The 112,659-nt window shown below is 72.0% G+C and carries 102 protein-coding genes, 9 pseudogenes and 1 riboswitch (1 of these 112 cut by a window edge); of the genes and pseudogenes, 53 read left to right on the top strand and 58 right to left on the bottom strand.

Features of this window, described 5'->3' with window-relative positions; translation table 11 throughout:
- The first annotated feature begins 191 nt into the window (after positions 1-191).
- The 5 genes from ACLB9X_RS09125 to ACLB9X_RS09105 are packed head-to-tail and all read left to right on the top strand — an operon-like array spanning position 192 to position 6,231.
- Positions 192-1,688, top strand: coding sequence for an ABC transporter substrate-binding protein (locus tag ACLB9X_RS09125; protein ID WP_410359751.1), 1,497 nt, complete (start codon positions 192-194; stop codon positions 1,686-1,688).
- Complete coding sequence (locus tag ACLB9X_RS09120) at positions 1,685-3,415, top strand: ABC transporter permease subunit (RefSeq protein WP_410359750.1); 1,731 nt, start codon at positions 1,685-1,687, stop codon at positions 3,413-3,415. Before ACLB9X_RS09125 ends, ACLB9X_RS09120 begins: the two co-directional genes overlap by 4 nt.
- On the top strand, positions 3,405-4,343 hold the full coding sequence (locus tag ACLB9X_RS09115) for an ABC transporter ATP-binding protein (protein WP_410359749.1): 939 nt from the start codon (positions 3,405-3,407) through the stop codon (positions 4,341-4,343). Before ACLB9X_RS09120 ends, ACLB9X_RS09115 begins: the two co-directional genes overlap by 11 nt.
- Positions 4,340-5,023, top strand: a complete 684-nt coding sequence (locus tag ACLB9X_RS09110) for an ATP-binding cassette domain-containing protein (protein ID WP_410359748.1) — start codon at positions 4,340-4,342, stop codon at positions 5,021-5,023. Before ACLB9X_RS09115 ends, ACLB9X_RS09110 begins: the two co-directional genes overlap by 4 nt.
- Positions 5,020-6,231 (top strand): MFS transporter, encoded by a 1,212-nt coding sequence (locus ACLB9X_RS09105; protein ID WP_410359747.1) that lies wholly within the window; start codon positions 5,020-5,022, stop codon positions 6,229-6,231. Before ACLB9X_RS09110 ends, ACLB9X_RS09105 begins: the two co-directional genes overlap by 4 nt.
- Positions 6,232-6,409: 178 nt before the next feature.
- Here the strand turns inward: ACLB9X_RS09105 and ACLB9X_RS09100 are convergent.
- The 8 genes and pseudogenes from ACLB9X_RS09100 to ACLB9X_RS09065 all read right to left on the bottom strand — a co-directional run.
- A pseudogene (locus ACLB9X_RS09100) lies at positions 6,410-6,865 on the bottom strand (galactose-1-epimerase); the annotation flags it as partial.
- On the bottom strand, positions 6,822-6,947 hold the full coding sequence (locus ACLB9X_RS09095) for a twin-arginine translocation signal domain-containing protein (protein ID WP_410359746.1): 126 nt from the start codon (positions 6,945-6,947) through the stop codon (positions 6,822-6,824). The pseudogene ACLB9X_RS09100 and the gene ACLB9X_RS09095, both read right to left, overlap by 44 nt.
- A 25-nt stretch (positions 6,948-6,972) precedes the next feature.
- A complete protein-coding gene (gene mmsB / locus ACLB9X_RS09090; protein WP_410359745.1) occupies positions 6,973-8,202 on the bottom strand; it encodes a multiple monosaccharide ABC transporter permease in 1,230 nt (409 codons plus the stop codon).
- A 10-nt stretch (positions 8,203-8,212) separates the two neighbouring features.
- Positions 8,213-9,748 (bottom strand): multiple monosaccharide ABC transporter ATP-binding protein, encoded by a 1,536-nt coding sequence (gene mmsA, locus ACLB9X_RS09085; protein ID WP_410360080.1) that lies wholly within the window; start codon positions 9,746-9,748, stop codon positions 8,213-8,215.
- A 17-nt stretch (positions 9,749-9,765) separates the two neighbouring features.
- Entirely contained in the window at positions 9,766-10,908 is a 1,143-nt protein-coding gene (gene chvE / locus ACLB9X_RS09080; RefSeq protein ID WP_410359744.1) for a multiple monosaccharide ABC transporter substrate-binding protein, read from the bottom strand.
- 4 nt (positions 10,909-10,912) lie between these two features.
- Positions 10,913-11,881 carry a hypothetical protein gene (locus ACLB9X_RS09075; RefSeq protein ID WP_410359743.1) on the bottom strand — a complete coding sequence of 323 codons (969 nt, stop codon included), beginning with the start codon at positions 11,879-11,881 and terminating at the stop codon, positions 10,913-10,915.
- Positions 11,882-12,210: 329 nt separating this feature from the next.
- The gene (locus tag ACLB9X_RS09070; protein ID WP_410359742.1) at positions 12,211-13,242 is read right to left on the bottom strand and encodes a zinc-dependent alcohol dehydrogenase; all 1,032 of its coding nucleotides are present in this window, start codon (positions 13,240-13,242) and stop codon (positions 12,211-12,213) included.
- Entirely contained in the window at positions 13,218-14,372 is a 1,155-nt protein-coding gene (locus ACLB9X_RS09065) for a mandelate racemase/muconate lactonizing enzyme family protein (protein WP_410359741.1), read from the bottom strand. Before ACLB9X_RS09065 ends, ACLB9X_RS09070 begins: the two co-directional genes overlap by 25 nt.
- Positions 14,373-14,575: 203 nt before the next feature.
- On the opposite strand from ACLB9X_RS09065, the gene ACLB9X_RS09060 reads away from it, so the two are divergent.
- Together ACLB9X_RS09060 and ACLB9X_RS09055 are read left to right on the top strand one after the other, a co-directional pair.
- Positions 14,576-15,346 (top strand): IclR family transcriptional regulator, encoded by a 771-nt coding sequence (locus tag ACLB9X_RS09060; RefSeq protein WP_410359740.1) that lies wholly within the window; start codon positions 14,576-14,578, stop codon positions 15,344-15,346.
- Positions 15,343-16,185, top strand: a complete 843-nt coding sequence (locus ACLB9X_RS09055; RefSeq protein ID WP_410359739.1) for an SMP-30/gluconolactonase/LRE family protein — start codon at positions 15,343-15,345, stop codon at positions 16,183-16,185. Before ACLB9X_RS09060 ends, ACLB9X_RS09055 begins: the two co-directional genes overlap by 4 nt.
- A 66-nt stretch (positions 16,186-16,251) precedes the next feature.
- On the opposite strand, the gene ACLB9X_RS09050 is transcribed toward ACLB9X_RS09055, so the two are convergent.
- Both ACLB9X_RS09050 and ACLB9X_RS09045 read right to left on the bottom strand, forming a co-directional pair.
- Positions 16,252-17,082 carry a hypothetical protein gene (locus ACLB9X_RS09050; protein ID WP_410359738.1) on the bottom strand — a complete coding sequence of 277 codons (831 nt, stop codon included), beginning with the start codon at positions 17,080-17,082 and terminating at the stop codon, positions 16,252-16,254.
- A 384-nt stretch (positions 17,083-17,466) separates the two neighbouring features.
- Positions 17,467-17,901 carry a CBS domain-containing protein gene (locus ACLB9X_RS09045; RefSeq protein ID WP_410359737.1) on the bottom strand — a complete coding sequence of 145 codons (435 nt, stop codon included), beginning with the start codon at positions 17,899-17,901 and terminating at the stop codon, positions 17,467-17,469.
- A gap of 215 nt (positions 17,902-18,116) precedes the next feature.
- Here ACLB9X_RS09045 and dnaK point away from each other — a divergent pair, with 215 nt between their 5' ends.
- Both dnaK and grpE read left to right on the top strand, forming a co-directional pair.
- A complete protein-coding gene (dnaK, locus tag ACLB9X_RS09040) occupies positions 18,117-19,988 on the top strand; it encodes a molecular chaperone DnaK (protein ID WP_410359736.1) in 1,872 nt (623 codons plus the stop codon).
- The gene (gene grpE / locus ACLB9X_RS09035) at positions 19,985-20,488 is read left to right on the top strand and encodes a nucleotide exchange factor GrpE (protein WP_410359735.1); all 504 of its coding nucleotides are present in this window, start codon (positions 19,985-19,987) and stop codon (positions 20,486-20,488) included. The genes dnaK and grpE overlap by 4 nt, the downstream gene beginning before the upstream one ends.
- Before the next feature lie 300 nt (positions 20,489-20,788).
- Here grpE and ACLB9X_RS09030 read toward each other — a convergent pair.
- The 3 genes and pseudogenes from ACLB9X_RS09030 to ACLB9X_RS09020 all read right to left on the bottom strand — a co-directional run bounded on the left by ACLB9X_RS09030 (position 20,789) and on the right by ACLB9X_RS09020 (position 24,651).
- Positions 20,789-22,379 (bottom strand): annotated as a pseudogene (locus ACLB9X_RS09030) (thiamine pyrophosphate-dependent enzyme).
- Positions 22,380-22,519: 140 nt separating this feature from the next.
- Entirely contained in the window at positions 22,520-24,136 is a 1,617-nt protein-coding gene (locus tag ACLB9X_RS09025; protein ID WP_410359734.1) for a phytoene desaturase family protein, read from the bottom strand.
- 65 nt (positions 24,137-24,201) lie between these two features.
- On the bottom strand, positions 24,202-24,651 hold the full coding sequence (locus tag ACLB9X_RS09020; protein WP_410359733.1) for an SRPBCC family protein: 450 nt from the start codon (positions 24,649-24,651) through the stop codon (positions 24,202-24,204).
- Between the two features lie 193 nt (positions 24,652-24,844).
- Between ACLB9X_RS09020 and ACLB9X_RS09015 the strand changes: the two genes are divergently transcribed.
- Positions 24,845-25,738 carry an SDR family oxidoreductase gene (locus tag ACLB9X_RS09015; RefSeq protein ID WP_410359732.1) on the top strand — a complete coding sequence of 298 codons (894 nt, stop codon included), beginning with the start codon at positions 24,845-24,847 and terminating at the stop codon, positions 25,736-25,738.
- Between the two features lie 21 nt (positions 25,739-25,759).
- Here ACLB9X_RS09015 and ACLB9X_RS09010 read toward each other — a convergent pair whose 3' ends face one another.
- Positions 25,760-26,431 carry a phosphoribosyltransferase gene (locus ACLB9X_RS09010; RefSeq protein WP_410359731.1) on the bottom strand — a complete coding sequence of 224 codons (672 nt, stop codon included), beginning with the start codon at positions 26,429-26,431 and terminating at the stop codon, positions 25,760-25,762.
- Between the two features lie 66 nt (positions 26,432-26,497).
- A complete protein-coding gene (locus tag ACLB9X_RS09005) occupies positions 26,498-26,914 on the bottom strand; it encodes a CBS domain-containing protein (protein WP_410359730.1) in 417 nt (138 codons plus the stop codon).
- A gap of 284 nt (positions 26,915-27,198) precedes the next feature.
- Here ACLB9X_RS09005 and ACLB9X_RS09000 point away from each other — a divergent pair, with 284 nt between their 5' ends.
- Positions 27,199-27,732, top strand: coding sequence for a hypothetical protein (locus ACLB9X_RS09000; protein WP_410359729.1), 534 nt, complete (start codon positions 27,199-27,201; stop codon positions 27,730-27,732).
- Positions 27,733-27,766: 34 nt separating this feature from the next.
- Here the strand turns inward: ACLB9X_RS09000 and ACLB9X_RS08995 are convergent, their stop codons facing one another.
- Complete coding sequence (locus tag ACLB9X_RS08995) at positions 27,767-27,958, bottom strand: DUF2795 domain-containing protein (RefSeq protein WP_410359728.1); 192 nt, start codon at positions 27,956-27,958, stop codon at positions 27,767-27,769.
- 71 nt (positions 27,959-28,029) lie between these two features.
- Positions 28,030-28,479, bottom strand: a complete 450-nt coding sequence (locus ACLB9X_RS08990; protein ID WP_410359727.1) for a DUF6098 family protein — start codon at positions 28,477-28,479, stop codon at positions 28,030-28,032.
- A 166-nt stretch (positions 28,480-28,645) separates the two neighbouring features.
- On the opposite strand from ACLB9X_RS08990, the gene ACLB9X_RS08985 reads away from it, so the two are divergent.
- Together ACLB9X_RS08985 and ACLB9X_RS08980 are read left to right on the top strand one after the other, a co-directional pair.
- The gene (locus tag ACLB9X_RS08985; protein ID WP_410360079.1) at positions 28,646-29,554 is read left to right on the top strand and encodes a glycosyltransferase family 2 protein; all 909 of its coding nucleotides are present in this window, start codon (positions 28,646-28,648) and stop codon (positions 29,552-29,554) included.
- Positions 29,555-29,677: 123 nt separating this feature from the next.
- Positions 29,678-29,827, top strand: coding sequence for a hypothetical protein (locus tag ACLB9X_RS08980; RefSeq protein ID WP_410359726.1), 150 nt, complete (start codon positions 29,678-29,680; stop codon positions 29,825-29,827).
- Between the two features lie 135 nt (positions 29,828-29,962).
- Here the strand turns inward: ACLB9X_RS08980 and ACLB9X_RS08975 are convergent, their stop codons facing one another.
- On the bottom strand, positions 29,963-30,526 hold the full coding sequence (locus tag ACLB9X_RS08975; protein WP_410359725.1) for a hemerythrin domain-containing protein: 564 nt from the start codon (positions 30,524-30,526) through the stop codon (positions 29,963-29,965).
- A gap of 247 nt (positions 30,527-30,773) precedes the next feature.
- Here ACLB9X_RS08975 and ACLB9X_RS08970 point away from each other — a divergent pair, with 247 nt between their 5' ends.
- Positions 30,774-31,772, top strand: a complete 999-nt coding sequence (locus ACLB9X_RS08970) for a Ku protein (protein ID WP_410359724.1) — start codon at positions 30,774-30,776, stop codon at positions 31,770-31,772.
- Between the two features lie 123 nt (positions 31,773-31,895).
- Positions 31,896-32,348 carry a YbhB/YbcL family Raf kinase inhibitor-like protein gene (locus ACLB9X_RS08965; RefSeq protein ID WP_410359723.1) on the top strand — a complete coding sequence of 151 codons (453 nt, stop codon included), beginning with the start codon at positions 31,896-31,898 and terminating at the stop codon, positions 32,346-32,348.
- A 180-nt stretch (positions 32,349-32,528) separates the two neighbouring features.
- On the opposite strand, the gene ACLB9X_RS08960 is transcribed toward ACLB9X_RS08965, so the two are convergent.
- Positions 32,529-32,720 (bottom strand): DUF6381 family protein, encoded by a 192-nt coding sequence (locus tag ACLB9X_RS08960; protein WP_410359722.1) that lies wholly within the window; start codon positions 32,718-32,720, stop codon positions 32,529-32,531.
- A gap of 75 nt (positions 32,721-32,795) precedes the next feature.
- Positions 32,796-33,752, bottom strand: a complete 957-nt coding sequence (locus tag ACLB9X_RS08955; protein WP_410359721.1) for an MFS transporter — start codon at positions 33,750-33,752, stop codon at positions 32,796-32,798.
- Between ACLB9X_RS08955 and ACLB9X_RS08950 the strand changes: the two are divergent.
- A pseudogene (locus ACLB9X_RS08950) lies at positions 33,709-34,430 on the top strand (AraC family transcriptional regulator). The gene ACLB9X_RS08955 and the pseudogene ACLB9X_RS08950 sit on opposite strands and share 44 nt — an antisense overlap.
- Before the next feature lie 76 nt (positions 34,431-34,506).
- On the opposite strand, the gene ACLB9X_RS08945 reads toward ACLB9X_RS08950, so the two are convergent.
- The gene (locus ACLB9X_RS08945) at positions 34,507-35,553 is read right to left on the bottom strand and encodes a GAF domain-containing protein (RefSeq protein ID WP_410359720.1); all 1,047 of its coding nucleotides are present in this window, start codon (positions 35,551-35,553) and stop codon (positions 34,507-34,509) included.
- 694 nt (positions 35,554-36,247) lie between these two features.
- Here ACLB9X_RS08945 and ACLB9X_RS08940 point away from each other — a divergent pair.
- The 7 genes from ACLB9X_RS08940 (at position 36,248) to ACLB9X_RS08910 (ending at position 45,312) form a co-directional block, all read left to right on the top strand.
- The gene (locus ACLB9X_RS08940; RefSeq protein ID WP_410359719.1) at positions 36,248-38,206 is read left to right on the top strand and encodes a beta-ketoacyl synthase N-terminal-like domain-containing protein; all 1,959 of its coding nucleotides are present in this window, start codon (positions 36,248-36,250) and stop codon (positions 38,204-38,206) included.
- Positions 38,203-39,780, top strand: a complete 1,578-nt coding sequence (locus ACLB9X_RS08935) for an amino acid adenylation domain-containing protein (protein WP_410359718.1) — start codon at positions 38,203-38,205, stop codon at positions 39,778-39,780. Before ACLB9X_RS08940 ends, ACLB9X_RS08935 begins: the two co-directional genes overlap by 4 nt.
- A 126-nt stretch (positions 39,781-39,906) precedes the next feature.
- On the top strand, positions 39,907-41,097 hold the full coding sequence (locus ACLB9X_RS08930) for an FAD-dependent oxidoreductase (RefSeq protein WP_410359717.1): 1,191 nt from the start codon (positions 39,907-39,909) through the stop codon (positions 41,095-41,097).
- A 188-nt stretch (positions 41,098-41,285) separates the two neighbouring features.
- Positions 41,286-43,916 carry a nitrate- and nitrite sensing domain-containing protein gene (locus tag ACLB9X_RS08925; RefSeq protein WP_410359716.1) on the top strand — a complete coding sequence of 877 codons (2,631 nt, stop codon included), beginning with the start codon at positions 41,286-41,288 and terminating at the stop codon, positions 43,914-43,916.
- Between the two features lie 20 nt (positions 43,917-43,936).
- The gene (locus ACLB9X_RS08920) at positions 43,937-44,368 is read left to right on the top strand and encodes a roadblock/LC7 domain-containing protein (protein WP_410359715.1); all 432 of its coding nucleotides are present in this window, start codon (positions 43,937-43,939) and stop codon (positions 44,366-44,368) included.
- The gene (locus ACLB9X_RS08915; RefSeq protein WP_410359714.1) at positions 44,361-44,735 is read left to right on the top strand and encodes a DUF742 domain-containing protein; all 375 of its coding nucleotides are present in this window, start codon (positions 44,361-44,363) and stop codon (positions 44,733-44,735) included. The genes ACLB9X_RS08920 and ACLB9X_RS08915 overlap by 8 nt, the downstream gene beginning before the upstream one ends.
- The gene (locus tag ACLB9X_RS08910) at positions 44,716-45,312 is read left to right on the top strand and encodes a GTP-binding protein (RefSeq protein WP_410359713.1); all 597 of its coding nucleotides are present in this window, start codon (positions 44,716-44,718) and stop codon (positions 45,310-45,312) included. The genes ACLB9X_RS08915 and ACLB9X_RS08910 overlap by 20 nt, the downstream gene beginning before the upstream one ends.
- A 59-nt stretch (positions 45,313-45,371) precedes the next feature.
- On the opposite strand, the gene ACLB9X_RS08905 is transcribed toward ACLB9X_RS08910, so the two are convergent.
- Positions 45,372-45,818: a hypothetical protein gene (locus tag ACLB9X_RS08905; RefSeq protein ID WP_410359712.1), complete on the bottom strand. Its 447-nt coding sequence runs from the start codon at positions 45,816-45,818 to the stop codon at positions 45,372-45,374.
- Between the two features lie 64 nt (positions 45,819-45,882).
- On the opposite strand from ACLB9X_RS08905, the pseudogene ACLB9X_RS08900 reads away from it, so the two are divergent.
- Positions 45,883-46,128: pseudogene (locus ACLB9X_RS08900) on the top strand (catalase HPII); the annotation flags it as partial.
- A gap of 42 nt (positions 46,129-46,170) precedes the next feature.
- On the opposite strand, the gene ACLB9X_RS08895 reads toward ACLB9X_RS08900, so the two are convergent.
- Together ACLB9X_RS08895 and ACLB9X_RS08890 are read right to left on the bottom strand one after the other, a co-directional pair.
- Positions 46,171-46,368, bottom strand: coding sequence for an MMPL family transporter (locus ACLB9X_RS08895; RefSeq protein ID WP_410359711.1), 198 nt, complete (start codon positions 46,366-46,368; stop codon positions 46,171-46,173).
- Positions 46,369-46,388: 20 nt separating this feature from the next.
- Positions 46,389-46,730: a hypothetical protein gene (locus tag ACLB9X_RS08890; protein WP_410359710.1), complete on the bottom strand. Its 342-nt coding sequence runs from the start codon at positions 46,728-46,730 to the stop codon at positions 46,389-46,391.
- Positions 46,731-46,899: 169 nt separating this feature from the next.
- Between ACLB9X_RS08890 and ACLB9X_RS08885 the strand changes: the two genes are divergently transcribed.
- Complete coding sequence (locus tag ACLB9X_RS08885; protein WP_410359709.1) at positions 46,900-47,529, top strand: TetR/AcrR family transcriptional regulator; 630 nt, start codon at positions 46,900-46,902, stop codon at positions 47,527-47,529.
- A 108-nt stretch (positions 47,530-47,637) separates the two neighbouring features.
- Here the strand turns inward: ACLB9X_RS08885 and ACLB9X_RS08880 are convergent.
- The 3 genes and pseudogenes from ACLB9X_RS08880 to ACLB9X_RS08870 form a co-directional block, all read right to left on the bottom strand.
- A pseudogene (locus ACLB9X_RS08880) lies at positions 47,638-48,143 on the bottom strand (NAD(P)H-dependent oxidoreductase); the annotation flags it as partial.
- Between the two features lie 110 nt (positions 48,144-48,253).
- Entirely contained in the window at positions 48,254-48,853 is a 600-nt protein-coding gene (locus ACLB9X_RS08875) for an SgcJ/EcaC family oxidoreductase (protein ID WP_410359708.1), read from the bottom strand.
- Between the two features lie 24 nt (positions 48,854-48,877).
- Positions 48,878-49,387 (bottom strand): annotated as a pseudogene (locus ACLB9X_RS08870) (NAD-dependent epimerase/dehydratase family protein); the annotation flags it as partial.
- Positions 49,388-49,910: 523 nt separating this feature from the next.
- On the opposite strand from ACLB9X_RS08870, the gene ACLB9X_RS08865 reads away from it, so the two are divergent.
- Positions 49,911-51,614 carry a lysyl oxidase family protein gene (locus ACLB9X_RS08865; RefSeq protein ID WP_410359707.1) on the top strand — a complete coding sequence of 568 codons (1,704 nt, stop codon included), beginning with the start codon at positions 49,911-49,913 and terminating at the stop codon, positions 51,612-51,614.
- Positions 51,615-52,146: 532 nt separating this feature from the next.
- Positions 52,147-54,243 (top strand): elongation factor G, encoded by a 2,097-nt coding sequence (fusA, locus tag ACLB9X_RS08860; RefSeq protein ID WP_410359706.1) that lies wholly within the window; start codon positions 52,147-52,149, stop codon positions 54,241-54,243.
- A 55-nt stretch (positions 54,244-54,298) separates the two neighbouring features.
- Here the strand turns inward: fusA and ACLB9X_RS08855 are convergent, their stop codons facing one another.
- Both ACLB9X_RS08855 and ACLB9X_RS08850 read right to left on the bottom strand, forming a co-directional pair.
- Positions 54,299-54,685: a VOC family protein gene (locus tag ACLB9X_RS08855; RefSeq protein ID WP_410359705.1), complete on the bottom strand. Its 387-nt coding sequence runs from the start codon at positions 54,683-54,685 to the stop codon at positions 54,299-54,301.
- A gap of 290 nt (positions 54,686-54,975) precedes the next feature.
- A complete protein-coding gene (locus ACLB9X_RS08850; protein WP_410359704.1) occupies positions 54,976-55,743 on the bottom strand; it encodes a TioE family transcriptional regulator in 768 nt (255 codons plus the stop codon).
- Positions 55,744-55,801: 58 nt separating this feature from the next.
- Here ACLB9X_RS08850 and ACLB9X_RS08845 point away from each other — a divergent pair, with 58 nt between their 5' ends.
- From ACLB9X_RS08845 to ACLB9X_RS08805, 9 genes and pseudogenes are all read left to right on the top strand, one after another.
- Positions 55,802-57,004: an erythromycin esterase family protein gene (locus ACLB9X_RS08845; protein ID WP_410359703.1), complete on the top strand. Its 1,203-nt coding sequence runs from the start codon at positions 55,802-55,804 to the stop codon at positions 57,002-57,004.
- Between the two features lie 101 nt (positions 57,005-57,105).
- Positions 57,106-57,726 (top strand): L-threonylcarbamoyladenylate synthase, encoded by a 621-nt coding sequence (locus ACLB9X_RS08840; protein ID WP_410359702.1) that lies wholly within the window; start codon positions 57,106-57,108, stop codon positions 57,724-57,726.
- 80 nt (positions 57,727-57,806) lie between these two features.
- On the top strand, positions 57,807-57,995 hold the full coding sequence (locus ACLB9X_RS08835) for a hypothetical protein (protein ID WP_410359701.1): 189 nt from the start codon (positions 57,807-57,809) through the stop codon (positions 57,993-57,995).
- A gap of 104 nt (positions 57,996-58,099) precedes the next feature.
- Complete coding sequence (locus ACLB9X_RS08830; RefSeq protein ID WP_410359700.1) at positions 58,100-58,990, top strand: SDR family oxidoreductase; 891 nt, start codon at positions 58,100-58,102, stop codon at positions 58,988-58,990.
- Between the two features lie 122 nt (positions 58,991-59,112).
- Positions 59,113-60,159: an NAD(P)/FAD-dependent oxidoreductase gene (locus ACLB9X_RS08825; protein WP_410359699.1), complete on the top strand. Its 1,047-nt coding sequence runs from the start codon at positions 59,113-59,115 to the stop codon at positions 60,157-60,159.
- 136 nt (positions 60,160-60,295) lie between these two features.
- Positions 60,296-60,883 (top strand): class I SAM-dependent methyltransferase, encoded by a 588-nt coding sequence (locus tag ACLB9X_RS08820; RefSeq protein WP_410359698.1) that lies wholly within the window; start codon positions 60,296-60,298, stop codon positions 60,881-60,883.
- 100 nt (positions 60,884-60,983) lie between these two features.
- The gene (locus ACLB9X_RS08815; RefSeq protein ID WP_410359697.1) at positions 60,984-61,553 is read left to right on the top strand and encodes a PadR family transcriptional regulator; all 570 of its coding nucleotides are present in this window, start codon (positions 60,984-60,986) and stop codon (positions 61,551-61,553) included.
- Positions 61,540-62,289 (top strand): annotated as a pseudogene (locus ACLB9X_RS08810) (SGNH/GDSL hydrolase family protein); the annotation flags it as partial. The gene ACLB9X_RS08815 and the pseudogene ACLB9X_RS08810, both read left to right, overlap by 14 nt.
- Positions 62,246-62,539 carry an alpha/beta hydrolase gene (locus tag ACLB9X_RS08805; protein WP_410360078.1) on the top strand — a complete coding sequence of 98 codons (294 nt, stop codon included), beginning with the start codon at positions 62,246-62,248 and terminating at the stop codon, positions 62,537-62,539. The pseudogene ACLB9X_RS08810 and the gene ACLB9X_RS08805, both read left to right, overlap by 44 nt.
- Before the next feature lie 762 nt (positions 62,540-63,301).
- Here ACLB9X_RS08805 and bla read toward each other — a convergent pair.
- Positions 63,302-64,231 carry a class A beta-lactamase gene (gene bla, locus ACLB9X_RS08800; RefSeq protein WP_410359696.1) on the bottom strand — a complete coding sequence of 310 codons (930 nt, stop codon included), beginning with the start codon at positions 64,229-64,231 and terminating at the stop codon, positions 63,302-63,304.
- A gap of 142 nt (positions 64,232-64,373) precedes the next feature.
- Here bla and ACLB9X_RS08795 point away from each other — a divergent pair.
- Both ACLB9X_RS08795 and ACLB9X_RS08790 read left to right on the top strand, forming a co-directional pair.
- A pseudogene (locus ACLB9X_RS08795) lies at positions 64,374-64,810 on the top strand (LysR family transcriptional regulator); the annotation flags it as partial.
- A gap of 7 nt (positions 64,811-64,817) precedes the next feature.
- On the top strand, positions 64,818-65,681 hold the full coding sequence (locus ACLB9X_RS08790; protein ID WP_410360077.1) for a serine hydrolase: 864 nt from the start codon (positions 64,818-64,820) through the stop codon (positions 65,679-65,681).
- 73 nt (positions 65,682-65,754) lie between these two features.
- Here ACLB9X_RS08790 and ACLB9X_RS08785 read toward each other — a convergent pair whose 3' ends face one another.
- From ACLB9X_RS08785 to ACLB9X_RS08760, 6 genes and pseudogenes are all read right to left on the bottom strand, one after another.
- Complete coding sequence (locus tag ACLB9X_RS08785; RefSeq protein ID WP_410359695.1) at positions 65,755-67,023, bottom strand: M48 family metalloprotease; 1,269 nt, start codon at positions 67,021-67,023, stop codon at positions 65,755-65,757.
- A gap of 497 nt (positions 67,024-67,520) precedes the next feature.
- A pseudogene (locus tag ACLB9X_RS08780) lies at positions 67,521-67,592 on the bottom strand (hypothetical protein); the annotation flags it as partial.
- A gap of 81 nt (positions 67,593-67,673) precedes the next feature.
- A complete protein-coding gene (locus ACLB9X_RS08775; protein WP_410359694.1) occupies positions 67,674-68,951 on the bottom strand; it encodes a cytochrome P450 in 1,278 nt (425 codons plus the stop codon).
- 220 nt (positions 68,952-69,171) lie between these two features.
- On the bottom strand, positions 69,172-70,701 hold the full coding sequence (locus ACLB9X_RS08770; protein ID WP_410359693.1) for an aldehyde dehydrogenase family protein: 1,530 nt from the start codon (positions 70,699-70,701) through the stop codon (positions 69,172-69,174).
- Between the two features lie 52 nt (positions 70,702-70,753).
- Positions 70,754-72,145, bottom strand: a complete 1,392-nt coding sequence (locus tag ACLB9X_RS08765) for a VOC family protein (protein ID WP_410359692.1) — start codon at positions 72,143-72,145, stop codon at positions 70,754-70,756.
- 133 nt (positions 72,146-72,278) lie between these two features.
- A complete protein-coding gene (locus ACLB9X_RS08760) occupies positions 72,279-73,454 on the bottom strand; it encodes an NAD(P)/FAD-dependent oxidoreductase (protein WP_410359691.1) in 1,176 nt (391 codons plus the stop codon).
- Positions 73,455-73,625: 171 nt separating this feature from the next.
- Between ACLB9X_RS08760 and ACLB9X_RS08755 the strand changes: the two genes are divergently transcribed.
- The gene (locus ACLB9X_RS08755) at positions 73,626-74,555 is read left to right on the top strand and encodes a LysR substrate-binding domain-containing protein (protein ID WP_410359690.1); all 930 of its coding nucleotides are present in this window, start codon (positions 73,626-73,628) and stop codon (positions 74,553-74,555) included.
- A gap of 308 nt (positions 74,556-74,863) precedes the next feature.
- On the top strand, positions 74,864-76,273 hold the full coding sequence (locus ACLB9X_RS08750; RefSeq protein WP_410359689.1) for an amino acid permease: 1,410 nt from the start codon (positions 74,864-74,866) through the stop codon (positions 76,271-76,273).
- Between the two features lie 70 nt (positions 76,274-76,343).
- Here the strand turns inward: ACLB9X_RS08750 and ACLB9X_RS08745 are convergent, their stop codons facing one another.
- Entirely contained in the window at positions 76,344-77,255 is a 912-nt protein-coding gene (locus ACLB9X_RS08745; RefSeq protein WP_410359688.1) for a LysR family transcriptional regulator, read from the bottom strand.
- Positions 77,256-77,415: 160 nt separating this feature from the next.
- Here ACLB9X_RS08745 and ACLB9X_RS08740 point away from each other — a divergent pair, with 160 nt between their 5' ends.
- Together ACLB9X_RS08740 and ACLB9X_RS08735 are read left to right on the top strand one after the other, a co-directional pair.
- Positions 77,416-80,331, top strand: coding sequence for an FAD-binding and (Fe-S)-binding domain-containing protein (locus ACLB9X_RS08740; protein WP_410359687.1), 2,916 nt, complete (start codon positions 77,416-77,418; stop codon positions 80,329-80,331).
- Between the two features lie 42 nt (positions 80,332-80,373).
- Positions 80,374-81,522 (top strand): Glu/Leu/Phe/Val family dehydrogenase, encoded by a 1,149-nt coding sequence (locus ACLB9X_RS08735; protein WP_410359686.1) that lies wholly within the window; start codon positions 80,374-80,376, stop codon positions 81,520-81,522.
- A 22-nt stretch (positions 81,523-81,544) separates the two neighbouring features.
- Here the strand turns inward: ACLB9X_RS08735 and ACLB9X_RS08730 are convergent, their stop codons facing one another.
- Positions 81,545-82,438: an oxygenase MpaB family protein gene (locus ACLB9X_RS08730; RefSeq protein WP_410359685.1), complete on the bottom strand. Its 894-nt coding sequence runs from the start codon at positions 82,436-82,438 to the stop codon at positions 81,545-81,547.
- Positions 82,439-82,731: 293 nt separating this feature from the next.
- On the opposite strand from ACLB9X_RS08730, the gene ACLB9X_RS08725 reads away from it, so the two are divergent.
- A complete protein-coding gene (locus ACLB9X_RS08725; protein ID WP_410359684.1) occupies positions 82,732-83,070 on the top strand; it encodes a hypothetical protein in 339 nt (112 codons plus the stop codon).
- A gap of 67 nt (positions 83,071-83,137) precedes the next feature.
- Here ACLB9X_RS08725 and ACLB9X_RS08720 read toward each other — a convergent pair whose 3' ends face one another.
- Positions 83,138-83,509, bottom strand: coding sequence for a hypothetical protein (locus ACLB9X_RS08720; protein WP_410359683.1), 372 nt, complete (start codon positions 83,507-83,509; stop codon positions 83,138-83,140).
- A 179-nt stretch (positions 83,510-83,688) separates the two neighbouring features.
- Positions 83,689-83,774, top strand: a riboswitch (cobalamin riboswitch).
- A gap of 120 nt (positions 83,775-83,894) precedes the next feature.
- Here ACLB9X_RS08720 and ACLB9X_RS08715 point away from each other — a divergent pair.
- Genes ACLB9X_RS08715 through ACLB9X_RS08705 form a run of 3 tightly spaced genes read left to right on the top strand, consistent with a single transcriptional unit; the run spans position 83,895 to position 86,904 of the window.
- Entirely contained in the window at positions 83,895-84,986 is a 1,092-nt protein-coding gene (locus ACLB9X_RS08715; RefSeq protein ID WP_410359682.1) for a FecCD family ABC transporter permease, read from the top strand.
- Positions 84,986-85,888, top strand: a complete 903-nt coding sequence (locus ACLB9X_RS08710; RefSeq protein ID WP_410359681.1) for an ABC transporter ATP-binding protein — start codon at positions 84,986-84,988, stop codon at positions 85,886-85,888. The genes ACLB9X_RS08715 and ACLB9X_RS08710 overlap by 1 nt, the downstream gene beginning before the upstream one ends.
- An 11-nt stretch (positions 85,889-85,899) precedes the next feature.
- Entirely contained in the window at positions 85,900-86,904 is a 1,005-nt protein-coding gene (locus ACLB9X_RS08705) for an ABC transporter substrate-binding protein (RefSeq protein WP_410359680.1), read from the top strand.
- A gap of 54 nt (positions 86,905-86,958) precedes the next feature.
- On the opposite strand, the gene ACLB9X_RS08700 is transcribed toward ACLB9X_RS08705, so the two are convergent.
- Together ACLB9X_RS08700 and ACLB9X_RS08695 are read right to left on the bottom strand one after the other, a co-directional pair.
- Positions 86,959-87,138, bottom strand: a complete 180-nt coding sequence (locus ACLB9X_RS08700; protein ID WP_410359679.1) for a hypothetical protein — start codon at positions 87,136-87,138, stop codon at positions 86,959-86,961.
- A 142-nt stretch (positions 87,139-87,280) separates the two neighbouring features.
- Positions 87,281-87,910, bottom strand: a complete 630-nt coding sequence (locus ACLB9X_RS08695; RefSeq protein WP_410359678.1) for a TetR/AcrR family transcriptional regulator — start codon at positions 87,908-87,910, stop codon at positions 87,281-87,283.
- A 57-nt stretch (positions 87,911-87,967) separates the two neighbouring features.
- Between ACLB9X_RS08695 and ACLB9X_RS08690 the strand changes: the two genes are divergently transcribed.
- The gene (locus ACLB9X_RS08690) at positions 87,968-89,041 is read left to right on the top strand and encodes an alpha-hydroxy-acid oxidizing protein (RefSeq protein ID WP_410359677.1); all 1,074 of its coding nucleotides are present in this window, start codon (positions 87,968-87,970) and stop codon (positions 89,039-89,041) included.
- A gap of 42 nt (positions 89,042-89,083) precedes the next feature.
- Here ACLB9X_RS08690 and ACLB9X_RS08685 read toward each other — a convergent pair whose 3' ends face one another.
- From ACLB9X_RS08685 to ACLB9X_RS08635, 11 genes are read right to left on the bottom strand one after another with little or no spacing between them, the layout of a single operon-like run.
- A complete protein-coding gene (locus tag ACLB9X_RS08685; RefSeq protein WP_410359675.1) occupies positions 89,084-90,100 on the bottom strand; it encodes a Rieske 2Fe-2S domain-containing protein in 1,017 nt (338 codons plus the stop codon).
- Positions 90,101-90,102: 2 nt separating this feature from the next.
- Positions 90,103-90,327, bottom strand: a complete 225-nt coding sequence (locus ACLB9X_RS08680) for a recombinase-like helix-turn-helix domain-containing protein (RefSeq protein WP_410359674.1) — start codon at positions 90,325-90,327, stop codon at positions 90,103-90,105.
- A gap of 46 nt (positions 90,328-90,373) precedes the next feature.
- Complete coding sequence (locus ACLB9X_RS08675; protein ID WP_410359673.1) at positions 90,374-91,309, bottom strand: PDR/VanB family oxidoreductase; 936 nt, start codon at positions 91,307-91,309, stop codon at positions 90,374-90,376.
- A gap of 35 nt (positions 91,310-91,344) precedes the next feature.
- Complete coding sequence (locus ACLB9X_RS08670) at positions 91,345-92,970, bottom strand: thiamine pyrophosphate-binding protein (protein ID WP_410359672.1); 1,626 nt, start codon at positions 92,968-92,970, stop codon at positions 91,345-91,347.
- A gap of 9 nt (positions 92,971-92,979) precedes the next feature.
- Positions 92,980-93,768: an SDR family oxidoreductase gene (locus ACLB9X_RS08665; RefSeq protein WP_410359671.1), complete on the bottom strand. Its 789-nt coding sequence runs from the start codon at positions 93,766-93,768 to the stop codon at positions 92,980-92,982.
- 18 nt (positions 93,769-93,786) lie between these two features.
- Positions 93,787-94,542, bottom strand: a complete 756-nt coding sequence (locus tag ACLB9X_RS08660) for an SDR family oxidoreductase (RefSeq protein ID WP_410359670.1) — start codon at positions 94,540-94,542, stop codon at positions 93,787-93,789.
- A complete protein-coding gene (locus ACLB9X_RS08655; protein ID WP_410359669.1) occupies positions 94,535-95,056 on the bottom strand; it encodes a cupin domain-containing protein in 522 nt (173 codons plus the stop codon). Before ACLB9X_RS08655 ends, ACLB9X_RS08660 begins: the two co-directional genes overlap by 8 nt.
- Positions 95,057-95,071: 15 nt before the next feature.
- Complete coding sequence (locus tag ACLB9X_RS08650) at positions 95,072-95,860, bottom strand: alpha/beta fold hydrolase (RefSeq protein ID WP_410359668.1); 789 nt, start codon at positions 95,858-95,860, stop codon at positions 95,072-95,074.
- Complete coding sequence (locus ACLB9X_RS08645; RefSeq protein WP_410359667.1) at positions 95,857-96,654, bottom strand: aspartate dehydrogenase domain-containing protein; 798 nt, start codon at positions 96,652-96,654, stop codon at positions 95,857-95,859. Before ACLB9X_RS08645 ends, ACLB9X_RS08650 begins: the two co-directional genes overlap by 4 nt.
- Complete coding sequence (locus ACLB9X_RS08640; protein ID WP_410359666.1) at positions 96,651-97,622, bottom strand: VOC family protein; 972 nt, start codon at positions 97,620-97,622, stop codon at positions 96,651-96,653. Before ACLB9X_RS08640 ends, ACLB9X_RS08645 begins: the two co-directional genes overlap by 4 nt.
- A 29-nt stretch (positions 97,623-97,651) precedes the next feature.
- On the bottom strand, positions 97,652-99,136 hold the full coding sequence (locus ACLB9X_RS08635; RefSeq protein ID WP_410359665.1) for an aldehyde dehydrogenase family protein: 1,485 nt from the start codon (positions 99,134-99,136) through the stop codon (positions 97,652-97,654).
- Positions 99,137-99,439: 303 nt separating this feature from the next.
- On the opposite strand from ACLB9X_RS08635, the gene ACLB9X_RS08630 reads away from it, so the two are divergent.
- Both ACLB9X_RS08630 and ACLB9X_RS08625 read left to right on the top strand, forming a co-directional pair.
- Positions 99,440-100,804, top strand: a complete 1,365-nt coding sequence (locus ACLB9X_RS08630; RefSeq protein ID WP_410359664.1) for an MFS transporter — start codon at positions 99,440-99,442, stop codon at positions 100,802-100,804.
- A 116-nt stretch (positions 100,805-100,920) separates the two neighbouring features.
- Complete coding sequence (locus ACLB9X_RS08625; protein WP_410359663.1) at positions 100,921-101,466, top strand: MarR family winged helix-turn-helix transcriptional regulator; 546 nt, start codon at positions 100,921-100,923, stop codon at positions 101,464-101,466.
- A 138-nt stretch (positions 101,467-101,604) separates the two neighbouring features.
- Here the strand turns inward: ACLB9X_RS08625 and ACLB9X_RS08620 are convergent, their stop codons facing one another.
- Positions 101,605-102,108, bottom strand: a complete 504-nt coding sequence (locus tag ACLB9X_RS08620; RefSeq protein ID WP_410359662.1) for a hypothetical protein — start codon at positions 102,106-102,108, stop codon at positions 101,605-101,607.
- Positions 102,109-102,140: 32 nt separating this feature from the next.
- Between ACLB9X_RS08620 and ACLB9X_RS08615 the strand changes: the two genes are divergently transcribed.
- A complete protein-coding gene (locus ACLB9X_RS08615; protein ID WP_410359661.1) occupies positions 102,141-105,287 on the top strand; it encodes a PKD domain-containing protein in 3,147 nt (1,048 codons plus the stop codon).
- 137 nt (positions 105,288-105,424) lie between these two features.
- A complete protein-coding gene (locus tag ACLB9X_RS08610; protein WP_410359660.1) occupies positions 105,425-106,369 on the top strand; it encodes a TIM barrel protein in 945 nt (314 codons plus the stop codon).
- An 89-nt stretch (positions 106,370-106,458) separates the two neighbouring features.
- Here the strand turns inward: ACLB9X_RS08610 and ACLB9X_RS08605 are convergent, their stop codons facing one another.
- Positions 106,459-107,022 carry a hemerythrin domain-containing protein gene (locus ACLB9X_RS08605; protein ID WP_410359659.1) on the bottom strand — a complete coding sequence of 188 codons (564 nt, stop codon included), beginning with the start codon at positions 107,020-107,022 and terminating at the stop codon, positions 106,459-106,461.
- Between the two features lie 379 nt (positions 107,023-107,401).
- Between ACLB9X_RS08605 and ACLB9X_RS08600 the strand changes: the two genes are divergently transcribed.
- Positions 107,402-108,010, top strand: coding sequence for a dihydrofolate reductase family protein (locus ACLB9X_RS08600; protein ID WP_410360076.1), 609 nt, complete (start codon positions 107,402-107,404; stop codon positions 108,008-108,010).
- 44 nt (positions 108,011-108,054) lie between these two features.
- Here ACLB9X_RS08600 and ACLB9X_RS08595 read toward each other — a convergent pair whose 3' ends face one another.
- From ACLB9X_RS08595 to ACLB9X_RS08580, 4 genes are all read right to left on the bottom strand, one after another.
- Positions 108,055-108,861, bottom strand: a complete 807-nt coding sequence (locus tag ACLB9X_RS08595; protein WP_410359658.1) for a nucleotidyltransferase domain-containing protein — start codon at positions 108,859-108,861, stop codon at positions 108,055-108,057.
- Between the two features lie 230 nt (positions 108,862-109,091).
- Positions 109,092-110,315, bottom strand: a complete 1,224-nt coding sequence (locus tag ACLB9X_RS08590) for a serine hydrolase domain-containing protein (protein WP_410360075.1) — start codon at positions 110,313-110,315, stop codon at positions 109,092-109,094.
- 378 nt (positions 110,316-110,693) lie between these two features.
- A complete protein-coding gene (locus ACLB9X_RS08585) occupies positions 110,694-110,927 on the bottom strand; it encodes a hypothetical protein (protein WP_410359657.1) in 234 nt (77 codons plus the stop codon).
- A 58-nt stretch (positions 110,928-110,985) separates the two neighbouring features.
- A complete protein-coding gene (locus tag ACLB9X_RS08580) occupies positions 110,986-111,384 on the bottom strand; it encodes a hypothetical protein (protein ID WP_410359656.1) in 399 nt (132 codons plus the stop codon).
- A 142-nt stretch (positions 111,385-111,526) separates the two neighbouring features.
- Between ACLB9X_RS08580 and ACLB9X_RS08575 the strand changes: the two genes are divergently transcribed.
- Positions 111,527-112,659: the 5' portion of an HAD-IC family P-type ATPase gene (locus ACLB9X_RS08575; protein WP_410359655.1), read on the top strand. Its footprint extends 3,445 nt past the window's final position; 1,133 of the gene's 4,578 nt are visible here — the first part of the coding sequence; it begins with the start codon at positions 111,527-111,529; its stop codon lies beyond the right edge, outside the window.

Raw genomic sequence — 112,659 nt, 5'->3', positions numbered from 1 at the left:
GCTCGGGCCAGGGCGCGGACTGCCGCGACCCTGGCCCGTTGCGCCCCCGAGGCCTCACCCGGCGTCCGGGGGCAGTCCCCCGTCGGGTGACCGTCGGTCCTTAACGAAAACGATTGTCATCGTGTTAGGGTCGGGCCCTCCCTCCGTCGCGCCTTCAGGGGTCTACCTTGCAATCGTTTGAACGTTCACACATGCGCCGCCGGGGGTTTGTGCTCCCGGCCGCGTTGGGAGCCTGCTCCGTCCTGCTCACCGGCTGCTTCGCCGGCAGCGGGGCCCCGGGCGCGGCCTCCGGTGACAGCGGGAACGGCCGGGTACGCGTCGCGATGATGCAGCCGCCCCGCTCCGGGCTCTCGCCGCTGTCCGACGACGCCTTCAAGCTGTCGCGCTGGTCCACCGCCGAGACACTCGTCGAACTCGACCGGGACGGCAACGCCGAGCCCGCGCTGGCGACCGGCTGGAAGCAGTCCGGCAGGACCTGGACGTTCACCGTGCGCGAGGGGGTGACCTTCCACGACGGGACCGGCCTGACGGCCCAGTCCGTCGTCACGTCGCTGCGGGCCGCCGCGAGCGCCTCGCCCAAGCCGCGCATACTCGACGGCGTCGACCTCTCCGTGCAGGCACTCGGCCCCCGTACCGTCGCCGTCACCACCGCGGCGGCCGACCCGCTCGTCCCCCAGCGGCTCAGCTCACCGCAGTTGTCGATCCTCGCCGCCAAGGCGTACCGGGGCAGGACGGTCGATCCCGTGGGTGCCGGCACCGGCCCGTTCGAACTCGTGGAGGTGAACGGCGCCGCGTCGGCGAAGCTCGACCGCTACGACGGCTACTGGGGCGGCAAGGCCAGGGCCGCCGGCATCGACGTGACGTTCGTCCCCGACGGCACCGCGCGCGCGGCGGCGCTGCGCAGCGGCGAGGCCGACATCGTCGAGGCGGTGCCGGTCTCCCAGGCTCGGCTGCTCGACGAGAAGCTGATCACCGAGGTGCCGATGCCGCGCACCAACACCCTCTACCTCAACACGCGTTCGGGTCCGTTCCGGGACCCCGGGCTCCGGGCGGCGGCGCGCGAGGCGATCGACGCCGAGGAGCTCGTCCGCAGTGTCTACGAGGGCCGGGCCGACGTCGCCGAGGGCCTGCTGGGGCCGGCCCTGCCCTGGGCCGCGAAACTGCGCCGGGACGTCCGGCACGGCACGGCGGGCGATCCCGACGGCACCGAGATCACGATCGGCACCTTTACGGACCGCGCCGAACTGCCCGAGGTCGCCCAGATCCTCCAACAGCAGCTCCAGGCCGCCGGTTTCAGGGTGAAGCTCGACGTGCGCGAGTACGCCAACATCGAAGCGGACGCGCTCGCGGGCGAGTTCGACGCGTTCATCCTGTCCCGCGCCACCGTCCTCGACTCCGGCGACGCGGCGGCGTACCTCTTCAGCGACTTCGCGAGCGAGGGTTCCTTCAACATCCCGCAACTCGCCGACCCGGCCGTCGACAAGGCCCTCACCGAGGCGTCCCGAACCGCCGTCGGCGACGCGCGCCGCACGGCGATCATGGGCGCCGAGGCGGCCGTGCTCGCCACCGACGCGGCCGTCCCGATGCTGCACGAACGGGTCGTCCAGGGCGACGCCGCCGGTGTGACCGGCGTCGCGCACGACCCGCGCGAGCGCGAACTCGTCACCATCGACACGTACGTCGGGTGAAGGCCGCACTCTGCCGGTCGGTGTGCCTGGCCGGCGTGCTCGCCGTCGTCGGACTGCTGCCCTGGCTCTCCGGCAAGGACCCGGCCCTGAGCCTGCTGCGCGCGCGATCCGCCGAACAGGAGCCGACCCCCGAGGCGCTGGCCGCCATCCGCGCCGACCTCGGCCTCGACGCGGGGCCGCTCGGCCTGCTCGGCCAGTGGGCGGCCGGCGTGCTCCACGGCGACCTCGGCGTCTCCTGGGTCTCGGGCGCCGCAGTGCTGCCCTCGGTCCTCGCCGGCCTGCAGGTCTCACTGACGCTGATGGGCGCGGCCCTGGCCGTCGCGCTCCTGGTCGCGGCTGCCCTCGTTGCGCCGGTGCTGATACGGGGGCGGGGGACGTCCGGCGCATGCGCCGCCGTCCTCACGGCCGTGCCCGAATTCCTGCTGTCCATCGTGCTGTTGCTCGTCGTGGGCGTGGGCCTCGGCTGGCTGCCGACTTCCGGGTGGGCCGGTCCGGCGCACCTCGTCCTGCCCGCGCTCGCCCTCGGTCTCCCCGCGGGCGGGCTGCTCGGCCGCCTGGTCGCCGAAGCGCTGCCCGCCGTCCTCGACGAGCGCTGGGCGCACCTGTGGCGCGGTGCCGGCGTCGGCCGCGCACGCGTCGCCGCAGCCGCCCTGCGGCGCGTCCTTCCGCCCCTGGCCGGGCAGTTCGGGATGGTCGCGGTCGGTCTGACCGGCGGGGCGGTCGCCGTGGAGACCGTCTTCGCGATCCCGGGGCTCGGCCGCACCTCCCTCGGCGCGGTCAAGTCCCAGGACCTACCCTTGCTCCAGGGATCGGTGCTCGCCCTGGTGGTCCTCGGGCTGCTGGCGGGCGCCGGCGCGGCGGTGCTGCGCGGGAGGCTGCTCGGTCCCGCCCTTCGGGACGCGGGCCTGACGCTGCCCGCGCCCCGCCCCGTGCGGGTGCCCGCGCCGGTCCCGGCGGTGCTCGGCGCCGTACTGGTCGGCGTGATCGGCTGGGGTCTGCTGCGCGATCCGTACGCGGTCGACACGGCCGCCCGGCTCGCCGCGCCGTCCGGCGAACACCCGCTCGGCGCGGACGCGCTCGGCCGCGACGTCCTGGCCCGGCTCGGGCACGGCGCGGCGGCCACGGTCGGCATGGCGGCAGCCGTCTGCCTCATCGGCCTCGTGACCGCCCTCGCCCTCGGCTTCCTCCCCAACGTCGCCACTGGAGCGGCCGACATCGCCAACGCCCTGCCTCCCGTGATCGTCGGCGTGCTCGTCGCCGCTGTCGTCGGCCCCCGCGCCGACGGGGCCGCACTCGCCGTCACCCTCGTGTCCTGGCCGGCGCTCGCATCCCACGCGGCGGTGCTGGTCCAGGAGGTGCGGGCCTCGCAGTTCCTCCTCGCCCAACAGGCGATCGGCGCGAGCCCGGCCTGGATCCTGACCCGGCACGTCCTGCCCTCGGTGGCCGCCCCGGTCGCCCGGCACGCCGTGCTGCGCCTGCCCGGCATCGCGCTCGCCCTGGCGTCGCTCGGCTTCCTCGGGCTCGGCGCCCAGCCGCCGTCCCCCGAGTGGGGGCTGCTCCTCGACGAGTCCGCCGACTACGTGGAACGCGCTCCGGTCGCGGCCCTCGCCCCCGCCGTGGCCCTGGCCCTCCTCGCCGCGCTCGCCGTCACCTTGTCCGCGTACACCGGCCCCCGGCACGCCGGGTGGCCGCTCCTGCGAGAGAGGACGACTTCCGTTGCCGTCTGACCTCCTCCTCTCGGTACGTGATCTGCGCGTCGCCTTCGGCGGCGTCGAGGTCGTCCGCGGCGTCTCGTTCGACGTACGGCCCGGAGAAGTCCTCGCTCTCGTCGGCGAGTCCGGGGCCGGCAAGTCGCTGACCGCCCGGTCCGTGCTCGGCATGGCTCCCGAGGACGCGTCCGTCACCGGCGGCGTGCTGCTCCGGGGCGAGCCCGTCACCCCGGCCGACTGGGGGCGGAGCGTCGCGTTCGTGCCGCAGGACGCCCTGTCGGCCCTGTCGCCCGTGCACCGCGTCGGCACCCAACTCACCCTGGCCGTACGCTCCGTGCGGGGGCTCTCGCGGCGGGAGGCGCGCGCCAGGGCCGAGGAGGCCCTGGCGCAGGTCGGCATCCCGGGCGACCGCCTGGACGCGTTTCCGCACGAGTTCTCCGGCGGGATGCGGCAGCGCGCCGTCATCGCCATGGCCACGGTCAACGAGCCCGCCCTCATCGTCGCCGACGAGCCGACCACCGCGCTCGACCCCGAGATGCGCGCCCAGATTCTCGCGGCGCTGGCCGAACGGCGCGAGGCCACCGGCGCCTCACTCGTCCTGGTCACCCACGACCTCGACGCCGTGCGCGAGCACGCCGACCGGACGGCCGTCATGTACGCGGGGCGGCTCGTCGAGTACGGCCCCACCGACCGGATCCTGACCCGGCCCGGGTCCCCGTACACCGCCGCGCTCCTCGCCTCCGTCCCGTCGGACGACGCTCCGCGCAAGTCCCGCCTGCCCGCGCTGCCCGGCCGGCCGCCGTCGCCCGGCGCCGTCCCGCCCGGCTGCGCCTTCGCACCGCGCTGCGCACACGCGACGGCCCGCTGCGGCACCGAACTTCCCGCGCCGCGGTCACTGGACGGGCGTGAGGTCGCCTGCCATCTCGACGTCCTGGAGCCCGTATGAGCACGCAGCCGCCCCTGCTGGAGGTCAGCGACCTGGTCGTCCGGTACGGAGCGACGACCGCCGTCGACGGCGTGTCGTTCTCGGTCGACGCGGGCGAGACCGTCGGGCTGATCGGCCCCTCCGGCTGCGGCAAGTCCTCGACCGCCGCGGCCGTCCTGCAACTGCGCCGCCCGGACGGCGGGCGGGTCCGGTTCGCGGGCACCGACCTGACCGCGCTCGGCGAGAAGGAGCTGCGACGGGTCCGGCCCCGCGTCCAGCCCGTGTTCCAGGACCCCTACGGCACACTCAGCCCGCGCAGGCGCATCCGCGACCAGATCGCCGAACCCCTGCGCGTCCAGGGCCGCTGGTCCCGGGCCACCGGACCCGGCCGTGTCGAGGAACTCCTCGGCATGGTCGGCCTCGACACCTCCCATGGCGACCGGCTCCCGCACGAGCTCTCCGGCGGCCAGTGCCAGCGCGCCGGGATCGCCCGCGCGCTGGCGAGCGAACCGGACCTGCTCGTCCTCGACGAGCCCGTCTCCGCCCTCGATCCCTCCCTGCGCGCCGGGATCGTCAACCTCCTGCTCGACCTGCAGGAGCAGCTGGGCCTCGGCTACCTCTTCATCTGCCACGACATGCCGGTCGTACGGCACTTCTGCGACCGCGTCCTGACCATGTGGGACGGAAAGCTCACGTCATGACCCCGCTCGCGCGCCTGCTCGTCGCCAGTCAGTTCGCCTTCAACGCAGGCTTCTTCGCCGTACTGCCGTACCTCGCCGACCATCTGGGAGGCACGCTCGGCCTCGGCGGTGCCCTGGTCGGGCTGATCCTGGGGCTGCGCACCTTCAGCCAGCAGGGCATGTTCGTGGTCGGCGGCTCACTGACCGACCGTTACGGACCCCGGCCCGTCGTCCTTACGGGATGCGCGCTGCGGGTGGCGGGATTCGTGTGGCTGGGCCTGGCCGAGTCGGCGTGGTCGGTGACCACCGCCGTGGTGCTGGTCGGCTTCGCCGCGGCACTCTTCTCGCCCGCGGTGGAGAGCGAGATCGCGCGGGAGGCCGTACGGATGGAACAGGCGGGCGGCCCCGTGCGCACGCGCGTGCTCGCCACGTTCTCGGCCGGCGGCCAGGCGGGAGCCCTCATCGGCCCCCTCGTCGGCACGCTCCTGCTGGGAGAGGGCTTCCGCGGTGCGTGCCTGGCCGGTGCCGCCGTCTTCGCCGTGGTCCTGGCAGGTCACTGGCGGCTGATGCCCCGCGCCGAGGCGGCGGGCGCAGGCGAACGCCTCGCTCTCCGCCCCCTCGTGCGCAACCGCCGGTTCCTGGGCCTCGCCCTCGCCTACTCGACCTACCTGATCGCCTACAACCAGCTCTACCTCGCCCTGCCCGCCGAACTGGACCGTGCCACGGGCTCGCAGCAGACGCTGGGCTGGCTCTTCGCGCTCTCCTCGGCCATGGTCGTCTTCGGCCAGGTGCCCCTGGAGCGCCGGGTGTCGGCCCGGCTCGGCCTGACCGCGATGATCCGTTGCGGCCTGGCCCTGATCGCCGCCGCCTTCGCCGTGACGGGCGTCCTGCTGCCCCTGCGGGGGCTCTGGCCGGCCGTCTCGTTCGTCGTGCTGCTCACCCTCGGGCAGATGCTGGTGGTGCCCGCGGCCCGCGCATGCGTCCCCGAACTGGTCGACGCGTGCCGCCTCGGTCTGTTCACCGGCGCGCTCTCCTCCGTCTCCGGACTGCTCGTCCTCGCCGGCGGTGCACCGGCCGGAGCCCTCCTCGAACTCGGCGGCACTCTCCCGTGGCTGGCCCTGGGCGCCGTACCGGTCGTCGGTGTGCTGCTCGTGCCGCGCGTCGGCGCCGTGGGGGACCGGGTGTCACCGGAGAGGGCGTCAGAGAACGGTCTTTGTCAGAAGGGTTGACGCATCCCGTGCGCCCTCCCCGTCACGGTGACGTACGTCGCCATCCCGCCGCGAGCGTCCCGCCCACCACCCGAACCTCGGGCGCGGAACGCGTCCCGTCGTCGACGCCCGCCGCTGACGCAACACAACGTGAGGCCCCGGGGCGAAACGCCCCGGGGGCCTCACGTTGTGTGCGCGGTCAGTGGGCCGAGAAGCTGTGCACCGTGGCCGAGCGGTAGACCTCCCCGGGGCGCAGCACCGTCGACGGGAACGACGGCTGGTTCGGCGAGTCGGGGAAGTGCTGGGTCTCCAGACACAGCCCGTCGCTCTGCCGGCAGGTGCGGCCGGAGGGGCCGGCGAGGGTGCCGTCCAGGAAGTTGCCGGAGTAGAACTGCAAGCCCGGCTCGGTGGTGGCGATCCTCATCGTCCTCCCCGAGCCGGGGTCGCGGAGCGTCGCGCAGTGTTCCGGCGTGCGCGTCAGGCCCTTGTCGAGCACCCAGTTGTGGTCGAAGCCCTTTGCCGTCACCAGCTGCGGGTGCGCGTCGCGGATGTCCTCGCCGATCGTCTTCGTGCGGCGGAAGTCGAACGGCGTACCCGCCACGCTCGCCAGCTCACCGGTGGGAATCAGCGTCGTGTCGGTGGGGGTGTAGCGGGCGGTGGGTGCCAGGGGCACCCACTGCGGCGGCCAGCCCCGTGGTCGCGGCCGCTGTCAGTACGGTGCGTCTGCTCGTTTCCATGCCCAGCTCCTGAGAGGGGTAGAAGCTAGCGGCCGACCTTGCGCTTGTTCCACACGTCGAACCCGACCGCGGCGAGCAGCACGAGACCCTTGATCACCTGCTGGTAGTCCGTGCCGATGCCGACGAGCGACATGCCGTTGTTGAGCACGCCGAGGACCAGGCCGCCGATGACCGCGCCCATCACGGTGCCGACGCCGCCGCTCATCGAGGCGCCGCCGATGAACGACGCGGCGATCGCCTCCAGTTCGAAGTTGAGGCCCGCCTGCGGGGTGCCGGCGTTGAGGCGCGCGGCGTACACACAGCCCGCGAGCGCCGCGAGGACACCCATGTTGACGAAGACGAGGAACGTGACGCGCTTGTCCTTGACGCCCGACAGCTTCGCGGCCGCCTTGTTGCCGCCGAGCGCGTAGACGTGCCGGCCGACGACCGCGTTGCGCATCACGTAGCCGAGGCCGATGAGCAGCGCGCACATGATGAGCATGACGACGGGCACACCGTGGAAGCTCGCGAGCGTCAGCGTGAAGGCCACCACGGCGGCCGTCATCGCCACGCACTTCGCCGCCCACAGTCCCGTCGGCAGCACGTCGAGTTCGTAGGCGAGCTGGCGCTTGCGGTCCCGCCACTCGCGCAGCAGCAGGAACGCGATCGCGACGAGCCCGAGGACCAGGGTCGGGTTGTGGTACTGCGTGTACGGACCCATCTCGGGGATGAAGCCCTTGGCGATGTTCTGGAAGCCGTCCGGGAACGGCGCGAGGGACTGGCCCTCCAGGACGATCTGCGTCAGACCGCGGAACAGCAGCATGCCGGCCAGCGTCACGATGAAGGACGGGATGCCGATGTACGCGATGAAGAAGCCCTGCCACGCGCCGGCGACCGCGCCGATCAGCAGCGACAGCACCAGGGCCAGGACCCATGGCATGTCGTGTTTGACCATCATCACCGCCGACATGGCGCCGACGAAGGCGACCAGGGAGCCGACGGACAGGTCGATGTGGCCCGAGATGATGACGATCATCATGCCGATGGCCAGGATGAGGATGTAGCCGTTCTGCTGGATCAGGTTGGAGACGTTGTTCGGCAGCAGCAGGGTGCCGTCGGTCCAGATCTGGAACAGGACGACGATGAAGGCGAGCGCGACGAGCATGCCGTACTGGCGCATGTTGGCGCGTATCGAGTGCACGAGGATCGCACCGGCCGTCGGCCGGCCCGACTGTGCGGGGGAGGCGTCCTCGGTGGGAGTGGTCGTGGTGGTCATGGCGGGGGCCTCAGCTTCTGTTCATGGTCATGTGACGCATCAGGACTTCCTGGGTGGCCTCCGCGCGGGCGACCTCACCGGTCAGCCGGCCCTCGGCCATCGTGTAGATCCGGTCGCACATCCCGAGCAGCTCCGGCAGTTCGGAGGAGATGAACAGGACCGCCTTGCCCTGCGCCGCGAGCCTGTCGATGACCGTGTAGATCTCGTACTTGGCGCCGACGTCGATACCGCGGGTCGGTTCGTCGAGGATCAGCACCTCGGGATCGGCGTGGATCCACTTGCTCAAAACGACCTTCTGCTGGTTGCCGCCGGACAGCCGCCCCACCTGCTCGAAGACCGTGGGTGCCTTGATGTTCATCGACGTGCGGTAGCGCTCGGCGACGGACCGCTCGTGGTGTTCGTCGACGACACCTCGGCGCCGCATGCCCGGCAGCGAGGCCAGGGAGATGTTGCGGTTGACGCTGTCGATGAGGTTCAGCCCGTACTGCTTGCGGTCCTCGGTGACGTACGCGATGCCGGCCGCGACCGCGTCCGGCACGGTCCTGGTCGACACCTCCCGCCCGGCCACCGAAACGGTTCCGCCGGCGTAGCGGCCGTAGGAGCGGCCGAAGACGGACATCGCGAGCTCGGTACGGCCCGCGCCCATCAGGCCCGCGATGCCGACGATCTCCCCGCGGCGCACGGTGAGCGACACGTCGTGCACGACCGTGCGCTGGTGGTCGACGGGATGCCGGACGGTCCAGCCGTCCACGGCCAGCGCGACCTCGCCCGCGTCCTGCCCCGCGTAGGGTGTGCGGTCGGGAAAGCGGTGGTCGAGGTCACGGCCGACCATGCCGCGGATGATCCGGTCCTCGGACAACCGCGGCTCGCAGCCGGGCGTCTCGCGCACGGTGAGGGTCTCGATCGTCCGGCCGTCACGCAGGATCGTCACCGAGTCGGCGATCGTACGGATCTCGCCCAGCTTGTGGGAGATGATGATGCTGGCGATGCCCTGATCGCGCAGCTCCAGGATCAGCTCGAGCAGCTTCGCGCTGTCCTCGTCGTTGAGCGCGGCCGTCGGCTCGTCGAGGATGAGCAGCTTCACCTCCTTCGACAGCGCCTTGGCGATCTCCACCAACTGCTGCTTGCCCACGCCGATGTCGGCGACCGGCGTCTGCGGCTTCTCGCGCAGCCCGACCCGCTTCAGCAGCTTGCTCGCCCGGTGCAGGGTGGCGTTCCAGTCGATCAGGCCGCGGGTGGCCTGCTCGTTGCCGAGGAAGATGTTCTCGGCGATGGACAGGTACGGGACGAGCGCCAGCTCCTGATGGATGATCACGATGCCGTGCCGCTCGCTCGCGCGGATGTCCTTGAAGGCCACCGGCTCGCCCTCGAAGCGGATCTCGCCGTCGTAGCTGCCGTGCTCGTGGACGCCGCTGAGGACCTTCATCAGCGTCGACTTGCCGGCGCCGTTCTCGCCGCAGACCGCGTGGATCTCCCCGGCGCGCACGGACAGGTTTACACCGGAGAGCGCGGTGACGCCGGGGAACGTCTTGGTGATGTTCCGCATCTCCAGTACGGGCCCGGTCACCTGAGCTGTCCCGCCGTGAAGTAGCCCTCGTCGACGAGGAGCTGCGTGTTGGTCCGGTCGATGCTGACCGGCTTCAGCAGGTAGGACGGCACGGTCTTCTTGCCATTGTTGTAGTCGGTGGTGTTGTTGACCTCGGGCTTCCTGCCGTTCAGTACCGCATCGCCCATCCGTACGGTCTGCGCGGCCAGCTTGCGGGTGTCCTTGAAGACGGTCTGCGTCTGCTCCCCGCGCATGATGGACTTGACAGAGGCCAGCTCCGCGTCCTGCCCGGTGACCACCGGCAGCGGCCGGCTCTTCGTGCCGTAACCGGCGCTCTTGAGCGCCGAGATGATGCCGATGGATATGCCGTCGTAGGGCGACAGGACGGCGTCGACGCGTTCCTCCGCGTAGCTCTTGCTGATCAGGTCGTCCATCCGCTTCTGCGCGGTGCCGCCGTCCCAGCGGAGCGTGGTGGCCTGGCTCAGCTGCGTCTGCCTGCTGCGGACGACGAGCTGACCGCTGTCGAAGTACGGCTGGAGCACCTTCATCGCGCCGTTCCAGAAGTACTTCGTGTTGTTGTCGTCGGGCGAACCGGCGAACAGCTCGATGGTGTGCTGGTCCGCGGCGTCCTCGTCGGGCTCGCCCAGCTTCAGACGGTCGACGATGTAGCGGGCCTGAAGCTCGCCGACCCGCTCGTTGTCGAACGACGCGTAGTAGTCGACGTTCGCGGTGCCCATGATGAGGCGGTCGTACGAGATGACGGGGATGCCCGCGTCGTGGGCCCGCTGGAGGACCTCGGTGAGCGCGGACCCGTCGATGGCGGCGACCACGAGGAGCCGGCGCCCCTTGGTGATCATGTTCTCGATCTGGGCGATCTGGTTCTCGACCTTGTCGTCGCCGTACTGCAGATCGGTCTCGTACCCGGCCTTGCGGAACTGCTCGGCCATGTTCTGCCCGTCGGCGATCCAGCGCTCCGACGACTTGGTCGGCATCGCCAGGCCGATCGTGCCGCCCTTGCCGTCGTCGGGCTTGTAGCGGCTGCCGCCCCTGGCCTCCTGGCCGCAGGCGGTGAGCGAGACGGTGAGCAGTGCGGCCAGCGCGGCAGCGGCGGCGACACGCGGGCGCAGCGGGGTACGGGTACGGGGGGGTCGGTCGGTCATGGGGTCAGTCCCCTTCCGGGACGGGGAAGCGGCGGAGGTCGCCCGGCAGGCGCGATCCCAGCGGGGACATCCCGCCGTCCGCGCCGAGCCGGGCCAGCAGGTCGAGCACGAGACGCCCGCGCCGGACCCGCTCACGGGCGGTGGCCAGCGTGTGCTCGCGCAGTTGGGCGCCGTACGGGTAGATGCCGGGGGACCGGCTCAGCCCGAACTTGAGGTAGATCGGGGCGCCGCGCCGGATCAGCTCGGCGGCCTCGTACATGCGGATGTAGCCACCGAGGTCGTCGGGGGCCTCGACGTACATGTCCATCGGGGCGCGGCTGACCCGGCGGATCTCGGTGAGGTGGTCGAGGGTCAGGTCGGACGGCACGTTGACCGAGTCCGCGCCGAGCTGCTCGTAGACGGCGTAGGAGGCCGGATTGACCGGCCCGGTGAGGGCCGACAGCTTGAGCGTGGTGTCGGTGGGGAGCTCGCCCGCGGCGCGCAGCCGGTGCAGCGTCCACAGCACGCCCTCGTCGGCGACCAGCAGACAGCGCACGCCCAGTGCGGCAGCGCGCAGGGCGTCCTCGACGCACCCGGCGAGCGCGTCGTGGCCACGGGCCCGCAGCCCGGCGCCCCCGGACTCGGTACGGGTGCCGGCGCCGATGTCCCATGTGCCGCGCGGCCCGGTGAACAGGCAGAGTTCGATGGCGCGTTCGGCGCAGGACTCCACCATCTCGGTGATCTCGTCGTCAGTGAGCATCCAGACGCCGCTGCCCTGGCTGATCCGGTGGACGGGCACGTGGAGCCGGACGCTCTCCTTGAGCACGACGGCCAGGGCCTCGGGGCCCTCCACCGACGGGACCTCGGTACGCCAGGCGCCGCCGTCGGGGAACGCGTGGGGTGAGGCGTCGGCCCGGTCGACGGCGGGGAGCGGATGCCCTATGCGGGCGAGGGCTTCGCCGCCGGGACGGCGGGGTGCTGAGGGGACGGTCACAGGACTCCCATTCGGTGTTCGGAGGAGACAGGGCGGAGGGGGGCGGTGTGGAAGTGCGTCGGTGCCGGCGGCCGTACCTGCCGTCCGCCGCGGAGGCCGCACGGCGACAAGGCCCGGGGCCGGACGGTCGATTGGGCGGTCCGGGCTGTCCGTGAGCCCGATACGGCCGAGCGGTTTCGGTCGATCGTGGCGAGTCTGTCCGCGGGCCTGACAGGGCCCGGTGGTCGGCGGCGGACCGGGCCGGCGGACGGTTCGCCCCGCCCCGTCCGGCCGCGAAGCCGGACCGGCTACGGGGCGGTCCCGCGCCCGGCCACGGGCGAGGGCCGGGCCTAAGGGCGCAGGAGCACTTTTCCGGTCTTCGGGTCGCCGCCCCCGACCAGGGCGATGGCCTCGTCGAACCGCTCCAGCGGATACTCGTGCGTGATCAGCGCCGCCGGGTCGATCAGGCCGAGACCGAAGGCCCGCACCGCGTCCGACCATGCCGCCGACGGCGCGCCGAAGACGCTGCGGATCTCCAGCTGACTCAGCGACAGGTGCACCGGGTCGATGCCGGCCGCGCCGGGCGTGAACATCCCGGTGAGCACCACACGGCCGCCCCTGCGGGCGAGCAGGCACGACGCGGCGGCCGTGGGCGGCGCGCCGGCGGTCTCCACCACCAGGTCGAAGCGGCCGTGCGCAGTCGTCGCCTCGTCGGGATGCAGCGCACCGCTCGCACCGAACCGCAGCGCCTGCTCGCCGCGTGCGGGGCGGGGGTCGATCACGGTCAGTTCGCCGGGTGACGAAGCGGCGAGCAACTGCACGGCGAGCAGACCGAGGGTGCCCGCGCCGACCACAGCGATCCGCTCGCCGGGCCGCGGCCGCCCGGCCCGCACCGCGGCCGCGACGACCGCGGTCGGCTCCAGCAGGGCGGCGGCCCGCAGATCGGCGTCGTCACGCAGCGGATGCAACAGCCGTGCCGGCAGCACGACGTGGTCGGCGAATGCACCCGGCTCGGTGAACCCGGTCTCGGCGTACCCGCCGTCGCACAGGCTCGTCTCACCGCACCGGCACCGTTCGCAGACACCGCACGCCCGGAACCCCTCGGCGACGGTCCTGCGGCCGACGAGCGCGGGATCCACACCCGCACCCACCGCCTCCACCGTCCCGGCCCACTCGTGCCCCGGGACGACCGGGTAACGCACGAAGCCCGCGTCGCGGTGACCGTCGTACACCTCGCGGTCGCTCATGCAGATCCCGGCCGCGGCGACCCGCACCAGGACCTCGCCCGGGCCCGGCATTGGCACCTCACGGCGCACCAGGCGGTGCTTCCCGGGCCGTTCGACGATCAGACTGCGGCTCACTTCGGCGCCCTCTGTTCCCATCCCTCGGCCCACAGGTCGAACCGGGCCCGCTGCTGCGGGAACTCCGCCGCGGCGGCCACGTCCAGCTCGACACCGAGGCCCGGGGCGTGCGACACCTCGAAGCACCCGGTCTCCGGGTCGACCTGGGGTGCGCCCTTGACCACCTTCTTGATCTCCGCGTCGGCGAAGTCGTTGAAGTGCTCCAGGACCTTGAAGTTCGGAGTGCAGGCGGCGAGTTGGAGCGAGGCTGCGGTGAGCACCGAGCCGCCGACGTTGTGCGGGGCCACGAGCATGTAGTGCGTCTCTGCGGTGGCCGCCAGCTTCCGTGTCTCCAGGATGCCGCCGATGTGTCCCAGATCCGGCTGGATGATATCGGCCGCCTGCGACTCGAACAGCTCGCGGAACTCGATCCGGTCGTGGATGCGCTCACCCGTCGCGACCGGCAGGTCCACCTTCTCGGCGACCTTGGCGAGTGCCTTCAGGTTCTCCGGCGGCACCGGCTCCTCCAGCCAGGCCGGCCGGAAGGGCGCCATCTCGCGGGCCAGCCGGACCGCCGTGGCGGGACTGAACCGCCCGTGCATCTCCAGCATCAGCTCGGCGTCGGGCCCGATCGCGTCGCGCACCGCCTCGATCAGCGACACGGCGTACAGCGTCTGCTCGTGGTCCAGTTCGAAGTGTCCGGTCCCGAACGGGTCGATCTTCAGCGCGCGGTAGCCGCGGGCGACGACCTCGGCCGCCGCCTTGTGGTAGGCCTCCGGCGTCCGCTCCGTGGTGTACCAGCCGTTGGCGTACGCCTTGACCCGGTCGGTCACCTTGCCGCCGAGCAGCTGCCAGACCGGCACGCCGAGCGCCTTGCCCTTGATGTCCCAGCAGGCCGTCTCGACGACGGCGATGCCGGACATGACGATCTCGCCGGCCCGCCCGTAGTCGCCGTACTTCATGCGCCGCACGAGGTCCTCCACCGCGAACGGGTCGGAGCCCGCGATGTGGTTGGCCTCCGCCTCGCGGAGGTATCCGATCAGCGCGTCGGTGTGGCCGAGCATACGGGTCTCGCCGACTCCGGTGAGGCCCTCGTCGGTGTGCACGAGTACGTAGGTGAGATTGCGCCAGGGAGTCCCGACGACGTGAGTGCTGATTCCCGTGATGCGCACGGCAGTTGCCCCTCGGGTCTGTTCGAGATTTCGTCATGCGTTCGAAATGGTGGCGTGACCGTAATCAGCATGTCCATGGGGTGTCAATGGGTCGCGCGACCGGTGTTTCGCACCGGACCATTGCCTGCGAACAACGCTGTGACTAGCCTGTGTTCGTCATACCGGCCAGTGGTCGGAGTGTCGAACAGAGAGTGGGTGGCGCCATGGGACGCCTTGTCCCCGCGGTGACGCGGGCCTTGGACATACTCGAGCTGTTCCTGGAGGGTGACGCAACCCTTTCGGCGCCGGATGTCACCCGAAAGCTGCAGCTGCCGCGCACCACCGTCCACGAACTGCTCACCACGCTCGCCGCCCGCTCCTACCTGGTCACCGTGCCCGAGCAGCCCGGCCGCTACCGCCTCGGCGTCCGGGCCTACCAGTTGGGCAGCCGTTACGCCGAGCAGCTCGACCTTGCGGCGGAGGGCGGACGGGTCGCCCGCGAGGTCGCCGAGACGTGCGACGAGACCGTCCACGTCGCGATACTCGAGGACATGGACGTCATCTACATCGCCAAGGTGGACTCCACCCACGCCGTCCGCATGGTCTCGGCCGCCGGCCGCCGGCTCCCCGCACACTGCACGTCCGTCGGCAAGATGCTGCTCGCCTCGCTGCCCGCGGACGAACTCGACGCCCGCATCGCCGGCCGTGACCTGGCCGCCATGACACCTGCCAGCCTCACCGACCCCGATGAGCTGCGCACGGCACTCGCCGCCGTCCGGGAACGGGGCATCGCCGTCGAGCACCGCGAGTCCAACCCGGACGTCAGCTGCGTGGCCGCCCCCGTGCGCGACAGCGCGGGCCGGGTCGTCGCCGCCCTGTCCATCTCCGTCCCCGTGATCCGCTGGAACGAGGAGCGCGAGGCCGAACTCGCCGAGCTGGCCGCCAAAGGCGCCCGTGACCTCTCCGTCCGACTCGGCCACCGCGGCACGCGGTGAGCGCCGACGTCGCGACACGGGAGTGCGCCGCACTCGGCGAAGGCCCCACCTGGGACGCGGCCGCCTCCCGGCTGATCTGGGTGGACATCCTGAACTCCCGCGTGCACACCTACGATCCGGCGAGCGGTCGCCACACCGTCATGGCCACCGAACAGCACGTCGGGGCGGCGAAGCCGCGGGCGGGCGGAGGGCTGGTGGTCAACCTCCGCGACGGCATCGGCCTGTACCACGCGGACGGGGCCTTCTCGTGGCTGGTGCACGACCCCGTGCCGGGCCGGCGCGGAAACGACGCGGCCGTCGCACCGGACGGGGCGCTGTGGGCGGGCACCATGCGCTACGACGAGGCGGCAGGCGGAGGCAGCCTCTCGCGTGTCGCACCCGACGGGACCGTCACCGAGGTCTTCGGCGACGTGGCCGTGAGCAACGGCATCGGCTGGAGCCCCGACGGCTCCCTCATGTACTACATCGACAGTCCCACCCGCCGCATTGACGTCTGCCGCATGGCGGGCCAACAGGTCGTCGACCGAGCGCCGTTCGTCACCATCGAGCCGGGCGCCGGTTACCCCGACGGCCTCACCGTCGACGCCGCCGGATGCGTCTGGGTCGCGCTCTGGGACGGCGCGCAGGTGCGCAGGTACGACCCGAACGGGGACCTCGACCGCACGCTCCACCTGCCGGTGCGCCGCCCCACCGCCTGCGCCTTCGGCGGCCCCGGCCTCCGCGACCTGTACATCACCACCGCCCGCACCGGCCTCTGGAGCCCACACCCGCTCAGCGGTTCCCTGCTGGTGGTGCCGGACGCGGGGGAGGGGACGGCGTCCGCCGCGTTCGGCGGCTGACCGCCTGTGACACCTCCACGCCCGCGACGGCCGAAACGGCGCCCGGCCGTCGCGCAGGCGGGAGTGTCAGCCGGTGGGCGCCTGGTAGAGACCGCGGCCGGCGCGGTGTGCACGGGAGGTGGCGACCAGGCGGTCCAGTGTGCTGCGCACGGTGTTGATGGCACCCGCGCTCTCGTCGCGGCCCAGCGCCTGCGCGACGTCCCGCGCCCGCAGCGGTGTGCCGGCCTTCCCGGACAGGATGGCGATGACCTGCTCGGTGAGGCCGCCGCTGTCCTGCGCGACCGGGGCCGCCGTCTTGCGCGGTGCGGTCTGCCTGCCCTTCATGGCCTGCTCGTCCGGTGCGGCCTTCGTGGGCGTCGCGGCCTTGGTGGCCTTCGTGCCGGTCTTCGTGGCCTTCGCGGTGGAGCGCTTCTTCGCCGGGCGGCGCGTGGACGCCTGCGGGGCGGCGGCCTTGGGCGCGGCCTTCCTCTTGGCACGGCCCGTGGTCTTACGGGCCTTGGGAGAAGCGCTCTCGGCGTCGGTGGTTTCGGTGGTGTCGCTGTCACCGCCGACGCCGGCGGACTCGGCAGCGGAAGCGGTCTCCTGGGCCGGTGCGGACTGCGGTACGGACTCCTGGACGGGCTCCGGTGCGGGCTCCTCCGTCACGGTGACGGCAGGGGATTCGTCGGCCACGGCCGCCGGTGCCGCGGCCGGCGGCTCCGAAGTGCGGGGCCGCGGCACGCTCGTGGCGGCCAGCGCATTGAGCGCCGACAGGGCGCCGCGCACGGATTCCAGCCGCTCGGACACCACGGCGAGTTCCTTCTGGAGCGCCTGCTGATGCTCTTCGAGACGGGGAAGTTCCGCCTCCAGCAGCGCTGTTGTGGTTTCGATGCTGTCGGTCTTCGGTGTCGTCGACATGACGCCCTCCTGTGTACGGGGGGTGTGAGCGTGCGGGTTGTTGTGATGCAGGGTACGGCCGAGACAGCTCGGCGGTCACCTTTCCCGGAGATCCCCTCTCGCACAACGCGCGACGGAGCGCAGGGTCACGATGCCAACGATGCTTCATGCCATCGCGTTTCACCGACCACGTACGGCAACGGAGGAGAAGCAACTGCGAACACCCGTCCCTCCACCACACGTTCGCGTCGCCCTGCCGTCCACCAGGACCGGGAGCGGCATGAGAAGGCCGGCAGTCGCCGCACCGGCGGGGGTGCCTTCCCCTGCCTGTGCCGCGGCTGCCGGCCAGGTGTACGCCACCCGGGTCCGCCCGCGACGCCCGCGTCCGGACCCCGGGCCTGCGCGCTACGTGGTCGCGTAGACGTGCGTGGCGAACTCCGCGATCTGCTCGTCGCTGAGGTTCTTCGCGACGTTGGCCTCGGTGATCATCCCCACCAGGCGGTGGCCGCCCGCGACGTCGATCACCGGCAGGCGCTTGATGTGGTTGCTCTCCATGACCTCCAGGACCTCGGACGCCTCCGCCTCGGCGTCGATCCAGTGCAGGGTCCCGCCCAGCGAACCGGCCTGAACGGTCGCCGGGTCGATCCCCTCCGCGCAGCACGTGACCACGATGTCGCGGTCGGTCACCAGGCCGATGAGCCGGTTGTTGTCACCGCAGATGGGCAGGCATCCGACGTCCAGATCCCGCATCATCCTCGCGGCGTTGTGCAGCGAGTCGTGCGCCCCCACGCAGTGCACCCCGCTCGTCATGATGTCCCGGGCCTTCAGCTGTCCGGCCATGATTCCTCCTGGTCTCGTCAGCGTGTGTCACCCACACTTCGATGACACCACGCCCCGCGTGAGGGTGCTCCCGGGGGCACACACCGCCCCGTGCCGACAGCGCGACTGCCGGGGCCGCGGGGGACTCGTTCCGGCGGTCGAGGCCGCTCTTGACTTGATCGGCCGCAGGATCTACGCAGGACATACCGGCAGTTCCTGTATCCGAGGAGGCTGGGATGACACGAGCAGTGGGCATCGACCTGGGAACCACGAATTCCGTGGTCTGTGTCCTGGAAGGCGGCGAGCCGACGGTCGTCACGAACACCGAAGGTGCGAGGACCACCCCGTCGGTCGTGGCGTTCGCCAAGAACGGCGAGGTGCTCGTCGGGGAGCTCGCCAAGCGGCAGGCCGTGACGAACGTGGAGCGCACCGCCCGGTCCGTCAAGCGGCACATGGGCGAGGGCGGCTGGCGCTTCCCGGAGTCCGGGGAGATCGACGGCAAGCGGTACACCGCCCAGGAGATCTCGGCCCGCGTACTGCAGAAGCTGAAGCGCGACGCCGAGGCGTATCTCGGCGAGGACGTCACGGACGCGGTGATCACCGTCCCGGCGTACTTCAACGACGCACAGCGCACCTCCACGAAGGAGGCGGGGCAGATAGCGGGTCTGAACGTCCTGCGGATCATCAACGAACCGACGTCCGCCGCTCTCGCCTACGGCCTGGACAAGGGCAACGACCAGACGATCCTCGTCTTCGACCTCGGTGGCGGAACCTTCGACGTGTCGCTGCTGGAGATCGGCGAGGGCCTGGTGGAGGTGAAGGCGACCAACGGTGACACCCACCTCGGTGGTGACGACTGGGACGAGCGGATCGTCGACCACCTGGTGAAGCAGTTCAAGAACGGGTACGGCGTCGACCTGTCCAAGGACAAGATGGCGTTGCAGCGTCTGCGCGAGGCGGCCGAGCGGGCGAAGATCGAGCTGTCGTCGTCGACCGAGACGACGATCAACCTGCCGTACATCACGGCCTCCGCCGAGGGGCCGCTGCACCTGGACGAGAAGCTCACACGCGCCCAGTTCGAGCAGCTGACGGCGGATCTGCTGGGGCGTTGCAAGGCTCCGTTCCACAACGCGGTCAAGGACGCCGGGATCAAGGTGTCGGACATCGACCACGTGATCCTGGTCGGTGGTTCGACCCGGATGCCCGCGGTGACGGCCCTGGTCAAGGAGCTGACCGGGAAGGACCCGCACAAGGGTGTGAATCCGGACGAGGTCGTCGCGATCGGCGCCTCGCTCCAGGCCGGTGTCCTCAAGGGTGAGGTCAAGGACGTCCTGCTCCTCGACGTGACCCCGCTGTCCCTCGGCATCGAGACCAAGGGCGGCATCATGACCAAGCTCATCGAGCGCAACACGACGATCCCGACCAAGCGGTCCGAGGTCTTCACGACGGCCGAGGACAACCAGCCGTCCGTGCAGATCCAGGTCTACCAGGGCGAGCGCGAGATCGCGGCGTACAACAAGAAGCTCGGCATGTTCGAGCTGACCGGTCTGCCGCCGGCCCCGCGCGGTGTCCCGCAGATCGAGGTCTCCTTCGACATCGACGCCAACGGCATCATGCACGTGACCGCGAAGGACCTGGGCACGGGCAAGGAGCAGAAGATGACCGTCACCGGCGGCTCCTCGCTGCCGAAGCAGGACATCGACCGCATGATGCGCGATGCCGAGCAGTACGCGGAGGAGGACCGCCGCCGCAAGGAGGCCGCCGAGACCCGCAACCAGGCCGAGAGTCTCGTCTACCAGACCGAGAAGCTGCTGAAGGACAACCGCGACAAGATCCCCGAGGACACGCGGTCCGAGACCGAGGCGGCCCTGGGCGAGGTGAAGGATGCGCTCAAGGGCGAGGACACCGCGGCGATCCGGTCGGCCACCGAGAAGGCCACCACCGCCGCCCAGAAGATCGGCACCGCGCTCTACGCGCAGGCCCAGGCAGACGGCGGCGGTACCGGCACCACCGGCGGCGGCACCACGGGAACCAAGGCGGGTCCCGACGAGGAGGACGTCGTCGACGCCGAGATCGTGGACGACGAGGCGAAGGGCGGTACCGGATGAACCGGGAGCCTCCGCCGAACACCGGGAGCGGCGGCCCCGGGGCAGAGGCCGACCAGCTGCGGGCGCGGCTCGCGGAGCTGACGGCCGATCTCCAGCGGGTGAAGGCGGAGTACGACAACTACCGCAAGCGCGTGCGGCGCGACCGGCTGGCGATACGGGAAATCGCCGTGGTCAACGTCCTCACGGGCCTGCTGCCGGTGCTCGACGCCGCCGACGAGGCACGCGGTCAGTGGAACGACCCGGGTACGGAAGCCGTCGCGCGCGTCCTGGAGAACCGGCTGGCCGCGCTGGGCCTGAAGTCGGTCGGCGAACCGGGGGAGCCCTTCGACCCGACGGCACACGAAGCACTCACCTACACCCCGTCCGACACCGTCACACGGCCCGTCTGCACAGCCGTGCTGCGCCACGGCTACCGCCTCGGTGACCGGCTGCTGCGCCCCGCCCAGGTGTGCGTCACCGGCCCGCCCGCAGGCGGGCAGGCGACCGGGGCCGCGGTGTGAGGGCGCCCGGGAGGCGCGGCGACCGCCAGACCGACGCCGCCTGAAGCGCCGGGGCCACCTGCCCCGGGCCCCTGCCCGGGGCCGACCGGAGGCCATTGGCCGCACCGGAGACCGCCGGCACACCGGTCGCATCACGCAGACCGGCCGGAGGCCGTTGGCAGACGGGTCGCAGCGAGACCGCCGGCGCACCGTTCGCATCGCGGCAGGCCGGCCGGGAGACCGTCGTGGCCAGCGGCCGCATCGCGCACGGGGGACCGGCCCGAGGCCGGTGTGCTCACCGGGCTCGGACGGCGCTTCGCCTCACCCGCTTCGGTCGCCCTCCGCACCGGGACGGTCGCCCCGGTGCCGGGTCCCCGGCAGCAGTTCCTGCACCTTCGCCTTGAAACCCTGCCGGAGCACGGCCGCCCGGTCGCTGTCGCCGTGCCAGATCGCCGCCGCCGCGGCCTCGATCTGGTCGAGCGAGGCGTGCGGCGGTACGGGGGGAACGGCCGGGTCCGTGAGGAAGTCGATGACGAAGGGCCGGTCGGCGGCGAGGGCCTGCCGCCACGCCGCTTCGACCTGCTTCGGCTTCTCGACCCGTATACCGTCGAGCCCCATGTGCCGCGCGATCTCGGCGTAGGGCAGATCGGGGATGGCTTGCGACTCCTCGAACTGCGGCGCTCCGGACATGGCCCGCATCTCCCACGTGACCTGGTTGAGGTCCTGGTTGTTGAGGACGGCCACGACGAGCCGCGGGTCGGACCACTCGTGCCGGTACTTCGCGGCCGTGACCATCTCCATCATGCCGTTCATCTGCATCGCCCCGTCGCCGACCAGCGCGATCGCCGGGCGGTCCGGGTGGGCGAACTTCGCGCCGATCGCGTACGGCACGCCCGGCCCCATGGTGGCCAGCGTGCCGGACAGCGAGCCGCGCATCCCGCCGCGCAGCCGCAGATGACGCGCGTACCAGTTGGCGGCGGAACCCGAGTCCGCGGTGACGACCACGTCGTCGGGCAGCAGCCCGTCCAGGGCGTGCACCACGTACTCAGGGTTGACCGGGTCGGCGTCCACGGCCGCCCTGCGCTGCATGACCTCCCACCAGCGGGCGACGTTCATCTCGATCTCGTCCCGCCAGGCGCGGCTCTCCTTGCGGTGCAGGCGGGGCAGCAGCCGCCGCAGCGTCTCGCGCGCGTCGCCGACGAGGTTGACCTCGAACGGGTAGCGCAACCCGATCATGTGCGGGTCGATGTCGATCTGCACCCCGCGCGCCTGGTCCAGCTCCGGCAGTGCCGGAGTTGAGCACATCGGCGGCCCGTTCGAGGTCCTGGTCCGCCGGCACGGGCGCGTAGCTGCCGATGCCCAGGCTGGAGGGGACCATCTTGAAGGCGTGTCCCGGCGGGGTGTGTTCGAGCTCCTGGACGTCGGCCGGGACGATGACCGCGGTCACAGTTCGCCGGGCGTACGCGGTGCGCACGGCGCGGTCGAGCACATTGGGCAACTGCTCGGGAACGGTGACCGTCTCGCAGTAGTCGGACGCGACGTCCTTGTACAGCCCGGCGAGGTCCACCTCCTGCTGGTAGGAGCCGCCCATGGCGCTGCGGTTGGTCTGCCCGACGATCGCCACGAGCGGTACGTCATCGAGCTTGGCGTCGTAGAGGCCGTTGAGCAGATGGATGGCGCCGGGCCCGGAAGTCGCCGCGCACACGCCGACCTTGCCGGAGAACTTCGCGTAGCCGACGGCCTGGAGAGCGGACATCTCCTCGTGGCGCGACTGGATGAACCTGGGGTTGTCGTCCGCGCGTCCCCAGGCGGCGAGCAGGCCGTTGATGCCGTCACCGGCATACGCGAAGACGTGGGTCACGTCCCATGCGCGCAGCCTTTCCAGGATGTAGTCGGAGACCTTGGTGGCCACGTCGGTTCCTCTCTCACGGCTGCGGGTGGGCTTCGTCCCCCGTGTCGTCCTGCGTCCTGCGCGCGGCGTCCACGCCTGACGCGCTGCGGGTACCACCGCGCCCGCCCGCGAAACGGACCCCCGGCGGAACAGGCCGCCGATCAGGCACCGCGCTCTCCGCGGCGGTTGAGCGAACGCCACGCACGGCTGAGCAGCCCGTGCGGCGACCACGTACGCAACGCGGCACGCGCGGCGTTGGCACCCGGCGCGCCGTGCACGCCGCCGCCGGGATGGGCCGAGGCGGAGGCGAGGTACAGGTTCCTGACCGGTGTCTCGGGACGGCCGGTGCCCGGAACGGGCCGGAACACCAGCTGCTGATGCACGGCGGCCGTCCCGCCGTTGACGGCACCGCCGTGCAGATTGGCGTCCAGCGCCTCCAGCGTCGGTGGCGCGAGGAGCCGCCGCGCCCGGATCGTGGCGCGGAAGCCCGGCGCGTAGCGCTCCACCAGCGCCTCGACGCGGTCGGCCATCGCCTCCTGCTCCCGGCGGTCCCACGCACCCGTGATGCCCGCGTCTCCCGCGTCACCGCGGACGCCCTGCGGGACGTGCGTGTACGCCCAGGCCGACTCCGTACCCGGCGGGGAGCGGCCGGCGTCCGCCTTGGACATCTGGCCGAACAGGACGAAGGGCTCCTCGGGCACGTGCCCCGTGGCCAGCTGCGCGGCGAACCGCGTCAAGCCGTCGACGCCGTCGGCCAGATGCACCGTCCCCGCCCTCGCGGCCTCGCGGGCGGTCCACGGCACCGGCCGGTCGAGGGCCCAGTCCACCTTGAACGTGGCGAAGTCCCACTGGAACCGGCGCAGTCCGGCCAGCAGATGCGACGGCAGGTGCCGGGCGCCGACCAGGTGGCCGTACAGCGCCGGGGCCGAGACGTCCGCGAGCACCGCACGCCTGGCCGCCACGGTCTCACCGCCCGCCGTCCGCACGGCGACCGCCCGCCCACCGCGTACGACCACTTCGACGACCTCCTGACCGCAGCGCACCGTGCCGCCGCGCCGCCGGAGCCGGGCCACCAGCGCCTCGGGCAGGGCCGAGGCGCCGCCCACCGGCACGGGGAAGCCGACGTGCTGGCCGAGCATGGACAGGAGCCAGCCGAAGCCGCCGCTGCCCGCCGCTTCCGGGGCGAGATCCGCGTGCAGCGCGTTGCCCGCGAGGAGCAGCCGGCCGCCTTCCCCGGCGAACTCCTCCTCTCCCAGCCGCCGCACGGGCAACGCCATCATCCGCGCCAGCCGCAGCCCGCCGGCCGCCCGTACCCGCAGCCCGAGCCGGGCCGCCGCCCGTACCGGCGGGAACGGTGTGAACAACGCGTCGACGATTTCGGAGCCGAGCCGTTGCCACACCCCGCACAGCCGCGTCCACGCCTCCCCGTCACCGGCGGCGAAGGCGTCGAGCGAGCGTGCGGTGTCGGCGGGGCCGCGTTCCAGCACGGCACAGCGGCCGTCCGGCAGCGGATGGGCGAGCACGCTCGGCGCGTGCGACCAGCGCAGCCCCTCGCGCCCGAGGTCGAGGGCCGCGAGGACGGGGGAGGCGGCCGCCAGTGGGTAGAAGGCGCTGAACATGTCGTGGACGTAGCCGGGCATCACACCGCGGTCACTGCGGACGGCACCGCCGGGCTGCGGCTGGGCCTCCAGCACCTCCACGCTCCAGCCGGCGTCGGCGAGCACGTTCGCCGCGACCAGCCCGTTGGGTCCCGCGCCGATCACCACGGCGTCCGGCATGAGTGCGCCTCCCTGGTCAGGGCGTCCGCCTCGGCGACGGACGCCTGCGCCGGGCAGGGCCCGGATCAGTGCGCGCCCGAGGGCACGGACTGCTCAACCGTCTCGGCGAACCGCCGGAGCATTCTGCGGTGCCGCACCTGCTGCAGCGCGTCCAACGCCGCGTTGTGAAGCCGCCCGCCCGTCCCGCGCAACGGGTGCTCGTCGAGGATCACGAGGGTCTCCTCGCCCCAGGGCTTCACCTCGATCGCGATCCTCGCGGTGCCGAGCGGCCCGCTGTACGCCTCCAGTTCGAGGCGCTTGGGGGGATCGCTGTAGCGCACGACGGTACGGCCCTCCGCCTGCCACGGCCCCAGCTTCACGGTGTACGCGATACAGGCGCCCTCGTCGGGCCAGTTGCCCTCCCGCTCCGACGACTGGGACGGTCCGATCACCCAGTCCCCGTAGCGGTCGCCGTCCGACAGCACGGACCAGACCTGCTCGGGAGTCCGGTGGATCAGCTGGTGTCGTACCGCCATGAGCCCTCCTGGAACTCGTCGTGTCCGGTCACGGCCACACCTGTTCAGCCTAGGCCGGTGCCGCCGCCGCGGCCTGTTCACGGCCGCCCGCCGCACTCTGCCGCCCGCGCCACGGCGGCACGTGGCCGTTACGGTGGAGGTCGGACGGCTCCCGCGCGCACCGTGCACCCGTACCCCCGCGAGGAGGCAGGCGATGCACCGGCAGTCACCCCTCGAAGGCCGCACCGTTGTCGTCACCGGCGCGGCGCGCGGCCTGGGCGAGGCCATGGCGCGGGCGCTGGCGCGGCGCGGCGCGCGCCTGGCCCTCATCGGCCTCGAAGGGGACCGGCTGGCCCGTCTCGCGGACCGGCTCGGGGGCCGGGCGCACCACTGGCCGGCCGATGTCGGCGACGACGCGGCGATGTCGCTCACCGCCGCACGCGTACGGGAGCGGCTCGGGCCGCCCTCCGCGGTGATCGCCAACGCCGGTGTCGCCGCGGCAGGCCGCTTCGAGGACACCTCCCCGGCGGCCTGGCGGCGGGTCGTCGAGGTCAACCTGATCGGCAGCGCCAACACGGCACGGGCCTTCCTGCCGGACCTGATCGCCACCCGGGGCTACTACCTCCAGATCACGTCCCTCGCGGCCCTCGGGCCGGCGCCCATGCTGTCGGCCTACTGCGCCTCCAAGGCCGGAGCCGAGGCGTTCGCGCACACCCTGCGGGCCGAGGTCGCCCACCGCGGTGTGGGCGTGGGGGTCGCCTACCTCAGCTGGACGGACACGGAGATGATCCGCGAGGACGCGCCGCCTCCCACCCCCCTGCGGGAGCTGCGTGTGTGGCTGCCCTGGCCCGCCTCGCGCACGTACGACGCCGGCCCGTCCGCCGAACGTCTCGTACGGGGCGTCGAACGCCGACGACCGTCCGTGTACGTGCAGCCGTGGCTGAGGGGCGTGCGGTGGGCCCGGCCGGTGCTTCCCGCGGGCGTGGGCCGGTTCGCGGGCGTCCCCGTGCGCCGCGTCGCGGCAGGGGAGCCGCCGGCCGGGGAGGGCCTGCTGGGCGCGGGGGGCCGGGCCGCCGAGACCCGTGGAGAGGGACCGGACCCCTCCTGAGCCCTCGTGCCGCGGGCAGCCTCAGCCGTCATGCTGCTGCTCCGACAGGATGCCGGGACCGCGCAGTGTGGAGACGACCTCGTCGTCCGAGACCTGGGCGAATTCCTCGTACCACTCGCCGACCGCCAGGAACGAGGACGGCTCGTACAGGCACACCACGTCGTCGGCGTCCTCCCGGACCGATGCGGCGGCATCCGCGGCGCAGACCGGCACGGCGAGGATCAGGCGGGCCGGGTTCCCGGACCGCAGGCGGCGCAGGGCGGCACGCGCGGTGACACCGGTGGCGAGCCCGTCGTCGACCAGGATCACGGTCCGCCCCTCGACGGCGAGCGCCGGCCGCCCGCGGCGGTACAGCTCCTCGCGGCGGTGCAACTCGGCCCGCTCCCGGGCGACATCGGCGGCGAGGTCGTCCTCGGCCAGCCCCAGCATCTCCAGGGCACGCCGGTCGTACACCGGGGGATCGTCGCCCGCGATCGCCCCGATACCCGTCGCCGGATTGCCCGGTACGCCGATCTTGCGGGCCACGACCACGTCGAGGGGTGCCTTGAGCGCCCGGGCGACCTCCGCCGCGACGGGCACTCCGCCGCGCGGCAGCGCGAGGACGAGCGGGTCCGTGACGTCACCGTCGGCTGCCCACTCCAGCAGTCTCAGGGCGAGTTCCTGACCCGCGTGCCGGTGGTCTCGGAAGCGCATCGGTGGTCCTCCGTCCGCCTGCTGCCCCTGCTGCTCTTGTCCGCTTCCTGCCGGAGCGAACGCGGGCTAGTCGGTGGACAGCGCCTCGACCAGCTCACCGACCTGCGGATCGGGCAGGCTGCGCGCGACATCGGCCTGGGCGACCATGCCCACCAGCCGGTGCCCCTCCAGCACGGGCAGACGGCGCACCTTGTGCCGGCTCATGGTGCGCAGGATCTCCGGCGCGTTGGCGTCCGCGCTGATCGTCACCACTTCGCCCTGGGCCAGCTCCCCGGCCTTGCACTCGGCGGGGTCCTTCCCTGCGCCCAGCACCTTCACGACGATGTCGCGGTCGGTGAGCATGCCCTTGAGCTTGTTGTCGGTGCCGCAGATCGGCAGTGCCCCGACTCCCAGCTCCTTCATCTTCTGGGCGGCCACCAGCACGGTCTCCTCGGCACCGATGCACTCGGCACCGCGCGTCATGATCTCTCGTGCGGTCGTCATGTTCCGTTCCTCCTTCACGCCGTGCCCGATGGCGGACCGGCAGCGGATCTGTCGAGGTGACCGGGTACGGGTGCCCGTCGCGGTGGTCCCGTAACGCTCCCCGGCTGCCCTGTGGTCGTTGATCAGCCCCGCGATCACGCGCCCGGCCGCGCGCCGCTCCGGCTCTCGGATGTGTCCAAGGCCACGTGCTGTCCGTGACGTGGGCCATGTGCGGGGAGCGCCCGGAAAGGTAGCGTCTGGCGGCACTCTCCCGATCTCTCCCACGGATGCGGACGGCCCGGCCAGTGCCCCCAGCTCTCTCCCCGCTCATCGCGGCGACCGCCCAGTGGCTGACCCGCGCCTACCCCTCGGGCGACGGCGCGCTGGACACCGCGCTCGCTGACGTGCAGGCGCGCCAGGCCGTCACGGTCGCCGCCTGGCTGCGCTACCCGACGCCGATGGACGCCGCGCTCGTCACGGTGGCAGGGCCCGGCGGCTCGGGCCGGCTGGACTGGGTCGCAGGGTCCGACGGCGCCGACCCGGCAGCAGGTGCCGCGGGTGACCACGCGTGGCGCACGTGGGTGGACGAGGTGGTCGCGAGCTGGGCGGCCTGCCTGCTCAGCGCCCCCGGACTGGCCGCGGCCGCGGTGGCCGCACTCGCTGGATGCGAACACGCCAACGGCTCGCCGATCGAGTTCCGGCGCCTGGTCACGCCCGATGAACGGGACCGCCGAGCCGCGGTGCTGTTGCGGCACCCGGATCTGCTCGCGCCCGTAGCCGCACTCCACCGTGCCCAGCTCCTGGACCGGCTGGAGGCGTACTCCGCGCCGGCCGCCTGAGGCGGCATTCACGGTCGGGCGCGAAGCGGCCGGGTCAGGTTCCCTTGCTGACTTCCTTGTTGACTGCTGCGGGAGAGTCGTACTCCTTTTCCGGCAGAGCCGACAACGCCTGCTTGATCTCCTTGCTGGCGCCGTGGCTCTTCGCCGTTTCGACGATGTCCTTCTTGCTGGCGGGATAGCTCACTCCGCCCAGCGCCTTCTGCATTTCGATGGGGTTCACGTTCATGCGGCGACGGGTACCCCCGCTTTCCCGGGCCGAACATCCCCCCGGAATTCCGTGGCAGTGGCAGAGGATCCCTATCGGCCGTCGCGCCGCAAAGGCCCCCAGCCGCCTTCCTGCCGGGCGACTTCCTCGGCCGCCTCCTCGATCACTCGTGCGTCGATCCAGCCGATCGGCTCGACATGCTGGACCAGCGGCTCGTTGTCGGGACCACGGCCGGCCTCCTGGCCCCGCAGCGCCCACGGATGGACTCCGGGCCCCTTGTCGCGCGGCAGGTGCGCGTAGTCGTAGAGGCGTCGGGCCACCCACACCCGCACCGGACGGTTGTCCCACCACGGCTCGACGTCGAGGGAATTCGCGGACAGTCCCGGCAGCGGTACTCCCGTGAGATCGTCGGTGCTCGACAGCGATTTCAGGTCGGCCGCGGGCCCACGCGACCAGCGCACGTACAGGCTCCCGCGCCGCTCGACGAGGCCGGTCAATTCCTCGAGCGTACGAAGGACGGGCAATTCGTCGGGGGAACTCATACCGGTGGTCACTCCTTGCTGCTGTCCGTTCACCGTCCTGTGGCGACTTCCACCGCCCCGTGGCGGCCCTGAAAACGGCATTCGCTGCGCATCCGCCGATTGGCGCGGCCTATGAGGAGGTACCCATGGCGGCGGAACGGAATCGACCGTGCGAAACGAAGGGGTGATGCCGGTGGAGGAGGCCGAGGAGCGAGGGAGCGGGCCGTCGCCGGGAGACCGCTCGCGGATCGGCATCGTCGTGATCACCCGTAACCGGTGCACGAGCCTGCTCTGTACCCTGGACCGGCTGGCGCGGCTTCCCGAGCGGCCACCCGTCGCCGTGGTGGACAACGGTTCCACGGACGGCACCGCGGACGCGGTACGCGCCGGGCACCCCGGCGTGCGGCTCCTGAGCCCCGGCCGCAACCTGTCCGCCGCCGGACGTACGCGCGGGGCAGCGGCTCTCGACACCCCGTACGTCGCGTTCAGCGACGACGACTCATGGTGGGAGGCCGGCGCCCTCGCCCGGGCCGCGGACCTCTTCGACACCCATCCCCGGCTGGGCCTGCTGTCCGCCGCGACCCTCGTGGGGCCCGAGCGTCTGCCCGACCCGCTGAACGCCGCGCTGCGCGACTCGCCGCTGGGCCGGGAGCCGGATCTGCCGGGTCCTTCGGTGCTCGGCTTCCTCGCGTGTGCCGCCGTGGTGCGGCGGGCGGCGTTCTTGCAGGTGGGAGGCTTCCACCCGCTGCTCGAGGTCGGCGGTGAGGAGCAACTGCTCGCGATCGATCTGGAAGCGCGGGGCTGGGGAGTCGTCCACTGCCCCGACGTCGTGGCCCGGCACGACCCCGACGGGCTGCCCCGCCCGGGGCGGGTGGCCCGGATGTGGCGCAACGCCCTGCTCACGGCGTGGCTGCGCCGGCCGCTGCGGCAGGCCCTCCTGCAGTCCGCAGAGCTGGCCCTGCACGCCCCGGGCGATCCGCGGGCCCGCACGGCACTGGCCGACACCGCGCGGCGGCTGCCCGCCGCGCTGGCCCGCCGGCACAGGATCCCGGCCCGCGTGGAGCGCCGGATCCGGATGCTGGAGCGGCAGTCGTGAGCGGGCGCCGCAGGCCCGTGGTGGTTTCCTGGTGGGCCCGCCGGGAACCCGGCATCAGGTGCCGTCCGAGGGGGCGACGAGTCCTCGGGCCCGCGCCCTCATAGACAGGCCAGGGAGAGAACCATGACCGAGCAGACCCCCAGTCAGGCAGAGGGAACCGACGAGAGCGGCGAGATCCAGGAGGAGCACGGGAAGGACGTGCCCCGGACGACGCCCTCGCAGGCGGAGGGGGAGCGCGAGGACGAGGAACAGGAGGGCGGCGACGCTGCCTGACGTTCGGCCGGGCGGCGTCGCGGCCTGACGTTCGGCCGGGCGGCGTCGCGGCCTGACGTACGGCCGGGCGGAGACGCGGCCTGACGCAGCAGGGGTGGCCGGGAGACGTCTCGCTCCGGCCACCCCTGGCGTCGGTCAGCGCTGCGTGCCGCGGCCGGCCAGCATGTCGCGCACCCGGTCGACCATGCCGACACCCGGCGCGAGAATCTTGTTGGCCGGCGCGGTGTCCGGGGCCGTGGGGTGCGGGCGGGTCGGTGCCTTCTCCTTCGCCGAGCGCACCCTGTGGCCCAGCTCGTCGAGGGCCTGCGCCGAGCAGACCTCCTCCAACAGGGGGAAGAGCCGCTGCTCCTCGTCCCGGATGTGCTCGGTGACCGCCGACCGCAGCCGGCCGAGCAGCATGTCGAACCGGTCGTCACCCGGCTCGCACCCTTCCAGTTCCTTCAGCAGACGCTCGACCTCGGCGTGATCCGCGATCTCCTTGTCGGCCATGTCGTCCCCGTCGTCGACGTAGCGGCGCACCGTGGGGTACAGGTGCTGCTCCTCGGCGATCGCATGGCGGACGAGCGCGATGGTCAACTGGTCCACCAGATCACGTTGGTGCTGATCGGCTGCTGTGTGGGCCTGGATCTGAGCGAACAGCGAGTCCACCTCGCGGTGATCCTGCGTCAGTTCGTTGATCACATTGCCGCCGTGTCCCACCTGGGGCTCTCCTTCCAATCGTCTGCGCCCGGTGACTCGGGCCGACCGTGCCGTCCTGCCGCGTACCAGCCACGGGGGGCCTGGGCCGACGCCCAGCGGGAATGCCTTCCACGGCCCTCGGGGGCCATCACGAGGCGCGCGCCGTGCCACCCGAAAGGGGGCCGCGAGCGCACCCACTCGGGCAGGGATGTGATCGCCGAGGGCGGGTAACCGCGAGGTGGCAACGGCGCAGTGGGAGGTGGTGGCGATGGCCCGCCCCGTGTGGTCGGGGGTCCTTTCCTTCGGACTGGTGAGTGTGCCGATCGGTCTCTACACGGCGACCGACAGCCACACGATCCACTTCCACCAGCTGCAGCGCGGCACCTCGGACCGGATCAGGAACCGGCGGGTCAACGAGCGCACCGGGAAGGAGGTCGAGCTCGCGGACATCGTCAAGGGCTACGACGTCGGCGACGAGTATGTCCTCGTAAAACCCGCCGAGTTGGACGAGATCGCTCCGGGCCGCTCGCGCGCGCTGGAGATCAGCGGGTTCGTGGACCTGGACGATATCGATCCGATCTTCTTCGACACGACGTACTACCTGGGCCCGAGGGGCAAGGAGTACGGCCAGGTCTACCGGCTGCTGGAACAGGCGCTGGCGCGGTCGAACCGGGCCGGGATCGCGACCTTCGTGATGCGCCGGCGCGCGTACCTCGTCGCGGTAAAGTCCGAGAAGGGGCTGCTGACCTGCCACACCCTGCACTGGGCCGACGAGATCCGGGACCCGCGGCACGAGATCCCGCAGCTGCCGGGGCCGGGCAAGGCGTCCGTCAAGGAACTGCGCATGGCCGAGCAGCTGATCGAGGCGCTCAGCACCGACTGGGACCCGGCCGCCTTCCACGACACGTACCAGGAGAAGGTCGCCGCCCTGATCAAGGCCAAACAGGCCGGCGAGAGCGTGGAGAAGGCACAGCCGCCGGCGAAGGCCACGAACGTCGTCGACCTGATGGACGCGCTGCGCGCAAGCGTCGAGCGCGCCCGCGGCCCCAAGCGCGCCGGAGGCAAGGCGGCCTCGCGGGGCGCGCGGCAGGCGACGGCCGGGAAGAAGCAGCCGGCGACGAAGCGTGCCCGGTCGGGCACCGCGGGCAGGGCGTCGCTGAAGGACCTGTCCAAGGCGGAGCTGTACAAGAAGGCGACGGCGGCCCACATCGCCGGCCGTTCCGCCATGACGCGCGACGATCTGATCGACGCGCTGGCGGCCGCGTGAACCGTCGGGCCCGGCCGGCAGCCCCGAGATCACGGGCCCGTGCACGAGGCCGTCGCTGCGCCAGTCGCGTGCATATCGACGGCCGTCCCGCAGAGCCGCGCGGCAACCGGGTACGACGCTTCCATGGCTGGAATCGAACTCAGGAGTGCCGCCTTCGACGACGGTGCGTACATCCCGCGCCGCTGCGCCAAGGACGGTGACAACGTCTCGCCCGACCTGTCGTGGTCCGGGGTCCCGGACCGCACCGCCGAACTGCTGCTGTTGTGCGAGGACCCCGACGCGCCCTCAGGGACCTTCGTGCACTGGCTCGTGACGGGCATCGACCCCACGAGCGGGGGCGTCCAGGCCGGACAGACGCCTCCGGGCGGGCAGGAGCGGCCGACCGGCTGGGGTGGGCCCGGCTGGGGCGGGCCCCGGCCGCCCGCCGGCGACAAGGCCCACCGCTATTTCTTCCGGCTCTACGCGCTTCCCGACGCGGTGTCCCTGCCCGGCAACGCGACGGCCCGCGACGTGCACGCCGCGGTGGACCAGCAGGCGCTGTCGAGCGGCAGCCTCGTCGGCCTCTACCAGCGCTGAACGCGGCCAGCCACCCGCCCCCTCCCTCACCGGTCGCGAGTGCGGGCCTCGACGGCCGCCCCGACGGCGACGGGGGCCGGACGCCGCCGAAGCGGCACCCGGCCCCTGTTGTTGCCGCGGCGGCGATCACACGCATCCGAGGGACACGCGCAGGCCGCCGCAGGCAGGCCCGTGACAGGCTCACATCATGGGATCGAGGTCCCTCGGACTCCGTTCCTCGCGCCCGCCGGCCTGCTCGCGCAGTCGGCGTGCCTTCTCCTGCAGGCGCTGACGCTCCTGCGGGTCGGTCGCGCGCTCGGCGGCCTGCTCGATCTCGCGGACCTGCCGACGCAGTTGCTGCTCATTGCCACGGGACTTGTCTGCTGCGCTCATGATCACTCCTCTGTGAACGGGAAGAGCGGGCCGGACCAGCGAAACAGCGGACCGTGGGCCGCGCACCTCGAACGGTCACGGACCGCCATCCGCCCAGGTCATGACCGCGGAAGCCGCTGCCGCGACGCCGTCGCGGCGCCGGTGGTCCCGGGCTCGCGCAGCGGCGCAGCAGGAGTGCGCCGAGCGCGGCAGCGCGATCAGCGGTACGAGGGCGGTGCGCAGCGAGGTGGCGTCGGCGAGTGCGCCGATCACCGGGCTCGCGATGCCGCCGACGCTCACGGCCAGGCCCAGGGTGACCCCGGCGGCCGTGCCGGCCCGTCCGGGCAGGTAGTCCTGGCCGGGGTGATGTGCAGCGAGAACGGCACGAAGGAACAGCGCCGCGGGGCCCGCCAGTTCACCGCCCGCGGTGCGCTCGCGCACGTACACCGCGATGAACGTGCTCAGCCCGACGAAGACGGCCGAGCGGCACACGACGGCACCGGAGAGCCTGCTGAAGGACCGCCAGTCGTCCGTCAGCCGCAGCCTGTTGGCGGATCCGGCGGCCGGCGGACCGGGCTCCGCGACCGGCCGCAGGGCGGCGAGGCACAGCACGGCGCCGGCCAGAGCCGGGACGATCAGCAGGGGCGAGGCGCGCAGCCCGCCGGTGGCGACGACGGCGGCCACCGCGAAGGGCGCCGCGGCGAAGCCGAGGTTGCCGCCGAGTGAGAACCAGCCCATCGCGGCGTGACTGCCGCGGCTCGCGGCGTGTGCGGTACGGGCGGCCTGCGGGTGACAGGCGGCCACGCCGATCCCGGACAGCGCGACCGCCGCCAGGCTGAGAGCGTACGAGCCGCCCACCCCGGCGAGCGCCACGCCCGCACCGCCCACCACCGTGCTCACCGGCAGCAGCCACGGCATGTTCCGCCGGTCGGTGAGTGCCCCGAACAACGGCTGCACCACCGAGGACAGCAGGGAGGCGGCCAGGACGAGGCCGGATGCGGCGGCATAGGTGGAGGACCGCTCGGAGACGAAATACGCCACCAGCGCGGCCACCGCGTCCCATCGTCACGACGACCACCAGATCGTCTACGCGGGCAGTGGAGTCGTGGCCGTCACCACCGACGCCGGGACGTGGTTCTCCCCCGGCACCCATGCCATCTGGGTCCCCGCGGGCTGCGTGCACGCCCACCGTGCGTACGGGCACCTGGAGTTGCATCTGCTGGGGCTGCCCGCCCGTACCAACCCGCCCGGCCTGCACACGCCCGGTGTGCTGACCGTCAGCCCCTTGCTGCGGGAGCTGATCCTCGCGTGGACCCGCGGCCCCCAGGCCGACACTCCCGAGCGCCGGCGGCTGCGTGCGGTCGTCCTCGACCAGCTGCGCGCCTCGCCGCAGCAGCCCGTCCAGCTGCCCACTCCCACCGACCCCCGCCTCGTGGCCGTCTGCGGCCTCCTGCACGACGACCCGGCGGACCCGCGCACGCTGGCCGCTCTGGGAGTCGCGGTGGGAGCCGGTGAGCGCACCCTCAGCCGGCTCTTCCGCCGCGAACTCGGCATGACCTTCCCGCAGTGGCACACCCAGCTGCGGCTCTACCACGCCCTTCGGATGCCGGCCGACGACGTGCCGGTGACCTCGGTCGCCCATCGTTGCGGGTGGCGTCCGCCAGCGCGTTCATCGACGTCTTCCGCCGCGCCTTCGGCTGCACGCCGGGCGCCCACGCCCGGCAGCCGTGAGCCCGGGCGCATACGGACACAGAAGTCCGTTCCCGGCCGTCGAAGAGACCGGGAACCGGCGCGCGACGGCCGGGGCTCACCGTGGGTAGGGGGCGCCTCCGCCCTGCTGCCCGGGGATCGGACCGCCGAAGCCGGCCGCGCCGAGCTGCTCGAACCGCTCCTGGACGTTGGCCGCGAACACCTGCTGCTCGGCGCCCGGGTACGGCTGCTGGGCGTTCATGGCCACCGTCAGGACACCGCTGATCGGCGCCTGGGGCGAGGTGCGCACCGGAGTGCACAGGAAGCTGAAGTCCTGCGGCCCGCGGGAGTCGTAGGTGGTGATGGACGCGTGGGGGAGCGTGGTGGTCCGGCCGGTGTGGAAGGCCTCGTCCATCGCGTTGAAGACACCGACGGCGTCAAGTCCCGTCAGCACGTGCCGGCCCGGGCTGAACTGGGGGACCATGCCGAAGGCGGCGCCCTGCTTGCCGTTGGCGTAGCGCAGCAGGTGTTCCGGCCCCTCGGTGAGCATGATCGGGAAGGGGGCGCCGTCGAACACGGCGAACAGCTCCTGCTGTTGGGCGAGCAGACTGTCGCGCAGCCGGAACTCGGACAGGAGGGTCTGGGTGAGTTCCTGCATACCCTCCTTGAGGTTGCGGTCCCAGGTGCGGGCCACCATGTCGGCCACGCACACGGTGCCGAGGATCATGCCGGTGTGGTCCCGCAGCGGCGTGCCGAGGTAGGAGCGCACTCCCATGTCGTTGACCAGAGGGTTGCCGCGGAACCTCGGGTAGTCGAACACGTCGTCCAGGGCCAGTTGCGATCCCTGGGCCACCACGTGGGGGCAGAAGCCGTAGTCGTTGGGTGCTTCGCGGGCGATGTCGCTGAGGTCGAAGACGATGCCGCGGCCCTCGCCGGCCGCGTGGTCGTCGGGGGAGGACGGCGGGACGTACATGCCGCGGAACATCTGCCGCTCGTCGTTGATGAAGTTGACCATGGCGAGGGGAGCCTGGGTGAAGGCGGCGGCAAGTCGGGCCACTCGGTCGAACGTCGCTTCCGCCTCGACGCTGTTGAGGCCCAGAACCTGGAGCCGGAGCTTGCGCTGCTCGGCGGCACGACCGTTCTGATCGGATGTCAGGGGATCCATGCGGCAGATGTAATCAGATCCCGGCCCTCCGCATCGCACGCACCGGAATCATTTTCTGTCTCACTTGACACGCCGGGACGGTTGCCCCGCACGTCCGATGCCGTAGGCCAGCAGCGGCTCCATGGCCAGGCCGACCGTGATTTCTGTCCAAACCGGGCAAGGTTCCCCCTGTGGTCGATCACTTCCCGCCAATCCATGAACCGGAACGAGCCGAAGCGGTTTGACATATGACAATCATGCGGTGGGTAAACATGCGGTCGGCGTGCCAGGCGATCGCAGGGAGGGGAATAGAGCGGTGGGTCACGTGCGGTTCGGGCTGTGGGCTCACTGCCGCCCCAGGCGCGGGCGAGCGCGCCCGGTCGGTCATGGTGCCGTGCACAACATCACGGCTGTGCACAACGTCACCCAGGAACACTCCACGGCCGCGTGCTCGGCGCGGTCCTCGCCACCGCAGGGCGGTGGTTGCGCCTGTCCGTGAGTCACCGCAACAGGTGAAGGACTCCGGTGCCCGCAGGCCCGACACCACGACGTCAGGCCGGCTGCCCCGTGCGACCGGCCCCGCGGCTGGATGCGGGACCTTCCGCGCCACGGCGGCCCGGCCGCGCTGAAGTGCCCGCTGCCTACGGGAGCCCCCGGAACGACGTAACAACATCTCCCTCGCAAGGACATCGGGAAGCAACGAAGGAGTGTTCTGATGAACAGGTCGGACGTGGACGCACGGTCGGTGGCGGTGATCGGCATGGCCTGCCGGCTCCCCGGCGCGTCGGGGACCGACGAGCTGTGGGAACTGCTGCGTGATGGTATGGACGTCACCAGCGAGACCCCACCTGAACGTTACGACGTCGACGCCCTCTACTCGGCCCGCCCGCAACCCGGTACGGTCGGCAGCCGCCGCGCCGGCTACGTCGACCGAGTGGCGGACTTCGACGCGGAGTTCTTCGGGATGTCCGCCACCGAGGCGGTCGAGCTCGACCCCCAGCAGCGGCTGCTGCTGATGACGGCCTGGGACGCCCTGGAGGACGCCGGCCGGCGGCCCGACGAACTGGCCGGCAGCCGCACCGGCGTGTTCGTCGGCAACGCCAGGTCCGACTACCTGGAGATGAGGTTCCGTCAGGGACTGGAGGCCGCCACACCGTCGCAGTTCAACAACTACCGCTCGCTGCTGCCGGCCCGCCTGTCCTACGTCCTCGACCTCCGGGGACCCAGCGTCGTGCTGGACACCGCCTGCTCCTCCTCCCTGGCCGCCGTGCACAGCGCCGTACAGAGCCTGCGCGCGGGGGAGAGTCCCCTGGCGATCGCCGCGGGCGTGAACCTGGCACTGCGCCCCGACGAGAGCGTCATGATGACGCAGGCCGGCGCCCTCGCCGCCGACGGCCGCAGCAAGTTCGGCGACGCGAACGCCGACGGCCATGCCCCGAGCGACGCGGTGGCCGTCGTCGTCCTCAAGCCCCTCGCCGACGCGCTGGCCGACGGCGACCGCATCCGCGCCGTCATCCAGGGCAGCGCCATCGGCAACGACGGCCGCACCGGCGACTCGCTGCTGACCCCCTCCCGGACGGGTCAGGTCGAGACGCTCCGGTGGGCGTACGAGGACGCCGGAGTGAACCCGGCCGACGTCGACTACGTCGAGGCGCACGGAGCCGGCTCACCCGCACTGGACCCGCTGGAGATCAGCGCGCTGGGCGAGGTGCTCGGGGAGGGCCGGCCCGCCGACCGGCCCCTGCTCGTCGGCTCGGTCAAGAGCAACATCGGCCACGCGGAAGCCGCCGGCGGCATGGCCGGACTGATCAAGGCCGTGCTCTGCCTCGAGCACGGACAGGTCCCGCCCAGCCTGCACCTCACCACCGCGAACCCCGCGGTGGCCTGGCACGAACTGCCGGTGCTGATACCGCAGAAGCTCCACGACCTGCCCGACCTCGGCCGCCCGGCCGTCGCGGGGATCTCCGGTCAGGGCTCCTCGGCCCTCAACGCCCACGTCGTGATCCGGCAGGCCGACCCCCGCCCGGCCGACCCCGCCGCCGCTGCCGACGGCACGCCCTACCTGCTGGCGCTGTCCGCCCGTACGCCCGCCGCGCTCGACGACCTGACCCGCGCCTACACCGCCTACCTCGCTCCCGGCGGCCAGGGCGGCACCCACCCCCTCCGCGACATCTGCTACAGCGCGGCCACCCGCCGCCAGCACCACGAGCACCGCCGGGCCGTCATCGGGGCGACCCACGAGGAGATGGCGGCCGCGCTCGCGCGCACCGAGGCGGAAACCCCGCCGGACGAGATCCCCGAGACCCTCGCCGCGGCCTCGGACCGCTACCTCGCCGGCCTGCCGGTGGACTGGGACGAGGTGTTCGGGAAGGAAGGACGCTTCGTCCCGCTGCCCCGCTACCCCTGGCAGACCAAGCGGTACTGGTTCGGTGACGAGCGGGAGGAGCAGGACGAGGACCTCACCGCCTGGGTGCTGCGCGAGCACGCCCGCGTCCCCTTCGACGACGACTCCGCGCTCGCCGACATCGGCATCGACTCGCTGGCGAAGCTGCGGCTCATCGTGGAGCTGTCGAAGAGGACGGGCCGCGAGGTCGATCCCGAGGACTTCGCCCGCCTGCGCACCGTGGGCGCCCTGCGTACGTGGATCCATGCCCTGGAGGCGGCTGCCTCATGAGCACCCCCCAGACCGCGTACGAGTGGTTCGCCCGCTCGGCCACCGCTTTCGGCCATGACTGCGTCGCCCTGGAGGTGGCGGAGGAACGCCTGACCTACGCCGACCTGCGCGACCTCGCGGACCGGCTCGCGGACCGGCTGGTCGCGGCCAACGGCGGCGACGCGCCCCGGCGCGTGGGGCTGCTGGCCGGCCGCTCGGTGACCGCGTACGCCGGCTACCTCGCCGTCCTGCGCACCGGCGCGGCCGTCGTACCCCTCAACCCCGAGCACCCCCGGGCCCGTACCGCCGACATCGTCAAGGCCGCGGGCCTCGACCTGGCCCTGGCCGACGCCGCCGGCGCCGAGTCCGCCGACCCGAGAATCCCCCTGCTCGTGGTGGGACCCGAGGAGCTGGACTCCCTGCGGGCGGGGCCGCCGCCCGAGCGCTCGCACCGGGCACCCGGCCCCGACGACGTCGCCTACCTCATCTTCACCTCCGGATCGACGGGCACCCCCAAGGGAGTGCCGATCCTGCACCGCAACCTCTCCGCCTACCTCGACCACCTGACGACCCGCTACGACGTCGGGCCGGGCAGCCGGCTGTCGCAGACCTTCGACCTCACCTTCGACGGCTCCGTGCACGACCTGTTCGTCGCCTGGGCGTCCGGCGGCACGCTCGTCGTACAGCAGCGCAGCCAGCTCATGTCACCGGTGAAGACGATCAACGCCCAGCGGCTCACGCACTGGTTCTCCGTACCGTCGCTGATCACCTTCGCCGCACGGCTGGGCACCCTGAAGCCCGGCAGCATGCCGACCCTGCGCTGGAGTGTCTTCGGCGGTGAGCCGCTGCACCGCGCGGCGGCCGAGGAGTGGCAGGCGGCGGCGCCCGGGAGCACGCTGGAGGTGCTCTACGGCCCGACCGAACTCACCGTCTCCTGCACCGCTTTCCGGCTGCCCCGCGACGTGGCGGACTGGCCCGCCACGCCCAACGGGACCGTGCCGATCGGCACCTGCCACCCGTCGCTCGACGTGCTGCTGCTGGACGAGCACGACAGGCCGGCCGACACCGGCGAACTGTGCGTCCGCGGCCCCCAGCGGTTCCCCGGCTACCTCGAACCGGCCAACAACACCGGACGGTTCGTGCCCTTCGAGAACGGCTCAGCCGCGCGGGACGCCGGTGCAGCCGTCCCGCACGACGACGCGGCGGCACCACCGCCGGACCGGCACTGGTACCGCACCGGGGACCGCGTCGCCGTGCGGGACGGGCACCTCGTCCACCTGGGGCGGACGGACCACCAGGTCAAGATCCGGGGCCACCGGATCGAACTCGGCGAGATCGAGGCGATGCTGAGGGAGCAGCCCGGTGTGCGCGACGCTGTCGTGCTCGCCGTCCCGGCCCCCGACGGCGAGCCGGAGCTCGGGGCCGCGGTCAGCGGCGACGACTGCGTGCCCCAGCGGCTGTACGCGGCGCTGGGCGACCGGCTGCCGCCGTACATGCTGCCGAGCCGGATCACCGTCCTTGGTCAGCTGCCGCTCAACGCGAACGGCAAGATCGACCGGAACGCCCTGTTGGCCGAACTCGGGCGGGGTCCCTGACCCACGGCCGCCCCGCCCCCGTCCGCTCACGAGAGGGCGCCTTCCGTCCCCCGTCCGGAGCTGTCGCCCGAGTCCGCCCCCCGAGGCGGCCTCGCGGCTCCCACCCGGCACCGATGTCTGTGAGGCATGCACATGTTCGACGCCATTGTGGTAGGCGCCCGTTGCGCCGGAGCTCCCACCGCCATGCTGCTCGCGCGCGCGGGCCACCGGGTCCTCGTGCTCGACCGGGCGTCCTTCCCCTCCGACACCCTCTCGACCCACCTCGTCCACCAGCCGGGCGTCGCGGCACTCGCCCGCTGGGGCGTGCTGGACACCGTCCGGGCCACCGGCTGCCCGCCCCTGGACCGCGCGGTCTACGAGGTGGCCGACATCCGCCTGGAGGGCTGCGCCCGGGGCGTGGAGGGGCAGCGCGCCGGCTACGCCCCGCGCCGCCACGTCCTCGACACGATCCTGGTGGAGGCGGCCGTCGCCGCCGGTGCCGAGTTCCGCGACCGGTGCTCCGTGACCGGCCTCCTGTACGACGACACCGGGCGCGTCGTCGGCGTGGAGGGCAAGCACGGCGGCCGCACCTTCACCGAGCGGGCCCGCCTCGTGATCGGCGCCGACGGCATGCGCTCCACGGTCGCCCGGCTCAACCGCGCGCGCCACACCGTCCAGGACCCCCGGCTGACCTGCGCCTACTACGGATACTGGCAGGACGTTCCGGCCACCCTCGAACTGTACGAGAAACCGCAGAGCTGGGTTGCCGCCGTACCCACCAACGACGGTGCCACACTCGTCCTGACCTACTTCCCGCAGTCCCGGTTCGAGGAGGTCCGCACCGACGTCCGCAGCGCCTATCTGGGGCAGATCCGCGCCACCGCGCCCGCGCTCTACGACCGGCTCCACGGCAAGCGGCGCGTGGAGCGCCTGCGCGGCACGGGCGACCAGCGGAACTTCTTCCGGCAGGCCACCGGCCCCGGCTGGGTGCTGGTGGGGGACGCCGGACACCACAAGGACTCCATCACCGCCCGCGGGATCAGCGACGCCTTCCTCCAGGCGGAGGCCCTGGCGCGGCGCGTGGGCGACGTGCTCGGCGGCGACCCCCGCCGGCTCGACCCAGCGCTCCGGGACTACGCCGAGGACCGGGACGCCGCCCTCGTGCCGGGCTACGAGTCCACGCTCGCGGTCGCCCGACTGGATCCGCACGAACAGCGACTCGCGCTGCTGCGCGCGGTGGAGAGGGACGAGGACCTCACGGCCATCTACTTCGACATGGTCGCCGGAATTGAGACCGTCAGCGCCCTTTACACCCCCAAGCTGCTGGCCCTGTTGTGACCGGCCCTGCACGCAGTGCTTTTCACAACCGGACGCACGTGTGACGGTGTGCCCTGATCCTGGTACGGTTCAACGGCCGCCGACTGCGGCTGATCTTTTGTCAAGTCGACGCGCTCTAGGGGTACTTGAGCATTCATTTGGACGGTCCCTAACTGCCATCAGTGTTTCGCTGTCGTACGAGGAATCAGATGCCAGGCACCCGCGACCGGCGGACCAGTCACAGGTCCTCCCCGCGCAGATCCATCCGACTGCCGTTCGCCCTGTCTCTTGCCGTGCCGGCGGTCCTCCTCGCCGGAGTGTGGGGGTACACCGCGACCGGACTCGTGGACGAGCAGATACACCTGCGTGACGAGGCCGAGCGCGTCACCTCCGCGGCCGGTCCCGCGCACGACGTGCTGTCCCGGCTCCAGGACGAGCGACGCCTCACCGCCGCGTGGCAGGCCGCCCGTACCAGCGCCGCCCGGACCGCCCTGGACAGCGTCCGCGGGAGAACGGACGTCGCCGTCCAGGAGTACCGCCGGACCTCGCCCCAGGGACTCGACACCACGTCGTCGAAGGACCGGGCCGGCCGGCTGAACGAGTCGCTGGACGCGCTGTTCGACCGCCGTAAGGCGATCGACGACCGCACCCTCGGCGACGACGACGCCTTCGCCTATTTCACGGACACCATCGCCGAAGCCACCGCCCTGGTCACCGCGGCCACACGGACCGACGACGGGAGCGTCGCCCACGCGGCCGCGGCCACGTCGTCCCTGGTACGGCTCACGGAGATGCTCTCCCGCGAGGACGCGCTGCTCGCCGGCGCGCTGCCCTCGGGCCGCCTGGACGCCGCGACCCGCGCCCGGTTCGGCCAGTACCTCGCGATCCGGCGCGCGGCGCTTGAGGACCTGAACACCGGTGACCTGCCCGCGAGTCAGGCCGACGCCTACGGGCGGCTCACCGAAGGGCCGCTCTGGACGCAGCTGGTGACGATCGAGGACGCCGTCGCGGGCGGTCGCGACACCGCACTGCCGAAGTCGGCCGGCGAATGGCCGGAGGCCGCCGACACCGTTGTCGAGGGACTGCAGAAGCTGGACTCCGACTCCCTCGCGCACGTGGCGGATTCGAGTGCGGACCAGGCCGACGACCTCGTGCTGGGCCTGATCCTCGGCTCCCTCGCCACGCTGGCAGGCCTCGCCGCCGTCGGCGTCCCGGCCCTGCGCGCACGGCGGGAGCTGGCCGGCCGGCTCTCCCGGCTGCACCACAAGACCGAGGACCTGGCGGGCAACCGGCTGCCCCAGCTCCTCGCCCGGCTCGAACGAGGCGAGCGGGTCGACCCCGCCGAGCTCGTGCCGCCCGCGGACCTGCCCGAGGACGACCTGGGACGGCTCGAAGCGGCGATCGACCGGCTGGCGCTCGCCGCCGTGGAGACCGTCGCCCACCAGTCCCGCGGCCGCGAGGGCATGGAAAGGGTCTTCGCCCAGCTCATCCGCCGCACGCAGGTCCTGATCCACCGGCTGATCTCCCTGCTGGACGACCTCGAGCGCAAGCACGAGGACTCGGACCTGCTGAAGGACATCTTCAAGGTCGACCACCTCGCCACCCGCGTGCGGCGGCACTCGGAGAACCTCGTCATCCTCGGCGGATCCCCGCCCACCCGCCGCATGACCGCCCCCGTCTCCATCACCGACGTGATGCGCAGCGCCGTGGCGGAGACGGAGCAGTACACCCGGGTCAAGGTGAAGAACCTGCCCCCGGGCCGGCAGGTGTCCCTCGCCGGGCGTGCCGTCGCCGACGTCACGCACCTGCTCGCCGAACTCATCGAGAACGGCACGAGTTTCTCCCCGCCCGACACCCAGGTGTACGTCAGTGCCACCAAGGTCGCCCGTGGCCTGGCCCTGCACATCGAGGACCACGGCCTCGGGATGCCGGAGGAGCACCGCGCCCGCGCCAACCACCTCCTGGTGCACCCGCCCAAGCTCGACATGATGACGCTGGGCGAGGACCCCCGCCTCGGACACTTCGTGGTGGCCCGGCTCGCCGAGCGTCACAAGATCAAGGTGGAGCTGCGCGAGTCCGTCTACGGCGGCACCCTCGCCATCGTGCTCGTCCCGACTGCCCTGTTGGAGGAGCACGACTCCCCGCTGCTGGAGCAGCTCAAGACGGCGGCCTCGGTGACCGAGCCGGAGCGGCTGGAGCCCCCCAGGCCGGCCGCGGCCGGCCTGCCCGGCGGTGACACCGTCGTGCTCAACGCGGTCACGAACGGCTCGGCGCCGGCGGGCGGCGCGGGCACCGTGCCGGTGCCGCCGCGCGTGGATCAGCACGGGTATCCCGAGTACGGAGGTGCAGGTCTGTTGCCGCCCACATCAGCTCATTCGGCCGGCGCACAGCCCCCGATGCCGGCGCAGTGGACGCCTCCCCAGGAGCATCCGGACCCCGAGGCGAGGCCGCCGGAGCCGGCGCGGTACGAGTCGGCGGCCTACGAGCCCGCGGGGTACGAGCGGGCCGGGTACGAGCGGGCCGGGTACGAGTCGGCGGCCTACGAGCCCGCCGCCTACGAACGAGCACAGGAACCGTCCCAGCCCCTGACGACCCCTCGCATCCTGCCCCAGCGGACCAAGGGAGCGAGCCTCGCGCAGCAGTTGCGCAAGGAAGCGGCGCAGGCGGAGGCCCAGGCTCAGGAGCGGGACGACGAGGAGACCGGCGGTCTCTCGCCAGGTGACTCGGCCCGCGCCATGATGGCCATCCAGCAGGGGATGAAGCGGGCGCGGATCACCGAGACGGACAAGTCGGCTGGTGCCGATGGTCAGACTGACCCGCACGACCACGGCGCCAACTAACTGTGAGGGAACATTCAGCAATGACTGATCAGGTACAAGCCGCTCCTCAGCTGGACTGGCTGCTGGACAGCCTCGTGGACCAGATCCCGGAGATCCGCTGTGCCATCGTGCTGTCCGGGGACGGCCTCCTCATCGGCAAGTCGAAGGACCTCGGCAGGGACGACGCCGAGCACCTGTCCGCCGTCGGATCGGGGATGCACAGCCTCGCCCGCGGTGCCGCCCGGCACTTCCACGGCGGTGAGGTGCAGCAGACGGTCATCCAGATGGACAGGGCGTTCCTCTTCGTCACCGCCGCGGGCCGCGGAGCGCGGCTGGCGGCCATCGCCTCCGAGGAAGTGGACGTCGGCATGATGGCGTTCGAGATGGGCACGCTGGTCAAGAAGGTCGGCAAGTACCTCAGTGCCGCGCCGCGCGTGCAGAGCTCCTTCCACGGTCACATTCAGGATGCCTGAAGCGCCGTGGTTCGACGAAGGGCAGGCCGGACGTCATGTCCGGCCGTACGCCATCACCGGCGGGCGCACCCGGCACAGTCAGCACAGCTTCGCGCTGATCACGCTCGTCGTCACACGCTTCCCCGACGAGGCCGGGCATGAACCGCTGGAGCCGGAGGCGGCCGAGATCCTGGCACTGTGCCGGGATCGCGCCGTGGCCGTCGCCGAGATCGCTGCCCACCTCGACCTGCCGGTGAGCGTGGTGAAGGTCCTCTGCGGGGACCTGCTCAACGCCTCGCTGATCCTGGTCCAGGCCCCGCCGTCGGAGACGGACAAACCGAGCGTGGAACTCATCGAAAGGGTGATGGATGCTATCCGCCAGCTCTGAGCCGATCATGCCGACGGCACTGAAGATCCTGATCGCGGGCGGCTTCGGCGTGGGCAAGACCACGATGGTGGGCTCCGTGAGCGAGGTTCCGCCGCTGGAGACCGAGGAACGCATCACCGAGGTCAGCCGGGGCATTGACGACCTGGCGGGCGTGGAGGGCAAGTACGCCACCACGGTGGCCATGGACTTCGGCCGGATCACCGTCTCCCCGGAACTGGTGCTCTATCTGTTCGGCACGCCCGGGCAGGACCGCTTCTGGTTCATGTGGGACGACCTGGCGCTCGGCGCGCTGGGCGCCGTGGTGCTCGCGGACACCCGGCGGCTCGACGCCTCCTTCGCCTCGGTGGACTTCTTCGAGGAGCGCAACATCCCCTTCGCGGTCGGCGTCAACTGTTTCGACGGCAGGCGGGACTGCACGAGCCGGCAGGTACGCGAGGCGCTCGCCCTCGACCCCACCACGCCGGTCATCCTGTGCGACGTCCGCGACCGCGAGTCCAGCAAGTCGGTGCTGCTCGCCCTGCTGGAAGCGGCGAGGGCCCAGGCCGCCGCACGCCTGGTGCCGATGGCCGGCCGCTGACCGCCTCACGGCGGCGGCCGGCCCCGGCGGCTGAGGTCCACGGCGGCTGAGGTCCCGGCCTAGCCCTCCGCGGCGGTCGCGGTCGCCGGCTCGTCGTCGAACTCCCAGGAGTCGCGCTTGAACTCGCGGAGGAAGTCCGGGTGGTCCTCCCAGTTCCTCGCGATGCGCCGCAGCACGTCCCAGTTGTGGGCGAGCGCCTGGTCGGCGATGTGCCGGATCTCCCCATCCGCCTTGTCGCGCTGCTCGAAGACCCCCTCCACCGCCGACGCGGCGAGCACGGTGGCGCGCAGGGCGCGCAGGGCACGGGAGGTGTCGTCCATCCCGAAGCCGTGCGTGCTGCCCGTCCCGGCGTCGAAGAGCGGCGTGAGCCGCGCCTCCACGAACGCCGTGATCCGCTGGAAGTGCCGGTGGTCCATCAGGGCTCCGTCTCCTGCCGCACCGGTCACCGGCACGGCATCAAGGGTGAACGCGTCGTGCTGTGCGAGCCGGTCCCCTCGGACCGGCACCGGCGCAGGATAGCCGCAGTCCTCCCGGCCCGGTTCGCCCCCCGGAATGGGGGTTACGAACCGGGACCCGGTCGCGGTCCAGCGCACCTTCGCGCCCGCCCGGTCCATCGAGTTCGACGCCCTGGTCCTGGCCGGAGCCCCTGCCCCCGCGGACGGCGCCTTCGGCGCCCGTGACGCCAAGGCGGGCGACGCCGTCGTCCGGCAGGACGTCGCAGCCGATCCGCGCGTCCTTCTGATGGTCTTCGAGGCGTACCGCCACGGAAAGGCTGTCGGCGGCTGGAACGGAGCGGCCGGCGTCCTCGCGGTCGGCCGGTGGAGCCGGCTCCGGGTGTCGTCCGGTGTCAGTCGTCCTTCAGACCGACGCGGCGTGCAGCCGGCGCAGCGGCCCGGGCGCCCACCAGTTCCGGTGGCCGAGGAGCCGCATGGCCGCCGGGACCAGCAGGCCGCGCACGATCGTCGCGTCCACCAGGACGGCGAGGGCGAGTCCCACACCGAGCAGCTTGAGGACGGCCAGCTCCGAGGTCGCCATGGCGCCGAGCACCGTGGTCACGATCAGCGCGGCCGCCGTGATCAGGCGGCCACCGTGCGGCCGTCGGGCGCGCGCAGGGCCGGATCGGCGGTGGTCCACGGCGACTGGGCGAAGACGACTCCGGGCGACTGCGCGACGCGCCGGACGAGTGCCCGTCCCGCGTCGGCGGGGGAGCCGTGGGCGAGGTCGCCGTCCGCCCGGACCACCAGGACCAGATTGGGCGCTCCGGCGCGGAACCGGTCGGCCAGGACTCGGTCGGCACGCACCGATGCGAACGAGTCGCTGGTGTAACCGCCGTTGGACAGATGCTTCTCCAGGCCCGCCCCGAGCAGCCCGGCGGCGATCGCGACGAGGGAGGTCACCAGCAGGACGGTGCGTCGCAAACGGACGAGCTGCCGAGCGAGCGAGGCGAGCAGTCCGCCCCCGGGCGGCCTGCGACCGGAGTTCGCGCGTGGGCGCACCCGTTCCGGGCAGCATGGCATCCCTCTCGCTGGAGTGTCACTCCAGTGAGATTCCCACTAGAGTCGGTATCCAGTCAAGGGAGGACGGCACATGGCGGCGGCGAAGAACACCGGGGCCCGGCTGGCCAGGACGGCGGCGAACCGTGCACGCATGCTGGAAGCGGCGCGGGACCTGTTCACCGCGCACGGCTATACGGCGACCACCATGAAGGCGATCGCCGACCGGGCCGGAATGGCGGTGCAGACGCTCTACTTCACGTTCGCCACCAAGCGGGCGATCCTCTCCGAACTCCTCGACGTGGAGATCGCCGGCGACACCGAGCCCGTCGCGACACTCGACCGCCCCTGGGCCGCCAAGGCGCTGGCCGCGCCCCCCGCCGAACAGATCCGCCTCCAAGTGGCCGCCGCCGCAGGGATCCTGGCGCGTGTCTCACCGCTGCTGGAGGTCGTCCGTTCCGCGGCCGCGACCGATCCGGAGATCGCCGAGCTGTGGCGTACCAACATCTCCCAACGCCACATCGTGCAGCTCCGGTTCGCCGACGCGCTCGACGCCAAGGCCGCGCTGCGGCCGGGGACCGACGCGGCCAGGGCCGCCGACATCGCCCTGGCCGTCCTGGCGCCCGAGACCTATCACCTGCTCGTCCACGAGCGGGGATGGTCCCCGGACGCCTGGCAGCAGTGGGCAACGGACGCCCTGCTCCACCAGCTCCTCACGCCCTGACGCTGCCTCGGGCGCCGCGAGGCAGTCCAGGAGTGCGGCGGCCTGCCGGCGCGCCTCCCGCAGCCACCTGGCGCGGGAGGCGGCGGTGGAGTCCGTGACTGTACGGAAGACGACGCGGCGCACGTCGTCGACGCCGACGTAGGGCAGCACACAGGAGGCCCAGATCCGCTCCAACGGGTCCCCGAACTCGCCCTGTTCACGGTCCTCGGGGGTGTCCGAGGTGTTCAGCACGAGAGCGCGGCCGGCGGTCAGCAGCCCCGCCGGCTCGCCCTCCGCAGTCGCCAGCTTGTACGCCACGCCCGGCGCCAGGACGCGCTGCACCCATCCCGTGAGAACGGCGGGGGCATGCCCCACCAGTTCGGGTGGACGAAGACCAGGGCGTCGAGCGTTGCCACCTCCGCCCGGTGCAGGGCCACCTGCGGATCGACGGGCGCGGAGGCCGGCGCGACCGTCCCGGTCTCCTCCGCGGCGAGCACGGGCGGGAACCCCTCGGCGCACAGGTCGTGCGCGAGCACCTCGCAGCCGCGGCCCCGCAGCTCCTCCACCACGGCATCGAACACGGCGTGGTTGAAACTCCCGGGCCGTGGATGAGCGAGATAGACCCCTGCGCGCATGGTTCCCCCTGTCGTGGACGTCGTCGTCGCCGGTCGAGCCGTTCGGGCGCGGGTGCCGGCGGAGGCGTCGTACTCCCCGCACCCGGCCCGACCGCGCAGCCGACGATACGTCAACCGGCGGGGATTACCTGGGGTGTTCTGTGCCGCCGCGATGCGCCATACGCCGTCGTCCTTCGCCAGGATGTAGAGCGGCCGGCCCTCGGGCTGGTCGTCGATCGGGCTGCCGTCGTGACGGACAGGGCCGCTGCCGCACGTTGACCGCGGCCACGTCGGGGCCGTACGAACAGCACGCGTTCGACGTCGTACGACGCGGTGGAGTGCGCCATGGCGCCCGGCAGGACCTTGTGCGTGAAGGAGCTGATCTCGTCCCACCCCGACAGGCGCATCCCGTGGGCCGTGGTCCACACCGGGTCCTGGGTGCGGAAGAGGCTCATGAACGCGTCAGCCAGCTCGGACTGCTGGGCGCGTTCGACCTCCGCGACGAGCCGGACGATGGCGTCGACGTCCTGTCGCACGTCGCCCTGGGCTCCGAAGACCTCGAAGGTGCGGTACGAGCCGTTGCGGAGGTCGTCGACCGCGCCCGGCCGGCTCGGGTTACAGCCGAGCTGCTTGCGGGCGGCGTCGCCGCTGACGCTCTGGTCGAGGGCGAGCGCGTCGGCGAAGTCGGAGCCGAGGGCCGCGGCCGCCTCGCCGCGGGCCCACGAACGCACCGCGGCACCGACGCCGGCGGCCCGTCAGGCCGCTGCCGCCAGGTCCCGTACGGGAACCGCCTCTTCGGCGACACCGTGCCAGACGGTGCCGCCGGGAGCCCGCTCGACCGCCAGGACGAAGAGGCCGGCGAGGTCGTCCACGTGGACCATCGGCCAACGGACGTCCTCCTCTCCCGCGAAGCGGGGCTCCCCGTGCTCACGGGCCAGGTTCACCAGAAGGGCCGGGATGCCGCCGCCCCGGCCGTGCACGATGCCCGGCCGGACCACGACGGCTCGCACACCGTCATCGGCGGTGGCGAGCACCCGCTGTTCGATGCGCGGCCGGTACGCCACGATGACCGGCGGGTCGGCGAGCGTGTCCTCGGTGACCGGGTCGGCACCGGTGGCGCCGAGAACCCACACGCCGCTGGTGTAGACGAAGGGGCGTCCGGTGCCTCTCAGCGGGGCCGTCAGAGCGTCGACGGCCGCGGCGTCCGTGGCTTCGTCCCCGCTCGGTGTGCCGAGGTGGACCACCGCCTCGATGTCCGGCGTTACGGCCCGCGTGAGCGACGCGGGATCGGCGAGATCTCCGGTACACCGGGCGGCAGGGGGCGGTGGAGGCGTGCGTCTGCTCCGTGTACGCGCCGGCGCGCGTCCCCCTCACTGGAGTGATGCTCCAGCAAGATCCCACTGGAGTGGTTCTCCAGTCAATGGGATTCCGTTGACGCGAGCCGTGGGCGTAACGCCGGTGCACCCGCTCGTGATTGGCCGCGCCGACCATGTGCCCGGGATCGCACGGCGCCGCCCGGAGGTCCGAGCCGGAGATACCACAGTCACGAAGCCGGTGAGTGCGGAACGGGGTCACGGCGACCGGATCGCGTACGCCCGGAGCCGATTTCGGTCAACGATCCGCCGTACACGCAGGGGCGGACAACCTCCGGCCCCTCACTCCCCTCTCACAGCGCAGACACATTGCGACCCCACCACGCCGGGGACCCGCACACGCGGCCCGGCCGCCCGGCCCCAGGCGATGGACCGTCCACCGTCCCTCAGGCACGTCCGAGAACGAGAACGAGGAATGATGACCCCAACCCCCCAGGCACGCCTCAGGCGTCCGGTGATCGCCGCTGCAGCGGCGATAGCCGTCGTCGCCGGCGTCGTCGCCGCCGCGCCCGACGGGAAGCAGGCGCAGGCGGCCCAGCCCGCACCGAAGTTCAGCCTCATCGCCGCGTCCACGTCCGTCACCCTCGACTCCTGGAAGGAGGAACCAGGCGTCTACCTCGACCTCGGTACCTACCTCACCGCGGAGAACGGCCCTCTCGAACTCAAGGTCACCCGTAAGTCCTACAAGGACCCCGTGGTCGCCACGCAGATCATCCGCGACGGCAGGACGACCCGGACGAAGACCCTTCCCGCGGGCCTGGTCAAGGACTTCTCGGGACTGCCGGGATTCGCCGAGATCACGGTCACCGACGCGGCCGGCCGGACGGTGCTCAAGAAGTCCGAGCCCTTCTGCCCGAACAACGCCTCCGGCCGGGTGCGCCCCGACGCGCCGGCCACGTCGCACTACCCCCAGAGCTGCCCGGTCAACCCGTTCACCCTCGGCTCGGTGTGGGGAATCGAGAAGGGCTGGGCCTCCAACACGTACTCGGGCTATTACTCGGAGAAGGCCGACCTCCCCGCCGGGAAATACACCGCCAAGGTGTCCGTCGCGAAGCGCTACCGCGACCACTTCGGCATCACCGACAAGCCGCAGACGATCCAGCTCACGGTGCGGGAACGCAGCTGGGACGAGGGCGGGGGCGCCGCGCGGGCCAAGCAGCACGGATCCCACGCCGCCGGGCACGCCCACCACCAGGGGCAGCGCACCGCCCCGCCGGCGGCCCCGACGAGCGGCGCCGGCCCGTCGTACAACGTGGGCCACGGCCCTTACCCGCCGGCGCCGCCCGCCCTTCCGTGGGCGCTGAAGAGGGCCGGGATCGCCGCCGCGAGGGTGGGCGACCGCACGGGGCAGACCGACGGCTCCCGCCGCGCGCCCGCCCTGAAGCCCAACGCGCAGCGGCCCACCGGCCGCGCCGCCGTCCCCGACGTCCCCAAGCCCGACCTGCGGTCGCTGCCCGCCTACGGCATCACCATCAGCGACGGGGGAGACGACGTTCCCGGCAAGGACTACCTCGCCTTCAGCGCCAACGTCTGGAACGCGGGCCCCGCCCAGCTGGTCGTGGACGGCTTCCGCTCTCCCGGCAAGAAGCTGATGGACGCCTACCAGTACTTCTACGACGCCAACGGCAAGCAGGTCGGATACACACCGACCGGCACCATGGAGTGGGACCCGCGACCCGGTCACGAGCACTGGCACTTCACCGACTTCGCCAGCTACCGGCTCCTCAAGGCGGACAAGAAGGAGGCGGTGCGCAGCGGCAAGGAGGCGTTCTGCCTGGCCAACACGGACGCCGTGGACTACACGGTGAAGAACGCCAACTGGCACCCGGACAACACCGACCTCTCCACCGCCTGCGGACAGGAGAACTCGATCTCCGTCCGTGAAGTCCTCGACGTCGGCTCCGGTGACACCTACACCCAGGACCTGCCCGGCCAGTCCTTCGACATCACCGGCCTCCCGAACGGCACGTACTACATCCAGGTGCTGGCCAACCCGGAGAAGAGGCTGAAGGAGACCAACCTGAACAACAACAGCGCGCTCCGCAAGGTCGTTCTGGGCGGCGTGCCCGGCGCCCGTACGGTCAAGGTGCCCGCACACGAGCTCGTCGACGCCAACTGACCTCTCGTCACAGGCCTCGGCCGCCCGGCGGTCGGGGCCTTCGCGTGCCCGGAGCAGGTGATGGCGCGGGTGGGCGCGGCGCGGGACGGGCTCAGACGAATAATGGGATGCCCAGGTCCTTTCCGGCTTCCTACACTCGCTCTCGCGCGCTGCCGATCACGGCAGCGCACGCGTGGTCGACGAGTGTGACGAACGAGGGGAGCCCGGCAATGTGTCACCGCACCGCTGTCGCCGTTCCCCGGTCCCGGTTCGACGTGATCCTGGTGTCTTCATGCACCCGGTGCCGGCTGCGCGGCCGCCACCGGATGTCCGCGACGAACTCCTGACCCACCGCTGACCGGTGCGCCACCGTACGGCAGTTGCCGTGCCCGGTGCGCCCCCACATGGCCGATGCCGTGATGCGTCACCGCGTGGCCGACGCAGTGCCGTCGAGCCGCGTCAGGAGATTCCGCCGGGCCCGAGCACGGGCCCGCCCTCGTCCGCACATCGCGCCGCCCTGTGAACCACAGATCACCAGGAAAGGCCTCGGGCCGTGCGTACCACCCTGCAACGTCATGCGACCAACCCGCCGACCGGCGTCCGGAACCTGGGCATCCTCGCCCACGTCGACGCCGGCAAGACCACCGTCACCGAACGGATCCTCTACCTGACCGGCACCACCCACAAGCGCGGCGAGGTCCACGACGGAACCACCGTCACCGACTTCGACCCGCAGGAGCGCGACCGCGGCATCACCATCTTCGCCGCTGCCGTCAGCTGCATCTGGCAGGAGCACCGCATCAACGTGATCGACACGCCCGGTCACGTCGACTTCTCCGACGAGGTGGAGCGCTCGCTGCGGGTGCTCGACGGCGCGATCGCGGTGTTCGACGCGGTCGCCGGTGTCGAGCCGCAGAGCGAGTCGGTGTGGCGCCAGGCCGACCGGCACGCGGTGCCGCGGATCGCCTTCGTCAACAAGCTGGACCGCGCGGGCGCCGACCTGGACACCGCGGTCGCCTCGATCCGCGAGCGACTGCACACGGTCCCGCTCGTCGTTCAGCTGCCGATCGGACGGGAGGACGAGTTCACCGGCGTGGTGGACCTGCTGCGCATGCGTGCCCTCGTATGGGGCGGGGGACGCGACACCGTCGAGGAAGGTCCTGTGCCCGACTCCCTGCGGGACGAGGCGCTGCGGCGCCGCGGCCTCCTGGAGGAGACGGTGGCGGAGCTGCACCCGGCCGCGCTGGAGGAGTTCTGCGGTGAGGGGAGTCTGTCCGCGGCGACCCTCGCGTCGGCGCTGCGCGATCTGACGCTGGGCGGTGAGGGCGTGGTGGTGCTGTGCGGTTCGGCCTACCGCAACCGCGGGATCGAGCCGCTGCTGGAGGCCGTCGTCGCCTATCTGCCCTCGCCCGTGGACGTTCCGGCGGTGCGCGGGGCCCACGCGGGGGCGGTCGAGGAGCGCGTGGCCGATCCCGGCGAACCGTTCGCCGCACTCGTCTTCAAGGTGAACTCGACCGCGACGGGACGCCTGACCTACCTGCGCGTGTACGCGGGAACGATCCGGAAGGGGGACACCGTGCTCGACGCGGGCGCACGCCGCAGCGAGCGGATCGGGCGCATCCTGAGGGTGCAGGCCGACCGGCACGCCGAGGTGGACCACGCGGTGGCCGGGGACATCGTCGCCGTGATCGGGGTGAAGAGCGCCCGCGCCGGGGCCACCCTGTGCGCGCCTGCGGCCCCGCTCGTGCTCGAACCGCCCACGTCGGTCGCCCCGGTCGTCTCGGTGGCGGTCGAGGCCCGCAGCAGTCTCGACACCGACCGGCTGGCCTCGGCACTGGCACGTCTGGTCGAGGAGGACCCGTCGCTGGCGGTGCGGACCGATCCCGAGACCGGACAGACCGTGCTGTCGGGCATGGGCGAGCTGCACCTGGAGGTCGCGGTGGAGAAGATCCGTCGCGCCCACGGGCTGGAGATCGGCGTCGGCCGGCCGCAGGTGGCCTATCGCGAGACGGTCGTCCGCGGTGTGTCGGGTCTGGTGCACCGGCACGTCAAGCAGGACGGTGGAGCGGGCCAGTTCGCCCATGTCGTCCTCGACGTGGCGGCGCTGGAGACACCCGACGACCCGTCCGGCGGCGCGGCGCACTTCGTGTTCCGCTCGACCGTCACCGGCGGACGGGTGCCGCAGGAGTACGTCCGCGCGGTGGAGTCCGGCTGCCGGGACGCGCTGGCCGAAGGTCCTCTCGGCGGTCACCCGGTGACCGGTGTGCGGGTCACGCTGACGGACGGGGCCACCCATCCCAAGGACTCCTCCGAGATGGCGTTCCGCACCGCCGGCAGGTTCGCGCTCCGCGAGGCGCTGCGCGCGAGCGTGATGGCGCTGCTGGAACCGGTGGTCGAACTCACCGCCACCGTGCCCGACGACGCCGTGGGCGGCGTGCTCGGTGACCTGGCGGCACGGCGCGGCCGGGTGTCGGGCCAGACCGCCCGGGCCGGCACAGCGGTCGTCACCGCGACCGTGCCGCTCGCCGAACTGTTCGGCTACGCGTCCCGGCTGCGCAGCCGTACCCAGGGCCGTGGGACCTTCACGACCCGGGCCACGGGTTACGCCGTCGTACCGGCGGCGACGGCCGAAGCGGTGCTGTCGGCTTAGCTCACCTGCGGGCCCCGCCCGTCCGTCACTGTCCGGGCGGGCGGGGCCCACCGGCTCAGTGTTCCTGCAGCACGGAGAGGACGTTCCCGGCAGGGTCCTTGAACCAGGCGATGGTCGGGCCGCCGGTCGCCCGCACGATGCCCTTCTCGTCGGCTTCGAATTCGGGATACCTCTCGAAGGTCACCCCGCGCCGCCCCAGCTCGTCGACGACGGCGCCGACGTCGTCGACCTGGAAGTTGAGGATCGTGAAGTCGGCCGGCCGGTGGTTGTGCTTGGGGTAGACGAGCACACGCGCCCCGCTGCCCAGGGTGAGGGACAGCTGACGCATGTCTCCCTCACCCGACTCCTCGACCTGCAGACCGAGTGTGTCGCCGTAGAACTGCCTGGCCGCGCTGAGGTCGTTCACCGAGAAGCCGCTGAACGCCTTGGTGTTCCTGAACATCGCCGTGCTTCCTTCCGCCATGGCCGATATCTGCCCCGGGCCACGTCACACCAGGTGTGCCGCTCGCCGCCGGGTACGCCACGCGGAAGGGTCCGGATGGTCGCCGTGGGTCACCCGCACGGGGCCGGAGCGGTCGGCCCGTCGCGGGCGCGGCAGACGAGCGCGCAGGTCGCCCGCTCATCAAGTGACGTACTACTGCGGGCGGTTGATGTATGGACGCCGCCCGGACGGGGCGGCGTGTGACGGCTCGTGATCCTGCGCACCGTTGGTGACGGCCGGCGACCGACGTCTCATCCGCGCTTGCGGAGGTACGCCTCCAGCTCGGCGGCCCCAGCCAGCATCGCCCGCCCGCGGGCGGACAGCCGGCCGCGCCAGTCGTGCAGTGCGGCCTCCAGCGGCTCCAGGCCGCCGGCCGCCCGCACCTGGGCGATCAGTGGGGCGATCTGCTCCAGCAGGTAGCCGCCCCGCCTGAGTTGGTGGGCCAGCCGGGCGTCCCGTACGTCGGCCTCGTCGTACACGCGGTACCCGGTCAGCGAATCGCGGCGCGGGCGCACCAGCCCGGCACGCTCCCATGAGCGCAGCGTCGCAGGTCGGATGCCGAGCTTCCCGGCGAGCGGCCCGATGAACGTGCCAACGGGCCCGGACGCCGCGGCCGGTTCGGACCTCGGGGCCGGTTCGGACGCCGGGGCCGGTTCGGACGCCGGGGTGGGCTTCAGGTCGCGGAGGGCGCTCTCCACGGCCTCGAGGGTCCGGCGGTCGTCGAGGAGCTGGACGTGGCCGGCGTCGATGAGGCGGAACGCCTCGTCGACCGCGCCTTCGTTCACGGCCCGCATGATCGACGCCGCCGTCTGGTGGCCGTGGCCGGGCACCAGGGCGAGGAACGCGCGCAGGGCACTCGCGTGCACTGGCGTATAGGTGCGGTAGCCGTGGGGTGTGCGCCCCGCGGCCGGAAGGATGCCCGCCTCCTCGTAGTTCCTGATCGCCTGCGTGGAAAGCCCGTGCCCGCGCGCCAGATCAACCGGCCTGAGCCGCTCGCCGTTTTGAAGGTCTCGCGCCATGGTCCTGTCGAAATCGCGGGAAAGTTTCAACCGTAGGTTCAACGATAGCGTTGACGGCATGGCGACTGACATCAAGGACACCGCCCATGCCGTCGACGCTGCCGCCGTCATGAGGCTGCTCCCGGCCCGGCCGCGGCTGCTCGCCCTGGGCGAGCCCACCCACGGTGAGGACACTCTCCTCGACCTTCGAAACCAGCTCTTCCGGCAGCTCGTCGAGGAGGAGGGCTACCGGACGATCGCGATCGAGAGCGACTGCATGAGGGGCCTGGTCGTGGACGAATACGTCACCTCGGGCACGGGCACCCTCGGCGAGGTCATGGAGCGCGGCATCAGCCACGGGTGGGGCGCGTTCGAGGCCAACCACGAGCTCGTGCGCTGGATGCGCGCCTACAACGACGGCCGGCCCGCGTCGGAGCGGCTCCGCTTCGCCGGATTCGACGGCCCGCTGGAGATCACCGGCGCCGCGAGCCCCCGCCAGGCCCTCACCGCTCTGCACGACTACCTCTCGGCCCGGTTGGACGCAAACCTGCTCCCCTGCACCGCGGAAACACTCGACCGCCTGCTCGGCACCGACGACCGGTGGACCGATCCCGCCGCGATGAGGGACCCGGCGAAGTCCGTGGGGCAGTCGGCCGAGGCCGGTCGGCTGCGGCTGCTCGCCGACGATCTGGGGGAGCTGCTCGACGAGCAGATGCCGCACCTGATCACGGCGACCTCACGGGACGACTGGGACCGGGCGCGCCTGTACGGGCGCACCGCGACCGGCCTGCTGCGCTACCACCACTGGATGGCCGACACCTCACCGGCCCGCATGACCCGGCTGGTGGGCGTGCGGGATTCGATGATGGCCCACAACCTCCTCGCCGTCGCCGCTCGCGGCCCGGCACTCGTCCACGCCCACAACTCCCATCTCCAGCGGGCGAAGAGCACGATGCGGATGGGCGGGACGCCGCTGGAGTGGTGGAGCGCCGGTGCGCTGGTGAGCGCCCGGCTCGGCGAGGAGTACGCCTTCGTGGCCACGGCCCTCGGCACGATCCGGCACCAGGGAGTGGACACGCCGCCGCCGGACACCGTCGAAGGGCTCCTGTACGCGCTCCCGGAGGACCGCTGCGTGATCGACGCCCCGCGGCTGGCCACGGCCCTCGGCACCCCGCGGCCCGCGGCCCGCGTTACCCCCTGGTTCGGCTACGCCCCGCTCGACCCGGCCCGCCTGGCGGACAACGACGGCATCGTGTTCGTCAAGGACGTCCGGCAGAGCTAGTGCCACCATCAGCGGTCCGGCCTGCGCGCTCGTGTCGCCGAACCGGCCGCTCCGGCTCCGGTCCTGGGGACCGATCGGCGGGCGGGCCGTAGACTCGGCGGATGGCGAAGTACTTCGACGTGCATCCGGACAATCCTCAGCGACGCGTCATCACCGGTTTGGCCGACAGCATCCGTTCCGGCGCGCTCGTCGCGTATCCGACGGACTCCTGCTACGCCCTCGGCTGCCAGCTGGGCAGTCGTGACGGCATCACCAGGATCCGGTCGATCCGGAACCTGGACGACCGTCACCACTTCACCCTCGTGTGCCAGAACTTCGCGCAGCTGGGGCAGTTCGTGCAGATCGACAACGACGTGTTCCGCGCGATCAAGGCGGCGACGCCCGGCAGTTACACCTTCATCCTGCCTGCGACGAAGGAGGTGCCCCGCCAGCTGCTGCACCCGAAGAAGAAGACGGTCGGAGTCCGTATCCCCGACCACGCGGTGACCCAGGCCCTCCTCGCCGAACTCGGCGAGCCGCTGCTCTCCAGCACCCTGCTCCTGCCCGACGAGGCCGAGCCGCTGACGCAGGGCTGGGAGATCAAGGAGCGGCTCGACCATGTCGTGGACGCCGTGGTCGACTCGGGCGACTGCGGCACCGAGCCGACCACGGTCATCGACTTCTCCGGCGGGGAGGCGGAGATCGTCCGCAGGGGAGCGGGCGACACGGCTCGTTTCGAGTAGCCGGAGCAGGTGCGGGCACCCGTCCGGTGACAGCGCCGGGCCGACGGCCCGGCGCGCGAGACACGGGACGGGAGACGGCGATGGGCCACGACAGGACGCACCGGCAGCACGCACCGCGGACGGCCGCCGAGGAGGTCCGGCAGGAGTTCGAGGACGCCGAGACGACGGTGCCCGAGGACGACAGCGGTGACCGCGAGGCGGCGGACGCGCTGCGACCGGCGGAGCGGCCCCAGAAATCCGTGCAGAGGCCCGATAAGAGGCGTCGCTGAGCGGCGGTACGGGGGAGTGGTAAGTGCCGGTTTGCGGGTATTTCCGGCGGGTCGGAGGGTAGGCGGGTGACGCCACCGCCGCAGCCGAACCGAAGGAGACCCCCGTGCGCGACGACAACGGTGCCGGCCGGGACCCCGGAGCCGAGCACCCCCGGCCCGACTTCCCCCAGCAGGACCAGGAGCATCCAGGGTGGACCGGGCCGATGGACCCGCCGCCCGATCACGGCGAGGAGAGCTACCGGGGCAGCGGCCTGCTCCGGGACCTGAAGGCGGTCCTCACCGGAGGCGACTCGGGCATCGGCCGCGCTGTCGCCCTCGCGTTCGCGCGCGAGGGAGCGGACGTGCTGTTCACCCATCTGCCCGAGGAGGAGGACGAGGCCCGGCAGACGCGGGCCCTCGTCGAGGACGCCGGGCGCAAGGCCGTACCGGTGGCCTGCGACATCCGCGAGGAGGAGCAGTGCCGCCGCCTGGTCGAGCGGGCCGTGGACGAGTTCGGCCGCATCGACATCCTGGTGAACAACGCCGCCTATCAGATGTCACAGCCCGACGGCATCGGCGCCATCACCACCGAGCAGTTCGACCGGGTGATGCGGACCAACCTGTACGGCATGTTCTGGTTGTCGAAGATGTCTCTGCCGCACATGCCGAGGGGCGGCTGCATCATCAACTCCACGTCCGTGCAGGCGTACAAGCCCAGCCCTCATCTGCTGGACTACGCCATGACGAAGGGCGCGATCGTCACGTTCACGCAGGGGCTGGCGCAGATGGTGGCGTCGGACGGCATCCGGGTCAACGCCGTGGCGCCCGGGCCGGTGTGGACACCGCTGATCCCCGCGACGATGCCGGACACCGTCGAGTTCGGGAAGCAGTCCCCGCTGGGCAGGCCGGCGCAGCCGGCCGAGATGGCGCCCGCGTACGTCTTCCTCGCCTCGCCCCGGGCGACGTACATCACGGCGGAGATCGTCAACGCGACGGGCGGCACCCCGCTGCCGTGACCCGCAGCGCGTGAGTCACCGAGCCGGCGGGGTCGAGGCCCATGGCCGACTTTTGCCGTTCCGGCAACCATGCTTGCGGCTGTGGCCTCGCCCCTCGCACCGTGGTCGCGGAGGTGGTCACGGTGACCGATGAGCTGAGAAACGGCTATGACGTGGTGGTGCTCGGCGGTGGCGCCGCCGGCTTGAGCGGGGCGCTGATGCTGGCCCGAGCGCGGCGGTCGGTGGTGGTGATCGACTCGGGCTCCCCGCGCAACGCCCCGGCCGGGGGTGTGCACGGGCTGCTGGCGCGGGACGGTATGCCGCCGGCCGAATTGCTGGAGCGCGGGCGGGCGGAGGTGCGCGGCTACGGCGGTCACGTGGTGACCGGCGACGTCGCTGACGTGACGCGTGACGACGGGCTGTCCCTCGGGTCAGGGTCGGCACGGGACTTCGAGGTGACGCTGACCGACGGCCGGTCCGTCCGGGCGCGCCGGCTGCTGGTGGCCACCGGGCTGGTCGACGAACTGCCCGACGTGCCGGGGCTGCGCGCCCGATGGGGCCGGGACGTGCTGCACTGCCCCTACTGCCACGGCTGGGAGATCCGCGACCAGGCCGTGGGCGTGCTGGCCGGCGGGCCGCTGTCGGTGCACCAGGCCCTGCTGCTGCGGCAGTGGAGCGACGACGTCACCTTCTTCAACCACACCATGCCGTCGCCGGCCGGTGAGGAGGCGGAGCAGCTGGCCGCCCGGGGCATCCGCGTGGTCGAGGGCGCAGTGGCGTCCCTGGAGATCGCCGACGACCGCCTCGTAGGGGTGCGGCTGGGTGACGGCACCGTGGTCGCCCGTGAGGCACTGGCGGTCGCGCCGCGGATGGTGGCGCGCGCCGGTTTCCTGGCCGCGCTCGGACTGCGTCCGGTGGCGCACCCGTCGGGGGCCGGTGAGCACATCCCCACCGACGCGTCCGGCCGCACCGACGTGCCGGGGGTGTGGGCCGCAGGCAACGTCACCGACCTCGTCGCCCAGGTCGGCGCCGCCGCCGCGACAGGCGCCGCAGCGGCGGCCCAGATCAACGGCGACCTCGTCGCCGAGGAGACCCGGCAGGCGGTCGCCGCCCGCCGCGACCCGTTCTCACCAGAGTCCGAAGCACGCGTCTGCGAAGCGGTGGCGGGCAACCGTCGCCACGGTCTGTGAGCCACGGAGAGGAACGGCTGTGTCCAAGGGAGGAACGGGCGTGTCCGAGGAAGGAACGGGAGCGTCCGAGGCGGGAACGCGTGTGACCGGGGCATTCGGCAAGGAGTTCTGGGAGTAGCGCTACCGCGATCACCCAGTGGCCGGCGCCAGGCGGCCCAATCCGCAGCTCGTCACGGAGCCCGGCACTCTGCCACCGGGCAGGGCACTGGACGCGGGCTGCGGCGAAGGGGCCGACGCCATCTGGCTCGCCTCGCGCGGCTGGTGCGTCACGGCCGTGGACATCGCCGCCACCGCGCTGGGCCGGGCGCGCGAGCACGCCGAGGCCCTCGACGCCGCCGCGGCGAGCCGGATCGAGTGGATCGAGGCCGATCTGACCACCTGGACGCCCGCCGCCGCACACTTCGATCTGGTCTCCACGCACTACGTGCACCCTGCGGGGGTGCGCGACGCGCTGTTTCGCCGCCTGGCCGCATCGGTCGCGCCGGGCGGCACGCTGCTCGTCGTCGGCCACCATCCCTCGGCGCCCCAGGAGCCCGTCGCGCACGCCGCGTCCCGCGAGGTGCACTTCACCGCCGAGGACGTCGCGGCGGGACTGGACCCCGACCGGTGGGAGATCGTCGTCGCCGAGGCCAGGGCGCGATCGGTCGCCGCCCACGACGGCCGCGAGACCGTCCTGCACGACGCCGTACTGCGAGCCCGCAAGCGGCTCCGCGGGCAGGCCTAGGGGCCATCGGACACCGGGCCTGTCCCTCATACTCAAGAATCTGACTAGTCTTATGCATGAGTAACTCCCCCATGGTGGGGGGAAGGGAGGGGCTGGTCCGATGGCTTTGAAACACGCGGTGCTCGCCGCGCTGCTGGACGGCGAGTACAGCGGATACCAGCTGGCGAAGGCGTTCGACATCGGCGTCGCGAACTTCTGGCACGCCCTGCCTCAGCAGATTTACGCCGAGTTGGCCAAGCTGGAGAGGGAAGGACTGGTCACAGGGCGTCAGGTGGTGCAGGAGACCCGCCCCAACAAGCGCCTGTTCCAGGTGACCGACGCCGGTGTCGCGGAGCTGGAGCGCTTCGCCGCGGCCCCGTCGAAGCCCGCGTTCATCCGCGACGACCTGCTCGTGAAGGTCCAGGCCGTGGACCGCATCGGCACCGGGCCGGTGATCGAGCAGCTGGAGCAGCGGGCGTGCGCGGCCGAGTCCAAGATCGAACTGCTCGGCGCGCTGCTGCGGCGACTGCGCGGGGACGCGGACGAGGAGGAGTTCCTGCGCCGGGGCGAACGCATCGGCCCGTACCTCACCTGCCTGCGCGGCCTGGCCTTCGAAGAAGACCACCGGGACTGGTGCCGGCGCATCGCGGGTGTACTGCGGAAAAGGCAGGCGTCCCGTGCCCGGAGCTGAATACGTGCGCTACGTCGCCCTGGGCGACAGCCAGACCGAGGGGCTCGGTGACGGCGACGACTCCATGGGCCTGCGGGGCTTCGCCGACCGGCTCGCCGAGCACCTCACAACCGTCAACCCCTCCCTCCTCTACGCCCATCTGGGCGTACGGGGCCGTCTCGCCGGCCAGGTCCGTGACGAACAGCTGCGGCCCGCCCTGGCCTTGCGCCCGGATCTGGTCACCGTCGTCGCCGGAGTCAACGACCTGCTCCGGCTCCGGTTCGACGCGGCAGAGGTGGCCGGGCACCTGGAGGAGATGTTCGCCGCGCTCACGGCCGCCGGCGCCCACGTGGCCACGCTCACCTTCCCCGACGTCGGGAAGATCGCGCCCCTGGCCCGGCCGCTCAGGTCCCGTGTCGTCGATCTCAACGCCTGTATCCGCGCCGCGGCCGCCCGTCACCACGTCACGGTGGCGGACACCGACCGGCACGCCGTCGCCACCGACCCGCGACTGTGGACAGCGGACCGACTCCACGCGAGCCCTCTCGGCCACGAGCGGATCGCCGCGGCCGTGGCCCACGCCCTTCAGCTGCCGGGAAGCAGCGACGCCTGGACGCTCCCGCTGCCGCCCCTGGCGGTCGCCACCGGGCGGCAGGCCCTGGCGGCGGAACTGTGCGCCTCCGGCGCCACGGACGGCGGCCGGCCATCCCGAGATCGCCGCGTTCGCCCTTTCCGGGGTGACGGCCCGCGATGTCGCGGCAGCGGCGCCCGGGGGCACCCGGCTGGTGGCGTCGGACAACGATCCCTACTGCCCGGAGGGCGCTCCGGCCGTCTTCGCGACGCCGCTGGGACTGGACAGCGACCTCCTGCCCGGCGGCGCGCATCTGGACCTCGACGCCGGGTACGGCCCCTGGCCGGCCGTGCTCGACTGGTGCCGGGACACGACGGCGGTGCGTGTGGTAACGGCGGCCTTCTCGCCCGGAGCAGACCACGGCGTCGCCGGCTGAGCGCCCGAGTGTCGGTCACGAGCTCTTCAGTGCCGCGCTGAAGGCGTCCATGCAGGAGGAGCAGTAGCGTTCGACGGCTGCCTCGAGCTGGGGTGCCGCGGCTGGGGACAACTCCAGGGGGACTCCGCACAGGGGACTGGCAGGCGTTCCCTTGCTGATGACATGCCAGATCAGTTCGCCTCGGTCGGCTGTGGCCTCGGCGCGCATCTCGTACATCGGCGTGCCTTTCTCTCGCGGGCCCGACAAACGGCCCGTCCCCATGGGAGCCCGTCTCGGCCGAACGGACCAACGGAGAGGGCCGAACGGGGGAAAGGGGGCGGAAGAGGTTTACCGGCCCGTGGCCGGGTGACCTGGCGGGCCTGAGACCCAGCCTCCGGACCGGCCGGCCAGGGACCCACCTCCACGGTGCCACGCCGTGCCGGACACCGCCGGGTGTCCCGTTTCGTCGCTTGCAGGCGGGCCGACGCGGGACGGCGCCCGGCAGCGGGGTTCCACGGCCGGGCCGCCGCCGGGCCTGGCCTGCGGGCACGGACCCTGGAGGTGTGATGGCCAACGTCGATCCCGTATGAAGCCGGTCACGGTGAGGCGCGGCGGTCGGTCACGTCGCCGCTGCGATGCGGTCGGTGACCGCAGGCGGACAGGCGTCCACCAGGGGCGAGTTGAGCACCGCACTGCGTGGAGACCCGGTTCGCTCCGTGACCGGCCTCGGTCCGACCCACCACTCACTCCTCGCGCGGCCGGTGACGCGGGACGCGCCTCCCGCTACGACAGGGTGTCGGTGACCACCGACGCCGCTTCCGCGATCAGCCTGTTGTCGAACTCCTCGTCCGCCGCGTCGCGGTTCGACATGATCGCCACCACGATGGGCGCGGCGTCGGGAGGCCACACGACGGCGATGTCGTTGCGCGCGCCGTACCCGCTGCCCGATCCGGTCTTGTCACCGACCACCCACCCCTTGGGCACCCCGGCCCTGATCAGCTCGTCGCCGGTCCTGTTGGTCCGCAGCCACGTGGTGAGCTGCGCGCGTTCGGCCTTGCCCAGGACGTCTCCGAGGACGAACGCGCGCAGGTTCCCGGCCATCGCCCGCGGCGTACTCGTGTCCCGCGTCTCGCCCGGCGTCCATCGGCTCAGCTCGGGCTCGCGGCGCTCCATCCGGGTGACGTCGTCGCCCAGTTCCTCCAGTACGGCGTCCAGGCCCTTCGGCCCGCCGAGTCGGTCGAAGAGCAGGTTGGCCGCCGCGTTGTCGCTGTACCGGACAGCGGCCTCGCACAGCGCCCGCAGGGTCATTCCGGTCCCGACGTGCTTCTCGGTCACGGGGGAGTGGTGGATCAGGTCGTCCCTGGAGTACGTGATCACCTGGTCCATGCCGCCCGGCGAATGCTTGCGCAGCACCGCGCCCGCGGCCAGCGCCTTGAACGTGGAGGCGTAGGGGAACCGTTCGCCGTCCCGGTAGGCCACCTCGCGCCCGGTGCCGGTGTCGACGGCGTAGACGCCGAGGCGCGCGTCGTACCGGCGTTCGAGTTCCTCGAAGGCGCCGACGAACGGCTTCGCGGCCGTAGTCGCCCTCGTCGCGTGCGTGGAGGGAGCCGACGAGGCGGGCGGACCGCCGCCCTGACCGCAGGCGGCCAGCGGGACGAGCGCGAGCAGGGCGAGGGCGCCGACAACGGTGTGCCGGACACGGGTGTGCCGCATGGTGCGAACCTCCGAAGAGCCCTGCGGGCAGGGCGGATGAGGGGATGGAACAGCACGGCCCCATCCCGGTGCGTGGTCGTGTGTGCCGGGACCACCCTCGCGTCGCGCTGCCGTGCGGTCCAATGCACTCGTGCGCGGTTCCATGCTGATCCGGCATAGAGTGCGGGCTGTGGATCTGGTGGAGCGTGTCGCGCGTTCGTGAGCGTCAGTGAGCGCGGCAGTTTCACCGTCGGGGCGGCGGCCGCCCGGATGTCCCAGTCGGTGGCCAGCCGCCGCATCGCCGCTCTGGAAGAACGCTTCGGTGAGCGGCTGTTCGAGCGCACATCACGGCGGGCCGTGCTCACCCCCTTCGGCCGGGACATGCTGCCGGTGGCGAGACAGCTCGTACAGGCTGCCGAGGTGCTGCTGCACGAGGCGGAAGCGGCCAAGGCCAAACCGTGGCGGCTCGCGGTGCCCGGCATCTGTTCCACGGCGGCCCTGGCCCTCCTGGTCGCCGAGGCGCGCGGGCGCGGCGTGACGCTGGACCTCCGCGTCGCCGCACCGGCGCAGCGCAGGGAGCTCGTCCACGCGCAGAAGGTAGCGACAACTGCACGACGGCGGGCTGCACGGCTGCCTGCTCGTACGGGATCTCCACACGGGTGACGAGCTGGGCATCGACCCGGACGCCCAGCTGCCCGCCGCCTCCCTCGTCAAGGTCCCGCTCGCGCTGGCGACGGCGGAGCGCATCCGGCGCGGCGAACTCGACGGTGCGACGATGCTCGACGTACAGCCCGGGCGCATCACGACGCCGGGGCCGACCGGGCGCAGCTGGTTCCGCCACCCGGCCCGGCTCGCGGTCGACGACCTGCTCTACCTGAGCACCTGCGTGAGCGACGGGACGGCCGCCTACGCGCTGTTCGGCCTCACGCCGCCCGCCCGGGTGGCCGCCGTCCTCGACGACCTCGGCATCGACGGCCTCACCGTCCGGCACGGCATGGGCGAACTGAGCGACACCCCGGTGGAACGCTTCGAGCCCGCACAGGTCCACCTCGCCCACGCCCTCGCCGTCGACGCCGGCACCAGCGGCCGCGGACACCGCGTGCCCCAACTCGACACCACCTGCGCCAACACCGGCAGCGCCCGCGCCTGGGCCGACCTGCTCCAGGCCCTGTGGACACCGTCGGCGATCCACCCCGTCGCGGACGACCGGGTGCGCGGACTCATGGCCCACAACGTGCTCCGGCACCGACTGGCCCCCGACTTCAGCTCCGACGCCTCCACCTGGTCGTCGAAGACCGGCACCCTCCTCAACCTCCGCCACGAGATCGGCGTCGTCGAGCACTCCGACGGCCAGTCCTTCGCCGTCGCCGTCCTGACGGAATCACTCGTCCCGGCCGCGGTCCATCCCGGCGCCGAGGCCCTCATGGCCCAGGTCGCCCGCAGCCTGCGCGACCACCTCCGACAGCTCTAGCTCCCGAGCCGGGCCGGGACCGCGGGCTGCAGGCCAGAACGGGCTCATCCGGAGAAAGGAGCTGCCTCACCCGTTACGCGTCGCGAATGACGACGTGAGCCATGCGATCACGTGCAGCAGCCAGTTCGGCGGCGATCGCGCCGGCCCTCTCCTCATCGCACCGGACCGCCGCCTCCCACTGCTCGCCCTCGCTCACGCGCCGCCGCCGCAGATGCGTCGGCGGATGGGTCGAGTCGGCGCAGTGCCCGCGCAGGACGCTGACGCGGCGCAGCCGCTCGTACTCCCGCTCCGGCACGGACGCGACGCGCGCGGCGAGCCGCTCCCACAACCGCTGCTCCGCTTCGCGCCGAGCCGCCGCTCCGCCCCTGCTGTGCGCGACGACGGCTTCGCGGTGGAGCGCACTCTCGATGGAAGGAACGACGAGCAGCCGGTCCAGCAACTCGGCTGCCGCCACGCTGGATCCTGCGCGCGCCGCGGTCTCGTCCGCCAGGTACTCGGCGCGCTGAGCAGCTCGCAAGGTCAGCTGGTCCAGAAGGTACAGGAGCCCGAGGACCGCCCATCTCGGCACGACCATCATCCAGTTGGTCACGCGCTGCATCAGGTCGGTCTCGGAGTCCGGTGTCAGGAAGTACAGCCACAGCGCGAGGGAGTCCAGGGCCCGCCCGACGACGGCGCCGTGACGGGTGTCCCCGTGGGCGAAATGGCCGAGCTCGTGGCCGAGGAGCGCGACACGCTGCTGCGGGGTCAGGATCTCCCAGAGCCCGAGCCCTATGCAGAGCATGCGTCGATGCCTCATGCCGTAGGTGCTGACGGCCGCGTTGGCGTCAGCAGCGATCACGACAGTGTGCACTCCCGCCGTTCCTGCCACGGCCGCGACGTCGTCGACGAGCTCGAACAGCCGTGGCGCATCGGCCCGGCGAAGAACAGGAGTGTCGTCGGGCAGAACACCGAAACGGGGCCTGAGGGCGACCGCAACAGCGAGCAACAGGGCGCCGAGGACAGGCAGCAGGCCCACGCCCCAGCCGAGCACGATCAGCAGCAGCCCCGTCACCACCAAGGCCACCGTCACTCCGTGGACGAGAAACGCGAGCGCATAGGCGAGCACGCCCGCGATGTCCCGCCGGGGGCGCGGGCCCAGCTCCGCGAAGAGCCGCTCGCCGTACCGCTGCGCGAGCCTGCGCCGCAGTGCCTCGATCCGTCGGATTTCGGGATCCAGCGCGCCGGGATCGACGTTCCAGTCGCATGCGTCGCACCACGTGACGAACCGCGGCTCGACCGGCACGTCCGCGCCGCACTCCGGGCACCTCTGCCTCTGCTCGGCAACTGAGATCTGCGCTGCCATGTTCTCTCCCCACCCCTTGGCGCACCGGCGCCGACGCTGTGCCGAACCTGGGGCGTACCCCCTCGGCAGTCCCACGGCGATGTCCGGAAAGGCATCCGTACGACATCGGCCGTGAGATTACGACACGGGGCGGCGAGACCCTGCACTGGCTCTGCTCGGGGCTGCTGCGCCCCATCCCAGGTGGGGCCGGTGTTCCAGTCGCCGGGCGCGCTCCTCCGCCCACGGCGTGACAGGCGAACTGCTCGTACAACGACTGGTGTTCTGTCTGGTCGATGCCCTTCGGGTACGGTGCCATGGACCACACCTGGTTCCACGCGCCGTGGAAGTCGGTGCGGGCGTTGATGAACCCGTTCCTGGTGGGGATGGCGCGGACCCTCTCGCCCCGTTCGACAACGTCGGATGCCAGTAGACGGTGCGGCCCTGGAACTGCTGCCCTTCCCGGCGCCGTCGGGGTCGGTGCGTTCGTCGTCGACCGGGTAGCCGAGCTTGCCGCCCTCCCGGCCCCGTGCGCCCCACTTGTCGCCGATCGCGCCCCATACGGGGTGCGCGCCGCTCGCGGCGGACCGTATACGCGGTGTCGCTCGGGGACAACGACGCCTGCTCGGCCTCCAGGGGGCAGCCGCACTGCCCGGTCGGCGAGCGGGCCGGGCTCAGCGGTCGGAGCGGCGGTGCACCACGACCTCCAGCGGTGCACGGAAGGAGAGCAGGCCGAGCATCGGCGGCTGCGTCCCCAGTGCCGCGAGCGCCGCGTCCGGCAGAGCGCGGGCTGCCGCCCGCAGCGCGACCGCGGCCTCGGTGCGCGCCAGGGAGGCGCCCAGGCAGCGGTGCCGTCCCGCACCGAACGCCAGATGGTGCCGGATGTTCTCCCGATGCGGGCACAGCCGGTCGGGATCGTCGAACACCTCGGGGTCGGACCCGGTGCCCATCAGCATCAGCAGCAACTGGGCGCCGGCCGGCAGACACACCCCGGACAGTTCCGTCTCCTGCGCGGTCACCCGGCGCCATGTGGTGACCGGCGGCTCCCGGCGCAGGATCTCCTCCACCCACGCCTCGGCGAAGCCGTCCTCCGCTGCGACGCGTGCCCAGACCTGCGGATCGGTCACGGCCCGCAGCAGCGCCGTGGAGATCAGTTGCCCGGTGGTGGACTGCCCGGCGATGAACACGAAGAAGCACACGGCCACGGCGGTCGCCGTGTCCAACGGCGCGCCGTCCGCCTTCCGGTACCGGCGCAGCCCGCCCATGAGCCCGTCCGCCGCCGGGGCAGCGGACACCTGGGCGGTCAGCCACTGGTGGAACGCGCCCACCTGCTCCGCCAGGTGGAGCTGCCGATCGGCCGGCGGGCGGCCGTAGAAGAGTTCCAGTGCGGCGTCGCTCCACGTGGCGAGCGTGTCAGCGGACACGCCGTCGATGCCGAGGAGCCGCATCATCACCCGGCACGGCAGGAGTCGCGCGTACTCGGCGGCCAGATCGCAGCGGTCGCCGGCGGCGTAGCGGGAGCGCGGACCGGTCAGCATCTCCGCGGCGGTCCGCTCGACCATCGGCACCGCCGCCGCCACCCGCTCGGCGTTGAAGAAGCGCATGACCAGGCGCCTAAGGCCCGCGTGGTCGGCGCCGCGGTTGTTGGCGAGCGCGGGCGGCAGGGAGAAACCGGCCCTGGCGAGAACGCGCAGTACGGACACGGGCAGGGGCGTCACGGCGTGCTGGGCGTTGTCCGGCAGGTACGTCCCCGGATCCAGCAGCACGCTACGGACATCGGCGTAGCGGCTGACCAGCCACAGCCCCGTGCCGGGATCGAGGTGGACGGGCGAGGCGCTCCGCAGCGCGGCCAGCGTGGGGAACGGGTCGGCGACGAACGGCGGGTCGAAGAGGCCCGGAATGCCGGGAAGGCCCCTCGGCAGGGGCGCCGGACGTGTCTTGGTGCTTGCCACGCGCGTGTTCTCCGTCAAGGCGTACCGACCATCACCCGACGGGGGACAGTTGACCAGGCTGCCCGCTCGGGGCCGAGGCCACACGATAACCGACCGGGTGAGCCGGGCAGCGTGTGGCCCCCGCCCCGGTGAGAGCCCGGGGCGGGGCGGCGGGTCCGCCGCCCCGGGCTGAGTGGTGTGTCCCGCGACGCGGACCTGGACGCTCGGCCTGGACGCGGGTCTAGAGGAAGCTGACGTTCTGGGCGAGGGAGAGACGGCCCGAGTAGTTGATGGTGTTGGTGGCCGGGCGCATGTAGGCGCGCCATGCGTCGGAGCCGGACTCGCGCCCGCCGCCCGTCTCCTTCTCGCCGCCGAACGCGCCGCCGATCTCCGCACCGGACGTGCCGATGTTGACGTTGGCGATGCCGCAGTCGGAGCCCTCCGAGGACAGGAAGAGTTCGGCTTCCTGCTGGTCACGGGTGAAGATGCTCGACGACAGGCCCTGCGGGACGTCGTTGTGCAGGGCGATGGCCTCCTCGATCGTGTCGTAGGTCAGCACGTACAGAATGGGGGCGAAGGTCTCCTCCCGGACGACGTCGGTCTGCGCGTCGACGCGGACGACGGCCGGTTCGGCGTAGGCGGCCCGGGGCGCGGCGTCGGCCAGGCGCCGGTTGCCGCCCGCGAGGATCTTCCCGCCCTGCGCCTGCACCCGGGTGAGGGCGTCCTGCATCGCGTCGAGCGCCGTATTGGAGACGAGCGGTCCGACGAGAGTGTTCTCGTCGAACGGGTCGCCGATGGGCAGCTTCTGGTACGCCGCGGTCAGCCGTGCCACCAGCGCGTCGGCGATGTCGTGGTGGACGATGAGGCGGCGCAGTGTGGTGCAGCGCTGCCCGGCGGTGCCGGCGGCGGCGAAGACGATGCCCTGGACGGCGAGGTCGAGATCCGCGGAGGGCGCCACGACGGCGGCGTTGTTGCCGCCGAGCTCCAGCAGGGTCCGTCCGAAGCGGGCCGCGACACGGGGGCCGACCTCCCGGCCCATGCGGGTGGAACCCGTGGCGCTGACCAGCGCGACGCGCGGATCGTCCACGAGCCGCTCGCCGATCGCTCGGTCGCCGAGCAGCAGGCGGTGCACGTCGCGCGGTGCGCCGACGTCCTCGGCGGCCCGGGCCAGCAGCCGGTCGCAGGCCAGCGAGATCAGCGGGGTGAGCTCGGACGGCTTCCAGACGACGGTGTCGCCGCAGGCCAGCGCCACGGCCGTGTTCCACGACCACACGGCGGCGGGGAAGTTGAACGCGGAGATGACGCCGACGACACCGAGCGGGTGCCAGGTCTCGGCGAGGCGGTGGCCGGGACGCTCGGAGGCGATGGTGCGCCCGTAGAGCTGCCGGGACAGGCCGACCGCGAAGTCGCAGATGTCGATCATCTCCTGGACCTCACCCAGCGCCTCCGAGCGGATCTTGCCCGCCTCGACGGTGATGAGGTCGGCGAGGTCGCTCTTGTGCTCGCGCAGCAGCTCGCCCAGCCGGCGGACGAGTTCGCCGCGGCGGGGAGCCGGTGTGGTGCGCCAGGTCAGGAACGCCTCGCGGGCGGCGGCGACGGCCGCCTCGGCATCGGCCGGGGTGGTGGCCGTCAGGCCGAAGAGGTCCTCGCCGGTGATGGGCGTCCGGGCGTGGAAGTCGCTGCCTTCCCGGACGGCGACGCCGACGCGCTCCAGGCTCCTACGGGCGCGGGCACGCAGGTCATCGGTGGTGGGAAGGGCGGTGCTGGTCATGATGCTCCCTTGGGGGATCGAGGGGGGTGGGGTGAGGACGAGGACCGGCCGGTCAGCCGGGCGTGCCGTCGAGGTCGAGCGCGCGGGCGACCTGCACGAGCGAGCGGTTCTGCTGCTCCTCGTACAGGGCGAACGGGTCCAGGACCTCGCGGCCCAGCGCGCCCGACAGCCACGCGCTGTCGTAGGCGGCTCCGGCCCGGTCGTTGTGCCTGGTGCCCTCGCCGCTGAGGTTCGACTGGAAGATGCCGGCCGCGGAGCGGGGCAGGAAGTCCTCGTAGACGATGGGCTCGGCCCGGACCCAGCCCTGTTCGAGGAGGTCTCCGATGCCGACGGGCGGACGGCTGCCGTCGCGGGGCCGGTCGGCAGTGACCTGGTAGGTGAAGTACGCCAGCCCCCGGGCGGCGAGCTCCCGCTCGGTGCCGGGGACGTGTTCGGCCCACACGGCGCGGGCGACCTCGGTCCGGTCGGCCTCGGGACGCCCGGCCGCCCGCTCGTCGACGAGGGTCAGCAGCCGGTCGTAGAGAGCCCGGCCGTCGGGCGTCACGGCGATCCCGCGGGCCTCGACCTCACCGAAGCGCACCCGCAGGGACCCGCTGACGACCCGTCCGTCAGGGGTGCGCAGGGCACGGGGCTCGGCGAGTGCCCGGAAGGAGGTCTGACGCAGCAGCAGGTCCGGGCCCTTCCAGTCGGGTGGCCCCTGAATGGTGTCGATCATCTCGATGCCGCGCTCGGTCATCCGCCGGTAGAGCTCGTCGATGTCCAGCACGCGCGGTGTGAGGTGGTTGATGTGGGTGCTGCGCACGCCGCCGATGTCTGCGGCGACGGCGGACACCTGCTCCAGGGTGTCGTACCAGGCCTGGTCGATCGGTTCGGTGGACAGCTCGAAAGCGCGCACGGCGAGTTCGAGGAACCGTTCGGCGTCGGCGTCCGGCAGCTCCTTCTCGGCCTCGGCCCGGTCGGCCAGGACGAGCAGTTCCGGCGGGAACAGCTCGCGTCCGGCGAGGAACGTCTCCAGCCGCGCGCGCAGATCGGCGTCGAAGAACCGGGGGTCGGCGGGGGTGAGCATGGACGTGAAGACGCGGAAGGGGTTGCGTGCCAGCTCCTCGCCGTCGACGGGACGGAAGGCGGTGGACACGACGGGCACCGCGCTGGCGGCGGCCTCCCGCAGGTCGTAGAAGCCGACGGGGTGCATGCCGAGGGCGCCGAAGACGCGGCCGACCTGGCGCAGTTCACCGGGTGTGCCGACGCGGATGGCGCCGTGCCGTTCCGCGGTCACCCGGCTGATGGATCCGAGGCGTTCGGCGTCGGCGCCCTGGGCACGCAGGACGTCCTCGTTCACCTCGCGGGAGACGGCCACGAGCGTGGTGTAGGCAGGGACCTCCCGCCCGTACATGTCCGAGAGCCGCGCGGCGAAGGCGGCGCGCAGTTGCCACTGGCTGATCATCGAGGGTCTGCCTTTTCCTGGGGGCGGTTCATGGGGTCGGGTTCCTGGAGTGAGTTCCTGGGGCCGGGTCATGAGGTCGGGTCTTAAGGCCGGGGCATGGGCCGGGGGATCTCGGTTGCCCCGTCGGGTCGCTTCAGACCACGTGCGCCTCGGGGCGGATCTCGGACCCGGCCCGGAAGCGGTCGGCGCTCAGCGGGGAGATGTCGACGCACGGCGTGCGGCCCAGGTACAGGTCGCGCATGATCTCGCCGACAGCGGGCGCCTGAAGGAAGCCGTGGCCGGAGAACCCGGTGGCGTACAGGAAGTTGTGCAGTTTCCCGGAGCGTCCGATCAGCGCGTTGTGGTCCGGGGTGACCTCGTACAGGCCGGCCCAGCCGCCGGTCGTCCTCATGCCGGCGAGGGCGGGGGCCCGGTGGCGCACGGCGGCGCGGAAGAGCTCCAGCCATTCCGGGGTCCAGGTGGTGTCGAAGCCGTCCGGCTGGTCCGGATCGGCCAGTCCGAACAGCAGTCCGTCGTCGCTGTTGTGGAAGTAGGCCGACGACGAGAAGTCGATGGTGAAGGGAATGCGGGGCGCGGGGGGTGTCAGCGGCTCGGTGAAGGCGAGCTGGCGCCGTACCGGCCGTACGGGCAGGTCGATGCCGGCCAGGCCGCCGATCTGCCCCGACCAGGCGCCCGCCGTGCACACGACCGTGGCGCACGCGATGACACCGCGGTCGGTGTGAACGGCCGTGACGCGGTCGCCGGACGTGTCGATGCCGGTCACCGCGGTGTGCGTCGCGAACGTGACGCCGGCACGGGACGCGGCGTCGGCGTAGCCCTTCACGACCAGGCCCGGGCGGGCGTGGCCGTCGGCGGGCGAGTAGGCGGCGGCCACCAGTCCCTCCGTGCTGACGTACGGGCACAGCCGGCGGGCCTCCCGCGGGGTGATCATGCGGCTTGGGACGTCCAGACCGTTCTGGATCCCGACGCTCGTCTCGAAGTCGGCGGCCTGCTCGGCGCTGGTGAGCAGGAAGAGGTACCCGACGCCGTCGAGGCGGATGTCCGCACCCGGACGGTGCGGGAAGTCCTGGTAGGCCCGCAGACTGCGGCTGCCCAGTGCGATGTTGAGCGGGTCGGAGAACTGCGCCCGCACACCGCCGATCGGCTTGCCCGAACTGCCGCAGCCCAGATCGCCGCGTTCGACCACGACGACACGGTCGACGCCGGTTTCGGCCAGGTGGAAAGCGGTACTCACACCCATCACGCCGCCACCGATGATCACGACATCGGCGTCAGACGGAACGGTGTGGAAGACGGATGAGGTGGACAAATGGCCGATCCCTTCCAGAGGCCGGTGCCGCGCCGTGGGGAATCCCGTCGGGTGTGGCCCGGCTGTCGGTGCCCGGGGAAACGCTGATCAGCTGTCTGCGCGTCATCGTGACGCAACCCAACCGTTGACGTCCATGAACAGTTCCTGCTTCCGACCTATTAGCATCCCTATATGGACTGGACGAGTTCCCAGCTGCGCTCCCTCGTGGAACTCACCCGGCGCGGCACCATCACCGCGGTGGCCCACGCCCTGGGATACACCCCCGGCGGCGTCTCGCAGCAGATCGCCGCACTGGAGAAGGCCACGGGCATGGAGCTGCTGTGCCGCGTGGGGCGGCGCGTGGAGCTGACCGACGCCGGAATGACGCTGGCCCGCCACGCCGAACGGATCCTGGCCACCGAGGCCGAGGCGGTCGAGGCGCTGGAACGCAGCCGCAACGAGATCTCCGGAGTGCTCCACGTCGGCCTCTTCGCCACGGCCGCCGCCGAGATCCTGCCGCCGGCCCTGCAACGGGTGCGCACGACCCATCCGGGGCTTGCCGTGCACAGCCGCGACATGGACGTGGACGAGGTGTACAGCGCCGTCGCCTCCGGAGGCGTGGATCTGGCGCTCGGGCTCGACTATCCGGACCTGCCCATCCCGCGCGATCCGGCGCTGCGGGTGACGCGGCTCTACCGCGAGCGGTTCTCCCTCGCCGTGCCCGCCGGGTCGATGGCCGGACGTACGCAGATCGCCCTGGCCGAGACGCAGGACCTCCGGTGGATCCTGCCGACGGCCGACAGTTACTACGGCCGCGCCGTGCGCACCGCCTGCCGCCGGGCGGGCGTCGAACCGGTGGTGCAGCACGAGGTGACCGACACCGCGGCAACGCTGGCGCTCGTCGAGGCGGGCATCGGCGTGAGCACCGTGACGGACCTGATGCTCCGGCTGCGTGCCTCACGCTTCGACGTGGTGCGGCTGCGCGAGACCATCGAACGGCACATCGTCGTCGTCTTCCGGGCCACCGCCGAGCACCGGCCGACCGTCGCGGCGCTAATCGACGTCCTGCGGGCGGTGGCCGTGACCCGGAGCGGCGGGCCCAAGGCCCGGCCCGACGCGTAGGGCAACCGCTCGGCGCCGAGGGCAGTTCTCCTGGGTGCTCTGGTGCCCGGGCACCAGCTGTGCTTGCCCTCAGGGACGCAAGTTGTCGCGCTGAAGTGTCTTTTGCCCGTACGGGATCGTGCGTGAGGGTGACAGGCCAGTGGTGACCCACGCCACGACGGTGGCCCGTCGTGCCGCCGTTGCCTGACAGGGAGCGAGCGATGTCCCCCGATCACACCCCCAAATCCCCTCTCCCTGCGCTGCTGGGAAGAGGACCGCAGGGAGTATTCCGGCGAACACTTCCCTCCGAGCAGCCCGCCGGCGCACGCATGGTGCGCACGCTCGGTCTCACCCAGCTGACGATGATCGGCATCGGCGCCATCATCGGGGCCGGCATCTTCAGTCTCGCCGCGGCCGTCGCACGCGACGTCGCAGGTCCCGCCGTGCTCATCTCGTTCCTCGTCGCCGGGGCCGCCTCGCTCTGCGCGGCCTTCGCCTACGCCGAATTCGCCGGCATGGTCCCCAAAGCCGGTTCCTCCTACACCTATTGCGCCGCTGTCCTCGGGGAGATCGTCGGCTGGATCGTGGGCTGGGACCTGCTGCTGGAGTACACGGCCATCGTCGCCGTCGTCGCGATCGGCATGTCCGGCTATCTCGGGTTCCTGCTGGACGCCGTCGGCATCCACCTGCCCACCTGGGCGCTGGGCGCACCCGGCACAGGGCCCGGTCACAGGATCGACCTGCTCGCCATCGTGATCTGTCTGGGCGTGGCCTGGCTCCTGACCCGCGGCACCCGGACCTCGGCGCGCGTCGAGACGGTCCTGACCATCGTCAAGATCGCCATCGTCCTGTTGGTGATCGTGGTCGGCTTCACCAAGGTCGACGCCGGCAACCTCACTCCCTTCGCACCCTTCGGGCTGGGCGGGGCGTTCACCGGGGCGGCCACGGTCTTCTTCGCCGTCTTCGGCTACGACGCCCTGAGTACGGCCGCCGAGGAGTCGGTGGAAGCACGGCGCAAGCTGCCCAAGGCGATGATGCTGTCGCTGGCGATCTCCATGGTCCTGTACGTCCTCGCCTGCATCGTGCTCACCGGCATCCAGCACTACACGGAGCTCAATCCGAGCAGCGGCATCTCCAGCGCCTTCGCGAGCGTCGGACTCAGCGGCCTGGCGAACGTCATCGCCATCGGTGCGGTCATCGGCATCGTGACGGTGACCTTCTCCTTCATGATGGGCGCCTCCCGGCTGTGGTACGCCCTCAGCCGTGACGGTCTGATGCCGGCGTGGTTCGGCGCCATCCACCCCAAGCGCAGGGTGCCGCACCGCGCGACCTGGGTCATCGGAGTCGTGTCGGCGGTGCTGGCGGGCGTCCTGCCCATCAACGCCGTCGCCGAACTCACCAACATCGGCGTGCTGTTGGCCTTCATGATCGTCTCCGCGGCCGTCCTGGTCCTGCGCTACCGCAAGCCCGACCTCAAGCGCGGCTTCCGCTGTCCGGGCATGCCGGTGGTGCCCGTCCTCGGCATGGTCTTCTCCCTCTGGCTCATGTCGTTCCTGACCTGGGAGACCTGGGTGCGGCTCGGCTGCTGGCTGCTCGCGGGCCTCGCCCTGTACGCCTTCTACGGCTACCGCCGCACCCGCCAGGTCATGCCCGGCGGCTCCGTCGACCTCGACACCCTCGACGACATGACGGACTCCGACGAACCGGAGCCCCGGCCCGCACACGCACCGGTCCCTTAGGTACACGCCCGCGCCTGTACGGCGGCACCTGCCGGACCCCGCGACAGCCGGCAGGTGCCGCCGGGGCCGGTCACGCCGGCTTGGCCGGATGCAGATACGGCTCATCGGCCGGCACCGCCCGCCGCAACGCGACCAGCATGGTGTCGAGCAGCGGATTGCTGTTCTCGCCGCGATGCAGCGCCATCACCCTGCGGTGTGCCGAGCGCTGAGTGAGCCGACTCGCCTCGACGGCCTCGCTCGGTGCGTATCCGAGGGCCGGCACCACCGCCACCCCCAGGCCCGCGGACACCAACTCCCGCACCACGTCGTAGTTGTTGCTGCGGAAGGCGACCGCGGCGTCGAACCCGGCCGCCGCGCACAGCCGTACGAAGGACTGGGCCCCGGCGGTGCCCTCCCGGCTCGTGATCCAGCGGGCCCGGGAGAGATGGGGGAGCTTTGCGCTCAGGCCGCTGCCGCGGGCCCGGAGCAGGACGAGGTCCTCACGCAGCAGGTCGTGGCGGGTCAGGCCGTCGGGCCACTGCCGTGGACTGAGCCCGTACTCGTACACCAGCGCGACGTCCAGGTCGCCGCTGCCGAGCGCCGCGAGCAGCTCGTCGGGCTCGCCCTCCTCCAGCTGGATCTGCGCGCGGGGATGGCTCTCGGCCACCGCGGACAAGGTGGACGGCACCAGCCGCACGCCGGCCGTGGGGAAGCTGCCCAGCCTCAGCCGGCCCGTGGCGCCGGTGGCCAGTTCCCGTACGTGCTGGTCCAGGTCGTCCATGGCCGCCAGGACCCGCGCGCTCAGGTCGACCAGGCGGTGCGCCGCAGCCGTGGGGCGGATGCCGTGGGCCTCGCGCTCGAAGAGGGCGAGGCCGGTGTCCTTCTCCAGGGCCGAGATCTGCTGGGAGATCGCCGACGGCGTGTAGCCGAGGTCGCGTGCCGCGATGGCGAACGAGCCGCTGCGGACGACGGCCTTCAACGTGAGCAGGTGCGCGGGCTTCAACAACGTCGCTCCCGGGGACGCAGGGGCAGCGAGCATAAGCATTTGTCACCCTCGACCGTCAATTCTTTCGCCCTGCTGGGCCTTGTGGACACTCTCGCCCGCCCCGCAGGGTGGGGGCACCAGGGCCGGACGCGGCCGGCGAGCACGAAGGAGCGAACACGTGACCACGACAGCGCGGGACCTGCGCAGCCCTGACGCGGCGACGGTGGCCGAGGCCCTCGGCCGCGGGAACTGCGGCGAGGTCGACGGCGACGCCGGCCGCCGGGCGCAGTACTCGGCCGACGCCTCCAACTACCGCCGGACACCGCTCGCCGTCGTGTTCCCCAGGGAGCGGCAGCACGTGCTCAACGCCCTCTCCGTCTGCCGCCGTCTGGGAGTGCCGGTCACCTCGCGAGGAGCCGGCACCAGCACCTCCGGGCAGGCGGTCGGACCGGGCGTGGTGCTCGACTTCTCCCGGTACTTCAACCGGCTGCTCGCGCTGGACCCCCAGGCGCGGACGGCGACCGTGCAGCCGGGCATCGTCCTCGACGACCTGCAGGAGGCCGCCGCGGGCCACGGCCTGCTGTTCGGCGCCGACCCGTCCACCCACAGCCGCTGCACCCTCGGCGGCATGATCGGCAACAACGCCTGCGGATCGCACTCCCTCGCCTGGGGACGCACTGCGGACAACGTCCTGGAACTCGAAGTGGTCACCTACCGGGGCACGGTGGTCCGGCTCGGCGAGATGACCCGGAGCGAGATCGACGAGGCCGTCGCGGCGGGCGACGACCGCGGGCGGCTGATCGCGTCCCTGCACCGGCTCGCCGAGGACAACCTCGCGGTGCTGCGCACCGAACTGGCACGGTTCCCGCGCCAGGTGTCGGGCTACGCCCTCGAACACCTGCTGCCCGAGCACCGCTTCAACCTCGCCCGCGCCCTGGTCGGCAGCGAGGGCACCCTCGCCCTCATCCTCTCGGCGACCGTCCGCCTCGTCTCCCCGCCGCCCGCCCGGGCGCTGGTCGTGCTCGGCTTCCAGGACGCCTGCGCCGCGGCCGACGCCGTGCCCGCCCTGCTCGCGCACCGGTTGCTGGCCCTGGAGGGACTGGACCACGCGCTGACCGACATCGTGACCCGCCCCGAGACCCGGGACGCCATCGACACCCTCCCGGCCGCCCGGGCGTGGCTGTTCGCCGAACTCGGCGGCACACCGGAGAAATTGCGCGACGGCGCCGCCGAACTCACGGGCACCGCCCGGCAGGCCGCGGGCTTCACCGGCAGCGAGGTCGTCACCGACCCCGCACGCGCCGGGCGGCTGTGGCGGATCCGCGAGGACGGAGCCGGCCTGGCCACGCGCCTGCCCGACGGCGGCGAGGCATGGCCCGGCTGGGAGGACGCGGCCGTCCCGCCCCACCGGCTGGGCTCCTACCTGCGACGCTTCACCCGCCTGCTCGACCGCCACGGACTACAGGGCGCGGTCTACGGGCACTTCGGCGAAGGCTGCCTCCACGTCCGGATCGACTTCGACTTCACCACCGAGCAGGGCACCGCCGTCTTCCGCGCCTTCGTCACCGACGCCGCGAAGCTGGTCGCCGAGCACGGCGGCTCGCTGTCCGGCGAACACGGTGACGGACAGGCCCGCTCCGAGCTGCTGCCGCTGATGTACGGCCCCGATGTCATCGCCCTGTTCGAACAGTTCAAGAACATCTGGGACCCCGACAACGGACTCAACCCCGGCATGATCGTCCACCCGCTGCCCCTCGACGGCCACCTCCGGGTCAGCCCCCACCGCACCCCGCTGCCCCTGGCCCGCCCGAGCACCGGCTTTCCCTTCCCCGCCGACGACGGCGACTTCGCCAAGGCCACCCGCCGCTGCGTCGGTGTCGGCAAGTGCCGCACCACGAGCCACCGCGGCGACGTCATGTGCCCCAGCTACCGGGTCACCCGGGACGAGAAGGACTCCACCCGCGGCCGCGCCCGCGTGCTGTACGAGATGACGCAGGGCGACGTGATCACCGACGGCTGGCGCTCCACCGAGGTCCGTGACGCCCTCGACCTGTGCCTGTCCTGCAAGGGGTGCAGCGCCGACTGCCCGGTCGGGGTGGACGTCGCCACCTACAAGTCGGAGTTCCTGCACCACCACTACAGGCGCCGTCTGCGGCCCGCCGCGCACTACACCATGGGCTGGCTGCCCCTGCTGTCCCGGCCCGCCTCCCGCATGCCGCGCGTGGTCAACGCCCTCACCGCCTCCCGGCTGGCCCCCCTCGTCAAACGGCTCGGCGGCATCGACGGCCGGCGGGAGATCCCGCGCTTCGCGGACGAGACCTTCCTGACCTGGTTCCGCCGCCGCACCCCGCAGGGCGACGGCCGGCGCGGCCCGGTGATGCTGTGGGCCGACTCCTTCAACAACCACTTCACGCCGGAGGTCCTGCGCGCCGGAGTCGCCGTCCTGGAGAACGCCGGCTTCCGCGTACAGGTCCCCGACGGCACCCAGTGCTGCGGCCTGACCTGGGTCACCACCGGACAGCTCACCACCGCCCGGCGCATCGCCCGGCGCACTGTCACGGCCCTGACCCCCGCTGTCGACGCCGCAGTTCCGGTCGTCGGCCTCGAACCCAGCTGCACCGCGGCGCTCAGGACGGACCTGCCTGAACTCCTCGACGGCGACCCCCGCGCCCGCGCTCTCGCCGGGGCGACCGTCACCCTGGCCGAACTCCTCGTCCGGCACGCGCCGGACTGGCAGCCGCCGCGCATCGACGCCCCGTCCATCAGCCAGACCCACTGCCACCAGCACGCCACCGCCGGATTCGGCGCCGACAGCGCACTGCTGCGCCGCATGGGCGTCGACAACACCGCGCTCGCCTCCGGATGCTGCGGACTGGCGGGCAACTTCGGCTTCGAACGCGGCCACTACGACGTCTCCGTCGCCGCCGGCGAACAGGTCCTGCTCCCCGCGGTGCGCTCGGCCGCCCCCGGGACGTACGTCCTCGCCGACGGTTTCAGCTGCCGCACCCAGATCGCCCAGCAGACCGACCGCACCGGCACCCACCTCGCGCAGCTCATCGCCGGTGCGCTGCCCGCCGGCGACACCTCCCTGTGAACACCCCTCCGCTACGGACTCCGAGGACAAGGAACACACGCCGTGACCGACGCACTCTCCCTCGTCGACGACTGGGGCCCCGAGAAGATCGTTGTCGTCTCCCACCGGCGCACCGGCATGAAGGGCGTCCTGGTCATCGACAACACGGCCCGTGGCACGGGCAAGGGCGGCACCCGCATGAGCCCCACCGTGACCGTCGGCGAGGTGGCCCGGCTCGCCCGCGTCATGACCTGGAAGTGGGCCGCCGTGGACCTCTTCTACGGTGGTGCCAAGGCCGGGATCGTCGCCGACCCCGCCTCCCGCGACAAGGAGGCGATCCTGCGCGCCTTCGCCCGCGCGCTGTCCAACGAGGTGCCCCGCGAGTACGTGATGGGGCTCGACATGGGCCTCACCGAGAACGACGCGGCCGTCATCCAGGACGAGCTGGGCGACCGCGGGGCCGCCGTCGGCACCCCCGGCCACCTCGGCGGCGTCGCGTACGACAAGCTCGGCGTCACCGGCTACGGAGTCGCCGATGCCGCCGATGCCGCGGCCCAACGCCAGGGACTGCCGCTGGCCGGCGCGCGCGTCGCCATCCAGGGCTTCGGCGCCGTCGGCAGCGCGGCCGCCCGCCGTTTCGCCGAGCTGGGCGCCACCGTCGTGGCGGTGTCCACGGCGCACGGGGCGCTGCACGACCCCAGCGGCCTCGATGTCGACGGCCTCCTGGCGGCCCGCGAGGAGCACGGCGACCACTTCGTCACCCGCGAGCGCCGTGGCGCCACACTCACCGCTGGCGCGGAACTCGGCGTGGACTGCGACGTCCTGGTGCCCGCCGCGCTCCAGGACGTGATCGACCACACCACCGCGCACGAGATCAAGGCGAGGCTCGTCGTGGAGGGCGCGAATCTGCCCACCTCCGAGGCGGCGCAGGGCATCCTCGCCCGGCGCGGCATCACGGTGGTCCCCGACTTCGTCGCCAATGCCGGGGGCGTGGTCGCCGCCGCGTTCGCCATGGACGCCCGCTACTCCGGTTTCCGGCCGGACCCCGCCGGCATCTTCGAGACGGTCTCCGCCAGGCTGCGGGCCAATACGGTCACCGTCCTCGACGAGGCCGAGCGACAGGACGTCACGCCGCACACGGCCGGACGCGGCCTCGCCGAACAGCGGGTCCGCACCGCGATGCGGACCAAGGGACGCATGCCCCGGGACTGACCGCACGGCCCCGCACGGGTGATCAACGCGCTGGCCGTCGCGCGGTCGCCGCGGTGCGGGAGGGGGCCATGGCCCAGCGGATGGTCCGTGTGAGGGCATGGCCGGTGAGACGGACGGCGGTCTCCGCGGCGCGGTTCGGGTTCGGCAGACCCAGCGGGGTACGGGCCCACGGGGGCAGCGCGGCGACCGCGTTCGCGGCCAGCAGGGCGTAGGGGCCTCTGGCCACGAGCGGCAGGGGCGGGTGGAGCAGGATGAACCGTGCCGCCTCGCGGGCCTCCGCGGTGCCGCGCAGCTCGGGGCGGTAGGCGTCGATCCGGTCCGCCAGTTCCCGCCGGTCGCGCGGCGGATCGAGGACGCCGAGGGCCGCCCCCACGCGTGCCATGTCGGCGATGTATCCGTCGCAGCCGGCACCGTCGAGGGGGTGGGCGCCGAAGCGCTGGTGGGCGCGGAGGAAGCTGTCGACCTCGGCCACGTGGACCCAGCCCAGCAGATGCGGGTCGGCCGCGTGGTAGAGCCGGCCGTCCGTCGTACTGCCCCGTGTGTGCTGGTGGACCGCGCGGACGCGCTCCACGGCCGCCTGCGCGTCGTCCGCTGTGCCGAACGTGGTCACGGCGAGGAAGGTGCTCGTGCGCTGCAGCCGCCCCCACGGGTCGCCGCGGTATCCGGAGTGCGCGGCCACGGCCGCCATCGCGAGGGGGTGCAGGGACTGCAGGAGAAGGGCCCGGAGACCGCCGATGAACATGGAGGCGTCGCCGTGCACCGTACGGATGGGCCGCTCGGGACCGAACCACCGGGGTCCCGGCGTGTGGTGGATGCGGTCCCTGTTGGCAGGACCGGCCGGGCCCGCGACGCGGCGGAAGATTCCTGCTCCCACTCGCTTGCGCAGGTCACCGACGACAGGCGCGGACCCGTTCATGCGCCAAGTATCGACCCCGCCGGGCAGGGTGTCACCAGGCGCGTCGGGCCGGGCCGCCGGGCCGCCGGGGAGCCGGCGCCGGGAGGCGGCAGGCGTGATGCGGGTACGGCCGGGCGTCGTCGTGCGTGCGTAGGCGCGGGGCGAGGGGGAACCCGCCCGTGGTACCGGCTGAAACGCACCTCGGGAATCGGGAGGGACGGATGGACACCCGGCCACTCACCTCTCAGGGCCGCGCAGGAGAAGGACCCGGACGGCGGACCTCGTCAGCCGCCGGGGAAAGGAAGTCGGTCGACGTGACCACGAACGAGCGGCAAGGCGAGCAACGCATCGGTGTCAGGGCGCACGGGGACGTCGCCTTCGTGTACAAGAGCCTGGCGGCACGCAGAGCGGCGCCGGAATTCTCCTCCGGCGCGGCCGCGGCGTACGAGTGGGCGATGGGGAACGCGGAGCCGTCACCCGTGACCGGCGCGGGCGCCGGCGGCGTCCCCGGCCTGCGGCTGCTGACCGCCGAGGTGGACGCCGCCGTGGTCCAACTGGACGACCCCACCATCCAGGCCGGCAGGCGCGACTACGTCCGTGGGGTGCACGACGCCCTCGCCTGGGTCTGCGGATACAGCGACCAGGTCGCGTGAGCGGACCGTCGGACGAGTGCCGGGCCAGCCGACGGCTGCCCGGCCCGCCGCGACGAAGGACGTCCGCTCAGCGGTCGGAGTAGCTGAAGTCCCCCACCGTCCAGGCGCTCACGTCCTTGATGGCGATGCGGTACATGCCGCCGGTCTCCGGAATCCCCACATTGCCCTGGAGGATCCGCGCGACATGGAAGTGCAGGTACGAGGGAGGCTCACCGTGCCGGTCGCGCTGGGCTCCGGGCTTGGTGAACACGGGGGAGAAGGCCCCCAGTTGGGCCGAGTCCTGCAGCACTTCGGCCACTCGCTCCCGCCAGACGGCCTCCGGAGCCAGTCGTCCGGTGATGACGGCACCGGGGATCACGACGGTGAGGGACATCTGATTGGTGTGCTCCGACTCCACCGTGGCGGCGATGTCGGCCAGCAGATCATCAGGGTTCGACATGAGCGCCGATTCTACGGGCCGGGCACGCGCACGTGCCGTCATTCCCGGGTCGTTCCCCGCCGAGTTCGCCCGCCGACACGGTGGCGTGGGACCTCGACAGCATCGCCGCCGCCGTGGCGGGCTGCCCGCGCTGAACGGGAGTACTCGCCCGCTTGCTACGCTGCGCACTGCGTCCCGTGGGGGAAGTCCGGTGGGAATCCGGCGCTGACCCGCAACGGTAAGCGCGGCCGCCCGTCCTGGGCGCGCCGCGTAAGCCCGATCACCCGTGGGGCGGCTGGAGTTCCCGACTGCTCGCCGCGGACTGCGAGAGGGATGGCGCACGTCCTCGTCCTGAGGGCCACCCCTTGATGCGTACGGACGCGGCCCGAGGCGAAGGACCGCGCCCGTGTCCGTCAGCACGTCCCCGTCCGCGGCCCCCGCCGGGCCGGCTCCGCCCGTCCCGAGGCGCGTACCGGCCCTGCCGCTCGCCGGCGCACTCGCCGCCCTGCTCCTCGCCTCCCTCGTGTGCGCGGTCGGCCTCGGCGCCTCGGACCTGACGTGGGGGCAGGTGGGGCACCTGATGCGGGCCGGGCTGACCGGCGGCACCATACGGGCCGACGAACAGTCCGCTTACGCCATCGTGTGGGAGATCCGGCTGCCCCGGACCGTACTGGCGGCGTTCGTTGGCGCCGGCCTGGCCACCGTCGGCGTGGCCGTACAGGCCATGGTGCGCAACGCGCTCGCCGACCCGTTCGTGCTCGGCATCTCCTCCGGGGCCGCGGTCGGCGCCAACGCCGTGATTCTCCTGGGGGCGTTCTCCGCGCTTGGCATGTGGGCGCTGCCGGTCTCCGCCTTCGGCTCGGCGCTCGCGGCCATGGTCCTGGTGTACGCGGCGGCGCGCAGCGCGCACGGCCTGACGCCGCTGCGGCTGGTGCTGACCGGTACGGCGATGAGTTACGGCTTCTCCGCGGTCACCACCCTCATGGTGTTCAGCGCCGACCGGGGCGAGGCCGCCCGGTCGGCGCTGATGTGGCTGCTCGGCAGCCTGGGCGGGGCGACCTGGGGCTCGGTGCCGGTCGCGGCCGCCACCGTGCTCGCCGGGACGGTGCATCTCGCCCTGTCGGCGGGGCGGCTCAACGCCCTTGCCATGGGGGACGAGACGGCCGCCGCACTGGGCGTGGACGCCCGACGGCTGCGCAGGGAGCTCTTCGTCGTGACGGCCGCCGTCACCGGGACCGTGGTGGCGGTCAGCGGTGCGATCGGATTCGTCGGCCTGATGGTGCCGCACCTCGTACGGATGGTGGTCGGCGCCGACCACCGGCGGGTGCTGGCCGTGACACCCCTCGCGGGAGCGGTGCTGCTGGTGTGGGTGGACGTCGTCTCCCGGACGGTGCTCGCCCCGGCGGAGGTACCGGTGGGCGTCGTCACGGCCGTCGTGGGCGTGCCCTGCTTCCTGCTGCTGATGCGCCGCCGCGGCTACGCGTTCGGGGGCCGCTGATGCGTGTCGACGTCGAGGACCTGTCGGTCGACGTCGCGGGCGCCCGTCTGGTCCACGACATCACCCTGCGCGCGGCTCCCGGCCAGGTCGTCGGCCTCGTCGGGCCGAACGGCAGCGGCAAGTCGACCCTGCTGCGCTGCGTGTACCGGGCGCTGCGTCCGGCCGCCGGCGCCGTGCGCCTGGACGGCGACGACCTGCACGCCATGGACGCGCGCGCCGGTGCCCGCCTGCTCGCCGCGCTGCCGCAGGAGTCGTCGGCCGAGTTCGACTTCACGGTGGCCGAGGTGGTGGAGATGGGGCGGCTGCCGCACCGGCGCGGCCCCCTCCCGGGCGGGCGCACCTCCCCGGACGACGCCCGGATCTGCCGGGACGCGCTCACCGGGGTCGGCGCGGCGCATCTCGCGGAACGCTCCTTCCTGTCCCTGTCCGGCGGTGAGAAGCAGCGTGTCCTGATCGCCCGCGCCCTGGCCCAGCAACCCCGTGTCCTCGTGCTCGACGAGCCGACCAACCACCTCGACATCGCCCAGCAGTTGGACGTCCTGTCGCTGGTGCGCGGCTTCGGCTCCCGCCGGACGGAGTCCGGGGCAGGACCGACCGTACTGACCGCCCTGCACGACCTGAACCTGGCGGCGGGCCACTGCGACGTGCTGTACGTGATCGCACACGGCCGCATCGTCGCCTGCGGCCCACCGGACGAGGTCCTGGCCCCCGAGGTGCTGGCCGACGTCTTCGGGGTGCGCGCGCACCGCGTACGGCATCCGGTGACGGGGGCCGTGCAACTGCTGTTCGACCGCGTCGCCGGTCCCGGCGAGCTGCCCACGTCCCGAGCCGATGCCCCAGCCGATTCCCGAGCCGATTCCCGGCACGACGAACGCCTCTGCTTCCCCGACACACCCGCCTAATGAGGAGCACCATGATCCCCGCCCTGCGACACGCGGCCCTCGCCACCGCGCTCACCCTCAGCCTGACGGCGTGCGGCGCGCATGTCGCACCGACGCCCGAGGCAAAGGGCAGCGGCCCGGTCACCCTGACCAACTGCGGCCGCCAGGTGACGTACGACAAGGTCCCCGAACGGGTGGTCACCAACGACGTCGGCATCACCGAGATCATGTTCGCCCTCGGCCTGGAGGACCGGATGGCCGGCTTCGTCATGCCGGACGACAAGGGAGACCTGGACGGCGTCCCCTGGAAGGCCGGCTACGACAAGGTGACGTGGCTCTCCAAGGACCGGATCACCAAGGAGATCGTCCTGGACGCCCGTGCCGACATGGTCTTCGCGGGCTGGAACTACGGCTTCGGCGAGGACAACGGCCTGACGCCGGAAGCGTTGCGCACGTCCGGCATCAGCTCGTACGTCCTCACCGAGTCCTGCCGCAACGGCCGGGACAAGGCGCGGGGCATCATGCCGCCCCTGGAGGCGCTCTACACCGATCTCACCAACCTCGGGAAGCTGTTCGGCGTGGAGGAGCGGGCACGGCAGCTCATCGCGGACTTCCGCGGGCAGGTCGGCGCCGTCGAGGCGAAGGCGCCCAAGGGAGCGGACCGGCCGACGGTCTTCCTGTACGACAGCGGCGAGGACAAGCCCTTCACCTCCGGCCGCTTCGCCGCGCCGGACGACATCATCACCAAGGCCGGCGGCGACCACGTCATGAACGACCTGAAGGACTCGTGGACGACGGTGGGCTGGGAGACCGTCGTCCAGCGCGATCCCGACGTGATCGTCGTCAACGACTACGGCGACACCACCGCGGCTCAGAAGAAGAACTTCCTGCTGACCTACCCGCCGCTCGCCCAGGTGTCGGCGATCAGGCACCGGCGCATCGTCGTGCTCGACTACGTCGACCTGGTGGAAAGCCCCCGCAACGCCGCTGCGATCGCGTCGCTCGGCGCGTACCTGAGGTCGGTGACGCCTCGCTGAGACCCCCTGCGTCGCAGGGTTCCTCGTGTCGGGCGGCCCCGTCGGGCCGCCCGGTCACCAGGGACGGTCAGGGTCGCGGCCCGCCCGGCCCGCTGCTGCCGCCCTCCGGCTGACGCCGGCGCGGTCCGCGTGGCGGGGCGTGCGGGTGGTCGCGGCCATGTAGTCCTCGTAGCGGTCGAGCACGAGAATCAGACCCAGCAACAGCAGGGGCAGGAGCAGAGCGACGGCTATCACGGCAGCCTCCCCGGAGGCGAAGAAAGCGTCTTGCCTTCCGGGTAGCCCGGCGGGAGCAGGCGGAGCACGGAGCGCTGTGAGGATCGTGTGATGATGCCCGCACGATGTAAAGGTCACCGGCGTCGCGTACCGGCCGTACGGCTCAGCCTGCCGCGTCGCGCGGTGACGACGGCTCGGACACCGCGTCGATCAGCAGCGGCAGGTACGTGACGGCCAGCTCCTCGGGGGCCAGGCGCTCCGGCTCGACGAGACTCTGGGCCAGGGAGCCCTCGTGGACGGCGGCGGTGAGGCGGGCCAGCGAGTCCAGGTCGACGGTCGGCCGGCGTCCGAGGCGGTCGAAGAGGCGGCCGAGCAGGTGGACGATCTCCTCCCGCAGCAGGCGGTCGTGCTCGGCCAGGGTGCGCGCCGTGTCGGGATGCCTGATGGCGTGCAGGGTGAACTCCGTCGAGAGCAGATACCAGCGGTGCTCGGCCTCGTCGAGGGCGCTCATCCGCGTGAGCACCGTCCGGACGGGATCCTCGGTGTCCTCCAGTTCGTCGACCGCATGGGCCAGCCGGTCCACGACGCGCCGCGCGTGCAGGTCGAACAGGGCGAAGAACAGCGCTTCCTTGTTGCGGAAGTTGGAGTAGAACGCACCCCGCGTGAACCCCGCCCGTTCGCAGATCTCCTCGATGGAGGCCCCGTAGAAGCCGCGCTCCGCGAACGTCTCCAGCGCGGCGTCGAGCAGCCGCGCCGTGGTCTGCGGTCGGCGCTTGGTCGGTCCCTTCGGCAACTCGCCCTCCCCGGGCATTGACACCTCAACCTGACCCCCGTCACGATACAGCACCGTATGCGATACAGGTGTGTATCGCATAACGCCGCGCAGCTGCTGGCCATGGCGTGGGGACTCGTCCCGCGCATGCTCGTCGGCGCGGCCCGGCGCGACCTGTCCGTCGGCCTTTTCGGTATGACGCTGCCGTCGCCGCTGTTCATGGCGCCCGTCGGTGTCCTCGGCATCTGCGCCCAGGACGGACACGGAGACCTGGCGACCGCCCGCGCCGCGGCCCGCAGTGGTATTCCCATGGTGGCCTCGACCCTGTCCGCCGACCCCCTGGAGGACGTCGCGGCCGAGTTCGGCGCGACCCCCGGCTTCTTCCAGCTCTACACACCCACCGAACGGGAGCTGGCGGAAAGCCTTGTGCACCGGGCCGAGAAGGCGGGGTTCGCCGGCATCGTGGTCACGCTCGACACCTGGGTCGCCGGCTGGCGCCCGCGTGACCTGTCCACCTCCAACTTCCCGCAGCTGCGCGGGCACTGCCTGGCCAACTACACCAGCGACCCCGTCTTCCGCGCCCTCCAGCCGCGCGAACAGCGCAGCGACCCGAGCGCCGCGGCCCTCATCTGGGCCCGGATCTTCGGCAACCCGCTCACCTGGGACGACCTGCCGTGGCTGCGCTCGCTCACCACGCTGCCCCTCATCCTGAAGGGCATCTGCCATCCGGACGACGTGCGGCGGGCCAAGGACCTGGGCGTGGACGGCATCTACTGCTCCAACCACGGCGGCCGCCAGGCGAACGGCGGGCTGCCCGCGCTCGATGCCCTGCCCGGCGTCGTCGAGGCAGCTGACGGGCTGCCGGTGCTCTTCGACTCCGGGGTGCGCTCCGGCGCCGACGTCGTCAATGCGCTCGCACTCGGCGCCACCGCCGTCGGCATCGGCCGCCCCTACACGTACGGACTGGCGCTCGGCGGCACCGACGGAGTCGTCCACGTCCTGCGCGCGCTGCTCGCCGAAGCCGACCTGATCATGGCGGTGGACGGTTACCCCACGATCGCGGACCTCACCCCGCGGTCGCTGCGGCGCGTCTGCTGCGGGGGAGGAGAGCACTCGGGCCAGGCCGGCCACGACCTCCCCCTGGAGCCCTGACCCCCCGGCCCCGCGCCCGCCGTGTGCGCGGGGCACATCCGCTCACGCCCCGGCGGACGACTGGGCCGTTGCCGCGGCCCGGTACAGCCGGCGCAGCCGGACCACACCGAGGTCGTGCTGGTACAGGTTCTCCTGCTGGTCGGCGTCCGCCGGCATGGCCTCCAGCATGACGCGGTCCTGTTCGAGGACGTCCCAGTGCCGCTTCTCGACCAGCGTCCTGTAGAGGAAGCGCCAGGAGTCCCGCTGCCAGCCCTGGACCCTGCGGTAGCGCCAGAAGAAAACGCCGCTGCGCTCCGCGTCCACCGGGCACACCATGCCGACGATGCCGAACGGTCCGCCGGGGCCGGCCGAGGGCGGGTACGGGATGGACAGGTCCACCCAGTCCACACCCGTGCGGCACAGCTCGACCCAGTCGAAGTTGACGCCCCGCTGGTCGGTCTTCTCGAAGAAGTAGCCGCGGTCGGTCTCCCGTATGCGGAACCTGGCCGTGGTGTCGCCGTCGAACATCGTGTGCGACTCGTGGTGCAGGAAGGCACCGTGCATCGGGTCGAGGAGGTTCTCCACCGCGTAACGCCACGGCACGTTCCACTCGGCGTAGCACAGGAACGCCTCCGTCCCCGGCTCGGTGAGCGGATCGGGGTGGGTCAGCGGCACCGGCTCGGGATGCTCCTCGTCGCCGAAGTACGCGAGCACCGCGCCCGCGACCTCGCGCACCGGCAGCGAGGTGACCAGCTTCTTGCCCTCCAGATTGCACCCGGGCAGCCCCGGCACGGACGAGACCGTGCCGTCCGTCTCCACCTCGACGCCGTGGTACCAGCACGCGACACGGTCGCCGAGGTGCTTGCCGAGGGACAGCGGCGCACCGCGGTGCGGGCAGCGGTCGGCCAGCATCGACAAGGTGCCGTCGGAGCGGCGGAAGAGCAGCCACTGCTCGCCGAGAGCCGTGACCCTACGCATCGCTCCGGGGGCGACGAAGTGCGAGGGGACGACGGCGTGCCATTGGTTGCGCAGACCGTTTGCGTAGATGTGGTCCGCGGAGGCGGTCGTCGACAGCGTCATGGTCAGGCTCCCAGTCGGTGCATCTCGGCGACGAAGGACTGCTCGGTCCACTGCTCCCCGTCAGGCGCGTGGACCTTCCGGGCGTTGAGCCCCCGGACGACGTCGGCCAGCTCGTGGCCCTCCGTCGTGTAGACCTCCTCGAGCGTGGCGGCCAGCTTGTGCTCGTAGGGGCTCGGTTCGTGCGTGCGGCTCTGGTGGATCTCCAGATACGGCCAGGTGTCGGTCACGGTGACTCCATTGCGGGAGGTAGAGGGAAAGGGGCGAGAGGGAAGCTCAGAGGTCGAGCACGAGACGGCCGGAGGTGCACCGCGAGACGCAGATCATCATCGTGGCACCCGCCGCGTGCTCCGCCTCGCTCAGCAGGAAGTCGCGGTGGTCGGGGATGCCGTCCAGGACCCGTGTCTCGCAGGACCCGCAGATGCCCTCCCGGCAGGAGCTGTTCACACTGATCCCGGCGGCCTCGGCGGCGTCGAGGACCGAGGTGTCCGCGCCGACGGTGAGTGTCAGACCCGACGCTCGGCACTCCACCTCGAAGCCCTGGTCGTCCTGCGTGCGCTGCACGGCCGGCGCGGCGAAGCGCTCGAGCCGCAGCATCCCCTCCTGGCAGCGCTGCTCGACGGCGCTCAGCAGCGGCTCGGGGCCGCACGCGTAGACCAGGGTGCCCTCGGCCAGCCCGGACAGCGCGGCGTCCAGGTCGATGTGACCGTGCTCGTCCTGCGGTACGAGCGTGATGTCCCCGCCCAGCGCGGCGAGTTCCGCGGTGAACGCCATCGAGCCGCGGTTCCGGCCGCCGTACACCAGCCGCCATGCGGTGCCGCGGCGGGCCGCCTCCCTGGCCATCGCCAGCAGCGGTGTGATGCCGATGCCGCCGGCGACGAACACGTAGTGTCCGGCGTCCTCCAGGGCGAAGTGGTTGCGCGGCTCCGAGACGGTGACCTGCTGGCCGGGACGGAGCGCCGTGTGCACATGGCGCGAACCGCCGCGTGAGGACGGCTCGTTCAGCACGCCGATCCGGTAGTGGTCGGCGGACTCCGGGTCGCCGCACAGGCTGTACTGCCTGACGTGACCGCCCACATGGACGTCGACATGGGCTCCGGGCGTCCACGCGGGCAGTGGCTTGCCGTCCGGGTGGACCAGCTCCACGGAGAGGACGCCGTCCGCCTCCCACGTCATGCGGTGGACGACCAGCCGCAGCGAGTTCTCGCTCATGACCTGCTGCCTCCTGACTGTCTTACGGGAAGGGCCTACTGGCCGGGGATCCGCACGGGCGGGGTGAACGGGTTCTTCATCGGGCCGAGCGCCGCGAGGTCCACCTCGACGAGCGTCGGGCCGTCGGACGCGACCGCACGGCCGATGACCGGCCCGGCCTGCTCGGCCGCGGAGATCCGCAGGTACGGCAGGGCGCAGGCGCGGGCGAGGAGTGCGAAGTCGGGCGTGGCGAGATCGACGCCGGAGCGGCGCTCGCTGTACCGGTCCTGCATGTTGCGCAGCACGCCGTAGCCGCCGTCGTTGAAGACCATCAGTGTGAGCCGCGGCCGTTCCTGCGCCAGGGTGAGCAACTCGCCGAGGTGGACGGCGAGGCCGCCGTCACCGGCGATCACCACGGTCGGCGCGCCGGGCCGGGCGAGCGCCGCGCCGATGCCCATGCCGAGCCCCTGGCCGATGCCGCCGCCGCGCGGGAAGACATTGTCCCGGGGGTCGTACAGCTCCAGCAGCCGGTTGCCCCAACTGCTGGAGGGGATGGTGACATCGCGGGCGACGACCGCCTCACGGGGCAGCGCGGCCCGGATCGCGTCGCAGATCGCGGCCTGCGGGCCGATGCCGTCGTGCAGGTTCGCCCGCACCTCGGTGCGCACGTCAGTGACGCGCTCGCCCCAGCCCGGCTCGGCGGGACGCGCATGCTCAAGCAGGCGGGCCAGTGTGGCGGCGGCGTCGCCGTGCAGGGGGTGGGGCGCGGGGTACACACGGCCGAGCGCGGCGGTGTCGACGTCGATCTGGATGTGCGCCGCGGGAAGCTCCAGCGTGTAGTCGGCGGTCTCGTTGGAGCGGAAGTGCGTGCCGACCGTGAGCAGCAGGTCGGCGTCCGCGAGCAGGGCGCGCACGGCCGGGGCGGTGGCGAAGTTGCCGATGACCCGGCCGTCGTCCTCGGGCACCGTGCCGCGTCCCGAGTTGGACGTGAGCAGTCCCGCTCCAGTGGCCACCAGCAGCCGGGACACTTCGTCGCGGGCGCCCGTCGCGCCGCCGCCGGCCCAGATCAGAGGGCGGCGGGCACGGGCCAGGACGGCGCCGGCGGCGTCCAGTTCACCGTCCGTGGGCGCCGGTGGGGTGGGCGCGGCAACGGCGGCAGGGGTGTCGGACTGCGCCGCGTACTGGAGGTCGATCGGCCACTCGACACTCGCCGGGCCGCCCGGCGCGGCGAGCGCCGCGCACGCCGCCTCGCGCAGGATCCGGCCGGCCCGGTGCGTGTCCGGCACGCTCGCCGCAAAGGCCGACACGGCCGTCAGCATGCCGAGCTGGTCCTTGGTCTCGTGGATGAAGCCGCGGCCGCTGCCGAGGTACGCGCTATCCACCTGTCCGGTGACGTGCAGCACCGAGCTGCCCGCGCTGAGGGACTCGATCAGCGAGCCGGCCGCGTTGCCTGCGCCGGTGCCGGTCGAGGTCAGCGCACAGCCGAGGCCGCCGCGGGCCCGCCCGTAGGCGTCGGCGGCGTTCACGGCGGACGCCTCGTGCCGTACAGGGACGAACCGCAGGTCGCGGTCGACAGCCTCGACCAGCGGCAGGTTGTGCACGCTGACGATGCCGAACACGGTGCCGATGCCGAGTTCGCGCAGGACGGCGACGAGGAGATCGCCTCCGTTGTCGTAACGCATGGTGTCTCCTCAGAGGATGGAGCGGCCGATGCCGCCGCAGACGTCGATGCTCGTGCCGGTGATGTACGAGGCGCGGGGCGAGAGCAGGGCGACGACCGCGTACGCGACCTCATCGGCCCGGCCGAGACGGCCGAGCGCGACACCCCGGTCGGCGGCCAGTTCCGCCTGCCAGTCCTCGTAAGCCGTCCCGGAGCCGGCGGCGGCGTGGCGGCGGGTCCACTGGCCGGTGTCGATGAGGCCGAGGCAGACGGAGTTGACCCGGATGCCGTCGCCGGCCAGCTCCGCCGACAGGGACTTGGAGAGGTTGAGGATGCCGGCGCGGGCGGCGCTGGTGGTGATCAACCGGGTCTCCGGCTGCTTGGCGAGGACGGCGTTGATGTTGACGACGCTCGCCGCGCCGGATGCGGCGAGATACGGGCGGGCGGCGTGCAGCGGGTTGAGCACCCCGGCGAACTTCAGCTCCAGCTCGTCGCGCCAGTCGTCGGCCGTCGAGTCGTCGAGTCCCTTCATCCGGGACTGCCCGGCGTTGTTGACGAGTCCGTCGACGCCGCCGAACTCCTCGGCGGTGCGCCGGACGAAGCGGCTCACGGAAGCGGCGTCCCGTACGTCGCACACCCCGGTCAGCAGGCGGTCGTGCCCGGCGCCGGTCCAGTCGGCGGCCCTGGCCAGCCGGCCGGCGTCACGTCCGCACGTGGCGACGCGGGCGCCTTCGTCGAGCAGGGCGCGGACCGTGGCCAGGCCGACGCCCGAGCTGCCGCCGGTGACCACGATCGTGCGGTCGGCGAGGCCCAGATCCATCAGTGGTACTCCTGCACTTCAGTTCATGGTGAAGCCGCCGTTGACGGCGATCACCTGTCCGGTCAGATAGCGGGACTCCTCACCGAGCAGGAAGGAGACGATCCCGGTGATGTCGTCGGGCTGCTGCGGCCGGGAGACGGCCCGGTTCGCGCGGTAGAGGTCGTGCCGCACGGCGGGCACGGTCTCGGTGGCCTCGCACTCGGTGAGGCCGGGGGCGACGGCGTTCACGGTGATGCCCCGGTCGCCGAGTTCACGGGCCATCGCCCGGGTGAGCGCGATGACCGCGCCCTTCGAGGCGATGTAGTGGGCAAGGCGTACAGACCCGTACAGGGCGGCGTCCGAGGCGATGTTGACGATCCGGCCGGGAGTGGTGAACAGCGGGTACAGTGCCTTCGACACCAGCCAGGGACTGCGGGCGTTGACCGTCATCAGCCGGTCCCACATCTCGACGTCGATGTCCTGGAACTCCTTGCCGCCCACGCCGTTGGCCAGCGCCGCGTTGTTGACCAGCCCGTACAGCGGGCCGAAGTCGTCTGCGCGGGCGGCGAGTTGCTCCACCGAGGCGGGGTCGGCGACGTCGCAGCGCACGAAGTGCGCGTCGACGCCTTCCGCGCACAGCCCGGCGACGGCCCGCTCGCCCCGCTCCCGGTCCAGCTCGGCGACGACGACCCGGAAGCCGTCGGCACCGGCCCGGCGGGCCATGGCCAGTCCCAGGCCACGGCCCGCCCCGGTGACGACGACCGTCCGCCCACCGGCCGACGGCTCGTCAGCCACGGGTGACGCCGTGCATCGGCGAGTACGCGGGGTACGTCGGTACCTGCGGCTTCTGCGTGCCGATGACGACGCAGAACAGGGCGTCGGTGTCGCCCTCGTTCTTCAGCGAGCGGGTCACACCGGCCGGGACGACGATCATGTCCCGGTAGCCGAGCGTGCGGTACTCGACCTCGTCCGGACCGCGGTGGATGCCGACCCGGACCTCGCCCTCTAGGACGAAGAACGCCTCCTCGACGTCGTGGTGCGTGTGGGCCGGGCCCTCGGCGCCGGGCGGCAGCAGCATGTTGGAGAAGGTGAAGCCGCCGGACGGGATGATGCGGCTGTCGTTCTCGTGGTTGCCGGTGGCTCCCGAGCCGACGTAGCGGATCTGGCCGCGGCGGTACTGCGGGCCGGCCTTCTCCTGGAAGGAGAGCGTGTCGAAGTCCGCCACGCGCGAGTCCTTGGTGGCGATGAGCGAGTCGGTGTACGCGGCGAGGTCGCCGCCGTTGTCGTACGCGGTGGTGGTCAGAGGCATGGTGACGACTCCTGATTACTCGGGGATGCGTGCGGTGATACGGAGGTGGGCGAGCAGCCAGGCGTTGAAGCGGCCCGGCTGTTCCTGGTTGGCCAGGTGACCGGCGTCCTTGACGATCACGCTGGCGGTCCTGGGGACGGACCCGGCGATGGCCTGACTGGCCTCCGGTCCGGTGACCGTGTCCTGGTCGCCGCAGAGCACGAGCGTGGGTGCGGCGACGGTGGGCAGTTCAGCGCGCAGATCGGCCGAGGCCATGGATTCGACGGCGTACGCGTAGCCCGGCAGCCGCACCGCGCCCGCCATGGTGTCGACGACGCGGCGCACCAGCTCGTCCGGCGCGCCGGGCGACACCAGCCGCGGGCCGCGTGCCTCGGCGAAGGCACGGGGGCCCAGCTCGGCCAGTTCGACGGCACGGGCCCGCATGGCCTCGGCCCTGGCCCCGTCCGTGCCGGAACCGGGGCTGGAGTCGGCGACGATCAGGGAGGTGACGAGGCCGGGGTGGCGGGTGGCCAGCCGCAGCGCGATCACACCTCCCCAGGAGACGCCGAGAACATGGGCGCCGGTGCCGCGCTCGCGGATGACGGCGGCAGCGGCGTCCGCGAAGTCGTCGAGGGTGAGGGCGGCGGCCGGATCAGGGGACTTGCCGTAGCCGGGAGCGTCCCAGGCCACGACCCGGAGGAGGGCGGAGAGTTCGGCGAACTGAGGGGCGAAGGACGCCGAGGACGATCCGATGCCGTGCAGGCACAGCAGCAGCGGTCCCCGGTCGCCGGCCTCCTCGACGTGGACGTCGGCGGGCGCGCTCACAGGATCTGTCCCGTCCGTCCGGCGATCGCCGCGACGCTGCGCAGCACCGCATGGGGCACGACCTGGCTGGTCGCCGGATTGCCGGGGATGGGACGGTGCGCGACCTCGAAGCGGTAGGCGCCGTGCGGTCCCGACGCCTCGACCACGTGCTGGGTCAGATGCGCAGAGGGGTCGGCGACGACCCGGACCCGCACGGCGTCCGGGTCCCCGACGGCCAGCGCGACCGACGCGGCCACGTTCGTCGACCTGGGGAACTTCGCGGGCACGTCCCGTGCGGTGCCCGTCATGACGTCGACGGGCCCGGTCGCCGTCCGCATCCGGTGCAGCAACTCCGCGTCCATCCAGGGCTGTTCGAGCGTCGCAGGGAGCTTCGTGGTGGTGAGGCGGACCTCGTCGAGCGGGCCGAGGCAGCGCGCCGCCTGCAGCAGGTCGAGTCCGCCGACCGCGCCGCCCGTGAAGTACACCCGGCCGGGCCCGGCCGCGAGCAGCCGCTCGGCGAGCTCGTCGTCCGTCAGCGCCCCGGTGGAGGCGACGAGCAGGTCGGTGCCCGATGTCAGCACCCGCTCGCCCCACTCGCGTACGACGCCCTGGCCTGCGGCCTCCACGATCAGGTCGCAGAGCTCGAGCGACTCCTCGAAGGACACCTGCCGCACGGGGAAGGCCCCGCCGAGGGGACGGTTGTCGACAACGCACACCAACTCGGCGCCTTCCAGCTGCCCTTCCGCGAGCGCGGTGCCGACGACCCGGCCGATCGCTCCCCAGCCGACGACGCCCACCTTGCGTACGGTGCTCATGCGGCGTTCTCCTCGGTGTGCTCGGTGTGCTCGGGTGCGGATGCGTCGACGGGGGCGAGCGGGCCGGGGTCGGGGGTGCCCGCCATGCGGCAGCGGATCTCCTTCGACGGCGGACCGGCCGTCCCCCACAGGTCCGACAGTTCCGGGACCCGCCGCCACACCCGGGCGATCCAGGCGTCCTCGACGATCTGGGCGACCTCGGAGGTGTACTCGCAGACCAGGCCGGACGGGTCGGTGAAGTAGGAGAACGTGTTGTTGCCGGGGCCGTGCCGGCCGGGGCCCCACTGGGGGGTGATGCCGTGGTGGCGCAGCCGCCCGAGGCCCCGCATGAAGTGGTCGACCGAGGGCATCTCGTACGCCACGTGGTTGAGCGAGGTCCACTCGGCCTGGTTGAAGGCGATGCAGTGGTGGTCCGCGTTGCAGCGCAGGAAGGCCATCTGGTGCTCGGACCAGTCGGACACGCGCAGTCCGAGCACGTCGCAGTAGAAGGCGACGGCGGCGTCGATGTCGGTGGTGTTGAGCACGGCGTGTGTGACGCCGACGGGCACCGCGGCGTCCCGGCCTCGCGGCACGACCGCCTCGACGTGGGCGCTGATCTCGATCAGACGCTGTTCGGGGTCGGTGAACCGGAGCCCGTAGCCGCCGCCCGTCTGCTCCAGCGGACCGGGCCCATGGACGGGGACGATGCCGCGTACCTCGAGGCGGCGGGCGGCCTCGTCGACCTCGGCGGGGGTGGCGACGGCGAACGCGATCCGGCCGAGACCGACCCGCTCCCGCTTGGTCAGGTGCAGGACGTGGTGCTCGTCGCCCGTGCCGCGCAGCCACCGGGCGTCGGCGTCGGACTCGACGGTCGTCAGGCCCCAGACCTCCTCGTAGAAGCCGGCGGCCTCGGTGAAGGCGGGTGTGTGCAGCTCGACGTAGCGCAGGGAGCGCAGCCGGGCGACCGGTCCGGGCGGTGGGTGATGCATGAGTCTCTCCAGAGGGCAGGCGTGTCAAGTCAGTTGGCCCAGGGGAGGGGCGTCTCGGAGGTGCCCCAGTACACGGACTTCTGGCGCTGGTAGGCGCGGATGGCGTCGCGGCCCTTCTCCGTGCCGAGGCCGCTGTCCTTCCAGCCGCTGAACGGGGTGGACGCGCTGAACTGCTTGTACGTGTTGATCCAGACGGTGCCCGCCTCGATCCGGCGCGCGAGCCGCCACGCGGCCCGCGCGTCGCGGGTCCAGATGCCGCAGGCCAGCCCATACACGGAGTCGTTGGCCTGGCGGACGAGGTCGTCCTCGTCCGCGTAGGGCAGGGTCACGAGGACCGGACCGAAGATCTCCTCCTGGCAAGTCCGGGAGGAGTTGGGCAGGCCATCGAGGACGGTCGGCAGGTAGTACGCCCCGTCCCGGTAGCGCTCGCCCTCGGGTGCACTGCCGCCGCACAGCACGCGCGCGCCCTCGGCGCGGGCGAGGTCGACGTAGGCGGCGACGGCGTCGCGGTGGCGGTGGTGCACGAGCGGGCCGACCTGGGTGCCGGGTTCGGCGCCGGGCCCGACGCGCAGTTTCCGTACCCGCTCGACGAGTTCGCCGACGAAGGAGTCGTAGATCTCACGGGCCACGAAGAGGCGCGAACCGGCGATGCAGGACTGGCCGCTGGACGAGAAGATCCCGAACATCACTCCTGCCAGGGCCTGTTCGGTGTCGGCGTCGGCACGTACGACGGTCGGCGACTTGCCGCCCAGTTCCAGTGAGGCGGGGACGAGCTTGTGCGCCGCCACGGCGGCGATCGACCGGCCCGTCTCCGTGCCGCCGGTGAAGCCGATACGGGCGACGAGGGGGTGGCGTACGAGGGCGTCGCCGACCACGCGGCCGCTGCCGGGCAGCACCGAGAGCAGCGCGGTGGGCAGGCCGAACTCGTCGAGTGCCCGGGTGATCAGCCGGCCGAGGGCGAGGGAGACGAGCGGTGTCCAGGCAGCCGGCTTCAGGAGGACCGCGTTCCCGGCGGCGAGGGCGGGGGCGATCTTCTGCGCGTCGCTGGCGACGGGGGAGTTCCAGGGGTTGATCGCGCCGACCACACCGATCGGCTCGTGCACGCTCATCGTGAGGTACGCGCCGCGGGACGGCGTCACCGAGTCCTCGGCGGTCTCCAGAGCCGCCGCCATGTAGCGGAACGTGCCTGCCGCGCTGAGCGCGAGGGCCCTGGTCTCGGCGAGGGTCTTGCCGGTGTCGGCGGTCTGCAGCGCAGAGAGCTCGTCGGCGGCCCCTTCGGTCAGCTCGGCGATCCGGTGCAGGAGCCGGGCGCGCTCGTGGGGAAGCAGGTCGCGCCAGGCCGGGTCCGCCATGGCCTTCGCCGCGGCCTCGGCCGCTTCGGCCACCTCGTCCGCGGATGCGGAGTGGACGGTGGCGAGAAGGCGGCCGGTGGCCGGGTCGACAGTGTCGACCGGCTCGCCGGCGCCGCGCCGCCACTGGCCCGCGATCAGGATGTCGGTGGGGAAGCGGGACACGGATGGACCTCCGGGCGAGGCGGTGAGAAGGGCGGGACTGCGACGGGGGACACGGCCCGAAGGGGGCCTGCTGCTTCGGTGTCCACAGCTGTCGAAGTGCTAGAAATCTAAGGGCTTAAATTTCTCGACGCAAGACCCCGAGGTGGATTCGTTGTGTGTCCCCCCTCTTGGGTGCGGGATCGCCGACCCGCGGTCGGCGATCGGTTGGTCGGCGGCCATATTCCTAAGCCCTTAACCATTGACCGCTTAGGTATGGCCACCTACTGTCTCCGCAACTCCTCTGTTGGCGGAAGGACCCCCTCCATGACGACTGTGGCCGGCAAACCAGCCCTTGGCTCCATAGCAGCGAGACTCGAACGACTGCCGCACTCGCGCTGGCACGTCAAGGTCCGCTTCCTGATCGGCGCCGTCACCTTCTTCGAGGCGTTCGACCAGCTGCTGGCCGCCTCGGCACTGCCCGTCCTGACGAAGGAATGGAACCTGACCACGGGGCAGGCCACCTTCGCCGTCACCTCCGCCTCCATCGGCATGCTGCTCGGAGCCCTGGGCGCCGGCTGGATGGGCGACCGGATCGGCCGCGTCCGCACGGTCGCCCTCGGAGTCGCCGTCACGGGCCTCGCGAGTCTCGCGGTCGCCTTCGCCGACGGCATCGAGACCTTCTCGCTCTTCCGGTTCGTCCAGGGACTCGGCATCGGCGGCGTCGTCCCCGTCGCCGCGACCTACATCAACGAGATCGCCCGGTCCGACAAGCGCGGCCGGTTCGTCCTGCTCTACGAGATGATCTTCCCGGCCGGTCTCGCGGCGGCCACCCTGGTCGCCGTGTGGGTGGTCCCCAACCTCGGCTGGCGCGCCATGTTCGTGATCGGCGCCCTCCCGGTGCTGATCGCCGCCGTGCTGCCGCGCCAGGTCGAGGAGTCCCCGCGCTGGCTGCTGGCCCGCGGCCGCACCGAGGAGGCGGAGGCGGTCATCGCCCGCATCGAGGCCGCGGTCGCCCGCGCCACCGCCGAACCGCTGCCCCTGCCCGCGGCGGCCGTGCCCGAGGAGACGTCCCGCAGCCGGCTGCGCGACCTGTTCCGAGGCCGGTACCTGCGGCGCACCGCCGTGCTGTCGGGCCTGTGGTTCGTCGCCTACTACGTCAACCACGGCATCTCCACGTGGCTGCCGTCGCTCTACACCAAGCAGTTCGGCCTGGATCTGACCACGGCTCTCGTCTACACCCTGCTCAGCAATGTCACCGGTCTGCTCGGCACGCTCGTCGTCGCCCTGCTGATCGACCGGATCGGCCGCCGCCCCGCGCTGGTGGCCGCACTGACGGGCACCATGCTCTCCCTGGGGGTGCTCGCGCTCGCCGGCGCGGTCTCGGGCGGCCAGGTCGCCGTCTTCGCCTCGTGCACGACCTTCTTCCTGTACGCGGTCAACGCGGGTCTCTACCTCTACTCGCCCGAGCTCTACCCGACCCACAACCGGGCCAGGGGAGCGTCGTTCGGCGGACTGTGGAACCGCCTCGGCGTGATCGTCGGCCCCGTCGCCGTCGGCGCGGTCATCGGCTCGGGCGGCAGCCTCTCCCTCGTCTTCGCGCAGCTCGCGGCCGTGGCCGCACTCGGTGCGGTGATCGCCTGGTTCGCGGTCGAGACCAAGGGCAGGACGCTGGAGGAGCTCAACTCCTGACGGGCGGCGGGCTCCGGGAAGGGCCCGGCGGCCTCCGTAGAACGCAATCGCCTCAGCGGTAAGATTCTCAGGGTCGTGAGAAGTCGGACGGGCGTGCCGGCGAGGCCTGCGAGGGGATGAGAATGGCTGCATCGAGGCCGACGGACCGGGACGCCGTGGCGCAGGTGATCGAGGACTGGGCGCGTGAACGGCCGGAGCTGGACACGAGCCCGCTGGAGGTCCTCGCCCGGCTCCACCGCTCCTTCCTGCGCTACAACACCAGGCTCACCGCGTCCATCGAGCGCCACGGCCTGTCCGTCGCCGGCTTCGACGTACTGACCGCGCTGCGGCGGTCGGGGGAGCCGTACCGGCTGACGGCGGGGCAGCTCGCCGACTCGGGCCTGGTCTCGTCGGCGGGAGTGACGCTGCGGATCGACCGCCTGGAGAAGGACGGCCTCATCGTCCGCGAAAGGGACGCGGACGACCGCCGGGTCGTCTACTCCCGTCTCACCGACAAGGGTCTCGCAACGGTGGACACCGTGTTCTCGGAGCACCTCGACAACGAGAGCCGGATGCTCGCCGGCCTCTCCCCGAGCGAGCGCCGCCGGCTCGCGGGGTTGCTGCGCAAGCTGGAGAGCTCCATTCTCGCGTCGGACGAGGAAGAGGCCGGCTCGGCGGTGTGAGGCCCACCGCGGGCGTCCGGCCGGAGCTGCCCGACATGGCCCTCGAACGGCGTATGCCGCGTCCGACCACAAACAACCAGCACAGAGCAACTCACCCACAACGGGCGGATGCGGTGATGCGCCGTCCGCTGCCGATGGTTACCGCCGTCGCCGCCGGATCCGGGACGGGGCCGCGAAGCCGACGCGTGGTGAACGACGCCCAGGCGGTGTGGCCGGCCCCGTGGCGCCGCGGTGCCCATCGACGTACCGGCGCCCGATGCGCTGATCCTCGGCGGCTGCTTCGTCAGGCTCGTCCAGGTCGTGCCGACGGCGTTCCAGCGGTGGCTCGGCGAGCGGATCGTCCAGCCGGTCCTCGCCCGCTGCGCCGCGCGACGCCCCCAACTCTTTGTCCAGCCAGGAGAAAAAGAAGAAGGAACCTTGGATAAAGCTCTTCCGTCCCTCGGGGGAAGTGGCTACGGTCACTGGCGAACTCCCGCCGTGGAAGGGCGAGTGGCGTCGATGGCTGCGCGAGCGGAGAACCCGCACCACGCGCGCCCGGCCCGACTGGTGCTCGAGCACGCCGCCACGGTTGGCGTTCGTGCGCAGGTTCACGGGGATTGAACCGTCCACCGCCGCCTTCGACGCGGCCTTCAACTCCGGCACTTCCGCAACCGAGCACGACCACAGAAGGGTCGATGGTGTCAGCCTCGATACACGCACGCGCGCGCAGCCTCATCGCCGGCCTCACCGCCTGCGCCCTCTTCATCGGTCTGCTGATGCTCAGCCAGGCCAGTCATGCCACCACCGTCTCGGACGAGCCTCCCTCTGACGAGAAGTTCGAGCAGATCACGCTGGCCATGGGTCCGGATCGGGTCGGTGAGGCCATCGCCCTCGCGGTGCTGCCCGACGGTCGTGTCCTGCACACGAGTCGTGACGGGCGGGTCTTCCTGAGCGAAGAGGGCGTCGGCACGACGGTCGCTGCGCGGATCCCGGTGTACAAGCACGACGAGGAAGGACTGCAAGGGATCGCGGTGGCACCCGACTTCGCGCAGACGCGGTGGGTCTACCTCATGTACGCACCGAAGCTCGACACACCCGCCGACGACCCCGCGACGCCCGGTGTCAACGAGGGTGACGCCCCTGCCGAGGGCAGCGCGGAGGACTTCGAGCGCTACAAGGGCGAGACGTACGTGTCGCGCTTCCGGCTCGACGGCTCGACGCTCGACATGGGCGGCGAGCAGGTCGTCCTGAAGATCCCCGCGGACCGCGGCCTGTGCTGCCACGTCGGGGGTGACCTGAACTTCGACCAAGCGGGCAACCTGCTGATCTCCACCGGCGACGACACCAACCCCTTCGCCTCCGACGGATACACTCCGATCGACGAGCGGCCGAACCGCAACCCGTCGTACGACGCGCAGCGGACCTCTTCGAACACCAACGACCTGCGCGGCAAGATCCTGCGGATCCGCCCGGAGGCAGACGGCAGTTACACGATCCCCGCAGGCAACCTGTTCGGTCCGAACGGGAAGTACCCCGACACCGACCCCACGAAGGTGCGGCCGGAGATCTACGCCATGGGCTTCCGCAACCCGTTCCGCTTCAGCGTCGACGCCAGGACCGGCTGGCTCTACGTCGGCGAGTACGGCCCGGACGCCGCCGGCGAGTCGGAGACACGGGGACCGGGCGGCCTGGTCGAGGTCAACCAGATCCGGGAGCCCGGCAACTACGGCTGGCCGTACTGCACCGGGCCCAACCTGACCTTCAACGACTACGACTTCGCCACCGGGCAGTCCGGCCCGAAGTTCACCTGTGACGCACCGGTGAACGAGTCGCCCCGCAACACCGGCCTGCGCGAGCTGCCGCCGGCACAGCATCCCTGGATCTGGTACGACGGCGGCACCGTGCACTACGACGGGAAGTCCACCGACGAGTTCGGCAGCGGCCAGGAGGCACCCATGGCCGGCCCCGTCTACCGCTTCGACCCCACTCTGGTGTCGGACACCAAGTTCCCCGCCCACTTCGACGGCCACTTCTTCCTGGGGGAATGGGGCCGCGGATGGATGAAGGACATCGCGATCGGAGTCGAGGGCCAACCCGCGACGGTCCACCCGTTCTTCGACTCCGGGACAGTGGCGGCACCGATGGACTTCGAGTTCGGCCCGGACGGGTCGCTGTACGTCATGGACTACGGCAGCGCCAGTTACGGCGGCATGTACGCCGGCGGGAGCCCGGACGCGGCCGTCTACAAGATCAATCACGTGGACGGTTCACGCTCGCCGACCGCCCGCGTATCGGCCGACCCATCGAGCGGCACGGCACCCCTGACGGTCGCCTTCTCCAGTGCCGGCAGCCGAGACCCTGAAGGCGACCCCTTGACCTACGCCTGGGACTTCGACGGCGACGGAAGGACCGACGCGACCGACGCCGACCCGAGCCACGTGTACCGGAGCAACGGCACGTTCACCCCCCGGCTCACCGTCACCGACGGCGCGGGCAAGACCGGGACGGCGACGACGACGATCGTCGTGGGCAACGACCGGCCCACCGTGACGATCAAGCGGCCGGCGAACGGCGGCGTGTTCGACTACGGCGACCGGCTCTCCTTCGAGGTCGAGGTCAGCGACCCGCAGGACGGGCCGATCGACTGCACGAGGGTGCACGTCGAGACGGCGCTCGGCCACAACGAGCACGCGCATGGGGACCAGAGCTTCACGGGCTGCTCTGGCACGCTGACCGTGCCGGCGGCGTGGGAGCCGGACACCCAGTCCAGCTTCTACGCGGTCTCGGCCAGTTACACCGACGACGGTGGCGCCGACGGGACTCCCTCGCTCACCGGCAGTGACACGGCCGTGCTGCAGCCGCGGATGAAGCAGGCCGAGCACTTCTCCCACCACAGCGGCGTGAAGGTGGTCGAGATCTCCGATCCGAAGGGCGGCGGTGGCCGGGCCATCGGCGAGCTGGAGGACGGCGACCACGTGTCCTACGAGCCGTTCGACCTGACCGGCATCGAGCGCCTCGACCTGCGGATCGCCGCCGGCGCGCTCGGCGGCACGGTAGAAGTCCGTACCGGCGCGGCAGATGGTCCGCTGCTGGGATCGGCCGAGGTGCCGGGCACGCTCGATGGGCAGAACTGGACGACGGCCGGCGTTCCGGTGCGCGACCCGGGCGGCTCGCACGAGCTCTTCCTGGTGTTCCGCAATCCGCTCGTGCCACCGACGCCCGTCGACGCGGACAGCATGATGGTGGTGAACTACATCGAGTTCGTGGGCACGGGGCTGAACTCGCCACCGGCGGCACGGGCTTCTGCGACCCCGACCGGCGGCGCCGCGCCGCTCGCGGTGGAGTTCACGGGCCGCGGCAGCGATCCCGAAGACGACGCGCTGTCCTACCACTGGGACTTCGGGGTCCCCGGCCAGGGCGCCGACACGCAGACCGCCAGGTACACCTACACCGAGCCGGGAAGCTACACGGCGGTCCTGAGCGTCACCGACGGAAAGGGGAACACGGAGCGCGACACGGTGACGATCTCCGTGACCGAGGGACCGGACACGACGGCACCGGTGATCAGCGACGTCGCACCGGCCGATGGGTCCAGCACATCGGACAGGCAACCGACGATCGGCGCGACGGTGAGGGACGACCGCTCCGACCTCACTGCCGCGCACCTGACGATGTACCTCGACGGGCAAGCCGTGGAGTTCACCTACGACGAGGTCACCCACCGGATCACCCACGTGCCCGCCAAGAAGCCGGCCACCGGCTCCCACCACGTACGCGTGATCGCGGAGGATCCGTCCGGAAACACGTCCAGCCGGAGCTGGAGTTTCACCGTGGTCCGTTGACCGCAGGCACGGAGTCCGGCGGAGCCCGTGGCGTGCTCCGCCGGACTCCCAGTCCCAGATCAATGAGCACATGGGGATGCCGAAGCCTTCGGCAGGAACGAAGTGAGGAAACAATGTGCACCCGTTACGGTAACGAATTGCCCGCGGACATGCGGGCGCTGCTTGGCCGCCGTGGATTTCTGAAGGCAGGCGCCGCCGCGGCGGTGCTGGGCACCGCCGGCACGGCCGGCGCTCCCTCCGCTGTCGCGGCTCCCGACGCCGTACCGCAGGAACAGCGGCCCCAGCGGGACAAGCACCGGGTGCCGCCGGAGGCCGTCAGCATCCAGCTGTACACCATGCGCGAGCTCATGGACGCCGACCTCGACGGGACATTCGCCGGCCTGGCGGCCATCGGCTACCGCAAGGTCGAACAAGCAGGCTTCCACGGCCGCACGGCGCGGGAGTTCAAGCGCGCCCTCGACGCGCACGGGCTGCGCGCCACCTCCGGCCACCAGTCGCCGTATCCCTACGACGAATCGCGCTGGCGGAAGATGATCGAGGACGCTTTCATACTCGGGCAGCGGTACATGGTGGAACCGCTTCCCGCATTCATCGCGACAGGGCTCGTCAGCCCGCTGAGCCCGCCGTCGCTCGCGTGGGGCCAGTACGCGCACGACCTCAACAAGGCGGCGGAACAGGCCGGGATCTTCGGCATCGAGGTCGGCTACCACAACCACAACGTGGAGTTCCTGCCCCTGCCCGACGACCCGGGCCGGACCGGCTACGACATCCTGCTCGCCGAGACGGATCCCGGCCTGGTGCACTTCGAGTTGGACCTCTACTGGGCCTGGCGGGCCGGGCAGGATCCCGTCGAGCTGCTGGAGGCCCACCCGACGCGGTTCCGCCAGTTCCACGTCAAGGACATGGACGAGAACGGCGACATCACCGCACCCGGTGCCGGCGTCATCGACTTCGCCCGCGTCTTCCAGGCCGCCGCGAACCTCGGCATCACGGAGTACATCGTCGAGCAGGACAACGCCGGGCAGAACGCCATGGAAACCGCGCGACTCGGCTTCGACCTCTTGTCCACCATCCGTTGGTGACGGTGCGTCGCAACGTGGCATTCCTGCGAAGCCCGACGCCGGGGTGACCGTGTCGGTGACCACACGGCCGGACCAGCGGGCCGGGCAGGTCAGCCGTCGTGACCGCGCCCGGTGAGCAGGTCGCGCAGGTGGTCCACCATGCTGGCGCCGGGCGCGAGGATCTTGTTCGCCGGTGCGGTGTCGGGTGCGGACGGGTGCGGCCGGGTCGGAGCCGCCTTCTTGGCGGAGCGGATCCTCTCACCGAGTTCGTCGAGCGCGTGCGGGGGACAGGCGTCGGCCAGCAGGGGAAAGAGGCGGTTCTCCTCGTCCTGCACATGGGTGGCGACGGACCTCTTCAGCCGGGCGAGGAGCGTGTCGAACCGGTCGTCGACGGGCCGGCAGCTCTCCAGTTCCTTGAGCATGTGCTCGACCTCGGCGTGGTCGGCGAGTTCCTCGTCGGCCAGGTCGTCGCCGCCGTCGACGTACCGGCGCACCGCCGGGTAGAGGTACTCCTCCTCGGCGACCGAGTGCCGCACCAGCTCCAGGGTGAGCTGGTCGGCCAGCTCCCGTCGCTTCCCGTCGGCGGTCGGCAGCTCTTCGATCTTCTCGAACAGCGCATCGACCTCGCGGTGGTCCGTGGTCAGTTCCTCGATGACGTTTCCGCCGTGTCCCATGACGCCTCCCTCGGCTTGGTGACGGTCACCGGCCGCACGGGGTCCGACGACTCGGTGACGCCCGGTTCCCCACAGTGCGGCGAGCCGAGCCCACACAACGGTTACCCCGCCGCGCACGGTTGCCGGAGAGCCCATTCGGGTCACATCCCGGCCGGTGGCGTCGGCGGGGGGCATGCCCCGCGTGGCGACCCGCGGTGGCCACGGTCGGCTTCACAGTGCTCGGCGGCGTCGCGATGTCCGACGAGGGCCTCGGGAGTGGTCTCCCGGCCGCTTCGACGCCGCTCCGGACACCAACCGCACGTGCGCGTAGGCTCGTTGAGGCCGCTTCGCTTCGGCCTCACGGTGTTCCACACGACCAACGGACAACGTAAGGGTGCTCGTGCGCAGACTCGTCTACTACATCGCCTCCACCATCGACGGATTCATCGCGGGACCGGACGGTGCCGACCCGACCGGACCGGACGGCTTCTGGCCGATCCCCGAGGACTACGTGCAGCACCTCGTCGCCGAATACCCGGAGACCCTCCCCGGACCGGCCCGGGCCGCGCTCTCCGTGACGGTGGACGGCACACATTTCGACACCGTTCTCGAAGGACGGCGCTCCTACGAGATCGGTCTCCGCGCCGGCCTCACCGACGCCTACCCGCACCTGCGGCACCTGGTGTTCTCCCGGACCCTGACCGAGAGCCCGGATCCCGCCGTGGAGCTCGTCGCCGGGAACCCGGTCGCGAAGGTGCGGGAGCTGAAGAAGGAGGAGGGCAAGGACATCTGGCTGCTCGGCGGTGGCGAACTGGCCGGTGCGCTCTATCCGGAGATCGACGGGCTGATCGTAAAACTGGGCCCGCTGACCATCGGCACCGGGATACCGCTCTTCTCCGACAAGGCCGGGTTCGATCCGCGCGGGTGGGAACTCACGGGCCACACCGCCCTGAAAAGCGGGGCGGTCTTCCTCACTTACGCCCGCAAGTCCCCGGCGCGCGGGGCTTGATGCGGAGGCCCTCCGGCCCCGAGTCGCCGGCATGCGCCGGCGGCTCAGGGCCGTGGTGCTCTCTCGCCGTGCACGGCGGCGTACTCGGCGGCGAGCCAAGGCCCCAGGTCGTCGAGGAGCAGGCTCAGCACCGCCGAGTCGGCAGACGGCGCGCGGCCTGCGGCCGAGGCCACGCGCATCTGCTCGCGGCGCTCGGGGTAGTAGCGGCCGAAGACGTCGGCCGACTCCGCGAGGTCGCTGGTCCAGCCGCCCCAGCGGGGCATGACCAGAGTGAAGCCGGTGCGCACGAGCTTGCGTCCGACGCCGCGGCCGAGCGCCTTGCGGTCGGCCTCCGTGGCGGCCTCCGCCGCTCGGGTACGCCAGCGGGGAAGCACGCGAGCGAGGTCACCGTTCGTCTCGCGGGCGAGCAGGCTCGTGGGACGGTAGCGAGGCAGCTGTGCGGCGAGGTCGCTGCCGAGCAGCGGCGTGCACAGGCAGGCGACGAAGAAGCCGCCGTCATGGCGCTCGAGTTCGCTGAGCAGCGCGGGCGCGCTGGACAGAAGAATGCCGACGCCGTTGATCTGGGGGAAGCAACGGTCGAGCACGGCCTCGATCGTTCGGGCGCGGGCGCGGTCGGACGCGGTGGGCTCGTCGCGGAGGGCGAGAAGCAGGTCGAGGTCGGAGACGCCGGGAACGGCGGTGCCGCGGGGGATGCTGCCGTAGAGGTAGGCGCTGTGCAGCCGGGTGCCGTCGAACATCTCGGTGATCCGCGCGCGGGCGGCGTCGACGACGGGGACGAAAGCGTCCGGCACACGGCTCAGCGCTCCCTCGCGTGCGATGGTCCCGTCGCTCTCCAGCCCGCTTCCGCTCATGCGCCCACTCTGGTGTCTGCCACGTCTGGTGCCGAGCGGATTTTCCCGCGGCGCCGGCCGCCCTCGTTCCCGCCGACGAGCGCCCTCGTGTCAACGGTGCCCGATCCGGTGCGCCGCCGCGCGGGCACATGAGATCAGCGCCGCCGCCTGAGCCGTGTCCGCCGCCCCCCTCGCGCGGAGAGCCGAGCCAGAGCCGGGCCCGGGACATTCCGGCTCCGTCGCCGCCGTCCCTAGGACGTCAGCGACGGAGACGGCCGGCTCGCCACGACCGGAATGTTGAACACGTTGTCGGGGCTGACGATGCGGGTGATCGCCTCGCCGAAAAGGGTGCTGGGCTCCGTGTTGTCGTGCAGGATGTCCGTGTTGAGGAGCACCACCAGCGTGGCCTGCGCCTCGGGGAGGTAGAGGGTGAGGGACTCGTAGCCGGGCAGGGAGCCGTTGTGGCCGATCCAGCCCTGGATGTCGAAGATGCCCAGCCCGTAGCCGGCGCCCGGAATGGCGGTCGGCTCGGTCTTGAGGCGCTGTTCCTGCGTCTCGCGGGACAGCAGGGTGCCCGTGGCGACGGTACGCGCCCAACTGCGCAGGTCCCGCAGCGTGGAGACCATCGCCCCGGCCGCCCACGCCCACGAGGGATTCCAGTCCACGGTGTCCTCGACCTTCCCCGAGGCCGTCTGGTCGGTGTAGCCGTGGGCGTGCGGGCTGGGGAACTCCGTGCCGGTCGGGAAGACGGTGTGGCGCAGTCCGGCCGGCTTCACGACCCGTTGGTCGACGAACTCGTGCAGCGGCATGCCGCCGACCTTCTCCACCACCAGGCCGAGCAGGATCAGGTTGGTGTTGCTGTACTCGAATTCCTCACCGGGCTGGAACTGCACCGGGTGTTTGAAGGCGTAGTCCAGCAACTGCTGGGGAGTAAAGGACTTCTGCGGATCGGAGACCAGTGCTTTGACGAAGCCCTCGTCCATGGAGTAGTTGAACAGACCGCTGCGCATGCTCGCCAGGTTGCGCAGGGTGATCCTGTCTCCGTTGGGAACTCCCTTGACGTACCTGTCGATCGGATCGTCCAGCCCCAGCTTGCCCTCGTCGACCAGTTCGAGCAGTGCCGTGACGGTGAAGGTCTTGGTCTCGCTGCCGATACGCATGTACAGATTCGGATCCATGCGGGCGCCGGTGGCCTTGTCGGCGACGCCGAAGGTCCGGACGTAGCTCCCCTTCCCGGGCGCCGACAGACTGACCATCACACCGGGCACGTTCGCCTCGCGCATGACCTGCTGGACCGCCCTGTCGAGACGCGCGGCGACGGCCGGGCTGAGCTCGGGGAAGTCGTTGTCGCCGACGGCCGGCGCGGAGAGGGACGGCTCCAGGAGCGGTGCGACGCCGTACGCGGTTCCCGTCGAAGCGGGCACCGCCAGCACCGAGGCCGCGACCAGGCACACGCACGCCCTCCGCCAGCGCATCTGCGAATACGTCACGGAATACGTCACGGGCAGACCTCCTGCCGGGCGGGGACGTCCGGGCGGGGACGTCCTGATGAGGACATCACTCCTCCTCACGCTAGGCCCGCCGGTTCGCCCCCGCATGGCGGCACCCGGGTTGCGGACCTCGCGCAACCGTGCGCCTGACGCACCGCCAGGTGACGTGCTCTGCCGTCCTGGACGCCCGCCGTACGAGGCCCCACCGCATGCCTGATCCGGCCGGACGGCTGTCCGGGCCTGCACCTCGTCCGGACGGTGTCGGACGGCGGGCCGCTTGTACCGGCCGGCCGACGTACGGCGACACGGCACCGGTCCGGACGTCGTGCCCGGACCGGTGCCTCGACTAGCCCCCGGTGTGTGTCAGCCGCCCACACGAGTGCCGAGCAGCTGCTTGCCCAGCTCGGCCCCCTTGCGGCTGTCCGCCTGGGCCTTGCGGAAGAGATCCGCGAGCTCGGTGTCGTTCTCGCGCTCCGCGTCCTGGATGTACGTCTCCAGGCGCAGCGCGTTGCTCAGACAGCTCTCGACGTACCAGATCAGGTTGTAGTCCTTGTCCTTGGTTCCGGTGACGCCGCCGGTTTCGGTGTTGCCGGCCATGGTGGGCCCGCCCTTCGGTCGTGTGAATGGTCAAGGTTCGTACGGCAGCCTCACTGCCTCACGCCGCCGCTTCGCTGCCGAAGCGCGGAGCAGGAGCCTGCTCCGACGTACGCGGCGGCCCGGCGAGGACGCCCCCGCTGCGGCGCAGGACGGCGTACCCGATGCCGATGCCGATGGCCACGGGCCACTCGATGACGTCCGTGGCACCGAGGACGCCGAGACCCACGTAGAGCGGGAGCCCGCGCTTGGCGGGCAGCACCTGGCGTGCCACGGCCACGGGCAGCAGAGCCGCGTTGAGCGCACCGTTCGCCACCCGGTCGAGCGAGGGAACGGTGAAGGTGATCGTGCGCCGGGACCGGCGGGACTCCCGCTGATCTGGTGACGTTTCCGGCCCTCCGGGGGCTGTTTCGTCAACGGGAGCGGAGGAGTGTTCGCTGGGGTTCGTCATGGCGGTCACGACTCTCACCTCGCTAGAGCTTTCGGTCCGCCGGAGACATACAAGGCACGTGTTCCCCGAATGCCGCGTCTCATTGTCTGGATGAGACTGGGATTCGTCGGGTACACGCTCGGGAGCGCTCCGGTGGAGGGAGGTACGGCCCATGTCGTCCCAGTCGGCTTCTCCGATGTGGGGGGCGTCCTCGCTGGGGCCGCTCGCGTCCGGAGTGGTGTCGGGTGTGGCGGCAGGGGTGCGGGGGGCGGCGGACCTGGTCGGATATCTGCTGGGTCCGGAGAGCCGCGAGGTGTCATGGTGCCCCGGACGCTGTTACATCCAGGTGCACGGCGTCCACGGGGCCGAGGGCACGAGGGTCATGCGTCGCGTGGAGCGGTCCCTGGAGGAGCACCCCGGTGTGCTGTGGGCGCGGGTGAACGCTCCGTCGGAGCGGGTGGTCGTGGCCGTCGCGTCGCCGCCACCGGCCGAGCGCGAACTGGTCGAACGGGTGGAGCGTGCGGAGGGTGACCACGCGGCGGACGTGGAGGCGTTCGACGAGTGGCAGCCCGAGCCGCACCATCCGGCCGAAGGGACGCCGTCCGCGTCGGTGTCGGTCCTGGCCGCCGATGTGGTGGGGCTGGGCATCGCCACTGCTCGCCGGCTCGCCCCGTGGTTCTCGCTGCCGCCGGAGGTGGCGGCCTTGGCCGGCGCCGTGCAGCGCCACCCGCGACTGCGTCATCTGATCGACGGTGCGGCCGGCGCGACGGAGCGGGCCGATTCGGTCCTTCCGATGGTCACCGCCCTGGTGCAGGGCGTGGCGACACGTGGCGGCGGCATCGCGCTCGACATCCTCGAGCGCCTCGCCGGATGGCGGGAGGCCAGTGCCGAACGCGCTGCCTGGCAGGAGGCCGAACCGCGACTCGTGCGCAGCCCGGAGGAGGCGTCGGCCGAGGCGGTGATGCGGGAGCGGCCCGGCCCGCTGCCGCAGGACGGGGCGGACCGCTACGCGGAGAGCTCCATGGCCGCCGGCGTCCTGTCCGGTCTCGCCGCGCTGCCGTTCGCCGGCCCCCGCCGCGCCCTCGCCGTGGCCCTGTCCTCGGTGCCCAAGGCGCCCGGTGCCGGCAGAGAGGGCTTCGCCACCACGCTCGGCAGACATCTGGCACTGCGCGGCGTCGTCACGATGGACCGCAGCGCGTTGCGGCGCCTCGGTCAGGTCAACACCATCCTCCTGGACGAGGAAGCTCTTCGGGGCACCCGGTACGAACCGGTCGACCTCGAACTGCTGGGGGGTGCCGACCCACG

Source organism: Streptomyces sp. 5K101, assembly GCF_046506645.1.
GTDB lineage: Bacteria > Actinomycetota > Actinomycetes > Streptomycetales > Streptomycetaceae > Streptomyces.
This window is presented reverse-complemented; position numbering and strand designations above follow the sequence as displayed.

Excerpts from the sequence above, each read along its gene's own strand:
- ACLB9X_RS09125 (WP_410359751.1), top strand. The coding sequence starts at position 192 with ATGCGCCGCCGGGGGTTTGTGCTCCCGGCCGCGTTGGGAGCCTGCTCC.
- ACLB9X_RS09110 (WP_410359748.1), top strand. The coding sequence starts at position 4,340 with ATGAGCACGCAGCCGCCCCTGCTGGAGGTCAGCGACCTGGTCGTCCGG.
- ACLB9X_RS09105 (WP_410359747.1), top strand. The coding sequence starts at position 5,020 with ATGACCCCGCTCGCGCGCCTGCTCGTCGCCAGTCAGTTCGCCTTCAAC.
- ACLB9X_RS09095 (WP_410359746.1), bottom strand. The coding sequence starts at position 6,947 with ATGGAAACGAGCAGACGCACCGTACTGACAGCGGCCGCGACCACGGGG.
- mmsB (WP_410359745.1), bottom strand. The coding sequence starts at position 8,202 with ATGACCACCACGACCACTCCCACCGAGGACGCCTCCCCCGCACAGTCG.
- mmsA (WP_410360080.1), bottom strand. The coding sequence starts at position 9,748 with ATGCGGAACATCACCAAGACGTTCCCCGGCGTCACCGCGCTCTCCGGT.
- chvE (WP_410359744.1), bottom strand. The coding sequence starts at position 10,908 with ATGACCGACCGACCCCCCCGTACCCGTACCCCGCTGCGCCCGCGTGTC.
- ACLB9X_RS09070 (WP_410359742.1), bottom strand. The coding sequence starts at position 13,242 with ATGGGAACAGAGGGCGCCGAAGTGAGCCGCAGTCTGATCGTCGAACGG.
- ACLB9X_RS09060 (WP_410359740.1), top strand. The coding sequence starts at position 14,576 with ATGGGACGCCTTGTCCCCGCGGTGACGCGGGCCTTGGACATACTCGAG.
- ACLB9X_RS09050 (WP_410359738.1), bottom strand. The coding sequence starts at position 17,082 with ATGTCGACGACACCGAAGACCGACAGCATCGAAACCACAACAGCGCTG.
- ACLB9X_RS09045 (WP_410359737.1), bottom strand. The coding sequence starts at position 17,901 with ATGGCCGGACAGCTGAAGGCCCGGGACATCATGACGAGCGGGGTGCAC.
- dnaK (WP_410359736.1), top strand. The coding sequence starts at position 18,117 with ATGACACGAGCAGTGGGCATCGACCTGGGAACCACGAATTCCGTGGTC.
- grpE (WP_410359735.1), top strand. The coding sequence starts at position 19,985 with ATGAACCGGGAGCCTCCGCCGAACACCGGGAGCGGCGGCCCCGGGGCA.
- ACLB9X_RS09025 (WP_410359734.1), bottom strand. The coding sequence starts at position 24,136 with ATGCCGGACGCCGTGGTGATCGGCGCGGGACCCAACGGGCTGGTCGCG.
- ACLB9X_RS09020 (WP_410359733.1), bottom strand. The coding sequence starts at position 24,651 with ATGGCGGTACGACACCAGCTGATCCACCGGACTCCCGAGCAGGTCTGG.
- ACLB9X_RS09015 (WP_410359732.1), top strand. The coding sequence starts at position 24,845 with ATGCACCGGCAGTCACCCCTCGAAGGCCGCACCGTTGTCGTCACCGGC.
- ACLB9X_RS09010 (WP_410359731.1), bottom strand. The coding sequence starts at position 26,431 with ATGCGCTTCCGAGACCACCGGCACGCGGGTCAGGAACTCGCCCTGAGA.
- ACLB9X_RS09005 (WP_410359730.1), bottom strand. The coding sequence starts at position 26,914 with ATGACGACCGCACGAGAGATCATGACGCGCGGTGCCGAGTGCATCGGT.
- ACLB9X_RS08995 (WP_410359728.1), bottom strand. The coding sequence starts at position 27,958 with ATGAACGTGAACCCCATCGAAATGCAGAAGGCGCTGGGCGGAGTGAGC.
- ACLB9X_RS08990 (WP_410359727.1), bottom strand. The coding sequence starts at position 28,479 with ATGAGTTCCCCCGACGAATTGCCCGTCCTTCGTACGCTCGAGGAATTG.
- ACLB9X_RS08985 (WP_410360079.1), top strand. The coding sequence starts at position 28,646 with ATGCCGGTGGAGGAGGCCGAGGAGCGAGGGAGCGGGCCGTCGCCGGGA.
- ACLB9X_RS08980 (WP_410359726.1), top strand. The coding sequence starts at position 29,678 with ATGACCGAGCAGACCCCCAGTCAGGCAGAGGGAACCGACGAGAGCGGC.
- ACLB9X_RS08970 (WP_410359724.1), top strand. The coding sequence starts at position 30,774 with ATGGCCCGCCCCGTGTGGTCGGGGGTCCTTTCCTTCGGACTGGTGAGT.
- ACLB9X_RS08965 (WP_410359723.1), top strand. The coding sequence starts at position 31,896 with ATGGCTGGAATCGAACTCAGGAGTGCCGCCTTCGACGACGGTGCGTAC.
- ACLB9X_RS08960 (WP_410359722.1), bottom strand. The coding sequence starts at position 32,720 with ATGAGCGCAGCAGACAAGTCCCGTGGCAATGAGCAGCAACTGCGTCGG.
- ACLB9X_RS08945 (WP_410359720.1), bottom strand. The coding sequence starts at position 35,553 with ATGGATCCCCTGACATCCGATCAGAACGGTCGTGCCGCCGAGCAGCGC.
- ACLB9X_RS08940 (WP_410359719.1), top strand. The coding sequence starts at position 36,248 with ATGAACAGGTCGGACGTGGACGCACGGTCGGTGGCGGTGATCGGCATG.
- ACLB9X_RS08935 (WP_410359718.1), top strand. The coding sequence starts at position 38,203 with ATGAGCACCCCCCAGACCGCGTACGAGTGGTTCGCCCGCTCGGCCACC.
- ACLB9X_RS08930 (WP_410359717.1), top strand. The coding sequence starts at position 39,907 with ATGCACATGTTCGACGCCATTGTGGTAGGCGCCCGTTGCGCCGGAGCT.
- ACLB9X_RS08925 (WP_410359716.1), top strand. The coding sequence starts at position 41,286 with ATGCCAGGCACCCGCGACCGGCGGACCAGTCACAGGTCCTCCCCGCGC.
- ACLB9X_RS08920 (WP_410359715.1), top strand. The coding sequence starts at position 43,937 with ATGACTGATCAGGTACAAGCCGCTCCTCAGCTGGACTGGCTGCTGGAC.
- ACLB9X_RS08915 (WP_410359714.1), top strand. The coding sequence starts at position 44,361 with ATGCCTGAAGCGCCGTGGTTCGACGAAGGGCAGGCCGGACGTCATGTC.
- ACLB9X_RS08910 (WP_410359713.1), top strand. The coding sequence starts at position 44,716 with ATGCTATCCGCCAGCTCTGAGCCGATCATGCCGACGGCACTGAAGATC.
- ACLB9X_RS08885 (WP_410359709.1), top strand. The coding sequence starts at position 46,900 with ATGGCGGCGGCGAAGAACACCGGGGCCCGGCTGGCCAGGACGGCGGCG.
- ACLB9X_RS08865 (WP_410359707.1), top strand. The coding sequence starts at position 49,911 with ATGATGACCCCAACCCCCCAGGCACGCCTCAGGCGTCCGGTGATCGCC.
- ACLB9X_RS08855 (WP_410359705.1), bottom strand. The coding sequence starts at position 54,685 with ATGTTCAGGAACACCAAGGCGTTCAGCGGCTTCTCGGTGAACGACCTC.
- ACLB9X_RS08850 (WP_410359704.1), bottom strand. The coding sequence starts at position 55,743 with ATGGCGCGAGACCTTCAAAACGGCGAGCGGCTCAGGCCGGTTGATCTG.
- ACLB9X_RS08845 (WP_410359703.1), top strand. The coding sequence starts at position 55,802 with ATGGCGACTGACATCAAGGACACCGCCCATGCCGTCGACGCTGCCGCC.
- ACLB9X_RS08840 (WP_410359702.1), top strand. The coding sequence starts at position 57,106 with ATGGCGAAGTACTTCGACGTGCATCCGGACAATCCTCAGCGACGCGTC.
- ACLB9X_RS08835 (WP_410359701.1), top strand. The coding sequence starts at position 57,807 with ATGGGCCACGACAGGACGCACCGGCAGCACGCACCGCGGACGGCCGCC.
- ACLB9X_RS08815 (WP_410359697.1), top strand. The coding sequence starts at position 60,984 with ATGGCTTTGAAACACGCGGTGCTCGCCGCGCTGCTGGACGGCGAGTAC.
- bla (WP_410359696.1), bottom strand. The coding sequence starts at position 64,231 with ATGCGGCACACCCGTGTCCGGCACACCGTTGTCGGCGCCCTCGCCCTG.
- ACLB9X_RS08785 (WP_410359695.1), bottom strand. The coding sequence starts at position 67,023 with ATGGCAGCGCAGATCTCAGTTGCCGAGCAGAGGCAGAGGTGCCCGGAG.
- ACLB9X_RS08770 (WP_410359693.1), bottom strand. The coding sequence starts at position 70,701 with ATGACCAGCACCGCCCTTCCCACCACCGATGACCTGCGTGCCCGCGCC.
- ACLB9X_RS08765 (WP_410359692.1), bottom strand. The coding sequence starts at position 72,145 with ATGATCAGCCAGTGGCAACTGCGCGCCGCCTTCGCCGCGCGGCTCTCG.
- ACLB9X_RS08755 (WP_410359690.1), top strand. The coding sequence starts at position 73,626 with ATGGACTGGACGAGTTCCCAGCTGCGCTCCCTCGTGGAACTCACCCGG.
- ACLB9X_RS08750 (WP_410359689.1), top strand. The coding sequence starts at position 74,864 with ATGGTGCGCACGCTCGGTCTCACCCAGCTGACGATGATCGGCATCGGC.
- ACLB9X_RS08730 (WP_410359685.1), bottom strand. The coding sequence starts at position 82,438 with ATGAACGGGTCCGCGCCTGTCGTCGGTGACCTGCGCAAGCGAGTGGGA.
- ACLB9X_RS08720 (WP_410359683.1), bottom strand. The coding sequence starts at position 83,509 with ATGTCGAACCCTGATGATCTGCTGGCCGACATCGCCGCCACGGTGGAG.
- ACLB9X_RS08710 (WP_410359681.1), top strand. The coding sequence starts at position 84,986 with ATGCGTGTCGACGTCGAGGACCTGTCGGTCGACGTCGCGGGCGCCCGT.
- ACLB9X_RS08705 (WP_410359680.1), top strand. The coding sequence starts at position 85,900 with ATGATCCCCGCCCTGCGACACGCGGCCCTCGCCACCGCGCTCACCCTC.
- ACLB9X_RS08690 (WP_410359677.1), top strand. The coding sequence starts at position 87,968 with ATGCGATACAGGTGTGTATCGCATAACGCCGCGCAGCTGCTGGCCATG.
- ACLB9X_RS08685 (WP_410359675.1), bottom strand. The coding sequence starts at position 90,100 with ATGACGCTGTCGACGACCGCCTCCGCGGACCACATCTACGCAAACGGT.
- ACLB9X_RS08675 (WP_410359673.1), bottom strand. The coding sequence starts at position 91,309 with ATGAGCGAGAACTCGCTGCGGCTGGTCGTCCACCGCATGACGTGGGAG.
- ACLB9X_RS08670 (WP_410359672.1), bottom strand. The coding sequence starts at position 92,970 with ATGCGTTACGACAACGGAGGCGATCTCCTCGTCGCCGTCCTGCGCGAA.
- ACLB9X_RS08665 (WP_410359671.1), bottom strand. The coding sequence starts at position 93,768 with ATGGATCTGGGCCTCGCCGACCGCACGATCGTGGTCACCGGCGGCAGC.
- ACLB9X_RS08655 (WP_410359669.1), bottom strand. The coding sequence starts at position 95,056 with ATGCCTCTGACCACCACCGCGTACGACAACGGCGGCGACCTCGCCGCG.
- ACLB9X_RS08645 (WP_410359667.1), bottom strand. The coding sequence starts at position 96,654 with ATGAGCACCGTACGCAAGGTGGGCGTCGTCGGCTGGGGAGCGATCGGC.
- ACLB9X_RS08640 (WP_410359666.1), bottom strand. The coding sequence starts at position 97,622 with ATGCATCACCCACCGCCCGGACCGGTCGCCCGGCTGCGCTCCCTGCGC.
- ACLB9X_RS08630 (WP_410359664.1), top strand. The coding sequence starts at position 99,440 with ATGACGACTGTGGCCGGCAAACCAGCCCTTGGCTCCATAGCAGCGAGA.
- ACLB9X_RS08625 (WP_410359663.1), top strand. The coding sequence starts at position 100,921 with ATGAGAATGGCTGCATCGAGGCCGACGGACCGGGACGCCGTGGCGCAG.
- ACLB9X_RS08615 (WP_410359661.1), top strand. The coding sequence starts at position 102,141 with ATGGTGTCAGCCTCGATACACGCACGCGCGCGCAGCCTCATCGCCGGC.
- ACLB9X_RS08605 (WP_410359659.1), bottom strand. The coding sequence starts at position 107,022 with ATGGGACACGGCGGAAACGTCATCGAGGAACTGACCACGGACCACCGC.
- ACLB9X_RS08595 (WP_410359658.1), bottom strand. The coding sequence starts at position 108,861 with ATGAGCGGAAGCGGGCTGGAGAGCGACGGGACCATCGCACGCGAGGGA.
- ACLB9X_RS08590 (WP_410360075.1), bottom strand. The coding sequence starts at position 110,315 with ATGCGCTGGCGGAGGGCGTGCGTGTGCCTGGTCGCGGCCTCGGTGCTG.
- ACLB9X_RS08585 (WP_410359657.1), bottom strand. The coding sequence starts at position 110,927 with ATGGCCGGCAACACCGAAACCGGCGGCGTCACCGGAACCAAGGACAAG.